Source organism: Leifsonella bigeumensis (assembly GCF_039537265.1).
In the GTDB taxonomy this organism is placed as follows: domain Bacteria; phylum Actinomycetota; class Actinomycetes; order Actinomycetales; family Microbacteriaceae; genus Terrimesophilobacter; species Terrimesophilobacter bigeumensis.
Window position 1 is genome coordinate 57466 of sequence record NZ_BAABAE010000004.1, and the last position, 113504, is coordinate 170969.

105 protein-coding genes, 1 tRNA gene and 1 pseudogene (2 of these 107 only partly in view) are annotated in these 113504 nt (G+C 67.8%); 49 read left to right on the plus strand and 58 right to left on the minus strand.

Annotated elements, in window-relative coordinates:
* A protein-coding gene (locus ABD678_RS12680) for a hypothetical protein (RefSeq protein WP_344757326.1) crosses the window boundary here: on the plus strand, positions 1-1276 show its 3' portion. 482 nt of this gene lie to the left of the window's left edge; only the last 1276 of its 1758 coding nucleotides appear in the window; the start codon falls outside the window, past its left edge; it ends in the stop codon at positions 1274-1276.
* The gene (locus ABD678_RS12685) at positions 1273-2205 is read left to right on the plus strand and encodes a co-chaperone YbbN (protein ID WP_344757328.1); all 933 of its coding nucleotides are present in this window, start codon (positions 1273-1275) and stop codon (positions 2203-2205) included. The genes ABD678_RS12680 and ABD678_RS12685 overlap by 4 nt, the downstream gene beginning before the upstream one ends.
* 100 nt (positions 2206-2305) lie before the next feature.
* Here the strand turns inward: ABD678_RS12685 and ABD678_RS12690 are convergent, their stop codons facing one another.
* Complete coding sequence (locus ABD678_RS12690; RefSeq protein WP_344757330.1) at positions 2306-3979, minus strand: DUF222 domain-containing protein; 1674 nt, start codon at positions 3977-3979, stop codon at positions 2306-2308.
* Between the two features lie 182 nt (positions 3980-4161).
* Between ABD678_RS12690 and typA the strand changes: the two genes are divergently transcribed.
* The 6 genes from typA to ABD678_RS12720 all read left to right on the plus strand — a co-directional run bounded on the left by typA (position 4162) and on the right by ABD678_RS12720 (position 10677).
* Positions 4162-6072 (plus strand): translational GTPase TypA, encoded by a 1911-nt coding sequence (gene typA / locus ABD678_RS12695; protein WP_344757332.1) that lies wholly within the window; start codon positions 4162-4164, stop codon positions 6070-6072.
* Between the two features lie 94 nt (positions 6073-6166).
* A complete protein-coding gene (locus ABD678_RS12700; RefSeq protein ID WP_344757334.1) occupies positions 6167-6607 on the plus strand; it encodes a hypothetical protein in 441 nt (146 codons plus the stop codon).
* Between the two features lie 31 nt (positions 6608-6638).
* Entirely contained in the window at positions 6639-7832 is a 1194-nt protein-coding gene (locus ABD678_RS12705; protein ID WP_344757336.1) for a DUF6113 family protein, read from the plus strand.
* A complete protein-coding gene (fdxA, locus tag ABD678_RS12710; RefSeq protein ID WP_344757338.1) occupies positions 7829-8164 on the plus strand; it encodes a ferredoxin in 336 nt (111 codons plus the stop codon). Before ABD678_RS12705 ends, fdxA begins: the two co-directional genes overlap by 4 nt.
* A 32-nt stretch (positions 8165-8196) precedes the next feature.
* Complete coding sequence (gene dapC / locus ABD678_RS12715; protein WP_344757340.1) at positions 8197-9288, plus strand: succinyldiaminopimelate transaminase; 1092 nt, start codon at positions 8197-8199, stop codon at positions 9286-9288.
* Positions 9289-9366: 78 nt separating this feature from the next.
* Positions 9367-10677, plus strand: a complete 1311-nt coding sequence (locus ABD678_RS12720; protein WP_344757342.1) for a citrate synthase — start codon at positions 9367-9369, stop codon at positions 10675-10677.
* Positions 10678-10810: 133 nt separating this feature from the next.
* On the opposite strand, the gene dapD is transcribed toward ABD678_RS12720, so the two are convergent.
* Positions 10811-11764 (minus strand): 2,3,4,5-tetrahydropyridine-2,6-dicarboxylate N-succinyltransferase, encoded by a 954-nt coding sequence (gene dapD, locus ABD678_RS12725; RefSeq protein WP_344757344.1) that lies wholly within the window; start codon positions 11762-11764, stop codon positions 10811-10813.
* A gap of 61 nt (positions 11765-11825) precedes the next feature.
* Here dapD and dapE point away from each other — a divergent pair, with 61 nt between their 5' ends.
* From dapE to ABD678_RS12740, 3 genes are all read left to right on the plus strand, one after another.
* On the plus strand, positions 11826-12899 hold the full coding sequence (dapE, locus tag ABD678_RS12730) for a succinyl-diaminopimelate desuccinylase (RefSeq protein ID WP_344757346.1): 1074 nt from the start codon (positions 11826-11828) through the stop codon (positions 12897-12899).
* On the plus strand, positions 12881-14128 hold the full coding sequence (locus tag ABD678_RS12735) for a hypothetical protein (protein ID WP_344757348.1): 1248 nt from the start codon (positions 12881-12883) through the stop codon (positions 14126-14128). The genes dapE and ABD678_RS12735 overlap by 19 nt, the downstream gene beginning before the upstream one ends.
* 69 nt (positions 14129-14197) lie before the next feature.
* A complete protein-coding gene (locus tag ABD678_RS12740; protein WP_092108645.1) occupies positions 14198-14374 on the plus strand; it encodes a DUF3117 domain-containing protein in 177 nt (58 codons plus the stop codon).
* Between the two features lie 9 nt (positions 14375-14383).
* On the opposite strand, the gene ABD678_RS12745 is transcribed toward ABD678_RS12740, so the two are convergent.
* Positions 14384-14836, minus strand: coding sequence for an NUDIX hydrolase (locus ABD678_RS12745; protein ID WP_344757358.1), 453 nt, complete (start codon positions 14834-14836; stop codon positions 14384-14386).
* Positions 14837-14839: 3 nt separating this feature from the next.
* Positions 14840-15472 carry an O-methyltransferase gene (locus tag ABD678_RS12750; protein ID WP_344757360.1) on the minus strand — a complete coding sequence of 211 codons (633 nt, stop codon included), beginning with the start codon at positions 15470-15472 and terminating at the stop codon, positions 14840-14842.
* A 62-nt stretch (positions 15473-15534) separates the two neighbouring features.
* Between ABD678_RS12750 and ABD678_RS12755 the strand changes: the two genes are divergently transcribed.
* Positions 15535-15894 (plus strand): Sec-independent protein translocase family protein, encoded by a 360-nt coding sequence (locus ABD678_RS12755; RefSeq protein WP_344757362.1) that lies wholly within the window; start codon positions 15535-15537, stop codon positions 15892-15894.
* On the opposite strand, the gene ABD678_RS12760 is transcribed toward ABD678_RS12755, so the two are convergent.
* Positions 15891-17441: a succinic semialdehyde dehydrogenase gene (locus ABD678_RS12760; RefSeq protein ID WP_344757364.1), complete on the minus strand. Its 1551-nt coding sequence runs from the start codon at positions 17439-17441 to the stop codon at positions 15891-15893. The two genes, ABD678_RS12755 and ABD678_RS12760, sit on opposite strands and share 4 nt — an antisense overlap.
* Positions 17442-17465: 24 nt before the next feature.
* Here ABD678_RS12760 and ABD678_RS12765 point away from each other — a divergent pair, with 24 nt between their 5' ends.
* Together ABD678_RS12765 and ABD678_RS12770 are read left to right on the plus strand one after the other, a co-directional pair.
* Positions 17466-18827: an MFS transporter gene (locus ABD678_RS12765; protein ID WP_344757366.1), complete on the plus strand. Its 1362-nt coding sequence runs from the start codon at positions 17466-17468 to the stop codon at positions 18825-18827.
* Positions 18824-20350 carry a pyridoxal phosphate-dependent decarboxylase family protein gene (locus ABD678_RS12770; RefSeq protein ID WP_344757368.1) on the plus strand — a complete coding sequence of 509 codons (1527 nt, stop codon included), beginning with the start codon at positions 18824-18826 and terminating at the stop codon, positions 20348-20350. The genes ABD678_RS12765 and ABD678_RS12770 overlap by 4 nt, the downstream gene beginning before the upstream one ends.
* Before the next feature lie 54 nt (positions 20351-20404).
* On the opposite strand, the gene ABD678_RS12775 is transcribed toward ABD678_RS12770, so the two are convergent.
* From ABD678_RS12775 to ABD678_RS12800, 6 genes are all read right to left on the minus strand, one after another.
* Positions 20405-21175 (minus strand): amino acid ABC transporter ATP-binding protein, encoded by a 771-nt coding sequence (locus ABD678_RS12775; protein ID WP_344757370.1) that lies wholly within the window; start codon positions 21173-21175, stop codon positions 20405-20407.
* The gene (locus ABD678_RS12780; protein WP_344757372.1) at positions 21172-22104 is read right to left on the minus strand and encodes an amino acid ABC transporter permease; all 933 of its coding nucleotides are present in this window, start codon (positions 22102-22104) and stop codon (positions 21172-21174) included. The genes ABD678_RS12775 and ABD678_RS12780 overlap by 4 nt, the downstream gene beginning before the upstream one ends.
* Before the next feature lie 46 nt (positions 22105-22150).
* The gene (locus ABD678_RS12785) at positions 22151-23029 is read right to left on the minus strand and encodes a transporter substrate-binding domain-containing protein (RefSeq protein ID WP_344757374.1); all 879 of its coding nucleotides are present in this window, start codon (positions 23027-23029) and stop codon (positions 22151-22153) included.
* A 325-nt stretch (positions 23030-23354) separates the two neighbouring features.
* The gene (locus ABD678_RS12790; protein WP_344757376.1) at positions 23355-24194 is read right to left on the minus strand and encodes an IclR family transcriptional regulator; all 840 of its coding nucleotides are present in this window, start codon (positions 24192-24194) and stop codon (positions 23355-23357) included.
* Between the two features lie 2 nt (positions 24195-24196).
* Positions 24197-25474, minus strand: a complete 1278-nt coding sequence (locus ABD678_RS12795) for an amidohydrolase family protein (RefSeq protein ID WP_344757378.1) — start codon at positions 25472-25474, stop codon at positions 24197-24199.
* Positions 25471-27066, minus strand: coding sequence for an AMP-binding protein (locus tag ABD678_RS12800; protein WP_344757380.1), 1596 nt, complete (start codon positions 27064-27066; stop codon positions 25471-25473). Before ABD678_RS12800 ends, ABD678_RS12795 begins: the two co-directional genes overlap by 4 nt.
* Before the next feature lie 140 nt (positions 27067-27206).
* Here ABD678_RS12800 and ABD678_RS12805 point away from each other — a divergent pair, with 140 nt between their 5' ends.
* The 3 genes from ABD678_RS12805 to ABD678_RS12815 are packed head-to-tail and all read left to right on the plus strand — an operon-like array spanning position 27207 to position 30140.
* The gene (locus tag ABD678_RS12805; RefSeq protein WP_344757382.1) at positions 27207-28361 is read left to right on the plus strand and encodes an acetyl-CoA acetyltransferase; all 1155 of its coding nucleotides are present in this window, start codon (positions 27207-27209) and stop codon (positions 28359-28361) included.
* Positions 28354-28788 (plus strand): Zn-ribbon domain-containing OB-fold protein, encoded by a 435-nt coding sequence (locus ABD678_RS12810; RefSeq protein ID WP_344757384.1) that lies wholly within the window; start codon positions 28354-28356, stop codon positions 28786-28788. The genes ABD678_RS12805 and ABD678_RS12810 overlap by 8 nt, the downstream gene beginning before the upstream one ends.
* A complete protein-coding gene (locus tag ABD678_RS12815; protein WP_344757386.1) occupies positions 28785-30140 on the plus strand; it encodes a M20/M25/M40 family metallo-hydrolase in 1356 nt (451 codons plus the stop codon). Before ABD678_RS12810 ends, ABD678_RS12815 begins: the two co-directional genes overlap by 4 nt.
* Here ABD678_RS12815 and ABD678_RS12820 read toward each other — a convergent pair.
* From ABD678_RS12820 to ABD678_RS12830, 3 genes are read right to left on the minus strand one after another with little or no spacing between them, the layout of a single operon-like run.
* Positions 30125-31192 carry a P-loop NTPase gene (locus tag ABD678_RS12820; RefSeq protein WP_344757388.1) on the minus strand — a complete coding sequence of 356 codons (1068 nt, stop codon included), beginning with the start codon at positions 31190-31192 and terminating at the stop codon, positions 30125-30127. The two genes, ABD678_RS12815 and ABD678_RS12820, sit on opposite strands and share 16 nt — an antisense overlap.
* Positions 31185-31691 (minus strand): DUF1003 domain-containing protein, encoded by a 507-nt coding sequence (locus ABD678_RS12825; RefSeq protein ID WP_344757390.1) that lies wholly within the window; start codon positions 31689-31691, stop codon positions 31185-31187. The genes ABD678_RS12820 and ABD678_RS12825 overlap by 8 nt, the downstream gene beginning before the upstream one ends.
* On the minus strand, positions 31675-33009 hold the full coding sequence (locus tag ABD678_RS12830; protein WP_344757392.1) for a magnesium transporter MgtE N-terminal domain-containing protein: 1335 nt from the start codon (positions 33007-33009) through the stop codon (positions 31675-31677). The genes ABD678_RS12825 and ABD678_RS12830 overlap by 17 nt, the downstream gene beginning before the upstream one ends.
* Before the next feature lie 99 nt (positions 33010-33108).
* Here ABD678_RS12830 and ABD678_RS12835 point away from each other — a divergent pair, with 99 nt between their 5' ends.
* Positions 33109-33540, plus strand: coding sequence for a YflT domain-containing protein (locus tag ABD678_RS12835; RefSeq protein ID WP_344757395.1), 432 nt, complete (start codon positions 33109-33111; stop codon positions 33538-33540).
* On the opposite strand, the gene ABD678_RS12840 is transcribed toward ABD678_RS12835, so the two are convergent.
* The 3 genes from ABD678_RS12840 to ABD678_RS12850 all read right to left on the minus strand — a co-directional run bounded on the left by ABD678_RS12840 (position 33521) and on the right by ABD678_RS12850 (position 36497).
* On the minus strand, positions 33521-33865 hold the full coding sequence (locus ABD678_RS12840) for a hypothetical protein (RefSeq protein ID WP_344757397.1): 345 nt from the start codon (positions 33863-33865) through the stop codon (positions 33521-33523). The two genes, ABD678_RS12835 and ABD678_RS12840, sit on opposite strands and share 20 nt — an antisense overlap.
* A 135-nt stretch (positions 33866-34000) precedes the next feature.
* Positions 34001-35473, minus strand: a complete 1473-nt coding sequence (locus ABD678_RS12845; protein ID WP_344757399.1) for an aminopeptidase P family protein — start codon at positions 35471-35473, stop codon at positions 34001-34003.
* Between the two features lie 10 nt (positions 35474-35483).
* Positions 35484-36497 (minus strand): endonuclease/exonuclease/phosphatase family protein, encoded by a 1014-nt coding sequence (locus tag ABD678_RS12850; RefSeq protein WP_344757401.1) that lies wholly within the window; start codon positions 36495-36497, stop codon positions 35484-35486.
* A 43-nt stretch (positions 36498-36540) separates the two neighbouring features.
* On the opposite strand from ABD678_RS12850, the gene ABD678_RS12855 reads away from it, so the two are divergent.
* Positions 36541-37389: a PHP domain-containing protein gene (locus ABD678_RS12855; RefSeq protein ID WP_344757403.1), complete on the plus strand. Its 849-nt coding sequence runs from the start codon at positions 36541-36543 to the stop codon at positions 37387-37389.
* 106 nt (positions 37390-37495) lie between these two features.
* On the opposite strand, the gene ABD678_RS12860 is transcribed toward ABD678_RS12855, so the two are convergent.
* Positions 37496-38953, minus strand: coding sequence for a DEAD/DEAH box helicase (locus ABD678_RS12860; RefSeq protein ID WP_344757405.1), 1458 nt, complete (start codon positions 38951-38953; stop codon positions 37496-37498).
* Positions 38954-39115: 162 nt separating this feature from the next.
* Between ABD678_RS12860 and ABD678_RS12865 the strand changes: the two genes are divergently transcribed.
* The 3 genes and pseudogenes from ABD678_RS12865 (at position 39116) to ABD678_RS12875 (ending at position 42032) form a co-directional block, all read left to right on the plus strand.
* Positions 39116-39838: a ferritin-like fold-containing protein gene (locus ABD678_RS12865; RefSeq protein ID WP_344757407.1), complete on the plus strand. Its 723-nt coding sequence runs from the start codon at positions 39116-39118 to the stop codon at positions 39836-39838.
* A 485-nt stretch (positions 39839-40323) separates the two neighbouring features.
* Positions 40324-41334 (plus strand): annotated as a pseudogene (locus tag ABD678_RS12870) (sensor histidine kinase); the annotation flags it as partial.
* Between the two features lie 41 nt (positions 41335-41375).
* A complete protein-coding gene (locus tag ABD678_RS12875) occupies positions 41376-42032 on the plus strand; it encodes a response regulator transcription factor (protein ID WP_344757411.1) in 657 nt (218 codons plus the stop codon).
* Between the two features lie 79 nt (positions 42033-42111).
* Here the strand turns inward: ABD678_RS12875 and ABD678_RS12880 are convergent, their stop codons facing one another.
* The 3 genes from ABD678_RS12880 to ABD678_RS12890 all read right to left on the minus strand — a co-directional run bounded on the left by ABD678_RS12880 (position 42112) and on the right by ABD678_RS12890 (position 43179).
* Entirely contained in the window at positions 42112-42555 is a 444-nt protein-coding gene (locus tag ABD678_RS12880; protein WP_344757412.1) for a hypothetical protein, read from the minus strand.
* 109 nt (positions 42556-42664) lie between these two features.
* The gene (locus tag ABD678_RS12885; RefSeq protein ID WP_344757414.1) at positions 42665-42955 is read right to left on the minus strand and encodes a hypothetical protein; all 291 of its coding nucleotides are present in this window, start codon (positions 42953-42955) and stop codon (positions 42665-42667) included.
* Entirely contained in the window at positions 42955-43179 is a 225-nt protein-coding gene (locus tag ABD678_RS12890) for a DUF3107 domain-containing protein (RefSeq protein ID WP_344757416.1), read from the minus strand. The genes ABD678_RS12885 and ABD678_RS12890 overlap by 1 nt, the downstream gene beginning before the upstream one ends.
* Positions 43180-43308: 129 nt before the next feature.
* On the opposite strand from ABD678_RS12890, the gene ABD678_RS12895 reads away from it, so the two are divergent.
* Positions 43309-46563: an ATP-dependent DNA helicase gene (locus tag ABD678_RS12895; protein WP_344757418.1), complete on the plus strand. Its 3255-nt coding sequence runs from the start codon at positions 43309-43311 to the stop codon at positions 46561-46563.
* Positions 46556-49777, plus strand: coding sequence for an ATP-dependent helicase (locus ABD678_RS12900; protein ID WP_344757420.1), 3222 nt, complete (start codon positions 46556-46558; stop codon positions 49775-49777). Before ABD678_RS12895 ends, ABD678_RS12900 begins: the two co-directional genes overlap by 8 nt.
* Before the next feature lie 34 nt (positions 49778-49811).
* Here ABD678_RS12900 and ABD678_RS12905 read toward each other — a convergent pair whose 3' ends face one another.
* Complete coding sequence (locus ABD678_RS12905; protein ID WP_344757422.1) at positions 49812-50672, minus strand: LysR substrate-binding domain-containing protein; 861 nt, start codon at positions 50670-50672, stop codon at positions 49812-49814.
* A gap of 83 nt (positions 50673-50755) precedes the next feature.
* Between ABD678_RS12905 and ABD678_RS12910 the strand changes: the two genes are divergently transcribed.
* Complete coding sequence (locus tag ABD678_RS12910; protein WP_344757424.1) at positions 50756-52090, plus strand: MFS transporter; 1335 nt, start codon at positions 50756-50758, stop codon at positions 52088-52090.
* Between the two features lie 27 nt (positions 52091-52117).
* On the opposite strand, the gene ABD678_RS12915 is transcribed toward ABD678_RS12910, so the two are convergent.
* Positions 52118-52711 (minus strand): GNAT family N-acetyltransferase, encoded by a 594-nt coding sequence (locus ABD678_RS12915; protein ID WP_344757426.1) that lies wholly within the window; start codon positions 52709-52711, stop codon positions 52118-52120.
* Between the two features lie 92 nt (positions 52712-52803).
* Positions 52804-53808, minus strand: a complete 1005-nt coding sequence (locus ABD678_RS12920) for a phosphotransferase (RefSeq protein ID WP_344757428.1) — start codon at positions 53806-53808, stop codon at positions 52804-52806.
* Positions 53809-53890: 82 nt separating this feature from the next.
* Here ABD678_RS12920 and nudC point away from each other — a divergent pair, with 82 nt between their 5' ends.
* Complete coding sequence (gene nudC / locus ABD678_RS12925; RefSeq protein ID WP_344757430.1) at positions 53891-54865, plus strand: NAD(+) diphosphatase; 975 nt, start codon at positions 53891-53893, stop codon at positions 54863-54865.
* The gene (locus ABD678_RS12930; protein ID WP_344757432.1) at positions 54847-56601 is read left to right on the plus strand and encodes an ATP-dependent helicase; all 1755 of its coding nucleotides are present in this window, start codon (positions 54847-54849) and stop codon (positions 56599-56601) included. The genes nudC and ABD678_RS12930 overlap by 19 nt, the downstream gene beginning before the upstream one ends.
* Here ABD678_RS12930 and ABD678_RS12935 read toward each other — a convergent pair.
* Positions 56498-57448, minus strand: coding sequence for a TOMM precursor leader peptide-binding protein (locus ABD678_RS12935; RefSeq protein ID WP_344757434.1), 951 nt, complete (start codon positions 57446-57448; stop codon positions 56498-56500). The two genes, ABD678_RS12930 and ABD678_RS12935, sit on opposite strands and share 104 nt — an antisense overlap.
* 137 nt (positions 57449-57585) lie before the next feature.
* Entirely contained in the window at positions 57586-58959 is a 1374-nt protein-coding gene (locus tag ABD678_RS12940; protein WP_344757436.1) for a zinc-dependent metalloprotease, read from the minus strand.
* A 105-nt stretch (positions 58960-59064) separates the two neighbouring features.
* Here ABD678_RS12940 and ABD678_RS12945 point away from each other — a divergent pair, with 105 nt between their 5' ends.
* From ABD678_RS12945 to ABD678_RS12955, 3 genes are all read left to right on the plus strand, one after another.
* Complete coding sequence (locus tag ABD678_RS12945; RefSeq protein ID WP_344757438.1) at positions 59065-60177, plus strand: YlbL family protein; 1113 nt, start codon at positions 59065-59067, stop codon at positions 60175-60177.
* Positions 60178-60268: 91 nt separating this feature from the next.
* Positions 60269-63166 carry a UPF0182 family membrane protein gene (locus ABD678_RS12950; RefSeq protein WP_344757440.1) on the plus strand — a complete coding sequence of 966 codons (2898 nt, stop codon included), beginning with the start codon at positions 60269-60271 and terminating at the stop codon, positions 63164-63166.
* A gap of 158 nt (positions 63167-63324) precedes the next feature.
* Positions 63325-63398: transfer RNA gene (locus ABD678_RS12955), tRNA-Met, on the plus strand.
* A gap of 72 nt (positions 63399-63470) precedes the next feature.
* On the opposite strand, the gene ABD678_RS12960 is transcribed toward ABD678_RS12955, so the two are convergent.
* From ABD678_RS12960 to ABD678_RS13020, 13 genes are all read right to left on the minus strand, one after another.
* Positions 63471-64880, minus strand: coding sequence for a WD40 repeat domain-containing protein (locus ABD678_RS12960; protein ID WP_344757442.1), 1410 nt, complete (start codon positions 64878-64880; stop codon positions 63471-63473).
* A complete protein-coding gene (locus ABD678_RS12965) occupies positions 64861-65646 on the minus strand; it encodes a TIGR03943 family putative permease subunit (RefSeq protein WP_344757444.1) in 786 nt (261 codons plus the stop codon). The genes ABD678_RS12960 and ABD678_RS12965 overlap by 20 nt, the downstream gene beginning before the upstream one ends.
* On the minus strand, positions 65636-66673 hold the full coding sequence (locus tag ABD678_RS12970) for a permease (RefSeq protein WP_425561994.1): 1038 nt from the start codon (positions 66671-66673) through the stop codon (positions 65636-65638). Before ABD678_RS12970 ends, ABD678_RS12965 begins: the two co-directional genes overlap by 11 nt.
* 55 nt (positions 66674-66728) lie before the next feature.
* The gene (locus ABD678_RS12975; protein ID WP_344757448.1) at positions 66729-67517 is read right to left on the minus strand and encodes a hypothetical protein; all 789 of its coding nucleotides are present in this window, start codon (positions 67515-67517) and stop codon (positions 66729-66731) included.
* A 70-nt stretch (positions 67518-67587) separates the two neighbouring features.
* A complete protein-coding gene (locus ABD678_RS12980) occupies positions 67588-68241 on the minus strand; it encodes a 3-oxoacid CoA-transferase subunit B (RefSeq protein ID WP_344757449.1) in 654 nt (217 codons plus the stop codon).
* Positions 68238-68930 (minus strand): 3-oxoacid CoA-transferase subunit A, encoded by a 693-nt coding sequence (locus tag ABD678_RS12985; protein WP_344757451.1) that lies wholly within the window; start codon positions 68928-68930, stop codon positions 68238-68240. The genes ABD678_RS12980 and ABD678_RS12985 overlap by 4 nt, the downstream gene beginning before the upstream one ends.
* A gap of 4 nt (positions 68931-68934) precedes the next feature.
* The gene (locus tag ABD678_RS12990) at positions 68935-70593 is read right to left on the minus strand and encodes a thiamine pyrophosphate-binding protein (RefSeq protein ID WP_344757453.1); all 1659 of its coding nucleotides are present in this window, start codon (positions 70591-70593) and stop codon (positions 68935-68937) included.
* A gap of 14 nt (positions 70594-70607) precedes the next feature.
* Positions 70608-71417, minus strand: coding sequence for an ABC transporter ATP-binding protein (locus ABD678_RS12995; protein WP_344757591.1), 810 nt, complete (start codon positions 71415-71417; stop codon positions 70608-70610).
* A gap of 46 nt (positions 71418-71463) precedes the next feature.
* Entirely contained in the window at positions 71464-72237 is a 774-nt protein-coding gene (locus ABD678_RS13000) for an ABC transporter permease (RefSeq protein ID WP_344757455.1), read from the minus strand.
* Positions 72234-73016 carry an ABC transporter permease gene (locus ABD678_RS13005; protein ID WP_425561991.1) on the minus strand — a complete coding sequence of 261 codons (783 nt, stop codon included), beginning with the start codon at positions 73014-73016 and terminating at the stop codon, positions 72234-72236. The genes ABD678_RS13000 and ABD678_RS13005 overlap by 4 nt, the downstream gene beginning before the upstream one ends.
* 76 nt (positions 73017-73092) lie before the next feature.
* Positions 73093-74052 carry an ABC transporter substrate-binding protein gene (locus ABD678_RS13010; protein ID WP_344757459.1) on the minus strand — a complete coding sequence of 320 codons (960 nt, stop codon included), beginning with the start codon at positions 74050-74052 and terminating at the stop codon, positions 73093-73095.
* 266 nt (positions 74053-74318) lie between these two features.
* Complete coding sequence (locus ABD678_RS13015) at positions 74319-75158, minus strand: IclR family transcriptional regulator domain-containing protein (RefSeq protein WP_344757461.1); 840 nt, start codon at positions 75156-75158, stop codon at positions 74319-74321.
* Between the two features lie 45 nt (positions 75159-75203).
* Positions 75204-76373 (minus strand): thiolase family protein, encoded by a 1170-nt coding sequence (locus tag ABD678_RS13020; RefSeq protein ID WP_344757463.1) that lies wholly within the window; start codon positions 76371-76373, stop codon positions 75204-75206.
* A 115-nt stretch (positions 76374-76488) separates the two neighbouring features.
* On the opposite strand from ABD678_RS13020, the gene ABD678_RS13025 reads away from it, so the two are divergent.
* Entirely contained in the window at positions 76489-77712 is a 1224-nt protein-coding gene (locus tag ABD678_RS13025; protein ID WP_344757465.1) for a 4-hydroxybenzoate 3-monooxygenase, read from the plus strand.
* 4 nt (positions 77713-77716) lie between these two features.
* On the opposite strand, the gene pcaC is transcribed toward ABD678_RS13025, so the two are convergent.
* The 6 genes from pcaC to ABD678_RS13055 form a co-directional block, all read right to left on the minus strand.
* Positions 77717-78109, minus strand: coding sequence for a 4-carboxymuconolactone decarboxylase (gene pcaC, locus ABD678_RS13030; RefSeq protein WP_344757467.1), 393 nt, complete (start codon positions 78107-78109; stop codon positions 77717-77719).
* A 27-nt stretch (positions 78110-78136) separates the two neighbouring features.
* Positions 78137-78928: an alpha/beta fold hydrolase gene (locus tag ABD678_RS13035; protein ID WP_344757469.1), complete on the minus strand. Its 792-nt coding sequence runs from the start codon at positions 78926-78928 to the stop codon at positions 78137-78139.
* A 10-nt stretch (positions 78929-78938) separates the two neighbouring features.
* Entirely contained in the window at positions 78939-80321 is a 1383-nt protein-coding gene (gene pcaB / locus ABD678_RS13040; protein ID WP_344757471.1) for a 3-carboxy-cis,cis-muconate cycloisomerase, read from the minus strand.
* A complete protein-coding gene (gene pcaG, locus ABD678_RS13045; protein ID WP_344757473.1) occupies positions 80308-80868 on the minus strand; it encodes a protocatechuate 3,4-dioxygenase subunit alpha in 561 nt (186 codons plus the stop codon). The genes pcaB and pcaG overlap by 14 nt, the downstream gene beginning before the upstream one ends.
* Positions 80865-81641, minus strand: coding sequence for a protocatechuate 3,4-dioxygenase subunit beta (pcaH, locus tag ABD678_RS13050; RefSeq protein ID WP_344757475.1), 777 nt, complete (start codon positions 81639-81641; stop codon positions 80865-80867). The genes pcaG and pcaH overlap by 4 nt, the downstream gene beginning before the upstream one ends.
* 68 nt (positions 81642-81709) lie before the next feature.
* Positions 81710-82549: an IclR family transcriptional regulator gene (locus tag ABD678_RS13055; protein ID WP_344757476.1), complete on the minus strand. Its 840-nt coding sequence runs from the start codon at positions 82547-82549 to the stop codon at positions 81710-81712.
* Between the two features lie 187 nt (positions 82550-82736).
* On the opposite strand from ABD678_RS13055, the gene ABD678_RS13060 reads away from it, so the two are divergent.
* On the plus strand, positions 82737-83546 hold the full coding sequence (locus ABD678_RS13060; RefSeq protein WP_344757478.1) for a carbon-nitrogen hydrolase family protein: 810 nt from the start codon (positions 82737-82739) through the stop codon (positions 83544-83546).
* Positions 83547-83697: 151 nt separating this feature from the next.
* On the opposite strand, the gene ABD678_RS13065 is transcribed toward ABD678_RS13060, so the two are convergent.
* Positions 83698-84894 (minus strand): aminotransferase class I/II-fold pyridoxal phosphate-dependent enzyme, encoded by a 1197-nt coding sequence (locus ABD678_RS13065; protein WP_344757480.1) that lies wholly within the window; start codon positions 84892-84894, stop codon positions 83698-83700.
* An 82-nt stretch (positions 84895-84976) separates the two neighbouring features.
* Between ABD678_RS13065 and ABD678_RS13070 the strand changes: the two genes are divergently transcribed.
* The 4 genes from ABD678_RS13070 (at position 84977) to ABD678_RS13085 (ending at position 89064) form a co-directional block, all read left to right on the plus strand.
* Complete coding sequence (locus ABD678_RS13070) at positions 84977-85519, plus strand: hypothetical protein (protein WP_344757482.1); 543 nt, start codon at positions 84977-84979, stop codon at positions 85517-85519.
* Between the two features lie 230 nt (positions 85520-85749).
* On the plus strand, positions 85750-86283 hold the full coding sequence (locus tag ABD678_RS13075) for a PKD domain-containing protein (protein WP_344757484.1): 534 nt from the start codon (positions 85750-85752) through the stop codon (positions 86281-86283).
* Between the two features lie 167 nt (positions 86284-86450).
* Positions 86451-87941, plus strand: a complete 1491-nt coding sequence (locus ABD678_RS13080) for a S1C family serine protease (protein ID WP_344757486.1) — start codon at positions 86451-86453, stop codon at positions 87939-87941.
* A 73-nt stretch (positions 87942-88014) separates the two neighbouring features.
* Positions 88015-89064 carry a glycosyltransferase family 2 protein gene (locus ABD678_RS13085; RefSeq protein WP_344757488.1) on the plus strand — a complete coding sequence of 350 codons (1050 nt, stop codon included), beginning with the start codon at positions 88015-88017 and terminating at the stop codon, positions 89062-89064.
* Positions 89065-89086: 22 nt separating this feature from the next.
* Here the strand turns inward: ABD678_RS13085 and ABD678_RS13090 are convergent, their stop codons facing one another.
* From ABD678_RS13090 to ABD678_RS13105, 4 genes are read right to left on the minus strand one after another with little or no spacing between them, the layout of a single operon-like run.
* Positions 89087-89428, minus strand: coding sequence for a TfoX/Sxy family protein (locus ABD678_RS13090; protein ID WP_344757490.1), 342 nt, complete (start codon positions 89426-89428; stop codon positions 89087-89089).
* 53 nt (positions 89429-89481) lie between these two features.
* Positions 89482-89913, minus strand: coding sequence for a hypothetical protein (locus ABD678_RS13095; protein WP_344757492.1), 432 nt, complete (start codon positions 89911-89913; stop codon positions 89482-89484).
* Position 89914: 1 nt separating this feature from the next.
* Positions 89915-91438 carry a CDP-glycerol glycerophosphotransferase family protein gene (locus ABD678_RS13100; RefSeq protein WP_344757494.1) on the minus strand — a complete coding sequence of 508 codons (1524 nt, stop codon included), beginning with the start codon at positions 91436-91438 and terminating at the stop codon, positions 89915-89917.
* Positions 91435-92664 (minus strand): CDP-glycerol glycerophosphotransferase family protein, encoded by a 1230-nt coding sequence (locus tag ABD678_RS13105; RefSeq protein WP_344757496.1) that lies wholly within the window; start codon positions 92662-92664, stop codon positions 91435-91437. Before ABD678_RS13105 ends, ABD678_RS13100 begins: the two co-directional genes overlap by 4 nt.
* A 109-nt stretch (positions 92665-92773) precedes the next feature.
* Between ABD678_RS13105 and ABD678_RS13110 the strand changes: the two genes are divergently transcribed.
* Together ABD678_RS13110 and ABD678_RS13115 are read left to right on the plus strand one after the other, a co-directional pair.
* A complete protein-coding gene (locus ABD678_RS13110; protein WP_344757498.1) occupies positions 92774-94075 on the plus strand; it encodes a CDP-glycerol glycerophosphotransferase family protein in 1302 nt (433 codons plus the stop codon).
* A 69-nt stretch (positions 94076-94144) separates the two neighbouring features.
* A complete protein-coding gene (locus tag ABD678_RS13115) occupies positions 94145-95446 on the plus strand; it encodes a CDP-glycerol glycerophosphotransferase family protein (RefSeq protein WP_344757500.1) in 1302 nt (433 codons plus the stop codon).
* Here the strand turns inward: ABD678_RS13115 and ABD678_RS13120 are convergent.
* The 3 genes from ABD678_RS13120 to ABD678_RS13130 form a co-directional block, all read right to left on the minus strand.
* On the minus strand, positions 95386-96237 hold the full coding sequence (locus tag ABD678_RS13120) for a hypothetical protein (protein WP_344757502.1): 852 nt from the start codon (positions 96235-96237) through the stop codon (positions 95386-95388). The two genes, ABD678_RS13115 and ABD678_RS13120, sit on opposite strands and share 61 nt — an antisense overlap.
* A gap of 94 nt (positions 96238-96331) precedes the next feature.
* Positions 96332-99268 (minus strand): DEAD/DEAH box helicase family protein, encoded by a 2937-nt coding sequence (locus ABD678_RS13125; RefSeq protein ID WP_344757504.1) that lies wholly within the window; start codon positions 99266-99268, stop codon positions 96332-96334.
* Positions 99265-101172 (minus strand): DNA methyltransferase, encoded by a 1908-nt coding sequence (locus ABD678_RS13130; protein ID WP_344757506.1) that lies wholly within the window; start codon positions 101170-101172, stop codon positions 99265-99267. The genes ABD678_RS13125 and ABD678_RS13130 overlap by 4 nt, the downstream gene beginning before the upstream one ends.
* Before the next feature lie 113 nt (positions 101173-101285).
* Between ABD678_RS13130 and ABD678_RS13135 the strand changes: the two genes are divergently transcribed.
* Positions 101286-101588, plus strand: a complete 303-nt coding sequence (locus tag ABD678_RS13135; protein WP_344757508.1) for a helix-turn-helix domain-containing protein — start codon at positions 101286-101288, stop codon at positions 101586-101588.
* Here the strand turns inward: ABD678_RS13135 and ABD678_RS13140 are convergent.
* Positions 101585-101878, minus strand: coding sequence for a hypothetical protein (locus ABD678_RS13140; RefSeq protein WP_344757510.1), 294 nt, complete (start codon positions 101876-101878; stop codon positions 101585-101587). The genes ABD678_RS13135 and ABD678_RS13140 overlap by 4 nt on opposite strands.
* Positions 101879-102018: 140 nt before the next feature.
* On the opposite strand from ABD678_RS13140, the gene ABD678_RS13145 reads away from it, so the two are divergent.
* Both ABD678_RS13145 and ABD678_RS13150 read left to right on the plus strand, forming a co-directional pair.
* Complete coding sequence (locus ABD678_RS13145; protein ID WP_344757512.1) at positions 102019-102246, plus strand: ribbon-helix-helix domain-containing protein; 228 nt, start codon at positions 102019-102021, stop codon at positions 102244-102246.
* Entirely contained in the window at positions 102243-102593 is a 351-nt protein-coding gene (locus ABD678_RS13150; protein WP_344757514.1) for a type II toxin-antitoxin system PemK/MazF family toxin, read from the plus strand. The genes ABD678_RS13145 and ABD678_RS13150 overlap by 4 nt, the downstream gene beginning before the upstream one ends.
* Before the next feature lie 5 nt (positions 102594-102598).
* On the opposite strand, the gene ABD678_RS13155 is transcribed toward ABD678_RS13150, so the two are convergent.
* The 3 genes from ABD678_RS13155 to ABD678_RS13165 form a co-directional block, all read right to left on the minus strand.
* Complete coding sequence (locus ABD678_RS13155; protein ID WP_344757516.1) at positions 102599-103432, minus strand: ABC transporter ATP-binding protein; 834 nt, start codon at positions 103430-103432, stop codon at positions 102599-102601.
* Positions 103432-104232, minus strand: a complete 801-nt coding sequence (locus ABD678_RS13160; RefSeq protein ID WP_344757518.1) for an ABC transporter permease — start codon at positions 104230-104232, stop codon at positions 103432-103434. The genes ABD678_RS13155 and ABD678_RS13160 overlap by 1 nt, the downstream gene beginning before the upstream one ends.
* A 70-nt stretch (positions 104233-104302) precedes the next feature.
* Entirely contained in the window at positions 104303-104995 is a 693-nt protein-coding gene (locus tag ABD678_RS13165; protein ID WP_344757520.1) for a phosphocholine cytidylyltransferase family protein, read from the minus strand.
* Between the two features lie 203 nt (positions 104996-105198).
* On the opposite strand from ABD678_RS13165, the gene ABD678_RS13170 reads away from it, so the two are divergent.
* The 3 genes from ABD678_RS13170 to ABD678_RS13180 all read left to right on the plus strand — a co-directional run bounded on the left by ABD678_RS13170 (position 105199) and on the right by ABD678_RS13180 (position 108011).
* Positions 105199-106107 carry an ABC transporter ATP-binding protein gene (locus tag ABD678_RS13170; protein WP_344757522.1) on the plus strand — a complete coding sequence of 303 codons (909 nt, stop codon included), beginning with the start codon at positions 105199-105201 and terminating at the stop codon, positions 106105-106107.
* Positions 106083-107657 carry a hypothetical protein gene (locus ABD678_RS13175; protein WP_344757524.1) on the plus strand — a complete coding sequence of 525 codons (1575 nt, stop codon included), beginning with the start codon at positions 106083-106085 and terminating at the stop codon, positions 107655-107657. Before ABD678_RS13170 ends, ABD678_RS13175 begins: the two co-directional genes overlap by 25 nt.
* An 87-nt stretch (positions 107658-107744) precedes the next feature.
* Positions 107745-108011, plus strand: coding sequence for a DUF3039 domain-containing protein (locus ABD678_RS13180; RefSeq protein ID WP_344757526.1), 267 nt, complete (start codon positions 107745-107747; stop codon positions 108009-108011).
* 193 nt (positions 108012-108204) lie between these two features.
* On the opposite strand, the gene ABD678_RS13185 is transcribed toward ABD678_RS13180, so the two are convergent.
* Positions 108205-109470 carry a nicotinate phosphoribosyltransferase gene (locus ABD678_RS13185; protein WP_425561995.1) on the minus strand — a complete coding sequence of 422 codons (1266 nt, stop codon included), beginning with the start codon at positions 109468-109470 and terminating at the stop codon, positions 108205-108207.
* 75 nt (positions 109471-109545) lie between these two features.
* Here ABD678_RS13185 and murI point away from each other — a divergent pair, with 75 nt between their 5' ends.
* The 5 genes in view from murI to ABD678_RS13210 are tightly spaced (at most 28 nt apart) and all read left to right on the plus strand, a layout consistent with a single transcriptional unit that may run on beyond the window.
* The gene (murI, locus tag ABD678_RS13190; protein ID WP_344757530.1) at positions 109546-110391 is read left to right on the plus strand and encodes a glutamate racemase; all 846 of its coding nucleotides are present in this window, start codon (positions 109546-109548) and stop codon (positions 110389-110391) included.
* A 1-nt stretch (position 110392) separates the two neighbouring features.
* Entirely contained in the window at positions 110393-111160 is a 768-nt protein-coding gene (gene rph, locus ABD678_RS13195; RefSeq protein WP_344757532.1) for a ribonuclease PH, read from the plus strand.
* Positions 111157-111762, plus strand: a complete 606-nt coding sequence (rdgB, locus tag ABD678_RS13200) for an RdgB/HAM1 family non-canonical purine NTP pyrophosphatase (RefSeq protein WP_344757534.1) — start codon at positions 111157-111159, stop codon at positions 111760-111762. Before rph ends, rdgB begins: the two co-directional genes overlap by 4 nt.
* 28 nt (positions 111763-111790) lie before the next feature.
* Positions 111791-112735 carry a cation diffusion facilitator family transporter gene (locus tag ABD678_RS13205; protein ID WP_425561992.1) on the plus strand — a complete coding sequence of 315 codons (945 nt, stop codon included), beginning with the start codon at positions 111791-111793 and terminating at the stop codon, positions 112733-112735.
* Between the two features lie 23 nt (positions 112736-112758).
* Positions 112759-113504: the 5' portion of an Nramp family divalent metal transporter gene (locus tag ABD678_RS13210; protein WP_344757538.1), read on the plus strand. It continues 481 nt past the right edge of the window; only the first 746 of its 1227 coding nucleotides appear in the window; its start codon is at positions 112759-112761; the stop codon falls past the right edge of the window.

A 113504-nucleotide genomic window follows, 5' to 3' on the forward strand; every position in this document is an offset into this window, starting at 1 on the left:
CTGGCCGGTCGACAACCGCACCCCCTGGTCCGGACCGCTCATCGTCGGCGGGATGCTGCTGCTCCTGGCCGGCCTCGGGCTCTACCTGTGGGCGCTCTCCCATCTGCGCAAGGCACGGGGACCCCGCCGACGGCCGCCCAGGATGCCGAAGCCGCCGCGCCAGCTCAAGTACCGGCCGAAGAAGCAGAAGGCGCTCCCCGCCTCACGGGGCAGGCGCGCGGCGGGTCGGGTCGGCATGGCCGTGCCCATCCTGCTCGTCGGGTCGCTCACCCTCGCCGGCTGCACGGCAGAGTCCTGGCCGGACTTCCTCGGCGGCAGCCCCGCGACCACGCCGAGTCCCTCCCCGACGGACACGGCAGACCCTGTGATCACCGACAAACCTCCCGCGGTGACCGTTTCGCAGCTCGAGTCGATCGTCGCGAAGGTCGCACTCACGGCCCAGCAGGCGGATGCCGCACGCGACTCCGACCTCATCGAGACGCGCTTCGCCGGTCCGGCACTCGAACTGCGTGAGGCGAATTACGACATCCGCCGAGTCGACAAGAGCTATGCCCAGCTCGCGGCCATCCCCTCGAGTCCGGTGCAGGTGACCCTGCCCCAGCAGAACGACAAGTGGCCGAGGACGTTCACCGTCATCCTCGATCCCGATGACGGGACGGTACCGGCGACGGCGATGATGCTCGTGCAGGAGGCGCCCAGGGAGAACTACAAGGCCGTCTACGTCGTCCAGCTCGAGGCGAGCCCGACCCTGCCCAAGATGGCGGCGGCGGATGTCGGAACCCAGCGCCTGCAACCGGATGTGAAGCTCCTCGCTCTTCAGCCCGACCAGCTCGCGATGGCCTACGGCGACGTGCTGCTCAAGGGTGAGGACAGCGAGTTCTTCAAGTATTTCGATGTCCAGAACGATTCACTCATCAAGTCCGTCGGTTTCGACGCGAAGCAGAAGAGGAAGAAGGGAATTCCGAACATCGCGAAGATGGAGTTCGGCAGTGTGGTGGGAGACGCCGAGGTGATCCCCATGGTGACGAACGACAACGGCGCGATCGTCGCGGTCTACCTCAACGAGACGGAGACGGTGCGCCCGGTCGAGCCTGGGGCCGTCATCAACGCCGAGGGTGCCGTGAAGTCGCTCTCGGGCGTGAGCTCATCGACGAAGGGCACGATCGCGACCTACGGAGACCAGTTGCTGTTCTACGTTCCGCCGTCCACGAGTGATGAGCAGATCGTCCTCATCGGATGGGCTTCCGGCCTTATCGCCGCGAAGGAGCTGAAATGACCAACGTCCCTTCCTCGAACCTTCGGGGGGCGATCGACCTCTCGCCGCTCATCAGGAAGGCGCCTCCGCAGGGCCAGGGCGACCAGCCGACGGGCGGGACGACGGTTCCTTCGCTCGTGATCGAGGCGAATGACGCCAACTTCGGGCAGTTGCTCGAACTCTCCAGCACCGTACCGGTGATCGTCGAACTGCACGCCGGGAGCGCATCGGCGTCCCTCGAGCGCGTCATCCGGGGCTATGCGGGGCGACTCCTGCTCGCACGCGTCGACGCGACCGCGAATCCGCAGCTCACCCAGGCCTTCCAGGTGGTCGCGGCGCCGACGGTCGCTGCTGTCATCGGCGGTCGTCCGCTGGCGCTCTACGAGGGGGAGCTCCCTGAAGCCGAGGCCGGGTCGGTGTTCGACCAGGTGCTCGCCGCCGCGGCGCAGAACGGGGTCACCGGCGTGGCGAAGGCCGCCGATGCCGACTCGGACGCGACTTCGAGTCCCGAGGGTGCCGAACCGGTCGAGGAGCCGCTTCCTCCACACCACCAGGAGGCATTCGATGCGATCGACCGCGGCGACTACGCGACAGCGATCAAGGAGTACCGCACCGCGATTGCGCAGGATCCCCGCGACCACCTCGCGGTGGCCGGTCTCGCGCAGGTCTCGCTGCTCTCGCGCCTCGACGGCAGCAGTGCCGAGGACATCCGCTCGGCCGCGGCTGCGGCGCCGGACGATGCCAGGGCCCAGCTCGCGGTGGCCGACCTGGATGTCGCCGGCGGGCACCTCGATGACGCCTTCGATCGGCTGCTGATCCTCTTCCCCGCGCTGGATCCGGCAGGGAAGGATGCCGTGCGCACCAGGCTCGTCTCGTATTTCGAGATCGCGGGCGCCGAGGATCCCAGGGTTGTCGCCGCTCGTCGCCGGCTGACCGCGCTGCTCTACTGAGGCTCGAGTCGCTGTCGCTCCCGTCATGATCGTGGGCGTTGACCCCTGCGCTCGCCGATAACCTTCTTCGCTGGGACCCTGTTCCTTGCCGCCTTCGCCGTCATGCGTGTCGTCGCTCGCGTCCGCGGTCCGGGTCGTGTTCCCGGTGGTTCGCGGAATCGTGGCCACGAGTTCGTTGTCGTTGGAGGTCGCGCAGTGCGGCGCTTGTGGAAGTGAGGGGCCGCGGCGTCTGCTCGGGGTCGATATCGGGCGGTGGGATGAGCCAGTAGCTGTTGCTCCGTCGCTCGATCTCCCAGTGATTGTTGTGGAGGAGCAGATGGTGATGTCGGCAGAGGAGGACTCCGTCGGCAAGATCGGTGCGGCCGTGATCTCTGGCCCAGTGGTTGATGTGGTGGGCTTCGGTCCAGCTGGCAGGGCGGTCGCAGTTCGTCCAGAGACATCCGCCGTCCCTCGCGGCCAGTGCCGATTTCTGGCGGGCGGAGAACAGGCGTTGTTCGCGCCCGAGGTCGAGGACGTTGCCATCCTTCCCGAAAACGATCGGGACGGTTCCGGAGGTGCAGATGATCCGTTCGACGGTCTCGATCGAGACGGAGGTGTCGGTGCCCTCGATGCGGCCGTGCCCGGTGCGGGTCCGCAGGTTCTCTTCGGTGACCAGGACGCGGACGGCGGGGACGCGGGACCCGACGATGCGCGAGGCGTGCGGGCGGACACGGTGCAGGGTGGCATCGGTGGTGCCAGTGCCGGCAGTTTCCGTGTCGGCAGTGTCGGAACCGGCGGCCTCGGTCGATTCACCTCGACCCTTGCGCGCCTCGCGGTCCCCGTGGGCGTCGCCAGCGAGGTCGGAGTCGACGCCCTGACGCAGGAGGCCGATCATGGCATCGTGCAGGTACTGGTCGGTCGTGCGCGGGTCGGTCGCTATTTGTTCGGCCCACGCATGGTCGGCGGGATCGATGAACCGCGGGCCGCCCCGACGCGGTGACGTGAGTTTGTCGTAAACGTCATCCAGCCAGGCCGAAGTTTCCAGATCGCCGTCGAGGATGAACCGGGAACACCCGTTGGGGCGACGCACCCTCCGAAACGAGCGCTGTTCGTAGATGACCCGTTCGCGGGTCGTAATGCCGGCCTCGTCCAGTTCATCCCGAAGCTGCCGGGCGCGCTGGAAGAGCAGGTCGGCATGGAGTCCACCGCGCCCGGAGGGGCTGTCTCCGGTAGCCTCCTTCACCAGAACCCGCACGGCGTCGGCGAGTTGTTCGATCGTGACACCACCGTCGGTGCCCGCGGGGGAGGGCTCGCCCAGTCCGTTACGGATAGCAGTCGCCGCCTCCACCGTGAGTACCCCAGCGGCCACCGCGCTACCGACACCGCCGAGCCAGGGTTCACGAACCGTGAATCCTTCCGGGATCTCGCCGGTCACCGGGTCGGCGGCCTCAAGGGACACGGCGTCGTGGACGAGTACCCCGGCCGTGACGAGAGTGGTGGCCTCGCGCCGGGTGGAACCGGTGGTGTGCTGGATGAGCTTCTCGGCGGTCTGGAACCCTTCCTTCTGCGCGAGCCCCGTGTAGCCGAGTTCGCGGCGGGAGCGGAAGGCGATCTCGCCGGCTACGAGGGAGGAGCGTGCATCCACGACTCGACGCAATTCCGACAGATCTCGTTGGATGGCCAGCAGCCCGAGGTCATCGAGCGCCCGAACTGCAGTCACGGTATCCGGAATCTCCGCAGCAGCGATCTTCGCAGCGCTGAGGGCGGTGGCGAAGATAGTTTCGGAGGAGCGCATGTCTATATTCTCCCATTCTCGAAGATCGAGAACAAGGCATCCGCCCCAATCTTGGGATAACTCGTGCGGAGCCCTCCTGTGGAGGAGTGGAGGGCGCACACGTGACGAGACCGACGACGCGACGACAAGACAACAGTCAAGTAGTATTGACTGCCCCCCAAAAGAACCAGGACAGCACACCCATGCCCACAGCCACCCGCAACGATTTGCGCAATGTGGCGATCGTCGCCCACGTCGACCACGGCAAGACCACGCTCGTCGACGCCATGCTGCGCCAGACGAACTCCTTCGGCGAGCATGCGCACGTCGAGGAGCGCGCGATGGACTCCGGCGACCTCGAGCGTGAGAAGGGCATCACGATCCTGGCCAAGAACACGGCCATCAGCTACCAGGGCAAGCATGCGACCGACGGCCCGGTGACGATCAACGTCATCGACACCCCCGGCCACGCCGACTTCGGCGGTGAGGTCGAGCGCGGTCTCTCCATGGTCGACGGTGTCGTCCTCCTCGTGGATGCGAGCGAGGGCCCGCTGCCGCAGACCCGTTTCGTACTGCGCAAGGCGCTCGAGGCGAAGCTTCCGGTCATCCTGCTCGTCAACAAGACCGACCGGCCGGATGCCCGCATCGACGACGTGGTCGTGGAGAGCCAGGATCTTCTGCTGGGTCTCGCGAGCGACCTCGCGGATGATGTGCCGGATCTCGACATCGACGCCCTGCTCGATGTCCCCATCGTCTATGCATCCGGTCGCAACGGCGCTGCAAGCCGCAACAAGCCCGCGAACGGCACCCTGCCGGACAACGACGACCTCGAGCCGCTCTTCGAGGCGATCCTCGAGCACATCCCTGCACCCTCGTACGACCCGGATGCGCCGCTCCAGGCGCACGTGACGAACCTCGACGCGTCCCCCTTCCTCGGCCGCCTCGCGCTCCTGCGCATCTTCAACGGCACGCTCAAGAAGGGCCAGACGGTCGCCTGGGTGCGCAAGGACGGCGACGTCCACAACGTGCGCGTCACGGAGCTCATGATCACGAAGGCCCTCGACCGCTACCCGGCCGAGAGTGCGGGCCCGGGCGACATCGTCGCGGTGGCGGGCTTCGCCGACATCACGATCGGCGACACGCTCGCCGACCCCGACGACATCCGCCCGCTGCCTGCGATCACGGTCGACGACCCGGCGATCTCGATGACGATCGGCACGAACACGAGCCCGCTCGTCGGCAAGGTCAAGGGCCACAAGCTCACCGCGCGCATGGTCAAGGACCGCCTCGACCGCGAGCTCGTCGGCAACGTCTCGCTCAAGGTCGTCGACATCGGCAACCCGGCCGCCTGGGAGGTGCAGGGGCGCGGGGAGCTGGCCCTGGCCATCCTCGTCGAGCAGATGCGCCGCGAAGGCTACGAGCTCACGGTCGGCAAGCCGCAGGTGGTCACCCGCCGGGTCGACGGCAAGGTGCACGAGCCCTTCGAGCACCTCACGATCGACGCGCCGGAGGAGCATCTCGGCGCGATCACCCAGCTGCTCGCCGCGCGCAAGGGCCGCATGGACGGCATGAGCAATCACGGCACCGGCTGGGTGCGCATGGAGTTCATCGTGCCCTCCCGCGGGCTCATCGGCTTCCGCACGGAGTTCCTCACCATCACCCGCGGCACCGGCATCGCCAACGCGATCTCGCACGGTTACGCGGAGTGGGCCGGCCCCATCGTCACCCGCAACACCGGGTCGATCGTCGCCGACCGCGCGGGCGTCGCCACGCCGTTCGCCATGGTCGCCCTCCAGGAGCGGATGTCGTTCTTCGTCGAGCCGACGCAGGAGGTCTATGAGGGCATGGTCGTCGGTGAGAACTCCCGCGCCGAGGACATGGACGTCAACATCACCAAGGAGAAGCAGTTGACGAACATGCGCCAGTCGACCTCCGACACCTTCGAGCGGATGACGCCGTCCCGCCAGCTGACCCTCGAGGAGTGCCTCGAGTTCGCCCGGGAGGACGAGTGCGTCGAGGTGACGCCCGAGTTCGTGCGCATCCGCAAGGTCGAACTCGACCAGAACGCTAGGGCTCGAGCGACGGCGAACCTCAAGCGCGCGAACGCCGAGTAGTCTGCGAGTTCACCGATTGCCGCCCTCACGGGCCACTCGTAGACTGGCCGGGTAGTCGACCCCCTGTCCGACAAACCCGGAGCCGATCATTCCCATGCAACGCAAACGTCTCGCGGTCTCGACCGCCATCGCCCTGTCCCTCGTCCTCGCTCCGGCGCTCGCCGGTTGCAGCGCGATCGAGGGCATCATCGAGAACGCCACTGGAAGCCAGGTCGACCTGGGCGGCCAAAGCGTCCCGGCCGACTTCCCGAGCGAGGTTCCCCTCGCGACCGGGGAGGTGGTGTTCGGCCTGAGCGCCGACAAGGACGGCGAGAAGGTCTGGAACGTCACCATCAAGGTCTCCGCTGGCGCCTTCGAAGGGATCTCCGATGAGCTGACGGGCGCCGGTTTCACGCTCGCGGAGGGGTCGAAGGAGGTCAATAACGGCAGTGGCGGCCTGTTCACCTCCGACAAGTACAGCGTGCTCGTCGTGGTCTCGGATGACGGCAGCAACGGTACCCTCGCGAACTACACGGTGACGACCGTCACGAAGTAGTCGGTCGGTCCCGGGGACCTATTCTGTTCCTGTGGCGGATGTCGGTGGAGCAGGGGAGCGCGTGCTCTTCGTGCATGCCCATCCGGATGACGAGACGATCGCCACCGGGGGCACGATCGCGACGCTTGTCGCGGCGGGTTCGGAGGTCACGGTGCTCACCTGCACGCGCGGGGAGCGCGGCGAGGTGGTGCCGCCGGAACTGAAACAACTCGAAGGCGACGGCCCTGCGCTCGCCGAAATGCGCACTGCCGAGCTTGCGGCGGCGATGCGCGCCCTCGGGGTGACCGACCAGCGCTTCCTCGGTGATCCTGACGCCCGCATCGCGGGCGGCGAACCGCGGCGCTACCTCGACTCCGGGATGCGCTGGGGCGCGAACGGTGCCGAAGCGCTTCCGGATGCCGACCCCGCCTCGCTCGCGTCCGCCGACTTCGGCGAGGTCGTCTCCGATGTCGCCACGGTCATCGCGGCGGTGCAGCCGGCTGCCGTCGTGAGTTACGACGAATCCGGGGGGTACGGGCATCCGGACCATGTCGTCGCGCGCGAGGCCGCCCTGCACGCCGCCCTCGTCATGCGGGTGCCGTACTTCTCGATCGTCCCGCCCGGAGACGAGTCACCCGGCGATCGGGTGGTCGACGTCGCCCCCGTGCTCGCCGCCAAGACGGATGCCCTGCGCGCCCACCGCACGCAGCTCACCGTCGTCGGGGACACGATCGTGCACTCCGGCGGCCAGGTCGAGCAGATCGGGGTCACCGAGACGTTCCGCCAATACGGGGATCCGCCGCCTCCCGGGCTCGACTGGGCGGTACTCGGCCCAGCCTGGAAGGTCGTCGCGGCACTGCTCGCTGCAGCGCTCGGCGCCGTCGTCGGATTCATCGCCACCGTCAACCACCAGCTCGCTGCCGACGTCTTCGGCCAGCAGGTTCCGGCGGGCATCGTCATCTCCCTTCTGGCCTGCGCGGCACTGCTCGTCGGCGGGCGCCTCTACTTCGGTACCCGCATCGTGGCCGCCTGCGCTGCCGCCGGACTGCTGGCAGTCGTCACCCTGCTCTCCGGGGCGGGCCCTGGCGGCTCGGTGCTCGTGCCCGCCAACCCGGCCGGTTGGACCTGGACGATCGGCACCGCCGTCATCGCCGTCGTCGTGATCGCGTGGCCGCGGCCTGGAGTCTTCTCCCGGGCTACGATGGGGAGGAGCCCAGCGCCCGGGAAGGAGGTCGACTCGCCATGACCTACGTGATCGCCCTCCCGTGCGTCGACGTCAAGGACCGCGCCTGCGTCGACGAATGCCCGGTCGACTGCATCTACGAGGGCGACCGGATGCTGTACATCCACCCCGACGAGTGCGTCGACTGCGGCGCCTGCGAGCCGGTCTGCCCGGTCGAGGCGATCTACTACGAGGACGACACCCCCGAGCAGTGGGCCGACTACTACAAGGCGAACGTCGAGTTCTTCGACGACATCGGCTCGCCGGGCGGTGCGGCAAAAGTCGGGGTTATCCACAAGGACCACCCGATCGTCGCGGCACTGCCGCCGGACATCAACGCGGGCATCCTCGGATGACGGCGACCTGACGCCGGTTGCCGGATCGAACCATGCCGCTGAACCTGCCCGACTTCCCCTGGGACGCGCTCGCACCCTACGCCGAGCGCGCGCGGGCGCATCCGAGAGGCATGATCGACCTCTCGGTCGGCTCGCCGGTGGATGCGACTCCCGCCGTCATCCGGGACGCCCTCGCGGCGGCGGGCGACGCGCACGGCTACCCCCAGACGGCGGGGACACCTGAGCTGCGTGAGGCCATCGTCGAGTGGTTCGCCCGGCGCCGAGGCGTCGAGCTCGGAGTCGCGAACGTGCTGCCGACGATCGGCTCCAAGGAGTTCGTGGCCGGGCTGCCGCTGTTTCTGGGGCTCGGCCCTGGCGACACCGTCGTGCACCCCTCTGTCGCCTACCCGAGCTATGCGCTCGGCGCCGCCGTCGTCGGGGCGACGGCGCTCGCCGAAGACGACCCGGCTCGCTGGCCGGATTCGACCCGGCTCGTCTGGCTCAACAGTCCGGGCAACCCGGATGGCCGGGTGCTCGGCGTGGATGAGCTTCGCGCGGCCGTCGCGCGGGCGAGGGAGCTCGACGCCGTCATCGCGAGCGACGAGTGCTACGCCGAGCTGAACTGGACGGAGGACCGGCCGACGCCGAGCATCCTCGACCCTGCCGTCATCGACGGTTCGCGCCACAACATCCTCGCGGTGTACTCGCTCAGCAAGCAGTCGAACCTGGCCGGCTACCGCGCCGGATTCGTCGCGGGATGCTCCCAGGTGCTCGGGCAGGTGCTCGGCGTCCGCAAGCATCTCGGCCTCATGACGCCCGCCCCCGTGCAGGCCGCGATGGTCGCCGCGCTCGGCGACGAGGCCCACGTCGACGCACAGCGCGAGGTGTACCGGGCGAGGCGGGGAGTCCTGCGCGCGGCGCTCGAGGCATCCGGATACCGCGTCGACCACAGCGAGGCGGGGCTCTATCTTTGGGCGACGACCGGCGCGCCGGCCTGGGAGAGCGTCGCTGCGCTCGCGGATGCCGGCATCCTCGCGGTCCCCGGCACGTTCTACGGCGACGAGACCCACGTGCGGCTCGCCCTGACGGCGACCGACGAGGACATCGCGGAGGCAGCCGCAAGGCTCACCGGAACCGCGGGTTGATTGGAGGAGTCCTCCAGCTGAACGGGAGGTCTCTTGGCTGAATCCACGGTCGACGCCCGAGCCAATTAGGCTGTAGGAGTGAAAGACGCTCCACTCGACGACATCGCACCCGGCAATGCAGTGGCGACCCTCAGCTTCCCAGGGGGCAGCGCCGAGTTCCCCGTTCTCCCTGCGACCGACGGCGCATCCGCCATCGACATCGGGACACTGACGAAGCAGACCGGGCTGACGACCCTCGACCAGGGCTTCGTCAACACCGCCGCGACACAGAGCGCGATCACCTACATCGATGGCGACGCCGGCATCCTGCGGTACCGGGGCTACGCGATCGAGGACATCGCCGCGAACTCCACCTACCTCGAGGTGGCCTGGCTGCTCATCCACGGCGAGCTCCCGACCGCGGTCGAACTCGACCGGTTCGAGGAGACCATTCGCCGCCACACGCTCCTGCACGAGGACCTGCGCCGCTTCTTCGACGCGCTCCCGCACAGCGCCCACCCGATGTCGGTGCTCTCCAGCGCCGTCGGGGCACTCGGCACCTTCTATGAGGACTCGCTCGACGTGCACGACCCGGAGCAGGTGGAGATCTCCACCATCCGGCTGCTCGCGAAGCTCCCGGTCATCGCCGCCTACGCCCACAAGAAGGCGCTCGGCCAGGCGTTCCTCTACCCGGACAACAGCCTGAGCTTCGTCGACAACTTCCTGAAGCTCAACTTCGGCAACATGGCAGAGCCCTACGTCGTCAACCCGGTGCTCTCCAAGGCCCTCGAGCGCCTGCTCATCCTGCACGAGGACCACGAGCAGAACGCGTCCACCTCGACCGTGCGGCTCGTCGGCTCGACGGAGGCCAACATCTTCTCCTCCATCTCGGCCGGCATCAACGCGCTCTACGGGCCGCTGCACGGCGGGGCGAACGAGGCGGTGCTCAAGATGCTCGGCGAGATCAAGGCATCCGGTGAGAGCGTCGAGAAGTTCGTCGAGAGGGTCAAGAACAAGGAAGAGGGCATCCGGCTCATGGGCTTCGGCCACCGGGTGTACAAGAACTTCGACCCGCGCGCCAAGCTCGTGAAGGAGAGTGCCGACGAGGTGCTCGACGCCCTCGGCGTGCAGGACGACCTGCTCGACATCGCGAAGGAGCTCGAGGCCGTCGCGCTCGCCGACGACTACTTCATCGAGCGCAAGCTCTACCCGAACGTCGACTTCTACACGGGCGTCATCTACAAGGCCATGGGCTTCCCGCCGCGGATGTTCACGGTGCTGTTCGCGATCGGCCGGCTGCCGGGCTGGATCGCCCACTGGCGCGAGATGAACGCGGATCCGGCGACCCGCATCGGCCGCCCCCAGCAGCTCTACGTCGGCCCGACCGAGCGCGCCTGGCCGCGGCGCTGACGGCGCTGCAGCCCTCTCGACGCGCGACTCCCGCCCCTCTTCCTTCGCCGAGTGATGTTCTTCCGGACGAATGTGCCCGCCCGGGCGCCATCACTCGTCCGGAAGACCATCACTCGAGGCGTGGGTGGGCACCTCAGGCGTGCAGCGCGGCGTTCAGCTGGATGCCGTCGCCCGAACGCGCGAGCACCTCGACCGCACCACTGAGCGAGTTGCGGCGGAACAACAGCCCGCTGCGGCCGGAGAGCGACTCGGCCTTGACCGTCTGGGGCGCGCCGGATGCCGTGGGGGCGGCATCCGCGACGACCACCTTCGTGCCGGCGGTCACGTAGAGGCCGGCCTCGACGACGCAGTCGTCTCCGAGTGAGATGCCGATGCCCGAGTTGGCACCGAGGAGTGCACGCTCGCCGATCATGATGCGCTGCGTGCCGCCGCCGCTCAGGGTACCCATGATGGATGCCCCGCCGCCGATGTCGGAGCCGTCGCCGACGACGACACCCTGCGAGATGCGCCCCTCGACCATGGATGCGCCGAGCGTGCCGGCGTTGAAATTCACGAATCCTTCATGCATGACGGTCGTGCCGGGGGAGAGGTAGGCGCCGAGCCGCACTCTGTTCGCGTCGGCGATGCGCACTCCTGGTGGTGTGACGTAGTCGACGAGTCGCGGGAACTTGTCGACGCTGTGCGCACTGATGCCGGCGCGCTGCAACTGGGGGCGCAGGCGCTCGGCGTCCTCCGGATGCACGGGGCCGGCGTTCGTCCACACCACGGTGGGGAGGATGGCGAAGATCCCGTCGAGGTTGACAGTGTTGGGGGCGACGACCCGGTGGCTGAGCAGGTGCAGGCGGAGGTAGGCGTCGGCGGTCGAGGCCGGTGCGGCATCCGTGCGGATCTCGGTCGTGACGAACTCGAGACGCACCCGGCGGCGAGTGTCCTCTCCCGTGAGCTCCTCGAGCTCGGCCGGGGCGATGTGGGGGTCACGGTCGGCGGGGAAGGCCCCGAGTCGGGGAGATGGGTACCAGGTGTCGAGCACGGTCCCGTCGGTGCGGATCGTCGCGATGCCATAGCCCCAGGCTGCCGTGTCGGTCATGTCACAAGGGTATCGGGCCGCGGGTGACAGTTACCGGGGACGGGGTCGATAGGCTTGCGGGGTGCCGAGCCTCGACCTGACCGCGTCCTCGATCGAGCTGACGAGGGCGCTGTGCGACATCGAATCCGTGTCTGGCAATGAGAGGGCGCTCGCCGACGCGATCGAGGCTGCGCTGGCCGGATGCGCACACCTCGAACTCGTGCGCGACGGCGACGCGATCGTGGCCAGGACGAACCTCGGTCGCTCCCACCGCGTCGTCATCGCCGGGCACATCGACACCGTCCCGGTCAATGGCAACCTCCCCACCCGCTTCGAGGGTGAAGACCTCGTGGGTCGCGGCACGGTCGACATGAAGGCGGGCGTCGCGGTCCAGCTCAAGCTCGCTGCGGAGCTCACCGAGCCCACGGTCGACGTGACCTGGATCTGGTACGACCACGAGGAGGTCGCCGCCGACCTCAACGGGCTCGGGCGGCTCGCCCGCAACCGCCCCGACCTGCTCACCGGCGACTTCGCGATCCTCGGCGAACCGACGAACGCTCTCGTCGAGGGCGGATGCAACGGCACCCTCCGCGTCGACGTCACGACGAGTGGGCTCCGCGCGCACTCCGCCCGCTCCTGGGTCGGCCGCAATGCGATTCACGGGGCGGCCCCCATCCTCGAGATTCTCGCCGCTTACACCCCGCGCGAGGTCGAGGTCGACGGGCTCGTGTACCGGGAGTCCCTCAACGCTGTCGGTATCTCCGGCGGGGTCGCGGGCAACGTCATCCCGGATGAGTGCACGGTCGCCATCAATTACCGTTTCGCCCCGAGCAGCTCTGGCGAGCAGGCCATCGAGCATGTGCGCACACTGTTCGCCGACATCCCGGACTCGCAGTTCACGGTCGTCGACCTCGCGGAGGGTGCATGGCCCGGCCTCGACGCCCCGCTCGCGCAGGAGTTCCTCGCGGCGGTCGGCGGCACCGCGATGCCGAAGTACGGCTGGACGGATGTCGCCCGGTTCTCTGCGCTCGGCATCCCCGCGGTGAACTACGGCCCCGGCGACCCGCTCCTCGCCCACGCAGACGACGAGCGCGTCGACACCGCGCAGATCACCGAGTGCGAGCGGGGACTGAGGGCGTGGCTGACCGGGCCGTGAGCCGGTCGGGCTCGAACCAGCCGAGCCTCGCAGGACAGCCCCTGGGAAAGCGGGTGAGAATCCGCTACCGGATGACCCCATGGTGGCTCCGGGTCATCGTAGTGTGGGCGCTCTCGCGCGTTGTGACGACCGGGATCCTGCTCTGGTTCGCCGCGCGCCAGCCGGTGAACGCGTGGACGGGCGCGCATCCGGACTACCTGTCCTTCGCCCAGCTGTGGGACAGCACCTGGTACCACATCGTCGCGGCGTCCGGGTATCCGTCGGTACTTCCCCTCACCGCGGATGGGCATGTCGGCGAGAACGCCTGGGCGTTCATGCCCGGCTACCCGCTGCTGGTGCGCGGTCTCATGGTGATCACCGGGCTGCCGTGGGCGCCGGTATCGGTGTTCGTCTCGGTCGCGTTCTCGCTCGCGGCGGCACTCGTGGTCTACCGGATGTTCCGGCTCGTGCTGCCGGGGGAGACGGCGCTCTTCGCGGTCGTGCTGTTCTGTATCGGCCCGCTCTCGCCGATCCTGCAGGTCTCCTACGCCGAATCGATGCACGCCTTCCTGCTCGCCCTCGCGCTGTGGCTGCTCCTGCAGAGGCGCTATGTCGCGCTCATTCCGGTCATCGCCGTCATGGCGCTCACTCGGCCGAGCGGGCTCGCCTTCGCGCTCGCGCTCGGCCTGCACATCATCCACCGTTTGGTGACGCGTGCGCGCGACCCGTTCCCGGTATGGGAGCGCGTCCTTGCGGCCGGTGTCGCCGTGTTCAGCGGCCTCATGGGGCTCGCCTGGCCTTTCCTGGCCTGGATGGTGACCGGCTCGTTGACCGCCTACACCGACACCGAGCTGGCCTGGCGCGTTCCCTACCTCGGCTACCGGGAACTCGTCCCGTTCACGCCGTGGTTGCAGGGCGCAAGGTTCTGGATGCCGGGGCCGCTCGGGATCCTTCGGCTCGTTCTCGTCGTCGCCGGTTTCTTCGCCTTCCTGTTCACGCCGTGGGCGCGCCGCATCGGTGTGACCCTGCGTATCTGGGTCGCCGGCTACGGGATCTACCTTCTCGCGGTGTTCTTTCCCCAGTCGAGCACCTTCCGCCTCCTCATCCCGATGTTCCCGCTCGCCGGGGCGCTCGCACAGCCGCGTTCCCGCTGGTATCGGGTGCTTCTCGTGGTGCTGTTCGTCGCCGGCCAGTGGGTGTGGAGCTACTACTGCTGGTGGGTCGACGGCTACGACTGGACGCCGCCGTAGACAGTGCGGTTTTCGGGACGCGTGCAAATGCGGGATAATGGATGGAGATTCCAGGAAAGGGGACCATTCATGGCAGCCATGAAGCCGAGGACCGGTGACGGGCCGATGGAGGCTGTTAAGGAGGGTCGACTCATCATCGTGCGCGTACCGCTCGAAGGCGGCGGACGCCTCGTCGTGTCGGTGAACGACGCCGAAGCGAAGGAACTCCACGACGCCCTCGCGGGAGTGGTCGCCGCCGCGAAGTAGCGTGGCGGGCTAGAACCCGAACGTCACGACGGGCGGCAACGTTCCTGCGTGCCATAGGTCGAGCACGTGCTTCTCGTGCGGAACGACCGGATGCGGGAGCGCGTCGAGCGCGAACCATCCGAGGTCGGCGGCCTTGTCTGCCTCGAGGAGGCGCGGCTCGCCTTCCCAGTTGCGGCACTCGAAGAAGAAGTCGACGCGTTCGTCGATGGCGCGATGGTTGCCCTGGGTGCGATGCATCGCGGTAAGCGGTGTCAGGTCCTCCTGCCGGATGACGACCCCGAGTTCCTCGAGCGCCTCCCGGCAGGCGGCCTTGAGTACCGATTCACCCTCCTCGACGTGGCCGGCGGCGGCTGCGGCCCAGTGCCCGTCCATGAAGCCGGTGCCCTCGCGCAACTGGAGCAGGATATCCTCGCCGCGCCGGAAGAACAGGTAGGCGGCCGGAACCACCTGGAAGCGGTCCACCCGCTACTCCTCGACCCTGGTGAGCTGCAGCAGCCCGTCGCCGACGGGGGAGAGCGCGCTGATGACCGCATCCGAGGCGGAGAGCTCACGCAGGAGGCTGCGGTAGCCGGCGACGACATCGTCGCGGTACGCCGGGTCGGCGACATGGCCGCGCCAGAGGGCGTGGGCTACGACGACGACCCCGCCTACGCGCACGAGCCTCAGCCCGTGTTCGACGTACTCGATGACCGAGTGCGGGTCGGCGTCGATGAGCACGACGTCGTAGGCATTCTCGTTCATACGCGGGAGCACGTCGCGCGCGCGGCCGGCGATGAGCCGCACATGGTTCGCCGGGACGCCCGCGTCGAGGAACGACTTGCGGGCGTACTGCTGGTAGTCGGCCTCGATGTCGATCGAGGTGAGGGTCGCCTGCGGCGCCCCCGCGAGCATCCACAGGCCGCTGACCCCCGCGCCCGTGCCGATCTCGATGATGTTGGTGGCCACGGTCGCCGCGGTGAGCACGGCGAGCTGGGCGCCCATGGCGGGGGTGATCGGCTCGATGCCCAGCTCGAGCGAGTGGGCGCGCGCCTGCGCGAGGTCGTCGTTCTCGACGACGAACTCTTCGGCGTGCTTCCAGTCGGATTCTTTGCCTGCCACGATGCTCCTTAGCCTCCTCAACTCTAGAGCCGATCGGCTCCAGAACGGGTTAGTCTGAACTGGTGTTCGGGTTGACCTTCGAGAAGCTCCTGGTGATCGGGATCCTCGCGGTGTTCCTGCTCGGTCCTGAGCGGCTGCCCTACTACGCCTCGCAACTGGCCCGCCTGGTCAAGAACCTCAAGAAGATGGCGGACGGCGCCAAGGACCGGATGCGCGAAGAAATGGGTCCCGACTTCGACGAGGTCGACTGGAAGAAGCTCGATCCCCGGCAGTACGACCCGCGGCGCATCATCCGGGAGGCGCTCACCGAGGAGGTCGCGACGGCCTCAGCACCGCCGATCGCCGACTCCGCCTACGCCAAGCGCAAGCGTCGCCTCGAGGAGGAGGGCAAGCAGGCGCCCTTCGACGCCGAGGCCACCTAACGCCGGCGGAGCGCCTTGAGCGTCCGCAGCAGAAGAAGCAGCGGGCCGCCGAGCTTCGCGAACTCGCTGCCGACACGCGGCAGGGTGAGCAGCCCGGTCGTCTCGGCGATCGTGCGCGGCTCCGCGAAGCGCAGGATGCCCTCCGGTCCGTTCCGCCGCCCCAGTCCCGACTTCTTCATCCCGCCCATGGGGGCATCCACCGCCGAGAAGGTCGCACGATAGCCCTCGTTGATGTTGACGCTCCCTGCGTCGATCGTTGAGGCCACCTCTCGAGCCCTGCGCCGGGAGCCGCTGAACACGGCGGCGTTGAGCCCGTACTCCGAGTCGTTCGTGGCGAGCACGGCCTCCTCCACGGAGTCGACGACGGAGATCGCCACGACGGGACCGAAAGTCTCGTTGCCGAAGCACTCCATGGCATCCGTCACCCCGGTGAGCACGGTCGGCTCGTAGAACAGCGGGCCGAGGTCGGGGCGCGCCGCGCCCCCGGCGAGCACCGTCGCGCCCTTGGCCACCGCATCCTTCACGTGGGCCTGCGTGTTCTCCAGTTGGCTGGGAAGAGTGAGGGAGCCGACATCCGTCGAATAGTCGAACGCGGCACCCTGCACGAGCGCCTTCGTCTGCCTGACGAACTCGGCCGTGAAGGCATCGGCGACAGGCCGTTGCACATAGATGCGCTCGATCGAGACGCACATCTGCCCCATGGAGGAGAAGCAGGCGTACACCGCCGAACGCGCCGCCTTGACCGGGTCGACGTCGTCGAGCACGATCATCGGGTTCTTACCGCCGAGTTCGAGCGAGGCGCCGCGCAGCGCCGTCGCCGCCCGGATGCCGACCTGGGTTCCCGTCGCCGTCGACCCGGTGAAGCTCAGATAGTCCGAAACATCATTGACCGCGTTGCCGATCACGGCGCCGTCACCCGTGACGATCGCCCAGAGGTCGGCCGGAATGCCCGCGTCGATGAAGGCACGGCGAACGGCGAGGATTGTGAGCGCGCTCTGGTTGTCGGCTTTCTGCAGGACGGCGTTCCCTGCGGCGAGCGCGGGGACGACATCCATGGCGGCGAGACTCAGCGGAAAGTTCCACGGAGTGATGACCCCGACAAGGCCCTTCGGCCGATACCCCACGCGGGTTTGAACCACGAGCGGGATGGTCGACCTGCGTCGCCGCGTCTTCAGGATGCGCCGGGCCGACAACGCGTAGTAGCGGGTGACCGAGGCGGACTGGAAGACCTCCTCGAAGGCCTGCCCGCGGGTCTTGCCGGTCTCCGTCTGGGCGGTGTCGAGCAGGGCCTCGCGCCGCTCCAGGAGGAGGTCGTGGGCCTTCAGCAGCACCCTGCGCCGGTGCGCGAAGCCCGCCGCCTGCCAGCCCAGCTGGGCGAGCCGCGCGCGGTCGGCGGCGGCAGCGACATCCTCGACCGTGCTGTACGGCAGGTCGTGGAGCTTCTCGCCGGTGAACGGCGCAGTGACCGGCACGTGGGTCGATCGGGACGAACTGAGATCGCCGACGAGGTCATCGATGACCTCGCGCGGCAGGAATGTACCGGGCATGCTGCCAACGCTACACTCTGGTGAATGACCGCAACGGAGCGCTCGAACGCCACCACCCGACTCCCGAACCGCACCATCGCGAGCTACGCCATCGGCTCACTCGGCACGGGCGGTTTCGCCACGCTGCCGGGTCTCGTGCTCGTCTACTATCTCACCGACACGCTCGGGGTGACGGCGCTGGTCGCAGGCATCCTCGTGACGGCGGCCAAGGTGTGGGATGTCGTGATCGACCCGGTCATCGGCGGGCGAAGCGACCGCGACCTCGCCCGCACCGGATCGCGCCGGCGGTTCATGGTGCTCGGCGCCATTCTGCTCCCGGTGTTCTTCATCCTGACCTTCGCCGTACCGGCCGGGATGCCGCCGCTCGTCGCGGGCGGGTGGGTGCTCGTCGCCTTCGTGCTCGCCGCCACCGCGTTCAGTCTCTTCCAGGTGCCCTACATCGCGCTGCCGGCCGAACTCTCCCAGGACTATGACGAGCGCACCCGCCTGCTCACCTGGCGCGTCGTCGTGCTCACCTTCGCGATCCTGCTCTTCGGGGCCGGTGGCCCCGCATTGCGGAGCCTCGGCGGTGGGAGCACGTTCCTCGGCTACCTGCTCATGGCGGTCGTCGCAGGGCTCGTGATCGGCACGGGAATGTTCGCCTCGAGTTTCGTCGCGAAGAAGGGTCTCGTTCCCGCTGTTGCGGAGAAGCCGGCCTCGATCCGCGAGAACTACGCGGCGGGTTTCCGCACCCTGAAGCGCAGCCAGCCGTTCCGCGCCCTCCTGGCGACATTCCTCCTGCAGGGGCTCGCGACGGGGCTCATGCTTGCGGGTGCCCAATACGTCGCGACCTGGGTGCTGAAGAGCGAGGATGCCGTGACGTTCCTCTTCATCGCCCTCATCGCACCGGCCCTCCTCGCAGCGCCGCTCTGGGGCAGGATCGCGAACCGGATCGGCAAGGAGCGCGGGTTCGTCTGGGCGAGCATCATCTTCGGGCTCGCCGCGCTCAGCCTCCTCGGCCTGCTGTGGGCGCCCGGCGCCTGGGTCTACCTGCCGGTCGCCGTCGCCGGAGCGGCCTACGCAGGTATGCAGTCGCTGCCCATGGCGATGCTGCCCGACGTGATCTCCGACGACGCGGTCGCCCATGGCGATGGCCAGGCCGGCACCTTCGGCGGCATGTGGACCGCGGGGGAGACGACGGGAATGGCCCTCGGGGCGACGGTCCTCACGATCGTGCTCGCGATCGCCGGGTACGCCGAGTCGACCGCGGGCGTCGAGGTCGTGCAGTCGTCCGCCGCGATCGCCGGAATCGTGCTGAGCTTCAGCGTCGTCCCGGCCGCGATCCTCGGCCTGAGCCTCGTGACCCTCGCGCGCTACCGGCTGCGGAAGAACACGATCGGCCGATGATGTTCCAGCAGGAGCCGGCCGACATCCTCGCGCGCCTGCAGGGGCTGCGCGACGCCGATGCTCCGACCCACGGCGGTCACGTGCTCTCCTACGTGTACGACAGCGGTCTCGCCGGGCTCGACGAACTCGCGGCGGCGGCCATCCGGATGGTGCAGCCGGTCAACGGGCTCGACCCGACGACGTTCACTTCGGTCGCGACCATGGAGCGCGAGGTGTTGGACTTCGCGCGGCGCGTGCTCCACGGGGACGGGGACGTCGTCGGCACCGTCACGAGCGGCGGCACCGAGAGCTGCCTGCTCGCGGTCAAGACGGCGCGCGACAACTGGCGCGCCGCGCATCCGGATGCCGGCGTGCCGCGCCTGCTCGCACCCGTCACGGCGCATGCGGCATTCCAGAAGGCTGCACACTACTTCGGACTCGCACTTGACCTCGTACCGGTTGGTGCGGAGGGAATATGTGACGCACCTGCCATGATCGAGCGCATGGGTGAGGATGTCGCCCTCGTCGTCGTCTCGGCCCCGAGCTATCCGTACGCCGCGCTCGACCCGATCGTCGTAGTCGCGGCGGCGGCGGCAGAGCGCGGCATAGCTTGCCACGTCGACGCCTGCATCGGCGGATGGGTCCTTCCGTGGCTGGACGATGTCGCACCCTGGGACTTCCGGGTTACTGGCGTCACGGGCGTGAGCGCCGATCTGCATAAGTTCGGATACGCGCCGAAGGGCGCCTCGGTGCTGCTGCAGCGCGGCCGCGACCGGCAGCGCGCCCAGTACTTCGCGACGACCCGCTGGCCGGGGTATCCGGTGGTGAACCCGACGATGCTCGGATCGAAGTCGGCGGGGGCGCTCGCGGCGAGCTGGGCGATCATTCGGGCACTCGGGGAAGACGGTTACGCCGAGCTCGCAGCGAGCTGTGCGCGGTCGACGGCGGCTTTGCGTGCCGTGGTCGGCGGCATCGAAGGCCTGCGCGTGGTCGGGAACCCGGTCGGGCCGCTCTTCGCGGTCGCGACCGACGAGAGCGTGTCGGCCGAGCGCCGGGTCGACCCGCACCATTGGGCCGACCAGGTGCGCACGCACGGGTTCCTGCTGCAGTTGCAGCCCGGTCTGCTCCAGCCCAACGGCGTGCGTCTGCCGTCGACGACCCACCTCACGATCACGCCGGTTACCGAGGCGGTGCTGCCGGAGCTCTCCGCCGCACTGCGCGCCGCAGCGGACGAGGTGCGTGGGGTGCCGGCCGTCTCCGCGGCCGATGTGCTGGCTGCGTTGCCGGCCGAGGCGCTCGGCGCGCTGCAGCATCCGGATGCCGCCCCGCTCGACTCGCAGACCGCCTGGTCGCTGCTCGGCTCGATCGGGCTCGCACCGACCGGGGCGGGTGCCCCCTCGGGCGCGGTGGATGCGGAATCGGCTGGGAGCGCTGCCGCCCTGCCTGACCGGCTCGCGCCGTTCCTGGCTCTCGTCGAGGCGCTGCCTGCGCCGCTCACCGAGCGCCTGCTGACCGAACTGCTAGCTCGACTCATCGAGCCGTAACGCATCTCGAGCGACGGGTCCCGATCGCCACGCCCCGGGACGAGCGGGATCGAATCACACGAGGGTCTTGCGCATGAACTCCTGAGTTCGAAGCTCGCGGGCGTGATCGAAGACGTCCGCAGGGGTTCCCTGCTCCAGAATGACGCCGTCATGCATGAACACGGCACGGTCCGCCGCGGCACGCGCGAATCCCAACTCGTGGGTCACGACGAGCATCGTGGCGCCGCTCTCGGCCAGGGCGCTCATGACGTCGGTGACCTCGCCGACGTTCTCCGGATCCAGGGCGGAGGTCGGCTCATCGAAGAGCAGCACGGCCGGTTCGAGTGCGAGTGCGCGCGCGATCGCCACGCGCTGCTGCTGGCCGCCGGAGAGCTGCCGCGGGTAGGCATCGGCCCGATCCTGCAGCCCGACGCGTGTGAGGAGCGCCATGCCCCGTTCCTTCGCATCGCTCTTGGACAGGTGAAGGACCGACCGCGGTCCGTCCGCGATGTTCTCGAGCACGGTCCAGTGCGGGAAGAGGTTGAAGTTCTGGAAGACCATCCCGACCTTCCTGCGCTGCACGGCCATCTGGCTCTCGGTCAGCCGACGCAGCGCTCCGTTCCGCTCCCTTCGATAGCCCATGATCTCGCCGTCGAGCCAGACCGACCCTCCGGTGGGGATCTCGAGGCAGTTCACACACCTCAGAAGAGTCGACTTTCCCGATCCGGAGGAGCCGAGGATGGCGACGGTCTCGCCCATCCGCACTTCCAGATCGATTCCCTTCAGAACCTCGACGCCGGAGAACTGCTTGCGCAGCGCGTTGATGCGCAGGACCGGTTCATTCATGATTCGCTTCCCCGGGTCAGATTGATGCTTCTGTTGACGGCCCGTCGATCGAAGAATCGACCGATCATGGATGCGCTGCCGTTGCGACTGGCCCCGCGTCCGTAATGGCGCTCGATGAAGAACTGCACGCCGTTGAGCACGGTCGTGATGAAGAGATACCAGAGGCTGGCGACGATGAGCAGGGGTATCGTCTGATAGGTCTGGCTGTAGATCTCCTGCACGGAGAAGAGCAGCTCTGCGCCTCCGATGACGCTCACGAGCGACGTGCCCTTGGCCATGCCGATGATGGCGCTGAATGTCGGGGGGACGATGAAGCGCATGGCCTGCGGAAGCTGGATCCGGAAGAACAGCCGCGCCGGCTTCATGCCGAGCGCCTTCGCCGCCTCCACTTGGCCCTCGTCGACGGACAGGAGCCCACCGCGGTAGATCTCGGCCTGGTAGGCGGCCTCATGCAGGCCGAGTCCGACGATGGCGGCGAGCAAGGGCGTGACGAGCTCGTTCGACTCGGCCGAGAAGAAGGTCGGGCCGAACGGTATCCCGATGCTCACCACGGGGACGAGGAGTCCGATGTTGAACCAGAAGATCAGTTGCACGAGTTGAGGGGTGCCGCGAAAGAACCAGATGTAGGCCGACGCCAGCACCCGGAGCACCACGTTGTCGGACATGCGGCACACCACGAGGATGCCGCCGAGAACGAGCCCGATCGCCATCGCCGTCGCCGTCAGGAAGAGCGTCATGACCACGCCCTGGAGCACGGTCTCGCTGTTCAGGTACGTCGCGACGACGTCCCACTCGAAGTTGGGATTGGTCAGGAGCAGCTGTACGAGCCATGCGCCGAAGACCAAGGCGATAGCGGTGATCACCCAGGTCCACGGACGGCGCGGCGAACGTGCTTCAGCTACGTCGACGGCGGCGTCTTGGTGGGACACGACGGGTTCTTCCACTTCGGGCTGAGTTCTCGACGGCATCGCCACGTTACTTGGTGGGGTTGTCGGCGAGCCAGTCGGCGTAGAGGTTCACGCCCGGCTTCTCGATGATCTCGCTGTCCAGACCCCACTTCTTCATGATCTTAACGTAGTCGCCGTTGTCGAAGAGGATCTGGAAGCTGTCGAGCAGCGGCTGCGTCAGGTCCGATCCCTTCGGGAGCAGCGCGCCCATGAACTGTCCGGCGAAACCGTTGTCATACTCATCGCCGACCACTTCCAGCTCGCCCTTGGACTCCTTCGCCGCGTGGAAGAGCGACGCCCCTCCGGTGAAGAAGGCGTCGGCCCGCCCCGATCGCACCGCCAGGATCCCGTCGGGAACGGTCTTGATGCCCAGGACATCCAGATCCTGGCCGGTCTCCTGGCACTTCGCCGCCTGGGCCTCGGCCACCTTGTAGGTCGCCGCGTTGACGAGAGCCGCGACGGTGACGCCGCACAGGTCGTCCATGCTGGTGACGTTCGCCGGGTTGCCCTTCTTCACGAGGAAGGGCACGACCTCTTTGAGCACGTCCACGAACTCCGCGCCGGGGCGCTCGCGCGGACCTCCGACCGAGTCGGCATAGGGGAAGAAGCCGAAGGCGTACCGCTTCGCGCTGATCGACGCGAACGCCCCGGAGATGTCGGGTATCGCGACGACCTCGACGTCGACTCCCATGATCTCGCCCACCTTCTGCATGAGCTCGGCGCCGGCGCCGGTGTACTCCTCGGCCTTTCCGGGAGTCGTCACCCACCAGGGCGGGTTTGCACCGCTGATCACGACGGTGAGCGAGCCATCATCCTGGATGTCCTGGGGAAGCGCGTCGTGGATGCTCTGAACCATTTCGGAGGGATCCGGATCCGCCGGCTTCTCCGCAGCGCTGCAGCCGGTCATCAGAGTTGCCGATAGCAGTATGCAGAGGGTTGTCGCGATTGGGGTGCGCTTCATCGTCGTTGCTCCATTGCTTCAGTCGGTCGAGTAGACCTCGACGGGTCGTGGGTGAAATGCGATGCGCGAGGCATCCGGTATTGCTGTCTTCACCATCAGGTTGGCCCTGAGCGTAGCACAAGATGTATCACTAGACAGACATTATCTCTAATCAATGATTAGGAGATATACACACGGCGTGCTGGGACAGTCATGGGGGACCGGCGCGGCAGCAACCGGCGGCCTCGCCGAAATCGCCCTCGAGGGGGTCGCTCGCTCGAGCGACATGACCCTAGAACGCAGGCTGGTATCCCAGTGTGACCGAGATCCGCCCCGCGGCGGCGAGGACCAGATCCCGCCAGACGGTCTCCAGATTTCCGGCGACGCGCGACATCGCACCGCCGACGACGAGCGCGGCGACCATCTGCCCCGAATGGTCGTAGACCGGCGCGGCGACCGCTCCGGCTCCGGCGTCTACCTCGCCGAGACTGAGGCTGAACCCGCGTCGGCGGATGTCCTCGAGCTGGGCCCTCAGCTCCGTCTCGTCGGTGATGGTGTACTCGGTGAAGGCCGGGCCCTTATGGCGGAGCACCTGCGCCAGTCGCTGCTCGTCCTGACCGGCCAGCAGCATCTTCTGCCCGGCGCCGGCGTACAGCGGGCGCTTGTCACCGACGTCGACCGAGATGCGGAGATAGTAGGTGCTCTCGATCCTGGCGATGCAGATCGCCTCGTTGCCGACCGGAGCCAGCAGGTAGACCGTCTCCTGGGTCTGTTCCTGGAGCGACTCCAGTTCGGCCTGGGCGGCGGCGCGCAGCGCCTCGATCGGCTTGGCCGCCTGCTCGCCCAGCGTCAGCAACCGGGTGCCCACGCGGTAATGATCCCCGACCCGTTGGAGGAAGCCACGGGACTCGAGAGTCTTGATGAGCCGGAAGGCCTTGTTCCTGGTGAGGCCGATCCGCCTGGCGAGATCGGCGACGCGCAGCTCCCGCTGACCGTGCTCGAATTCGAGCATGATGTCCAGCGCGGCGGCGACCGGTCCGACCATGTAATCGGTCGCGGGACCGTTAGCGGTTCCGCCGGACCCCTTTTTCACCGGATCGGCCGGTTCCTCTGCCGCTTCGGAAGGTGTCATGCTCACGCAGTCGACTCCACGAGACGGCCTCCGGAGGCATCGCTGGCCGGCGGGAGCGATCCGTACATGAGCTCGCCTCCCTTCATCACCGCTCCGAGGTGACTGCGGTCCTGGAGGATGCGAATGTCCTCGTATGGGTCGCTCTTCAGGATCAGAAGGTCGGCGAACTTGCCCGCCGCGATCGTCCCGACATCCTTCTCCATTCCCATGCACTGGCTCGAGGCATCTGTGGCGACAGAGATCGCCTGGGCCTCGCTCAGCCCAGCTGCGACGAGGAGCTCGAGTTCCATTCCGGTGCGGCCATAGCCGTGCCGGTTGTTGGTGTCGGTGCCTGCGGCGATGCGGACCCCCAGACGGACCGCTCGCGCGATGCTCTCCTGGTGGCGTTCCGGCATCTTCGCGGTATGGGCGCGAACACTCTCCGGCGACAGGGTGCTGTGCCACGTCGAGATGCACATTGTTGGAACATACCATGTGCCGCGTTCAGCCATCTCGATGGCACATTCCTCCGACAGGTAGGTACCGTGCTCGATGGTGTCCACCCCCGCGCGCACCGCCATCAGTGCCCCGGGATCGCCATGCGCATGGCAGCAGACGGGGACGCCTTCGAGATGGGCCTCGTCGACGATCGCCGCGAGCTCCTCCTGGGTGAAGAGCGGCCGGTGGGGTCTACGGGCCGGGAACGTCATGCTCCCCGTCATCGCGATCTTGATGACATCGGCTCCCATCCTCAGTACTTCCCTCACCTTGGCCCGTGCGGCGACCGGTCCGTCGCACCAGGGCAGTGGCAGTCCGGGGAGAGACTCGAACCTGCCGCGGGCGGTGATGGCGCCACCGGATACCGGATGGTGGTCCATCAGGGAGTTCGTTGGCGACACGATGATCAAGGAGGTCTGCATCCTCGGGCCGGGGATGACCCCTTGGTCGATCGCCTGGACGAAGCCGCGCTCGAGGCCGCCCAGATCGCGTGCTGTGGTCACCCCCGACTCGAGGGTCTCCTTCAGGGCGCTCACCGTCCGGGACATCAGGAGCCCGAGGGGCTCGGGATGGGTCACCAGGCTCTGTGCCCATGGCGCATGATGCATGTGGCAGTCGATGAGGCCGGGCATGATGGTCGCGCCGCCGACATCCACCACCCGCGCTGTGGCCGGCGGTGCCTGCTCATCGAGGATCTCGGCTATCCGCTCGCCGTGGATGATGACCGTGGCCCGTTCGCGGACCGGGCCGCCCGTCCCGTCGATGAGTCGGCCGTTCACGAGGGCGAGGGGCTGGTTCGTCATGACGCGTTCTCGTCTTTCAATCGGGGGCTCGGGGCGGGCGATCCGCGACGGCTTCTGGCGCGGGCCAGCTGAGACCGGCGCACCTTCCCCGAGTCGTCGCGGAATCCGACCGAGACGAACTCGAAGGTCTTCGGGACCTTGTAGGGCACAAGCCGTTCACGACAGAACGCCCGGATGTCCTCAGGGTCGGGTGCGGCCGCGGGGTCCGTCGGCAGGAGGATGGCGTAGACCTGCTTGCCCCACTCGTCGTCGTCGACGCCGACGACGACGGCATCCGCTATGTCCGGGTGCTCGGAGAGCACCCCCTCCACCTCGGCCGGATAGACGTTCGCACCGCCGGTGACGATGAGGTCCACGCGACGGTCGGCGAGGTAGAGGTACCCCTCGTCATCCACCCACCCGAGGTCGCCCAGCGAGACGAGCCCGTCCGGGGTCTTCTCGGGCGGCTCGGCGCCAAGATAGCGGAAGGTCATCGGTCCGCCTTCCGGCCCGGTGAAGATCTCGCCGACCTCGCCCGGGGGCAACGGGTTCCCTGAGCCGTCGAGAATGGCCAGCCTGGTGTCGACGGGGCGGCCGAGACTGCCGGGGCGATCCAGCCATTCATCTCCGCGGATGGCGACCACCCCTGTCCCCTCTGCACCGCCGTAGCAGTCGTACTGACGCACAGGGTCGACGAGCTCGAGCCATACGCGCTTGGTCCAGGCCGGGCAGACCGCTCCGCTGTGGTAGAACGCCTCGATGCTGGAGAAGTCTCGGTCCATGACATCCGGCAGGCGGGCGATGCGTTGCATGACGATGGGAACCATGCCGAGGAAGGTGACCCGATGGCGTTCGATGACATCGACGGCGAGCGCGGCGTCGAACTTCTCGAGCAGGATCACGGTATGGCCCTCGAAGAGCCCGTTGTGCGTGAGGCTGAAGGCGATGTTGTGGTAAAGCCTGCCCGTGACGAGTTGAACCTGGTCGGCCCGCAGCCCGAAGCTGTGGAGTGAGCTGCCCCGGCCGGGCGTCTTCTGCCACACCCGATCGTCGAGGATGATCTTCGGTCGCCCCGTCGAGCCCCCCGAGCAGATCGCCTTGCCGGGCTTCGCGTCGATCGTGGGGAGAGGGCTGTCGTCGAAGTCCTCCAGGTCGGGAAACCGGTCGAGGCCGAGGTCGTCGTCATACTGTCCCTGATGCTCGACCAGGGTGACGGTGGGGCGCCAGGAGTCGCTTACCGCGAGGATCTCGCGACGTTCGCGGTCCGGCAGCTGCGGCGAGAGCGGGAGTGTGCATGCACCCAGCCTCCAGGCGGCGATGGCGGCCACAATGTGCTCGGGGCGGGTCGGGAGGCAGATCGCCAGCAGCGACTCCGCGCCGACGCCGTGACGGGCGAGGGCTCGGGCCATCTGATTGGCCTTCCGGTCCAGCTCCGCCCAGGTCACTCGACGCTCGCTGCCATCTGGCGCGACGAAGATCAGTGCAGCCCGCGTCGGCCGGTTGCGCGCGAAATCGGCGACCCTCTGCGCATACGGTATCGGTGCAAGATCGGTCGTCGAGTCCTCCCGGCCCTTTGCGCGGTCTGCATCGAGCCCGGTCACCGTGTCCGACATTGTGCTCTCATCTCCGTAATCGGCTCAGCCAGTTGGGTGAGGATGTCATCCGAACTGTATCGCTAGATAGACAGCTAGTCTATATGGTGGTTAGATTATCCCTGTCGAACCCACCGGCCTCGCCAAAGGAGCTCGTACCGATGTCGATGACCGAAACAGGCCGTGAGGTCTACATCTCCGGGGTCGCCGAGGCCCCGCTCGGGGAGGTGAGAGACCACTCCGAGCTGTCCATGATCGCCCTGGCCGCGCGTGAGGCTTTAGCCGAGGCCGGGCTGCGTCTGTCGGATGTCGACGGGCTCTTCGTCAACTACATGGGCGAGGAGGGTTCGGTCCAGGTCGGCGAATACCTCGGGATCCAGCCGAGCTACGCCGACTCCTCGGATCTGGGTGGCGCGGCCTTCGTCGCATTCCTCGGCCATGCCTCGGCCGCCCTGCAGACCGGCCGGTGCAAGGTCGCGCTCGTGGTGTACGCCTCGCGGCAACGCACACGGGCCAGCCGCAGGCTCAACCACTGGAACGACAAGGCGGTGTCGCCCCAGTTCGAGCAGCCGTTCGGTCTGCCCGCCCCCCTCGGTCAATTCGGCCTGCTGGCAGCACGGCACCAATACGAGTACGGGACGACCTCCGAACAGCTGGCCTCGGTCGCCGTCGCGGCCAGGCAGTGGGCCCGACTCAACCCCAAGGCCTGGTCGCGCGACCCCCTGACCGTCGAGGACGTGCTCGCCTCCAGGATGATCTGCGAGCCCCTTCACCGTCTGGATTGCTGCCTGGTGACAGATGGCGGCGGCGCCATCGTCCTGACCACCGCCGATCGCGCGCGCGACGCGGCGCGTGTGCCGATCCACGTGGCGGGAACCGGCGAGAGCCATCGTCAATGGCATATCCCGCAGCTCCCGGGCCTGTCTTCCTCGCCCGGTGCGGCCGCCGCGGAGACCGCTCTGCATCGGGCAGGAGTGACGCCCGCCGACATCGACGTCTTCGAGCCCTACGACGCCTCGACGATCAGCGTCCTCCTGGCGTTGGAGGATGTCGGCTTCTGTTCCCGGGGCGAGGCGGGCCGCTTCGTGGAGGCGGGCAATCTCGGCCCGGCCGGGAGTCTGCCTTCGATGACCTCCGGCGGCGGCCTCTCCTACTGTCATCCAGGCGCCCTCGGCCTTCTCCTGGTCGTCGAGGCGGTGCGGCAGCTGCGGGGAGAGGCCGGTCCGCGGCAGGTTCCGGATGCCCGAATCGGCCTCGTGCACGGCATCGGTGGACTGTTCTCGACGGCGGCGACGGCGGTGCTCGTCCGTGACTGACGGCATCGGGAACATCGTCGACCGGACCGATCCGACGACCGAGTCCTTTTGGGCCTCGGCACGCAAGGGGAAGCTGCTCATCCAACGGTGCCGGACCTGCTCGCGGTATCAGTTCTATCCGCGACCGTTCTGCCTCGTCTGCGAGAGCGATGAGATCGATGAGGTCCCAGCCAGCGGCTTGGGCACGGTCTACTCGCGAACCACGGTCCACCTGGACGCCGCCCCGGAACTCGACCTTCGACCTCCCTACCTCGTCGCGATCGTCGAGCTCGATGAGGGGCCTCGCCTCCTCAGCAATCTGACGAGCGACGCCTGCCGGATCGGCACCCGGGTGCAGGTTTCCTGGCGCTCTCGCGGCGAGCAACCCCCGGTGCCGGTATTCGGCCCGCTGCCCGGTGCGCCCGAGGCGGGGCAGCGGGCGTCGTGACCGAGTTGACGGATGTCTACTCCCGGATCGACGAGGGTTTCGACGATGCCCTCGACGATCTCGCTGCCCTGGTCCGGATCGCCGGCGTCAGCGCGGAGCCGACAGGCGAGCTGGCACGCTGCGCCGAGGCGGTGCGGCAGTGCATGATCCGCAGTGGGCTGGATGCGCGTCTGATCGACGGATACGGCCCCAGCGCGGTCTATGGGGAGCGGATCGTGGACCCGGGCAGGCCGACAGTGCTCCTCTACGGTCACTACGACGTCCAGCCCGCCGAGGCGACCGATGGCTGGCTGAGCCCGCCGTTCGAGCCCGTCATCCGCGAGGGACGGATGTACGGGCGCGGATCCAGCGACAACAAGGGCCAGCACCTCGCCCAGCTCTGGGCGATCCGGGCGTTTCTCGCCGCGCGCGGGGAGCTGCCGGTCAACGTCAAGGTGCTCATCGAGGGGGAGGAGGAGGTCGGGAGTCCGCATCTGGCCGAACTCGTGCGTGCGCACCGGGAGCTCCTCCACGCCGACGTCGCGATCACCTCGGACGGCCCCGTCCACCGAAGCGGCACGCCTCAGCTGGTGCTCGGGACCCGCGGTCAGCTCGGGATCGAGCTGCGTGCCCGCGGCGCGAATCAGGATGCCCACTCCGGCAGCCTGGGCGGGCTGCTTCCGGACCCGGCCGCGGATCTGGTCCGGGCGCTCTCCTCATTGTGGGACCGAAGCGGACGGGTCGCCGTGGCAGGCTTCTACGATGCGGTGCGGCCCCCCACGGAGGCCGAGCGCGAGAACCTGGCGCGGCTCCCGCTGAATCTGCGCGATCACCTGGACGCCTACGGCATTGCGGAGCTGCCGCCGCCGCTGGGGCCGAACTATTACGAGCGGCTGATGCTGCAGCCGACCCTGACGATCACCGGTCTGACCAGCGGGTACACCGGTCCCGGCATGAAGACCGTCATCGCGAGCGAAGCGGCGGCCAGGATCGACATGCGACTGGTGCCGGATCAGGACCCCGATGAGCTGTTCGCTCTCCTGCGCGAGCACTTCGCGCGAAACGGCCGATCGGTCGAGACGGTGAGGCTCAGTTCCGTCCCGCCGTCGAGGACCTCGGCCGACGATCCCGTTATCCCGCTGATCGCCGGGGCCGTGTCACAGGCTGTTGGTCAGGAGCCCTTCGTCGTGCCGAGTCTGGGAGGATCGCTGCCCAACTTCGCGTTCACCGACATCCTGGCCATTCCCTCGGTGCTGGTTCCCTACGCCAATCCGGATCAGAGCAATCACGCGGAGAACGAGAATTTCGAGCTGCGCCGCTTTAGGGACGGAATGAGGATCTGCGCGACCCTGATGGATCACCTCGCGGGTTGAAGGAGTCGCTGAGCGAGGGCGAGGATGGCAGCTGCGGCGGGGTCCTCCGGGTGGGAGAGCACGACGGGCTCGCCGGTGTCACCGCCCTCGCGCAGGGCGAGACTGAGCGGGATCGAGGCGAGGAGCGGCACGTCGAGCCGCGCCGCGGCATCCGCCCCTCCGCCCGTGCCGAACAGCTCGAGCACCGTGCCGTCGGCCTGCGGAAGCCCTGCCATGTTCTCGACGACGCCGATGACCCGCTGGCCGGTTTTGCGCGCGACGAGACCGCTGCGCTCGGCGACATCCGCGGCCGCGGTCTGCGGCGTCGTCACGACGACGACCTGAGCATGCGGCAACAGCTGCCCGACCGAGATCGCGACGTCTCCGGTGCCAGGCGGCAGGTCGAGCAGCAGGATGTCGAGCTCATCGAAGTAGACCTCGCTCAGGAACTGCTTGATCGTGCGATGCAGCATGGGTCCGCGCCAGGAGACCGCGGTAGCCGGCCCCGGCAGGAACATCCCGATCGAGATGACTTTCACCCCGAAGCCGATGGGCGGCAGCATGAGCTCGCCGACCCGGGTCGGCTTCTCCTCAGAGACGCCGAGGAGGCCGGGGATCGAGAAGCCGAAGACATCCGCGTCGACGATGCCGACCTTCAGCCCCTTCGCCGCGAGCGCGACCCCGAGGTTCGCCGTGATCGTCGACTTGCCGACCCCGCCCTTGCCGCTCGTGATCGCGAAGATGCGCGTCGGCGTCTCCGGCCCGAACTGCACTTCGCGCCGACGCGCGCCCTGCAGCCGTTCGGTGAGGGCGGTGCGCTCCGCGACGCTCATGACCGCGACATTCACCTCCACCTCCTCGACCCCCGGTACGGAGCCGGCCGCCTCACGAACATCCCGCTCGATGCGGTCGGCGGCCGGGCATCCGACGATCGTGAGCTTGATGCCGATCGTTGCGCGGCCATCCGCGAACTCCACCGAGTCGATCATGCCGAGGTCGGCGATAGGGCGGCGGATCTCGGGGTCGATGACGGTCGCCAGAGCACGATCCAGTTCGGAACGGAGGTCAGTCAACCGTTTCGCTCTTCTTGTCCCGGTCGAGCTCCTCGAGCAGGGAGCGCAGCTCGGCGCGGATGAAGTCCTTGCTCGCCAGATCCTTGACGACCAGGCGCAGGGCGACCACCTCCCGCGCGAGGTACTCGGTGTCGGCGAGATTGCGCTCCGCCCGCTGGCGGTCCTGCTCGATCTGCACGCGGTCGCGGTCGTCCTGGCGGTTCTGGGCGAGCAGGATGAGCGGGGCGGCATAGGACGCCTGCAGCGACAGGATGAGAGTGAGGGCGGTGAATCCGAGCGCGGCGGAGTCGAAGCGCCAGCCGTCCGGGGCCATGACGTTGTAGGTGATCCAGAGCGCGCAGAACACGGTGAGGACGAACAGGAACCATGGTGTTCCCATGGCGCGGGCGATGCTCTCGGTGAACCGGCCGAACCGGTCGCTCGGCTCGCCCAGCCGGGGGACGAAAGAAGTGCGCAGGCCCTTCGGCGAATCGAGTCGTGCGTCAACTCTTCGAGCCATGGGTCTTCCCCCTTCCCGAAGCCGCAGCAGTGGTGGTGACGATCTCGAGAGGACTCGTGTCGGCGCGCAGGAGCTTCGCCGGCTCGTCCTCGTCGTGGCTTCGCCAGTCGTCGGGGAGCAGGTAGTCGAGGATGTCGTCGACCGTGACGACGCCGACCAGGCGATGGTTCTCGTCGACGACGGGCACCGAGACGAGGTCGTAGCTCGCGAGGATGCGGCTGACCTCGGCCGCCGAGGTGTCAGCCGGTACCGGGTCGAGCTTCTGGTCGAGCAGGGTGCCGAGGCGCTCCATGGGCGGGTAGCGCAGCATCTGCTGGAAATGCACCATCCCGAGGAAGCGCCCGGTCGGCGGCTCGTAGGGCGGCAGGGTGACGCACACCGCGGCCCCGAGCGCGGGGGCGAGATCCTGGCGGCGGATGAGCGCGAGCGCCTCCGCGACGGTCGTGTCGGCCGGGACGATGACCGGCTCCGTGGTCATGAGGCCGCCCGCGGTGTCCGGGGCGTAGGCGAGGAGCATCCGGACGTCCTCGGCCTCCTCCGGCTGCATGAGCTCGAGCAGGGTCTCGCCACGCTCTTCGGTCAACTGGGCGATGAGGTCGGCGGCGTCATCCGGCTGCATCTGGTCGAGCACGTCTGCAGCTCGGTCGTCCTCGAGGTGCTCGAGGATCTCGACCTGCTCGCTCTCCGGCATCTCCTCGAGCACGTCGGCGAGGCGTTCGTCGCTCAACTCCTCCGCAACCTCGAGCCTGCGCTCATCCGGGAGGTCGAGGAGGGCGTTGGCGAGGTCGGCAGGCAGCAGGTCCTCATAGGTGGCCAGCAGGTGACGGGCCGACTGCGGGTCGTCGTTCGAGCTCTCCGTGACGTCCGCCCACGGGGCGAACACGGTGTGACCCTTCGCGAAGGGGGATGCGCTCGTCTTGGGGCGCCGGAGGAACAACTCGCGGACCTCCCACTCGCCCTGCGCGTTCTGCTCGATCGCGACATCCTCTATCGTCGCGCTGCCGGAGCCGTCGACGAAGGTGACGACCCGGCCGAGCATCTCGGCGATCACCCGCACCTCGCCGCCGCGCTGCTCGAAGCGACGGAGGTTGATGAGGCCGGTCGTGATGATCTGGCCGCTGCCGATGCTCGTGACCCGGCCGATCGAGAGGAAAATGCGGCGCCGGCCGGGAACCTCGACGACGAGACCCACGACACGCGGTGAATCCTTTCGCCGGTAGACGACGAGCACGTCGCGAACGCGGCCGACCCGATCCCCCGCGGGGTCGAAAACGGCGCACCCGGCCAGGCGGGCGACGAAGACCTTCGCAGCGCTCACGCTACAACCCTAGCCTCCGCATGCGAGAATGAGCCGGTGAGCAATCAGAGCGGATTTTCGAGTCGAAACCGGGCGTTTCCCACACTTCCCAGAGGCGATGTGCTCGGCACCTACGACACCTACGACGAGGCCCAGGCGGTCGTCGACCGGCTGGCGAGGGGCGAGTTCCCGGTCAAGCAGGTCTCGATCGTCGGCAGCGACCTGCGTACGGTCGAGCGGGTCACCGGCAAGATGACGTACGGTCGTGCGGCGCTCGCCGGGGCGGCGAGCGGCGCATGGTTCGGGCTCTTCCTCGGCTTGCTGTTGTTCATCTTCAGCCCCTCGCAGAACGCGATCCTTTACGTGGGCGCGGCAGTGCTCATCGGTGCCGGGTTCGGGATGCTGTTCGGCATCGTGAGCTACGCCCTCAACCGCAGGCGCCGGGACTTCACGTCGATCCACCAGGTCATCGCGGGCAAGTACGAGATCATGGTCGACCCGTCGCTCACCGTGCGAGCGCAGGAGCTGCTGGCTAGGCCGGTCGGCGAGTGATTGCAGACTCCTGCTTCTCGGTCGATTCGAGCAACGGTCTCATCCCGGTCGCGAGGGCGTAGACACGGTCATCGAGCTTCTCGAGACTAGCTTCGACTGAGGCGATGTGCTTGCTGAGGCCCGCTTCGACTGAGTCGATGTGCTTGCTGAGGCCTGCTTCGACTGAGTCGATGTGCTTGCTGAGGCCTGCTTCGACCGAGTCGATGCGCTCCCCGAGACGCTTCTCCGCACTCGACACCGCGGATCTCGTGAAGGTGGCCAGCGTGAGCGTCGCGATCAGCAGGCTGCCGACCGACACCCAGGTCTCCAACGGCACGACGATCACCTTCCCAGTTTCGCAGGCAGCCGCCTGCATCGCCAGAAACGGTACCAGCGTGGGGCGAGACGTCGGCCGCACCTCCCGCGATCGGTGGAGAGTTCGCTCCATGCCGCGCTGTGGGGGAGTGGAGCCACGGCCGCGTCAGCGCAGCCACGCCTCCACGGCATCCGCGGTGCGGGGGATGCCGACCGAGAGGTTCTCGGCGCCGTCGGCGGTCACCAGGATGTTGTCCTCGATGCGCACGCCGATGCCGCGGAACTCCTCCGGAACGGTGAGGTCATCGGGCTGGAAGTAGAGCCCGGGCTCGATCGTGAACACCATGCCCGCCTCCAGCACGCCGTCGATGTACATGTCGCGCCGCGCCTGCGCACAGTCGTGCACGTCGATCCCCAGGTGGTGGCTCGTGCCGTGCACCATGTACCGGCGGTGGTATTGCGCGTCCGGCTGCACCGACTCCTCGGCGCTGACCGGCAGCAGTCCCCACTCCGCGGTCTTCCTCGCGATGACCTCCATCGCGGCGGCGTGGATCTCGCGGAACCGGATGCCGGGCTTCACAATCGCGAACGCCGCATCCGCCGCCTCGAGCACAGCCTCGTAGACCTGCCGCTGCACCGAGGTGAAGGTGCCGCTGATCGGCAGAGTGCGGGTGATGTCGGCGGTGTAGTAGCTGTCGAGCTCGATCCCCGCGTCGAGGAGGATGAGGTCGCCATTGTTGACCGGACCATCGTTCCGGGTCCAGTGCAGGATGCAGGCGTGCGGCCCGGAGGCGGCGATCGTGTCGTAGCCGACCGTGTTGCCGTCGGCGCGGGCGCGCCGGTTGAACGTCCCCTCGACGAGGCGTTCGCCCCTCGGATGCGCAACGATCTCCGGGCGATCCGCCACGACATCGTCGAAGCCCTGCTTCGTCGCGGCGATCGCGCGGCGCATCTGGTCGATCTCGTAGTCGTCCTTCACGAGGCGCAACTCGGAGAGGTCGCGGGCGAGCGCGGCATCCGGGTCCTCGTCGACCGAATCGGCCTCGGCCCTCAGCAGCCGGCGCCCGTCGACCTGGTCGGTGACGTCCCGGTCGGCGTCGCGCACCACAAGGGTGTTCGCATCCACGGAGTCGAGCACGGCTTCGAAGTCGGCGATGTCCTTGGTCGCGAGGCCGAGGTCGCCGGCCACCTGGGTGAGGGAGGGGCGCGCCCCGATCCAGAACTCGCCGATCTGCGGGTTCGCGTAGAACTCGTCGGAGTCGCGGCCCGCGCGCTCGCGGAAGTACAGGGTCGCCTCGTGGCCGGACGCGGTCGGCTCCAGCACCAGGACGGAGTCCGGCTCGGAGTCGGAACCCCAGCCGGTCAGGTGTGCGAAGGCGGAATGGGCACGGTACGGATAGTCGGTGTCGTTGGAGCGCACCTTGGCCGCTCCGGCCGGCACGATGAGCCGCTTGCCCGGGTACATCGTCGAGAGGCGGTCGCGACGGGCAGCCGCGAATGGCGCCTGCTCGCGCGGGGCGGGCACGGCATCCGTGCGCTCAGCCCAGTTCGAGGCGATATAGCTCTTGAAGGTGTCCGACACAGGGGTCGTCGAACGGTTGCTCGTGGCGCGCGGCGCCGGGGTAGTCGATTCGGCCATGCCTCTATTCTCACCCCCGCGGGGACAACTGCACCACGATCGGCCGATGGTCGCTCCCGGCACCGTCGAGCGAGCCGATGACCCGCATGCCCGTCACGTGCCATCCCGGGGTCGCCATGACGTGGTCGATGGGCGCGCCGAGGAGCGGCGGAAGCATCGTCGGCCAGGTTCCGACGGCGGCGTTCCCCGTCGTGGTGGCGGCGTCGATGCAGTTGCCGATCGTCGCACCCTCGTGCGTACCGAGGTCGGCGAAATGGTCGATGGTCGAGTTGAAGTCGCCCGCCATGATGACGTTGTCGCCGCTGCAGGCGGTCTTCAGCCAGGCGAGGTCGAGCTTCCAGTGGTTGAGCTCGCTCGGGATGGGCGCCACCGCGTGCACCGCGACGATCGTCGGGCCTGTCCCGTCGTCGGGGGTCGCGACGAGGCTCGGCAGCACGTTCGTCGTGCGATGGTCGGTGTCGACGCTGTAATCGCCGAGGTCCACGCCGAGCAGCAGCGAGGTGCTGCGGGCCTTCGAGATGTGGTCGTAGGCGAAGGTGTGCACCCACATCGGATGCCCGCCCGCCTTCATGAGGCCGGCCACCTCGATCGCGGTTTCGCTCGTGGTCTCCGGCAGCACGACGACGTCCGCCTCGACGTCGAGCGAAGCCTGAGCGATGGCGGCAGCACCGGGCTCGTCGCCGAGCGTGTTCCAGGAGAGCACGGTGACATCCGCCTCGCCCTTGCTCTGGAACGAGTTGTCACCGAATCCCCGCGTCGCCAGGACGAGAACGCTCACGACCACGAACACGGTGACGACGAGACCGAGGGCAGCGCAGAATCGGCGGAAGGCAGGGATTGCGAGGGCGACGAAGAGCAGGACGACGAGGAGGATGAGGCCCACGGCGATCGCGATCCCGCGCAGCGACACCACCTGGGCGGCGATCGGGAGCCGCTGGAATCCGAACAACTGCGGCCAGGCCGCGATGAGCGCGGCGGCCGCGGCGATAAGGATCGCGGCAGCGGCGAGGACACGACGAAACATGGTCAGCAGAGCCTAACCGGTCGACCCGCAATAGAGTTGCAGAATGCCCGGCCCCATCGACCTGCACACTCACAGTAGCGTCTCCGACGGCACCGAGACACCGGCCGAACTCGTGCGCGCGGCGCTCGCCGCCGGGCTCGGCACCGTCGCGCTGACCGATCACGACACCACGTCGGGCTGGGCCGAGGCGTTCGAGGAGGCTGCAGGGACCGGTCTCATGGTCGTGCCGGGTATGGAGTTCAGCACTCGCCGCGAGTGGAGGAGCATCCACCTGCTCGCCTACCTCGTCGACCCGCAGGACCTCGCCCTGCGGGAGGAGACCCTGCGCATCCGGGAAGCACGTCTCACCCGCGCCGAGTCGATCGTGTCGCGTCTGGCCGCCGACTTCGACATCTCCTGGGCGGATGTCGTCGCCCAGACGAGCGACGGGGCGACGGTCGGTCGCCCGCACATCGCAGACGCGCTCGTCGCACGCGGTGTCGCGGCGGATCGCAGCGCCGCATTCCGCGACATCCTGCACCCGAAGTTCGGCTACTACGAGCCGCACTATGCGCCCGACCCGCTCGCGGCCGTCGAGCTCGTGCGCGCGGCGGGCGGGGTCCCGGTGCTCGCCCATCCGGCCACGCGCGGCATCGACGACGTGATCTCGAGGGAGAACCTGGGCGTACTCGTCGACGCGGGGCTGTTCGGCCTCGAGTTGAGGCACCGCGAGAACCGGCCGGATGCCGTTGCGCGGCTTGCGGAGTACGCGGACCATTTCGGGCTCGTGGTCACCGGCTCAAGCGACTACCACGGCGCGGGAAAACCCAACCGGCTGGGTGAGAACACGACCGAGCCCGAGGTTCTTGCGCGCATCCTCGAGGCGGGGACGGGCTCGGCGGCTGTCGGTTAGGACGAATTTCCGGCGCGATGCGGGTATTTGTCGGCGATGCGGGTGTTCACAGCGCCGCATGGCCGACGAAACACCGCATCGCCGGGCGGCGGGTAGGGATCGGTCGTCAGGCGGCGGGAGGGGTGTTCCCCGTGCTGGGGCGGCGCGTGCGGTTGCGACGGCGGCGCGATGGGCCGGAGCCGTCGTGGGTGCCCGCGCCGGCCGGTTTGGCGTCGGTTGCGGTTTCCACCGACCTGCCGCCGCGGGTGCGAACGCGGTCCCGGCCGGAACTTCCACCGTGACCGGAACCCCGACCGGAGCCCTGGGCGTCACGGTTGCCCTGTCGTGCACCGCCGTGACCGGCCGTCGCTGAACGCGGCTCGCGCTCGCGCGCGGGCCCCGCCGTCTTCAGGCGACCCTTCGCCTCGGTGGGGATGTCGAGGTCGGTGTAGAGGTGCGGCGACGAGGAGTAGGTCTCGGTCGGCTCGGGGATGCCCATCTCGAGGGCCCGGTTGATGAGCGACCACTTGTGCAGGTCGTCCCAGTCGACGAAAGTGACGGCGATGCCCGTCTTGCCCGCACGGCCGGTGCGACCGGCACGATGCAGGTAGGTGTCGTGGTCCTCGGGGATGGTGTGGTTGATGACGTGGGTGACATCGTTGACGTCGATGCCCCGCGCCGCGACATCCGTGGCGATGAGGATCTCCTTCTTGCCGGCCTTGAAGGCCACCATCGCCCGTTCGCGCTGCTCCTGGTTGAGGTCGCCGTGCACGGCGGCGGCGTTGAAGCCGCGGTCGCCCAGCTCCTCGACGAGCTTGGCCGCGGCACGCTTGGTGCGGGTGAAGATCACGGTCTTGCCACGCCCCTCGGCCTGCAGGATGCGCGCGATGACCTCGTCCTTGTCGAGCGCGTGCGCCCGGTAGACGACGTGCTTGATGTTCGCCTGGGTGAGGCCCTCGTCGGGATCGGTTGCCCGGATGTGGATGGGCCGGTTCATGAACCGGCGGGCGAGCGCCACGATCGGGCCCGGCATGGTCGCCGAGAAGAGCATCGTGTGGCGGGCGGGCGGAGTCTGGGCGAAGAGCTTCTCGATGTCGGAGAGGAACCCGAGGTCGAGCATCTTGTCCGCCTCGTCGAGCACCATGACCTCGACGTGCCCCAGGGAGAGCATCCGCTGGCTGGCGAGGTCGAGGAGGCGCCCCGGCGTGCCCACGACGACCTGGGCCCCATCCTTGAGTTGCTCGATCTGGCCCTCGTAGGCCTTGCCGCCGTAGATCGCCGCAACCTTCGTGGAGCGGTTGGCCGAGGCCATGACGAGGTCCTCGGCGACCTGGACGCAGAGTTCACGGGTCGGGACGACGACGAGCGCCTTGACGCCCGGCTCGGGGTCTGTGCCGAGATGCTGGAGCAGCGGCAGGCCGAAACCGAGGGTCTTGCCCGTTCCGGTCTTGGCCTGACCGATGATGTCCTGGCCGCTCAGACCGAGCGGGATGGTCTGCGACTGGATGGGAAACGGTTCGAGGATGCCCTTGGCGGCGAGTGCGTCGACCATGTCCTGGTCGACGCCGAGTTCTGAGAATGTCAAGTTGTACAGCCCTGTCCTGGGTCGAGCGGTTACGCCCGTCTTTTCCCAGGGCGCAGGGCCCCGCCAGAGTGGGGGCCGACCATCAGTTTAGCCGCCACGGATGCCGAACTCCTGACAACCGACCCCGGCCAGTCGTACAGGTGGCGCCGCTAGGCTGTACTGGTGGTCACGTTGTTCCCCCGTCGCAAGCGGCGCTCCTCGCTCTCGCGGGGCCGATCACGGCATCCGAACCCCGACCAGGTGGTCAACCGGGTGGGGCTGAGCGAGCTCACACCCGACCTGCCGCACTTCCTCGGCCAGGCCGCATACCTGCAGCTCTCCTTCTTCGAGGGGCTCTCCCGGGCGGTCACGACTGCGCCGTCGACCGCATCCAAGGAGGCGGTCAGCCGGGTCGCCGCGATCGCTCTCGGTCGGCACCACGAGCTCGTCGCGGAGCTCGAGCGCGAGGGTGAGTCGCCGAGCGAGGCCATGGAGCCCTTCGTCGGTCCGATCGACGCCTTCCAGCTGAGGACGCGCGGCAGCGACTGGTTCGAGGCGCTGCTCGGCTACTACGTGGCGTCCGGCATCCTCGACGACGCTTTCGCCGGTATCGCCGAGGGGCTCTCCGACGACTACGCCGAACGCATCGCCCGCCTCCTCTCGAATGAGGTCGCCCACGACATCGTCGTCGCCGAGCTGCGGGCTGCGATCGACGACAACCCGCGGCTCGCCTCGCGCCTCGCGCTCTACGGTCGGCGCCTCGTCGGCGACGTGCTGCTCGTGGCGCGTTCCGCACTCGATCTGCCGAAGGACACCGCCCCGGATGACGAACGCCTCGAGCCGGTGCTCACCGAGCTCATCGCCGCGCATACGCGACGGATGGACGACCTCGGCCTCACCGCCTGATCCGGCCAGGCCGACCATGATCCCGGCCCTCGAGTTGCGATAATGGGACGATGTCGCGACAACGCGATCCGCGAAGGCGGATGATCGGGCGCGATACCGGCCGGCGCAGAGGCTTCTCGGTTCGCTCCCGGATCATCGTGGCGATTCTCGCTGCGACGGCGATCGGACTCGCGGCGTCGGGAACCGCCTCCTACCTCGTGCAGCGCCAGCGTGTTCTCGCCTCGGTCGACGAACAGCTGTTGCAGACCGTGGTCGAGTTGAAGGCCGTCGCTTCGGAGGCCGATTCGTCCACGACTCCCGATACGGTCGAAACCATACTCCGTGCGGCGATGCAGCAACTGGTCCCGTCTCCGGATGAGAGCGTGCTCGGCCTGATCGACGGAAGTCCGGCATTGATCCCCTCGATCTCGCTTCCGTTCCGAATCGACGCGGATCCGCTGCTCCTGAAGCGCATCACCACGGAGGCGCATCCGACCAGCGTCGTCATGGGCACGGCCCACTCCGAGGCGGGAACGCTGCGGTACATCATCATCCCGGTCTCGTTCGACGGCGACCCGCACGAGGGACTGTACGTCGCCGCCATCAACCTGGATGCCGTGCTCACCGACGTACTGGACTCGTTCGGGACCTTCCTCGTCGTCGCTCTCATCGCACTGCTGCTCATCGGACTCGTCGTCTGGCTCGTCGCGGGCCGGCTGCTGCGGCCGATCCGCCTCCTGCGCCGGGCGGCGGCGGAGAACACGGCGATGAACCTCTCCGGGCGGATCCCCGTCACCGGCCGGGACGACCTCTCGGAGCTGACGGAGACGATCAACAGGATGTTCGAGAGACTCGAGGAGGCGTTCTCCAGTCAGCGCCGGCTGATCGACGATGTGGGGCATGAACTGAAGACCCCGATCACGATCATCCGCGGGCACCTCGAGCTCCTCGACTCGGAGAAACGGGACGACGTCGACGCCGTGAAGGCCCTGGCCATCGACGAACTCGACCGGATGAGCGTCCTGGTCTCCCAGATCTCCCTGCTGGCGGAGTCGGGGACGCCCCAGTTCATCGACCGGCACGAGACCGACCTCGACGCGTTGACGAGTGCCGTCGTGACGAAGGCGAGCGCCCTCGACCCGGCGCGCGAATGGGTGGTCGAGTCCCGGGCGACGGGGACGGCGCTCGTCGACACGGGGCGCCTCACCCAGGCGTGGCTTCAACTGGCCGGCAACGCGGCGAAGTATTCGACCGAAGGCACCACCATCTCGCTGGGGAGCAAGCGGGAGACGATACGGACCGGCGAGTGGCTGCTGCTCTTCGTTCGCGACGTCGGACCAGGGATTCCCGTCGATGCGCAGGGTGAGATCTTCGAGCGGTTCCATCGACTCGAGGCGAGTAGGGGTTCGGATGGCTCCGGCCTCGGTCTCGCCATCGTGTCGGCGATCGCTGCCGCGCACGGTGGCACGGTTACGCTGGCGAGTGCCGAGGGCGAAGGGTCGTTGTTCACGATCCGGATTCCGATCGAGCCCTCGCCGCAAGAGGATGAGGACGGGCAATGACGCGAATACTGGTCGCCGAGGACGAGACGCGCATTTCCGCGTTCGTCGAGAAGGGGCTTCGCGCGGCGGGGTTCGCCGTCGCGACGGCGTCGGACGGCCACTCGGCACTGGCCGAGGTCAGGACCGGCCAGTACGCCCTCATGATCCTCGACATCGGGATACCCGGCCTGGGCGGATTCGAGATCCTGGAGACTCTCCGGGGCGAGGGGAACGGGATCGCCGTCATCATCCTGACGGCCCGCGACTCCGCCATGGACACCGTACGCGGCCTGGAGGGCGGTGCCAACGACTACATGGCGAAACCGTTCCGGTTCGACGAACTGCTGGCGCGCGTTCGGCTCCGGTTGAAGGAGGCCCAGCCCCAGCAGGCGGAGTCCCTCCTGGCCGGCGGCCTCGAACTCGACGTGCGCACCCGCCGGATCCTCGTGGATGGTGCCCCGGTGGCCCTCTCGGCGAGGGAGTTCGCCCTCGCCGAGGAGTTCATCCGTCACAGGGACCAGGTGCTGAGTCGGGAGCAGTTGCTGAGTCGCGTGTGGGGACTGGACTTCGATCCCGGGTCGAATCTGGTCGAGGTCTACGTACGGTACCTGCGGGCGAAGATCGGCGCCGAACGCATCGAGACGGTGCGGGGCATGGGCTACCGGTTAATCTGAAACGGCCAGGGAACGCTTCACCCGAAGAGGCGTTCCCTGGCCTGCTCTGCTGGCGCTTAGCGCGGCAGAACTTCTTTGATCAGCGGGTCTCGGCGTGCGCCTCACCCTGAACCGAGACTGCGCTGCCGGGCGTCACGACCTCGACGCCGGCATTCTCGTGGGCCCAGGCGCTGACCTCTTCGCCGGTTGTGCTGCCCTTGACGGTCGAGGCGTCCTTGGAGGCCTCCTGAGGAGCGGTCGGCGTGGCGGATTCGCCCTCGTCGGTGGTCGCATCCTGCTCCCCTTCCACCGTCGCGTCGGTGCTCGTCCCGAACAGCCCCCTGGCGTTCGCGTTGGCGTGCATCCTGGCGGTCTCGCTGGCGTGCAGCGATGCCGGTCCGATGCCATCCACCTTGAGCACCTGGCCCGGTGCGTCGGACACGGTCAACGAGCCGCTCGCGGCCCAGGCGCCACCGGCGGCGAGGGCGACACCGAGGATGCTCGCAGCACCCGTCATGATGAGCTTTGCGGACTTGTTCAACATGTTCTCACTCACTTTCCCGCAACCCGGTTCCGAGTTGCTTCATTCAGGTTCGCAACCCCGGATGAGGTGATCACGAGAACTGGATGAGAAAGTTCTCATCCGTTGCGGGTCAGGGTCGGCTGAGCCGATCGAAGAGCGCCACATCGCGGTGCCTGCGGCGCGGGGCGAGGATGAGTGCGGTCGCGATCGCGAGAACGCCGCCGGCGACGAGGCTCGCCCACCAGATCCAGCCGCCGTCGAAGGTCCAGCCGATCCAGGTGAGGCCAGCCCAGACCGCGGCGGCGACGGCTGCGCTCACGGCGGGGAGGACGGCACTGCCGTAGGTGTCGCGTCCCGGGAGGAGGTAGCGCAGGCCGAGGCCGACGAGGGCGGCGCCGAGAACGACGAAGAGGAGTTCCATCAGGCGACGAACCCGACGCGACGGGAGGACTCCGAGCCGACCTCGATGTAGGCGAAGGTGTCGACGGGGACGAGGAACACCCGCCCCTTGTCGTCGACGAGCCTGATGAACTTCGCGTCGCTCTCCAGGGCGGTGGCCACGACCTTCTCGATGTCGGCTGCCGACTGGTCGGACTCGAAACTCAGCTCACGGGGGCTGTTGATGATGCCAATGCGAATGTCCACGAGCCCAGATTACGGCAGAACGCGATGGCCGGTCGGCTCGTTCGTCAGGAGCGGACAGGTACCGCGCCGCCGGGGCATCTCTCTCGTGCCCTCGCCGGGTTGTCCGCGGCGTGGGATAGTTTGACTCTCGTGACGGTCAAGGGGTTCGCGCGCAGGTCCGGGGCCACGCCGGTGCCGAGCCTCGATGCCGCCCAGCGGGCGGTCATCGACCTGCCGGATGCGGCATCCGCGGTCGTCGTGGGCGCTCCGGGAACCGGCAAGACGACGGCCGTCGTCGAGCTCGTCGCCGACCGGGTGTTCGCGCGGGGGTGGGCCCCTGGCGAGCTCGTCGTCATCGGGCAGAGCCGATCGACGGCGACCGCATTGCGGGACCGTCTGGCCCTGCGCCTCGCGGTGCCCACCGAAGGGCCGCTCGCACGCACGATCGCCTCGCTCGCCTTCGAGATCGTCTCCTTCTCGCGTCGCGCTGCCGGGCTCGCCCCGCCACGACTGCTCACCGGCGGCGACCAGGACAGCGATATCGCGCAGCTGCTCTCCGGACACATCGAGGACGGGACCGGTCCCGACTGGCCGGAGCCGCTCGGCGCCGACGTGCGCGCACTGCGCGGCTTTCGGACCGAACTGCGCGAGACCATGATGCGGGCGACCGAATACGGCCTCGACCCGGCGCGACTGCGACAACTCGCCGCGCGGCACGGGCGGCCGGAGTGGGCAGCGCTCGCCGACTTCCACGCCGAGTACCTGCAGGTCATGGCCGAGCTGCGCCCTGACCAGCTGGATGCCGCCGAGCTCACCTCTGTCGCCCGCCGGTCGATCGAGGCAGGGGCGGTCCCGGAATCGACATCCCGGCTGCGGCTCGTCATCGTCGACGACCTGCAGGAGGCGACCGAGGCGACCGTCTCGATGCTGCGGGCCCTCGCCGTGCAGGGTGCGAGCGTCATCGCGTTCGGGAACCCGGATGTCGCGGCGAACGCCTTCCGGGGCGGCGAACCGGATGTCGTCGGGCGCTTCGGACCTGCGCTCGGCATCGACGGGGTGCGCACCATGCACCTGACGACGTCGCATCGGCAGGGCGCAGTGCTCCTCGGTCTCACCGACGCTGTGACGGATCGGATCGGGACGGCGGGGATCGTCGGGCACCGGCATCCAGAGGCGCCGGGCCCGTCGCACGCTCAGGGGGACGGCCGGGTCGAGACGATCACCGGTTCCACCCCGGCGCGGCTCTGGTCGGCGCTCGCGCGGCGCCTGCGCGAGCGGCACCTCGAGGACGGCACCCCGTTCGAGCGGATGGCTGTCGTTCTGCGCAGCGGCGCCCAGGTGCCGGCGGCTGCCCGTGCCCTCGCGCTCGCCGACGTCCCGACCCGCACCGCGGTGGGCGGCATCCCGCTGCGCGAGGATGTCGCCGCGCGCGCGCTCCTCACGATCGTCGACCTCGGCATCGGCCGGACGCCGCTCACCGCGGAATCCGCCGTCGAGACACTGCTCGGCCCGTTCGGCGGCCTCGACCGGCTCGGGCTGCGCCGGCTGCGGCTCGCGCTGCGTACCGAGGAGCTCGCGGGCGATGGTCACCGCACGAGCGACGAGTTGCTCGTGGAGGCGCTCTCGGCACCGGGGCGGTTCGCGACGATCGACCATGCTGCGGCACGGACGGCCGCGAAGCTCGCGGAGACCCTGGCCGAGCTGGCCGCGCAGGCGACCGGCGGTGCGACGATCGAAGAACTGCTCTGGTTCGTCTGGGAGCGCAGCGGGCTCGCCGTCACCTGGCGGCAACAGGCGCTCGGCGCCGGCATACTGGCCGCCGAGGCGAACCGGAATCTGGACGGCATCCTCGCACTCTTCACGGCGGCGAAGCGTTTCGTCGAGCGGGAACCCGATTCGCCGGCCATGGTGTTCCTCACCGGGGTGTTCGACGCCGAGGTTCCTGAAGACACGCTTTCGCCGCAGGCGACCGCGGATGCCGTGTTCGTCACGACGCCGAGCGGGGTGCTCGGCCTGGAGTTCGACACGGTCGTCGTCGCCGGCCTGCAGGACGGCGCATGGCCGAACCTGCGCCTGCGCGGATCGCTGCTCTATCCGGGCGAACTCGTGCGCGCCGCGAACGGGATCGACGGCGCCGCGATCGATGCCCGCCGCGAGGTGCTCGCCGATGAACTACGGATGTTCGCGCTCGCGGTCTCCAGGGCGAGCCGAGAGGTCATCCTGGCCGCGGTCGCGAACGAGGACGAGGCGACGAGCGTCTTCCTCGAGCTCGCCCCGGACGGCTCGAAGAAGACGACGGCTGCCGCGCTGCCGCCGCACTCCCTGCGTGGTCTCGTCGGCCGACTGCGGAGGGAGCTCGTGCGGGACGTCCGGCAACCGGGCGGGCGGGGCCGGCCGGATGCTGCAACCAACGATGCCGCCGCCAACGATGCCGCCGCCAACGCTGCTGCCGCCAACGCTGCTGCCGCCAACGCTGCTGCCGCCAACGCTGCTGCCGCCAACGCTGCTGCCGCCAACGCTGCTGCCGCCAATCTGGGCCTGCTCGCGGCATCCGGTGTGCCGGGCGCGGACCCGGGGGAGTGGCACGGCGTCCTGGGGGCCTCGACCACCGGACCGCTCTATCTCGACGAGGAGGCGGTACCGGTGTCGCCGTCGAAGCTCGGCGCCTTCGAGCAGTCGCCTGTCGACTGGTTCATCGAGTCGATCTCCGGCACGCAGTCGAGCACGGCGATGGGGATCGGCACGATCGTGCACTGGGCGATGGAGACGGCGACCGCCCCCGACGTGGAGGCCGTGTGGGCCGCGATCGAGAGCCGGTGGAATGAGTTGCTCTTCGAGGCCCCCTGGCTCGCCGAACAGCAGCGGCGAGCGGCCCGAAGGCTCGCCGGAGCCGTCGCCGAGTACCTGGGCGATTTCGAGCGCGAGGGCAAGACACTCGCCGGCGCCGAGGACCGTTTCACACTCGAGGTGGGTCGTGCCCGCGTGAACGGCTCGATCGACCGGGTCGAGCGCTCGGCCGACGGGAGTGTCGTGATCGTCGACCTCAAGACGGGCGCCGCCGAGACCAGCCAGGCGGTCATCGACGAGTTCCCGCAGCTCGGGGCCTACCAGCTCGCCTACGCCTCCGGCGAGCTCGATACGGCACTCGACCCCTTCGGCGAGCATCACGCGGGTGGTGCCAAGCTCGTGTTCGTCAAGGAGGGTGTGCGCGGCAAGTCCTACCGGGAAGGCTTCCAGGCGCCGCTCACCGAGGAACAACTCGAGGAGTTCCGGGAGCGCATCCGCCTCGCCGCGATCGGGATGGCACTCGGCGTCTACACCGGGCCTCGCGTGCTCGACCCCTTCGGCGTCGGCGACACCGCGAAGCGGGCACTGCACCGGGTCAGGGCGGTGTCGAGTGACTGAGCGGATGCCGGAGCCATCGCGCACCCGATCGATCGGCGCCGACGAGCTCGCCGATGCGCTGGGGCTCCCACGGCCGACCGACCAGCAGAGGGCGGTCATCGAGTCCGAGCTCGGCCCTTCCCTCGTCATCGCAGGTGCAGGGAGCGGCAAGACGGAGACCATGGCGAACCGCGTCGTGTGGCTTCTGGCCAACGGTCGCGTCGAGGCCGGCGAGATCCTCGGGCTGACCTTCACGCGCAAGGCGGCCGGTGAGCTTGCGGAACGCATCCGGAAGCGCATCGCACAGCTCGCGAAGTCGGGGCTCACGACGAAGCCTGCCGCGGAGTATGACGCCTTCGACCCGCCCACCGTCGCCACCTACAACTCCTTCGCGAACTCGATCTTCCGGGACAACGCGATCCTTCTCGGGCGGGAGACCGACGGCAGCGTGCTGGGGGAGGCATCCGCCTGGCAGCTGGCCCGCTCGCTCGTCGTGGCCAGCCGCGACGAGAGACTCGCCGGGCTCGACCGGAGCGTCGACCAGCTGACCAATGCCGTGCTCGACCTGAGCCATGCGCTGAGCGAGAACGTCGCCGATCCCGCCCAGGTGAGTGCGATGGCGGAGCGGTTCGCGCAACTCACCGAACTGCCGAATGGCGGGCGCGGCGAGTACCAGAAGGCCCTCGACCTCATCGCCTCGGTCGGCACCCTCTCCCTGCTCATCGACCTGGCCGTGCAGTTCTCCGCGGCCAAGGCGCAGAACGGGTTCGTCGAATACGCCGACCAGGTCATGCTCGCCCTCCAGGTGATCCGGCGCGTACCGCGGGTGGGCGACGAGCTGCGCGAGCGATACCGGGTCGTGCTGCTCGACGAGTACCAGGACACGAGCGTCGTGCAGACCTGGCTGCTCTCCGAGCTCTTCGCCGGGCATCCGGTCATGGCGGTCGGCGACCCGAACCAGTCGATCTACGGATGGCGGGGGGCGAGCGCGGCGAACCTCGAGCAGTTCGCGGCCGGGTTCGGTCGCGGTGAGCCGGTGCGGGAGTTCGCGCTCTCCACGAGCTGGCGGAACGGCCACGGCATCCTGGCGGCGGCGAACACCGTCGTCGAGCCGCTCATCGCCGCGACGTCCATACCGGTGGAGAAGTTGACGGCTTCTCCCGTCGCAACGCACTTCCCTCTCGAGGTGAGCTTCGAGGAGTCGATTAGGGAGGAAGCCGTCGCGGCTGCGTCCTGGCTCAAGGAGAAGCTCGCCAGCAAGGAGGTCCGCTCGGCACTGAAGGATGGAGAGGAACCGACGGCGGCGATGCTCTTCCGGGCCCGTCGCACCCAGGCGGTGTTCGTGGAGGCGCTGCGCTACGCGGGGGTCCCGTATCACGTGCTCGGCATCGGCGGCCTGCTCGACGAGCCGGAGGTGGCCGATCTCGTGAGCGCGCTCACGGTCGTCAACGACCCGACGGCCGGTTCGGAGCTCGTGCGGCTGCTCGCCGGTTCGCGGTGGCGGATCGGGGTGCGTGACCTTCACGCGCTCAGCCGGGTCGCATCCTGGCTTCGCGACCGCGATCACGCCCAGCAGCCGCTCGACGACGAGACGAAGCAGAAACTGCGCTCCTCGGTCGCCGAGGGGGAGGGCGGGTCCATCGTCGACGCCCTCGACTTCGTCGCGCATGCGAAGGCGGGCCACGGAATGCTCGAGGCGTTCAGCGAGCCGGGGCTCGAACGGCTGCGGGATGCCGGTCTCGTGTTCTCCCGGCTGCGGGCGAGAGCCTCCCTCGACCTGCTCGACTTCGTGACGCTCGTCGAGCAGGAGTTCCGGCTCGACATCGAGGTCATCGCGAACGAGACGCGCTCGGAGGGCGCTGCGAGCATGGAGGCCTTCTTCGACGCGCTCGGAACGTTCCGCGCGGTCAACGAGGGAGGCGGTCTGGGCAGCTTTCTCGGTTGGCTGCGCGAGGCGGTGCGCCGCGACGACCTCGCTCCGCGGCCGGAGGAGCCCGAGAAGGGTGCGGTACAGCTGCTCACGATCCACGGCGCCAAGGGGCTCGAATGGGATCTCGTGGTCGTTCCGCGGCTCGTGACCGATGAGCTTCCGGCCAAGGCGAGGGATACGAACGGATGGACCGCCTTCGGTGCTCTTCCCTACGAGTTCCGTGGCGACGTCGAGAGCCTTCCGGTCTTCGCCTGGGAGGCGGCCGAGTCGCGCAAGGATCTGCTCGACCGTCATGCCGACTTCAAGTCCGGGGTGAAGGCCAGGCACGAACTCGAGGAACGACGCCTGGCCTACGTCGCCGTCACCCGGGCGCGGCACGGCCTGCTCCTCACCGGCTCCTTCTGGTCGTCGCAGGCCGGGTCCCGGCCGCCGAGCCCCTACCTCGTCGAGCTCGCCGAGGCCGGGATCGTCGGCGATCTTCCGAGTGCCCCGCTGAACACCGACAAGCCGGAGGGCGAGCAGGCTGAGTCGCTGGTGTGGCCGAGCGACCCTCTGGGCGGTCGGCGCTCAGGCGTCGAGGAGGCGGCCGAGCTCGTCCGCAGCGCGGTGCCGGGAGCATCCGGCCCGCTGGGGCGCGAACTCGAGCTGCTTCTCGCCGAACGGCGGCGGATGCTCGCCGCCGCCGAGTACGTCGCGTTGCCGAACCGGGTTCCCGCCAGCCGTTTCAAGGATTTCGTGACCGACCCGGCTGAGGTGGCTGCAGGCATCCGCCGCCCGATGCCGGAGAAGCCGTATCGGGCGACGCGCCTCGGCACGCTCTTCCACTCCTGGGTCGAGGAGCGGTCGGGCCTCAGCGGTTCGCGCGAGGTCATCGACGCGTTGTCGAGCGAGCTCGAGCCGGAGGATGCCGCGATCGATAAGGCCGAGCTCGCGCGGCTGCAGGCGATCTTCGAGCGTTCGGCCTGGGCGGGGGTCAAGCCGGTCGAGGTGGAGCGCGAATTGCATCTGCCCTTCGACGGCCACATCGTGATCTGCAAGATCGACGCCGTCTACGAGCGGGACGGCCGGTACCAGATCGTCGACTGGAAGACCGGCAAGGCGCCGAAGAGCGCCGACGAGCTAGCGGAACGGCAGTTGCAGCTCGCCCTCTACCGCCTCGCCTTCGCGAAGTGGAAGGGCATCGATCCGGAGAGCGTGGACGCGGTCCTCTACTACGTCTCCGACGACCGGGTCATCGAACCGGATCGCATCTACGACGAGGAGGAGCTCCTCGACCTCTGGCGCGCGGCGACCGGAGGGGTCTGAGCCGTCCTGGTCCGAACCGGCGGAGCCGGCAGGCTCAGGGCACTGCCCGCAGTTGCACCGGCCGGCCCATGATGGCCGAGGCGAGCGCCTCGACCGGCTCTCGTGCGGCGGCAGGGTTCTCGACGAGGGCGAAGTCGACGTCGCCGACCTCCGGCAGCCCCATCGAGGAGGGCAGCTGAACGAGGTCGGTGGGGATGAGCGACTGGGGGAAGACGGCGACGCCGATCCCGGCCCGCACGGCGGCGAGCACCCCGTTGACCTCCTTGACGTTGCAGGTGATGCGCCAGGTCCTCCCGACCGACTCGAGTGCCCGGATGGCGAAGGTGCGGCTGAGGCTCGGTGCCTGGTAGACGATGAGCGGCAGTGGGGAGCCGGGGTCGATCGTGACGCTCTTGTGGCCGACCCACACCATCCGGTCGCGGCGCACGAGCCGGCCGAGCGGTTCGCCGGACTCCTGCTTGACGAAGACGAGGTCGAGCTGACCGGCCTGCAGCCGGCGCATGAGTGCGCCGCTCTGGCTCACGGTGAGCTCGAGGTTGATCTGCGGGTAGAGCTGCCGGAAATCCCGAAGGATCTGCGGCAGCTGGGTGAGAGCGAGGTCGTCGGCCGACCCGAAGCGCAGCCGCCCGCGCATCGCGGAGCCGGTGAAATAGCTGGAAGCCTCGTCGTGTGCGGCGAGGATGGTCCTGGCGAAGCCGAGCAGCGCGTCGCCGTTGTCGGTCAGCCGTACGTCCCTCGTGTCACGCGTGATGAGGTTGCGCCCGGCCGCGAGCTCGAGTTTTCGGATGTGCTGGCTTACGGTCGGCTGGCTGAGCCCGAGCACCTGGGCGGCCTGCGTGAAGTTCAGGGTCTCGGCGACCGTCACGAAGGTCTTGAGCAGGACGGGGTCGAACATCGGATCTCCCATTGCAGAATGTAATAGGACTTATAGTCTCGATAATACGGTTGAATGAATAGGCCCGACATACCGTTGACTTCGTGACACCGGAGCAATCAGTGGATGAGGCGGCGACCGCGCCCATCCCGGTGCTCCTGCAACGTCCGCGCTGGCGGGACACCTTCAGTTCCCTGCGCATCCACAACTACCGGTTGTATGTGATCTCGCAGGCCATCTCCAACACCTCCGGCTGGGCGATGCGCATCGCGATCGACTGGCTCGTCTTCGAACTCACCGGCAGTGTGACGCTCGTCGGCATCACCGTGGCGCTTCAGTTCGGCCCGATGCTCTTCCTCGGCCCGCTCGGCGGCGTCATCGCCGACCGCTACCCGAAGCGACGGCTCCTCGTCACGACCCAGGCGGTCAACGCGGCCGCCTGCGCGACCCTCGCCGTGCTCACGATCGCCGGCGTCGTCACGGTGTGGGAGGTCTTCGCGACCGCCCTCATCATGGGCTGCACCGCCGTCGTGGACTCCCCGGCGCGCTCCGTGTTCGTCAACGAGATGGTGGGTCACGACCGTCTGGGCAACGCCATCAGCATCAACGCCTCGATCTTCCACCTCGGCGGGCTCGTGGGGCCTGCGGTGAGCGGCATCCTCATCGCCATCGTCGGTGCCGGCTGGTCGATCGCGGCGAACGCGCTCGCAGCGTGCGTCGTCGTGGTGACCCTGCTCAGCATGCGCAGCTCAGAACTGCTGCCCTCGCTCGTCGCCAAGCGGTCGAAGGGCCAGATCCGGGAGGGCCTGCGCTACGCCCTCTCCAAGCCCACGATCTTCTGGCCGACCGTCATGCTGGCCTTCGTCGCGACGTTCGGGATGAACCTGCCGGTCATGCTCGTGGCCTTCGCCGACCATGTCTTCGGCTCCGGTGCCGCAGGGTACGGCCTCTACAGCTCGGCAGCGGCACTCGGCGCGCTCGCGGGATCGATCGCCTCCACCCGCCGGATGGGCTACCGGCTGCGCTCGATCATGTTGGCCGCCGGATGCTTCGGGCTCACGATCGCCGCCTCCGGGATCGCGCCCGTCGTCTCCGTGTTCCTGCTCTGTCTCGCCGGCATCGGGTTCACGCGCCTGCTGTTCGCGACGGCGGCGGAGTCGATCGTGCAGATGTCGTCGAACCGCATCATCCGCGGACGGGTGATGGCGATCTACGCGATGGTGGTGCTCGGCGGCCAGGCGATCGGCGGACCGCTCATGGGTTGGCTCGCCGAACTCTGGGGCGTGCGCGCCGCCATGGTGTTCTCCGGTCTGGTCCCGACTCTCGCCGCGATCGTCATCGCCCTCCTTCTGGCGCGGTCGGGTCGGCTCACGCTGCGTCTCCGGATGCGCCGCCGCATCATCCCGCTCACGGTCGAGGTGCGCGGCCAGCTCGGGTAGGGCGTGTCTGCCGGCCGCCCCGCCGGCTCAGCCGAAGACGAGATACTTTCCCGGCTTGCCGGGCTCGAGCAGCTCGAATTTCAGACTCAGGTCGGTGCGGTCGATGAGGTCCACCTGCTGTGCGAACTGCTCATTCGTCACATAGACGGTTCTCTCGAGCTTCCATTCCTCGGCGAACCACTCACGGAGCGCGGCGAGAAGGCGCTCGTCCATGCCCTTCTCGATCCGGGACAGACGAACCCAGAAGTAGATGACGGCGTCCACTTTCGCCCACTCATCGTCACCGACGGGAGTCACCGTGCTTTTTCCGAGGAAGGTGGCGTTCGTGGGAAAGATGTAGACGCAGCCCAGGCATTCGGTGCCGTCCGGGTCGAGCACGGTGTACGTGAACGCGCGATGCGCAGCATGGCGTTGCTCGAGGTCGACAAGGTCCTTCCGGTTCGCCTCCACGGTGAAATCGTCCTCGGGCCAGGTCGACTGTTCCCATAACCGCAGGTACTCGCGCGTCTCCATCACTGCGGCATAATCCAGTTCCGCGTCATCGGCCACGATCGGACGCAGGACGAACTCGTCCGTCCTGGGCCCCGGGGGAACGGGCTCGTTCGGATCGGTGAAGGACAATGGTGCCTCCTTCGGCGGATGCCCAGACTATAACCGGTCCGACCGCCCCCGCGCGCAGAGCCGCCGGGATCAGGGACGACCGTACGTCCGCGTCAGGCGCGGCGGCGGTCGAGCATGGCCTCGACCTCGTCGACGGCCATGACCGGCATGGTGTGGTGGCTGAGCGTGGTGCTGAGGTCGTCGCGAACGCTGTCGGCCAGTCCGTGCAGCATGGCGACCGCGTCGTCCACGATCTCGGTGGAGCGTTCCTGCGCTCCGTGCAGCAGCCATTTGGCGAGTTCGAGCTCCGAGTAGAGGCGCGCGCGACGTTCGATTTGGCGATCGGTCGAACCGCGAGCCTGCTGGTAGGAGTCGATGACGGTCTCGGCGGCTCCGGCGCGGTTCGAACCGAGAATCCAGAACAGGTCGCGGGCCGGGTCGTCGACGCGCAGTCCGTGCCAGCCGAGCATGCCGACGACCTCGCCGCCGTGGGACCCGCTGTCCACGAGCAGGGAGTCCGCGCTCAGCGCCCCGTTGATGACCGTCGGGGCGAACTGCCAGAGGGCGGAATCCTCGGCCGCACCCTCCCAGCGTCCGAGCAGGGCGCCCGGGACGAGACCGGTCGCCGAGGCGCGGTCCATGATCGTGATGTTGGCGCGCAGGATCTCGGCGGGGCTGAGCACCGGGAGTCCGGCATCCGCGATGAAGCTCGTCGGCAGGGAGTGGATCGCGGCGACGGCACGGCCGACCGAGTCGGCGAGCTCTCCGCCGGGCTCGATGTCGTCGAGTGCGGCCTTGCGACCGTGGACGAACTCGTAGACGACGGCGCGCGTTCCGCTCACCGGGGTCTGTCCGGCGAAGGTGGAGACGGCGAAGGGCAGACGACCGCGAATGCCGGTGCTGAGCGCACGGAGTGCGACGAGGTCGGCCGACTGCTCCGCCTCGGCCCGCTCAGAGGTGGGGATGCGGATGATCCAGTGCCGGCCGTCGGTTCCCGTGACGAGTGCGGCCTCGAAGTCGCCGTGCGAACCCGAGCCGATCGGCTGGGCGCCTGCGGCGTCGAGTCCCTGGACGGCGGCGGTCGCCAGTGCGGCGAGCGTGAGGTGGGATCTGGCCATACCTGACAGGGTAGGTCGTGCATCCCCGACCCCGGCCGAACGCCACGCGACTATCAGGTTGTCGTACTGCAATGATGAAGGGATGACAGTCGTGGATGCGCGCTCGGGGCGGAACCTCGCCCGCTCGGTGCATCCGGCTCCGATGCCCCTCTCGCGCAGCGAGGTGGATCGCGATTATCTCTCCCGGGCGCGGCCACAGCTCATCGGGGAGTTGCGCGGCGACCCGGCCACCCGCATCCTCCCCGTATGGCAGGGACGGTCGCTCGTGGCCGACCCGCTCCCCATCGGGGGCGAGAACCCCGCATTGCGCCTTCTCGAGCCGTCGGCGATCCCGGATGCCGAGACCTGGCTCTATCTCGGACGTTCGCTCTCGACGACGACCGCCGAGCCGCCGGGCACCGCCATCCTCGCCGCGGTCCTGACCGAGACGGATGCCATCGCGCTCGCCCCGGAGACCGAGTGGGCGGGCCTCCGTGAGCTGGGCGCCGCTCTGAGCGACCGCGACGCGGGCCTCCTCGTCGAGGCGATCGCGCTCGCCAACTGGCATGCGAGCCACCGGTTCTCCCCGCGCACCGGCGAGCCGCTCGTGGCGGAGCAGGGCGGCTGGGTGTTGAGGGCCGCCGGCGACACGACCGAGGTCTTCCCCCGCACAGATCCCGCGATCATCGTCGCGGTCCTCGACGAGCAGGACCGGCTGCTGCTCGGCTCGAACGCCCTGTGGCAGTCGAACCGCTACTCCCTGCTGGCCGGCTTCGTCGAACCGGGGGAGTCGCTCGAGGCCGCGGTCGTGCGCGAGGTCTTCGAGGAGTCCGGCATCCGGGTCGTGGATCCGGTCTACCTCGGTTCGCAGCCCTGGCCGTTCCCGGCCTCCATCATGCTGGGCTTCCGTGCGTTCGCCGACCCGAGAGGGGCGGGTGAGCTCACGCCGGATGGTACCGAGATCCTCGACCTGCGCTGGTTCACGCGGGAGGAGTTGCGCGAGAACGAGTCGCTCATCCTTCCAGGCCCGACCTCGATCGCCCGAGCCATCATCGACGAGTGGCTCGCGCGCCCGTGAGCGCCGAGAGCCTGCTCGAGGGGCTCGACCCGGAACAGCGGGTCGCCGTGGAGTCCCTGCTCGGGCCGGTGTGCCTGCTCGCCGGCGCTGGCACGGGCAAGACGAGGGCGATCACCCATCGCATCGCCTACGGCGTCGCCAACGGCGTCTACAGCGAGGGCAAGGTCATGGCTCTCACCTTCACGACCCGAGCCGCGGGCGAGTTGCGCACGAGGCTCCGCGGGCTCGGCGCGGGCGGGGTCGCGAGCCGCACCTTCCACGCCGCGGCGCTCTCCCAGCTCGCGTTCTTCTGGCCGCAGGTCGTCGGGGGGACGATGCCGCGCATCCTCGAGGGCAAGGCGCGCCTCCTCGGGCAGGTCGCTGAGTCGCTCCGGATGCGGGTCGACACCGCCGCACTGCGCGACCTCGCCGCCGAGGTCGAGTGGCGGAAGGTCTCCGGCCTCGGCATCGAGGAGTATGCGACGGCCGGCCGTACCCCGCCCGGTTCGCTCAGCACCGAGCAGGTCGTCGCCCTCCAGCAGGGCTACGAGAACCTCAAGGACGACCGTCGGCAGCTCGACTTCGAGGACGTACTGCTGGCCTGCGCCGGCATGATCGACTCGGAGCCGAGGGTGGCCCAGCAGGTGCGCGAGCAGTACCGCTTCTTCGTGGTCGACGAGTACCAGGATGTCTCCCCGCTGCAGCAGCGGTTGCTGGAGCTGTGGCTCGGCGATCGCGAAGACCTCTGCGTGGTCGGGGACGCGAGCCAGACGATCTACTCCTTCGCGGGGGCGAGCCCGGAGTTCCTGCTGGGCTTTCCGCGGCGGTATCCGGATGCGATGGTCGTCCGGCTGGAACGCAACTACCGGTCGACTCCCGCGATCGTGGACGCGGCGAACCGGCTCATGCGCGGGCGAGCAGGGGCGCTCACGCTCACGGCGGCCGCGGCCTCTGTCGCCGCACCGCCGGCGGAGGTGGCGACGATCCCGTCGGCCGCGCCCTCCCGGACGGTGTCGCCCCCGCCCTCCGCAGCGCCGACGATCGACGCCTGCCGCTCCGACACCGAAGAGGCCAGAGGGGTCGCCTCGCGCATCGGCGAACTCATCGCGGGTGGCGCGAAGCCGCAGGACATCGCCGTGCTCTACCGCATCAACGTGCAGTCGGTCGCGCTCGGCGCCGCGCTCGACGACGCGGGGGTGAGCTACCAGGTGCGCGGGGGGACTCGCTTCTTCGACCTGCCCGAGATCAAGCAGGCGATCATGATGCTCAAGGGCGCGACGATCGTGAAGACCGACGAGCAGCTGTTCAGGACGGTGAGCGACGTGCTGCGCTCGCTCGGCTGGACGCAGGAACCGCCGGAGTCGCGTGGCGCCGTCCGGAGCAGGTGGGAGTCGCTCAACACGCTCATGCTGCTCGCCGAGGACCAGCCTCCCGGTACCGGGCTTGCCGGGTTCGTCGCCGAACTGCTCGAACGCTCGGCCGGCCAGCACGAGCCGACCATGGCTGCGGTGACCCTCGCGACCCTGCACTCGGCGAAGGGTCTCGAGTGGGACACCGTCTTCCTCGTCGGCCTGCAGGAGGGGCTCGTGCCGATCGGGTATGCGTCGACCCCTGAGGCGATCGACGAGGAGCGCCGTCTCCTCTACGTCGGGCTCACGCGGGCACGGAAACGTCTGCACCTCTCGTGGTCCGCCTCGAACGGGCAGCGGAGCGGCGAGAATCGGCCCTCGAGGTTCCTCGCGGAGCTCGCTCGCTGACCGCGGGCCCTCCGGACTCGAACTCCGTGAGACCGGCGCACCCGCAGTCCGGATGCGCCACGTGGCCCTGCCTCGACTGCTCGCCCGTCGCGGCGTCGATCGTGAAGCTCGTCGCGGCGGGCGCGGGCAGACCGGCGACCCGGTTCGCGAGGAGCCGCGCAGCCACGGTCGCCGTCTCGCTCGCCAGGAACGAGGTCTCGGCGGTGCTGCGCAGCCCCCAGAGTTGCGAGGCGATCGCCGGCCAGGCCGGGTCGGCATCCGTCCGGTATCGGTCGAGGCAGTACAGGCAGGGACCGGAGCCGGGCTCGACGAGCGGGCCGATTCGGACCCCCGTGTCTCCGAACACGATCGGCAGATGCGGGATGTCGCGGCGCAGCCAGAGGCCGTAGAACTCCGGGTCGAGCACGTAATGGCCGACGACCGTTGCAATCGCGGCGGAGCGCAGCGCCGGGGCGGCGACCGCGTCCCCGGGGCTCGCGCCCGTTGCCCGCGGGTCGAGTCCGGCCTCGGTGAGGCGCCAGGCGAGCCGGTCGGCCGTCGGTCCGGTACCGGAGACCACGACGGTGTGCGAGGGCGCGGGGGAGCCTTTCGCGGGCGAACCCTGCGCGCTCTCGAGCGCGGGCAAGATGGCGGTCTGGAATCCGGCGATCTGCGCCTTCGTGAGCCCGGAGTTCGTGCCGATCACCTGGATGCCGGTCGCGGTCGACCCGACGGTGAGGGCGGCGAGCAGACGTTCCTCGGCGACCGTGACGTGGTCGAACCGGGCGCGCGGCTCGTCCACGCCGAGTTGGAGGCTGGTGGGGCTGCGCCAGACGAGCGGATAGCGGGGGTCGAGTCGGAGGGTCACCCCGCCATGATGCCGTGCTCGCGAGAAGTGGGTCGGAATCTGTCCACAGGTGCGCTGGAGCTTTGAGCGAAGGCCATTTCTGGCCTTCGCGGCAGGCCTAGCCGTGCCAGCGCCGATGCCCGTCCCGGGCGTCGGTTTTACTCGACGGGCCGGTCCTCGCCGCCTTCGTCGTTCAGGAGGTCCTCGATCGCGCGGTCGACATCGTCGAGCTCGGGCTCCGGGTCGGTGATCCTCGCGACGAGCGCTGCCGGGTCGTCGATGTCCTCGCTCGAGGGTACGAGGTCGGGGTGCGACCACAGGGCGTCCCTGCGCTCGGCGCCCACGGCATCCGTGAGCTGCTGCCACATCGCGGCAGCCTCGCGAAGCCGGCGCGGTCGCAGTTCGAGGCCGACGAGCGTCGAGAACGCCGACTCGGCCGGTCCGCCGGATGCGCGGCGTCGCCGCACCGTCTCGGCGATGGCCCCCGACTTGGGCAGGCGGTTCGTCGCCTCCGCCGTCACGACGTCGACCCAGCCCTCGATGAGGGCGAGCGTCGTCTCCAGCCGGGTGAGCGCGGAGAGCTGCGACTCGTTCTTCGGGGCGAGCAGTTCACCGGCCGAGACCGCGTGCTGCAGCGATTCGGGGTTGGACGGGTCGAAGTTCTCGGCGAGCTCCTCGAGACGTTCGGTGTTGATCGTGATGCCCCGGGCGATGTCGCCGATCGCACTGAGCAGCTGCAGCCGAAGCCACCGCGCGTGGCGGAACAGCCTGGCGTGGGCGAGCTCGCGCACCGCGAGGTAGAGGCGCACCTGCTCCTCGTCGATGTCCAGCCCCGCGCCGAACGCCGCCACGTTCTGCGGGATGATCGCGGCCTGCGCCGCAGCGTCCTCCTCCGCACCGAAGAGCGGGATGCCCACATCGCCTCCCGAGACGACCTCGGTCGAGAGCTGGCCGACCACCTGGCCGAGCTGCATCGCGAAGAGGGTCCCGCCGACGTTGCGCATGAGTCTGCTTGCACCGGCGATCATGTCGCTCATCTCCTCGGGCGACTGCTCGTGCAGCACTCGGGTCAGGGCATCCGCGATACTCGTCGCGACGGGTTCGGCGAGCTGCGTCCAGATCGGCATCGTCGTCGTGACCCACTCCGTGCGGCTGATGAGGCGCGGGGTCGCGGTGAGTTCTGCGACGTAGGTGGCCTCGTCGAGCCAGAGGGCTGCGACGTGGAAGGCCTGTTCGAGGGCGGAGCGCTCGGCGGGAAGGGACGGCTGGCGTTCGCGCCCTGCAACGGCTTTCGCCTGCTCGAGGGCCAGGTCCCAGTTGATGCCGTCCCCGCTGTTCTGGAGGGCATCCTGCAGCTTGCTCATCAGCTGGGCGACGAGCGCGGGATCGTTGGGGAGGCCTGCGGCACTCGCCAGGCGGCCCGGGTCGAGGTCGGAGTTGCCGGAGAGGAACTCCCGAAGGAGGTCGCGGAACTCCTCCTCCGGGTTCCCCTGGTCGCCTTCGCCGGGGCCATGATCCGAGTTGTCAGGCATGAGAACTACGCTAGCCGCTGCACCGCTGGCGCGGCTGGGTTTTCACCTAGGCTTGAATCTTCCACAGTGCGCCTGTGGCGAACAGGTTCTCGCGAAAGGACTGGCGTGGCCCTCTTCGGCATCGACGACTCGGAAGCACCCTCGGGTCGGGGCAGGTCCAGGCGGATCGGCGGCTGGCTCTTCACCGTGGCGATCCTCGGGGTGTGCCTCTTCGCGCTCGTCCCATCCCCCTACGTCATCGACGTGCCTGGCCCGGTCTTCAATACCCTCGGCGAGGTCACGATCGACGGGAAGAAGGTCCCCCTCATCGAGATCCCGGGGGAGACCACCTACCCGACCGACGGCGCCCTCGACCTGCTCACGGTGAGCACCGTCGGCGATCGGGGGAACACGCCGACCTGGTTCGAGGTGGTCACCGCCTGGTTCGATCCTTCGAAAGCCGTCCTGCCGCTCGACTCGGTGTATCCGCCCGGCTATTCGGTCGAGCAGTCCAATGAGGACGGCAGGGTCATGATGGCGAACTCGCAGAAGGATGCGATCGCCGCCGCGCTCACCGAGCTCGGCTACGACCTTCCCGTTACCGTGACCGTCGGCTCCCTCACCGAGAACTCCCCGTCCGACGGCATTCTCGAGCCGGGGGACGTCATCCTGTCGGTCGGCGGTCGGTCGGTGGTCGGCGTCGAGGACATGCGCTCGGTGATCGCCGAGAACGGGGTGGGGAAGCCGATCGAGATCGAGATCACCAGGAACGGTGAGCCGATGACGGTCTCGATCGTGCCTGAACTGAGCGACGAGAACCCGCCGGCGCCCATCGTCGGCGTCTACCCGGCGATCGACTACGACTACCCGTTCGAGGTGAAGATCCAGTTGCAGAACGTGGGCGGGCCGAGCGGTGGACAGATGTTCGCTCTCGGCATCATCGACAAGCTGACCCCCGGCGAGCTCAACGGTGGGGAGCGCGTCGCGGGCACGGGAACGATCGACGCGGCGGGGAAGGTCGGGCCGATCGGCGGCATCCGGCAGAAGCTGTACGGGGCATTGAGGGCGGGTGCGACCTGGTTCCTCGCCCCGAAGGCGAACTGCGACGAGGTCGTGGGGCATGTGCCCGACGGTCTTCACGTGGTCGCGGTGTCGACGCTCGAGGACTCGCTCGCGGCGCTCACGGCGATCGAGTCCGGGCGCGAAACCGGGTCGCTTCCGTCCTGCGCCACCGGCTGAGCGCCGGCCCCGGGAGCTCTCGGGAGAACGGCGGATGTGACCAACGGTTACGATGGACTGATCCCCGTCTCGACAAGCCAGGAGTGGTTCCTTGACCTCAACACCCGCTGAGCGCCACCCGGCCCAACGCTCCCGCGTCCCCCTCGTCATCGCGATCGCCGTCATCGGCGCGCTCGTCATCGCATTCTTCGTCTTCGCCGGCCTCTACGCCGACTGGCTGTGGTACGAGCAGCTCGGGTTCCTGAACGTCCTCACGACGCAGTGGACTGCGGCCGCGGCGATGTTCGGCATCGGGTTCTTCGCGATGGCGATTCCGGTGTGGGTGAGCATCGAGGTCGCGTTCCGCTGGCGGCCGGTGTACGCGAAGCTCAGTTCGCAGCTCGACCGCTACCAGCAGGTCATCGAGCCGCTGCGCCGCCTGGCGATGTATGGCATCCCGGTCGTGCTCGGCCTCTTCGCCGGTGTCGCGACGAGCGCCAACTGGAAGCTCGCACTCGAGTGGCTCAACCGCACGCCGGCCGGAGTCGCCGACCCGCAGTTCGGGTTGGATGTCTCCTTCTACCTCTTCGAGCTGCCCTTCTATCGTGCGGTCGTCGCCTTCGCATCGGCGATCGTGCTCATCGCCCTCCTCGCTGCGGTTGCCACGAGCTACCTCTACGGCGCCCTGCGGTTCAACGGGCGTGAGGTGCGGATCTCGCGCTCGGCGCGCATCCAGTTCGCCACGATGGCCGCCGTCTACCTCCTCATCCAGGCCGTGAGCATCTGGCTCGACCAGTACGGGACGATGGCCACGAGCACCTCGACAGACCTCATCACCGGTGCGGGTTACACCGATGTCAACGCGGTCATCCCCGGGCGCGCGATCCTCGCCGGCATCGCCGCTCTCGTCGCCATCCTCTTCATCGTGACGGCGATCATCGGGCGCTGGCGCCTGCCGATCGTCGGGACGGCGCTGCTCATCGTGAGCGCCATCCTCATCGGTGGCGTTTACCCCTGGATCGTGCAGCGCTTCCAGGTCGAGCCGAGCGCGCGCACGGCGGAGTCGCAGTTCATCGAGCGGAACATCGAGGCGACGCGGGCCGCGTACGGGGTTTCGGATGTCGTCGAGTCGCCCTACAAGGCGCACACCGACACCGCGCCGGGGACCCTGCGCAACGACGCCGAGACGACGGCGAACATCCGTATCCTGGACCCTGCCCTGGTGACGGATGCCTTCGCCCAGCTCGAGCAGATCAAGCAGTACTACCAGTTCGCACCGCACCTCGACGTCGACCGCTACACGATCGACGGCAAGTCGCAGGACACCGTGATCGCGGTGCGCGAGCTCAATCAGGCCGGAATCGGCAGCTCGAGCAACTGGGTCAACGATCACATCGTCTACACCCACGGCTATGGGGTCGTCGCCGCGTACGGCAACCAGCGCACGGTCGACGGGCTTCCGGAGTTCATCGAGCACGGCATCCCGAGCACCGGCGACCTGGGCGAGTTCCAGCCGCGGGTGTACTTCGGCGAGGCCTCGCCGGACTACTCGATCGTCGGCGCCCCGGAGGGGGCGACCCCGGCCGAGCTCGACTACCCGTCGGGAACCGAGGAGAACAGCCAGAACGCCCAGTTCACCTACGACGGCAACGGCGGGCCGACGCTCGACGGCATCTTCAAGAAGCTCGTCTTCGCCATCAAGTTCCAGTCGGAGCAGATCCTGCTCTCGAGCGATGTCAACGAGAAGTCGCAGATCCTCTACGACCGCGACCCGCTCACGCGCGTGCAGAAGGTGGCGCCGTACCTGACCCTCGACACCGACCCCTATCCGGCGGTGGTCGACGGCAAGATCGTCTGGATCGTCGACGGCTACACGACGAGCGACCAGTACCCGTACTCGAAGGTCGAGCAGCTCTCGAACGCGATCGCCGACACCTACACGCCGACCCCGCTCTTCGCGGTCGACGACATCAACTACATCCGCAACTCGGTGAAGGCCACGGTCGACGCCTACACCGGTGAGGTCACGCTCTACGCCTGGGACGACAGCGACCCGATCCTCAAGACCTGGCAGAAGATCTTCCCGACCACGATCCAGCCGATGAGCGAGATGAGCCCCGAGCTCATGAGCCATGTGCGCTACCCCTCGGACCTGTTCAAGGTTCAGCGGGCGATCCTCGGCACGTACCACGTGACCGACCCGGGTTCGTGGTTCCAGAGCGACGATGCGTGGATCACGCCGCCGGACCCGACGCAGCCCTCGGCCAGTGCCAAGCTGCAGCCGCCGTACTACCTGACGATGAAGGTTCCGGGGGCGGAGACCTCGGCGTTCACGCTCTACTCGACCTACATCCCGCAGGAGTCCGGGGACAATGCGCGCAGCATCCTCACCGGATATCTCGCGGTCAACGCGGACGCCGGCTCGACGCCGGGGACGATCTCGCCCGACTACGGCAAGTTCACCCTGCTCACGCTGCCCAAGGCGGAGACGGTGCCCGGGCCCGGTCAGGTGCAGAACAACTTCAACTCCGACCCGACGGTGTCGACGGAGCTCAACCTGCTCAGCCAGGGCTCGACGGATGTCAAGAAGGGCAACCTTCTGACGCTACCGGTCGGTGGCGGGCTGCTCTACGTGCAGCCGGTCTACATCCAGTCGACCGGTGAGACGAGCTATCCGCTGCTCAAGAAGGTGCTCGTAGCCTTCGGTGACAAGATCGCCTTCGAGTCGACACTGGACGCCGCACTCGACTCGATCTTCGGGGGCGACTCCGGAGCCCAGGCCGGCGACAACGAGACGCCGCCGGATGAGGGCGAGGAGCCGGGCACTGAGGAGCCGACGACACCGACGGACAACGCCGCGCTCGATGCGGCGCTCAGGGATGCCGCTGCAGCCCTCAAGGAGCGGGAGGCCGCCTACGCGGCCAACGACCTCGTCGCGGCGGCCGAGGCCGATGAGAAGCTGCAGGATGCCCTTGAGCGGGCGCTTGCCGCCTCCGGGGTCACCCCCTGACGCGCTTTCGGTCCCGAACTTCTCGGGTCGAGCCTGTCGAGACCGCAACCTCGGGTCTCGACAGGCTCGGCCGGAGAGGATGCGGTCTCGATGGGAGAGGATGCGGTCTCGCCCGGAGGGACGGGTGGGATCCACTGTGCTAGAGTTGACCTTCGTGCCGCGGGGTGGAGCAGTTCGGTAGCTCGCCGGGCTCATAACCCGGAGGTCACAGGTTCAAATCCTGTCCCCGCAACGCAGTGCCTGTCAGGTTCGCCTTGATGGGCGACAAAGGCCCGGAACCGCAAGGTTCCGGGCCTTTGTCATGTCACGGCCAACTGGTGCCGAAGCCGTCATAGCTGCGCACCTGTTCGCCTGTTGCGAGGTCGACCACGATCGTCATGATGTTTGTCGGTTTGGCGAACGGGTAGTAGCCGTCCGACGTGCTCTTGCCGGCATCCGGACTGACCGCTATGGCCGCGTACTGGCCGTTCGGGGAGACCGTGAAGCTGTCGATCGCTCCGGCATCCGGCGGAGTATACACGATGCGCCCCGTGGTGCCGTCGTCAACGACGAGGAAGCTTCGCGAGCTCGTCAGGTCTGCGGAGAGGAAGACGACCGACTGCACTCTCGTGTGTCCGTCCGGCAGGAGCGCGGGAGTGGAGGAGTACGGGATCTCGCCGTCGACGGGGGAGGGGGTGATCCGCGTCTCGGTTCCATCGGCGAGGGAGACCACGATGCTGCCGAACGCATCCTTGACCAGGAGCGCGGAACCGTCGGGCGAGACATCATCGAGCTCGGTCCAGGTGCCGATCGGCGTGGGCACCCCGGGGGCGGCGGCGTCGAAGAGCAGGACCGTCTGGTCGAAGGTCTGTGCAGTGAACTGCGAGGTACCGGGAAGGAACATCCAGTCGAGCACCCCGAGGTTCGACCCGTCGAGTGCGGCGACCGGAGTCACCTCATGCGTGCCGCCCAGGTCGACGAGCATGAGCGCGTTGGTGGGATCGCCGTCCTGACCGGTGAGAATGAATCCGACGAATCCGGTTGTGGGGGAGGCCCTCAGCCGTTCGACCTGCACCGCCGGCGGCAACCGGAGCTGTTCCGTCGCACCGTCGTCGAGGCTCACGAGCGTGACCGTTCCGGTGCGGTCGGCCGCCATTGTGACGACGACGAGCGCGCGGCCGACGACCGTGAAGTCCTGGATGCGATCCGCCGAGTAGACGACCTTCTTCTCGACCGCTTCCGGACCGAAACCGATGCCGGTCCGAAGGATCGTGTCCTTCCCGCCCACCGCCGGGTCCGCCCGGTCGAGGTAGTACACGGAGGCTGCGGCGGTCGTGAAGCGGTGTTCGAGCGTCGAGGTCGCCGTGTGCTGCACGCCGGCGGCCTCCGTGATCGTCACGCGGTACTCGGTGGAGTAGTCGAGCCTCGTGGTGAATCGGATTGCGATCACCGCCCCGGAGGTCGACACGTCGAAGGGCACCTCAGGTGCCACCGTGACCTGGTCGGCCCGGATGTCGGCGAGCGGCTCGTTCGCGAACAGCCTCAGTTGCTGCCCCGGCAGGGCCGCGACCGCCGCGGTGTCGACCTGGGCATCCGACAGTCGCGGGCCCTGGAACCAGTCCAGGGTGAAGAAGGTTCCGCAGAGTACGAGGAGGGTGGTGACGAGAATGGTCAGGGTTCTCCGGAACCGGCGGACATCCGGGAGCCGCCCGCCGTCAGTAAAGGTAGGGCTCATCGGGTTGCTGCACGGTCTTCGTGCTCGTGGGCACGAGGGCTATGGGCTGGGCGCTGGCCGCGCTGGGATTGGTCTCGAACCCTCCGGTCACCTGTACCCAGTCGTCCTTGTGGAAGCTGGAGGTCCAGTCCGGCAGGTACACCGGGACCCCGATCGGCTGGGCGTCGACCGCGCAGCAGGTGATGATGAAGCGCGAGACATAGAAGACGTTCTCCGGATCGTCCGGGTCGGGGGTGACGAACCCGACGACATCCGCCGGTTTGCCGCTGTAGAAGACCGGGTCGGAGGTTTGACGCAGGAGGGAGGCCCAGTCCCGCACGGTGAACCGCTCCGAGGCACCGGCGGGGGCTACCGCATCCGCCGACTGGGGCGTGTCGAGAACGTTCGTGCTGTTGATCTCGCGCTGGTCGGCGGTCGCGCTCGTGAGGGTGGCCGGCGGGACGATCACGAGCGCGAGGGCGATCGCAGCGGTCACGATGGTGGCGGATGCCGTGATCCAGCGGCGCAGGCCGCTCGACGCCGACGCTTCGTCCTGGGTCTCGTGGTCGTGGTCGTGGCCGTGCCGTGAGCGGGGCACGAAGCTCGCGACGAGGAAGACGAGCCCGAAGGCGGCCATGATGACCGTGAAGACGATGTAGCGGGGGTGGATGTAGAGCAGCAGCTGGTTCGTCGTGGCGAGCCATACCGTCGCCACGATCGTGGCCGCGGTGAGGGCGATCCCGTTCCAGCGGCGCCAGTCCCTGCGGGTGCGGTGTCTAGGCGACATAGTTGACCACCAGCCCGACGAGGGCGCTCAGGAGCGCGACGACGACCGTGAGCTGGACGAGTGTCTTCGTCGTGAATGTCGTACGCATGAGGCTCAGCATCTTGATGTCGATGATGGGGCCGAAGACGAGGAAGGCGGCGATCGAACCGGGGAGGAAGGTGCTCGCGAACGGCAGGATGAAGAACGCGTCGACGTTGGAGCACACCGAGATCACGAAGGCGAGCAGCATCATCACCAGCACCGACCAGAGCGGGTTGCTGCCGAGGCCGATGAGCACCGAACGCGGGACGGCGACCTGCACGAGACCGGCGAGGAGTGAGCCGATGAAGAGCGCTGGCATGATGACGGCGGCCTCGCGCGTGAACAGGTCGATGCTCGAGCCCAGCCGGCTGGTTCCGTGCTCGTGCCGGTCCGGCATCCGGCACTCTGCGGCGAAGCGCGAGGTGAGCAGGCTGTCCTGGTCGGGATGCCTGCTGAACAGCCATCCGAGGATGTTCGCGATGGCGAAACCGCCCACGAGGCGCGCCACGAGGATGCCGTCGTCGAACCCGAAGGCCTGGTGCGTCGTGATGATGGTGATGGGGTTGAGGATGGGGGCGGCGAGCAGGAAGGTCATCGACTCGGAGACCGTGAAGCCCTTGACGAGCAGGCCGCGCGCGAGCGGGACGTTGCCGCACTCGCAGACCGGGAGGAACATGCCGAGGAACGAGATGGCCGCGCGGCGCAGAACCGGATTGCGGGGGAGGGCGCGCATGACCCACGAGTCGGGGAGCCAGACCTGCACGAGGATCGAGAGCAGCACGCCGAGGATGACGAACGGCAGCGACTCGACGATGACGCTGATGCTGAGGGTCAGGAGGTCCTGGAGCTGGTTCGGGAGCGACCAGGGGCCGGTCTTCGAGGTGATCGCCCGTATGAGGAAGAGGCTCGCCAGGCCGACGACGCCGACTCCGATCCACGCCGCGCGCGCGGGACTGACCCGGGTGTGAGAACGCTCCGGGGGGCCGGTGCGAGTCTCGGTCTCGATCGCCACCCGTCGAGCCTAAGCCACTGGCGGGCGTTTGGCGGATGGCGCCCCGTGGCTATTCGGAGCCGCCGGTGACGTCCTGGTTCTCCCAGTCTTCGAGCTTCTGCGGGTCGATGCCGCACTCGCGGACCTCCTGCGCCAGCTTCTTGGTCAGGCGGGACTTGCCCGCGGCGACCGCCTCCTGGGTGGTGCCCACGAAGATCTGGCCGTCCTTCGACTCGCGGTTGACATCCGAGGCGTCCTGGCAGAGGTGGAAGACCGAGCCCGACTGGGTCCAGGTGACCTCGTCCTGGCCAGTGAGGAAGACGACGGCGTCGCGGTCGTTGGCGTAGTCCTCCTGCGAGGGCGCGTTCCAGTCGACCCCGAAGTAGGCCGCGACGAGCAGCAGCACGACGGCGATTCCACCGGCGATGCCCTTCTGCTTCCCGTCCATGTCCTTGTTGAGGAGGATCATGACGATGAGGGGCAGGAACGCGATGGCGGTCACGATCGCACCGAGCTGGTTCTGTACGAAGAAGCGGAACTTGTCCTTCTTCGAGGCCGGGTCGAGGCGGTTCGCCTTCTTCCAGAGCAGGGAGCCGCCGATGGCGAGGCCGGCGATGACGACCAGCAGGCCGATGAGCAGGATGAGGTGCCAGGTCTCGAAGGGGACCTGTCGCAGCAGCCAGAAGATCGCGAAGGCCTCGGTCGCGATGGCCAGAACCCACAGCACCGCGGCGATGATCCGGAAGCGTCCGGCCTTCGACTTCGACTCCGCAGTCGGCTTCCAATTGCTCTCGGTGCTCGACGTCTCGGCATCCGGCGTCGACTCGACCCGGACGACCTTCTTGGTGCGTTTGGCCATTTCCATCCCCTTGGTCTTGGAGGCACCAGCATATCGGGAGCGCGGGGTTCGCGGCCTCCTGAATCTCTGGTCAGTCCGCGCTGAGGGCGAGCCCGGTCAGCTCCGCGAGCTCGTCGAGACCCAGTTCACCGAAGATCTCCCGCGCGACGACTCCTCGGGGGGTGATGTCGAACACCGCATAGTCGGTGTAGACGGTGTCGACGCACCCGATTCCGGTGAGCGGGTAGCTGCACTCATCGACGAGCTTGCAGGCCCCCTCCTTGGTGAACAGCTCCATGATGACGAACACCTGCTTGGCGCCGATCGCGAGGTCCATGGCGCCGCCCACGGCCGGAATGGCGTCCTCACCGCCGGTGTGCCAGTTGGCGAGGTCGCCGCTCGTCGAGACCTGGAATGCGCCGAGGACGCAGATGTCCAGGTGCCCGCCGCGCATCATGCCGAACGAGTCGGCGTGGTGGAAGTAGCTCGCGCCCGGCAGTTCGGTCACCGGGATCTTGCCCGCATTGAGCAGGTCGGGGTCGATCTCGTCGCCGACGGCGGCCGGGCCCATCCCGAGCATGCCGTTCTCGGTATGCAGGATGATCTCCCGATCGCTCGGCAGATAGTCGGAGACCTTCGTCGGGAGCCCGATACCGAGGTTGACGTAGGCGCCCTCCCGGATGTCGTCGGCCACCCGGCGCGCCATGTCGTCCCGCGTGAGCGGCCCGCGTGTGCGAACGGTCATTGTCCCTCCGTGGCCAGTGGCAGGCGACCGCCGACCTCGACGAGGCGTTCGACGAAGATGCCGGGGGTCACGACGGCCTCGGGATCGAGTGCTCCGACCTCGACGATGCGGTTGACCTGGGCGATCGCGGTGTGCGCGGCGCTCGCCATGAGGGGTCCGAAGTTGCGCGCCGTCTTGCGGTAGACGAGGTTGCCGAGCCGGTCGCCCTCGTGGGCCTTGATGAGAGCGAAGTCGGCCGTGAGGGCCTCCTCGAGCACGTAGTCCCTGCCGTTGATGCGGCGCGTCTCCTTGCCGTCTGCGAGGGTCGTGCCGAATGCCGTCGGGGTGAAGAAGGCGGCGATTCCGGCCCCTCCCGCCCGGATGCGTTCGGCGAGTGTTCCCTGCGGAACGAGTTCGAGTTCGAGTTGTCCCGCCCGGTAGAGCCCGTCGAAGATCTGCGAGTCCACCTGCCGCGGAAACGAGCAGATGATCTTCCTCACCCGGCCGGCACCGAGTAGCGCAGCGAGGCCGGTCGTCCCGTTCCCCGCGTTGTTGTTGACGATTGTGAGGTCGCCGACGCCATGCTCGAGGAGCGCGTCGATGAGCTCGACGGGCTGCCCGGCGGTGCCGAAGCCGCCGATCATGACGGTCGCGCCATCCGGGATGTCCCGGACGGCTGTGGCGGCGCTCTCGACGATCTTGGAGATCATGGCGCTACTTCGGCTCGCCGACGAACGCATGCGCATCGACCCAGGAGGGGAAGGAGATGGTCTTGGCGTCGATCACGATGGGTGCGGTGCGATCGCCTTCGAGCCACTGCCGCAACCCAGAGAGATCGTCGAGCGATCGGACGGTGATCCCGTCGCACCCGAAGCCGCGGGCGATCGCGGCGATGTCGGTCTCGGGGAACTCGACGACATCCAGCGGCAGCCCGGTATGACCGAAGTGGTGCACCTCGGCTCCGTAGGCGCTGTCGTTGTAGACGACGATGACCATCGGAAGTCCGAGCCGCACCGCCGTGTCGAGCTCGACGAGGCTCATCATGAACCCGCCGTCTCCGACCCCGGTGACCGGCAGTCGATCAGGTCGCGCGACCGCGGCACCGATGGAGGCCGCGAGGGCGAGACCGATGCACTGGAACCCGAGAGGGAGGCAGAAGCCCCGGTCATCCGGCACCTGCAGGTACATGGCCGTGTACTCGGTGTGGCTGCCGGCATCCGCGGTGACGATGCGCTCGGAGGGCAGGAGCTCATCGAGCGCCACGGCGAGCGTGCGCGGGTCGATGCGGGACTCCGAGACCCGCGGCTCGAACGGCTGGTCGCGCCACAGCCGCCCCGATGCGAGCGCTCTCGCCGTCTGCTGGGTGCGGAAGCCCTCGCGAGGCGTGCCGGCGGATCCGAGGGTTCCGGATGCGAGTTCGGCGGCGACGGCGTCCGCGGTCAGGCCGGCATCGCCCAGGACGGTCGATGTGACGCGGCGGTGCCGGGAGAACGCCGCGGCATCGGTATCCACCTGCACGACCGTCGTGTTCTCGACGAGTTCGCCGTTGCGGGTCGTCCACCGGTTGAGCGAGGCGCCGAAGGCGACGATGAGGTCGGCGGCCTGGATCAGCTCCGCCATGGCCGCGTTGGCGAAGCCGCCCATGACGTCGAGGTTCCAGGGGTCGTCGTTGAACAGCCCGCGAGCCATCGCGGTCGTCGCGAGAAGCGCACCGGATGCCGCGGCCAGCCGGATGAGCTCGTCGTGGGCGCTCAAAGCCCCGCGTCCGCCGAGGATCAGGGGTCGTTCGGCGGCGGCGAGTCGCGAAGCGAGGTCGGCGACCGCATCCGCAGAGGCGACCGAAGGCGACGGCGCGTCGGGCAGCGCGGGCGCGGAGCCGGTCCAGTCGAACTCGGCGGCCTGCACGTCGAGGGGGAGCCCCAGGAGCACCGGACGACCTGAGCGGGCTGCGAGGAACGCCTGGGCGGCATCCGCGAGTGCGGTCTGCGGACTCTCGAGCCGGAACGCGAGGGCACCGAGAGCCTCGGCCGCTGCGGCCTGGTCGATCCAGAAGTTGGAGGTCTTCATGGTGCGCGGGGTCTCCCCGGCGACGACGATCAACGGGGTGCGCGCCTTGACGGCTTCACCGATCCCGGTCATCGCGTTGGTGAGGCCAGGCCCCTGGTGGACGCTCACCACGGAGACCTTCCTGGCGAGGCGCGAGTAGCCATCCGCCATGGTGGTCGCACCGCCCTCGTGGCGTGCCGCGACGTAGCTCGCACCCCCGGCGACGAGCGCCGTCGTGACTTCGAAGTTGCCGCTGCCGGCTACCCCGAACACCCTGTCGACACCCCACTGGGCGAGTGCCCGACCGACCGCTTCGCTGACTTTCATGGTTCCGTGGGCGCTCATCGCTTTGCGGCCTTCTGGGTGGCGACGACGCCGGTGGGCTTGCTCGCCTTGGCGAGCTGGATCTGCTCGTAGACATGCGTGCGCAGTTCCGCGAAGCGCTTGCTCGAACGCGTCTCGAGCTGGTCGCGCTCATCCGGCAGGTCGATCCTCAGGTCGTCCTGCACGACGGTCGGCGAGTTGGAGAGCATGATGACGCGCTGCCCCAGGTACACCGATTCGTCGATATCGTGCGTGATGAACAGGATGGTCACGCCCAGCTTGTGCCAGATGTCCCGGATGAGGTCCTCGAGGTCGGCACGCGTCTGGGCGTCGACTGCGGCGAAGGGCTCGTCCATGAGCAGCACCTTGGGCCGGTAGGCGACAGCGCGGGCGATGGCGACGCGTTGCTGCATGCCGCCGGAGAGCTGCCAGGGGTAGCTCTTCGGGACGTGGGAGAGCTCAACGGCGGCCAGGGCATCCGCGACGAGTTTCTCGCGCTCGGCCTTCGGGACGCCCTGATTCTTGAGGGGGAGCTCGACGTTCGCCTGCACGGTCATCCAGGGGAACAGGCTCCGCCCGTACTCCTGGAACACGACGGACATCGCCTTCGGCGGCCCGGAGACCGGTGTTCCAGCGAGTTCGATGGAGCCCGACGTGGGGCTGAGAAGCCCGGCGATGCACTTGAGAAGGGTCGTCTTGCCGGCGCCCGAAGGTCCGACGATACAGATGAGCTCACCATCCGCGACGTCGAAGGTGAGGTTGCGCACGGCTTCGATCTCGCCGCCGGTGACCTGGTACACCTTCTTGAGATTCTTGATCGAGAGCATCGGTCTGGCAGTGGTGGTGCCCATGGTCGTCGTTCCCATTCCCTGGTCAGCTGTCACGTTGAACCTCCTTGAGCCCTCGGTACCAGCGCAGCACCATGCCTTCCGCGGCCTTCGAGATCATCGACAGGGCGATCCCGATGAGCCCGAGCACGATGATGCCGCTCCACATCTCGGGGATCGCGAAGCTGCGCTGGTACAACACGATGGTGAACCCGAGCCCGGACGATCCGCCGAACATCTCGGAGATGACCATGAGGATGAGGCCGATGGACAGGCTCTGCCGGACCCCGGCCATGATCTGCGGGCTCGCGGCTGGCAGCACGAGGTGCCTCAGGCGGGCGAACCCGTCGATGCGGTAGGTGCGGCTCGTGTTGACGAGAACCTCATCGACCGCCCGCACTCCTTCGACGGTATTGAGCAGCACCGGCCAGATCGCCCCGGAGACGATGACGGCGATCCTCATCTGGTCGGTCGGCCCGATGAGCAGCAGGAACAGGGGGACGAGGACCGGTGGCGGAATGGCCCGGAAGAACTCGAGGAGAGGCTCGGTGAGGCTGCGAAGCCAGCGGAAGGAGCCGATGAGCACGCCGAGCACGATTCCGAGCACGATCGTCGCGATGAGGCCGATGATGAGCCGGATGACGCTCGGGATGAAGTCGGTGACGAATCGTGGACCCGCCCACACCTCGAAGAAGGTCTGGCCGAGTTCACCGGGGGTGGGGACGAAGAAGTTCTTCGGCCCGAGCGTCAGGATCCACCAGATGAGGACGAGCAGGATGGGGAGCCCGACGAAGTAGGCCACGCGCTTGACGATGCTCATGCGACGACCTCGCTGCGGATCGAACTGTGCCAGGAGAGGAGCTTCCTCTCGAGGAAGCGCATGACGAGGTTGATGATGATGCCGATGACGCCCGTGGCGACGATGAGGGCGTACATCTCGGGGACGGCGCCGCCCGACTGGGTCAGGGCGATCTGATAGCCGAGGCCGGGGCTCCCGATGACGAGTTCTGCCGTGATGGCCAGGATGAGAGCGACCGCGGAGGCGAGGCGGATGCCGGTCATGAGGTAGGGGAGGACCGTGGGCCAGACGACGTACCTGGCCCGGGCGAACAGGCCGAGGCCGTAGCTGCGGGCGGTGTTGTCGGCGACCGGGTCGACATCCGCGACGCCGTAGAGCACCTGAAGGAGCACCTGCCAGAAGGAGGCGTAGATGATGAGGAGCAGCGAGGACTCGATCTTGACACCGAGGAGGAGCACGGCCAGTGGGATGAGGGCGACGGACGGGATCGGCCGGAGGAACTCGATGGTCGTGTAGGTGGCCTTGCTGAGGAACGAACTGGACCCGATGAGGAGCCCGAGGATCACGGCCGAGACGACGGAGACGCCGAGACCGATCGTCCAGGCGAGCATGGTCTCGCCGACGTCGCCCCAGAACGCCGGTTGGCCGAGGTAGTCGACGAGGGTCTTCAGGACCGTGCTGGCCGGCGGCAGGAACCTCTCCTGCACGATCCCGAGCCGGGGGGTCAGCTCCCAGGCGAGCAGGAACAGCAGGATGCCGGTGATCCCGAGGACCGGTCCGGTCACTTTCCGGGAGGGCATCCTGCTGCTCGAGCTCGTCACTGGGTTCGACCTTCTTATCTCAGAACGGTGTTGTCTCTGTGCTGCGAGGCTGCCACTACGGCAGCAGGGCGTCGAGGTCCGGAGCCTTGGAGAGCGTTCCGTAGCCCGCCGCAGCAGCACCCAGCTTGGTGAGAGCGTCGCGGTTGAACTCCACGTTGAACTTCGGCAGAACCATGGCGTCGAGCTGGTCGAGCGTCATCTTCGTGTAGGTCGTGACGATCTGCTTGACCTCGTCCGGGTGGCTGTCGGCGTACTCGAGCGACTTGTTCATCGCCGTCTGGAAGGCCTTCACGAGTTCGGGCTTGTTCTGGTAGTTCTCGAGCGTCGTAAAGTAGCCTGCGATGTCCAGTCCGGGATCGAAGTCGGAGAAGTTGTACGTGATGACGCGTGCCCCGTTCGCAACGGCCGAGTCGAGGAACGGTGCGAGGATCCACGCTGCATCGACCTGGTTGTTGGTGACCGCAGCCTCGGCATCCGGGAACGCCACCTCGACGAACTTGATCGTCGAGGAGTCCCCGCCATCATCGTCGACGACCGTGCGGATGGTCGTGTCGCCGATGTTGGAGAGGTTGTTGACCGACACGGTCTTGCCGGAGAGGTCGGCCGGAGTCTGGATGGGCGAGTCAGCGTTCACGATGACGGCGCCGAAGTCCGGGTTGCCCGCCGTCGAGTTGCCGTTGGCGACGTACTTGAGCGCGAGCCCCTGGTCGTTGGCGACCATGCCGGAGACATAGTTGCCGAAGGCGAAATCGTAGCTGCCTGCAACGACGCCGGGGACGGACGCTGCACCACCGGTGGTCGGCTGGACCGTGACGTCGAGACCTTCGTCGGAGAAGAAGCCCTTTTCGACGCCGAGCCAGATGGGGGCGGTGTCGACGATGGGAATGACGCCCACGGTGATCTTGGTGGGCTGGTCGGCGCTGGGCGCGTCGTCACCGTTCCCGGCGGGGGCTCCGCAGGCGGCGAGTGCGAGGACGGACGCGAAGGCAAGTCCGGCCATTAGTGCTTTCTTCATGGTCACTCCTTTGTGATGGCAAAACTTCACCAGATGCAGACTTGTTCGGGATGCGAACGAGTGTTCTCAAGACAATACAATCTTTCTGCGCTGTTCGTCAAGCGGCTCGGATCGCGCAGGCGCCTGCGGAGTACAGATCCCCGGCGCGAAGGCACGACACAGCCCGAGGCTTCCGTTCGGCGGGAGCCTGGGGCGATGGATGCGGACAACCGCAGGAAGGCGAGATCGCCTCTGAGGCGGAGCCCCACTACCGGGACGCGCCGACGTCAGAGGGGGTGGCTGGTGGGGCTCAGTCCGTGGCTGGATGGCTTCGAGAACGGGCGTGAAGCCGTGAGGTCCTCGCTGATCCGCTCGGCGGCGAGCCGCAGCTGCGGCAGGAGGTTCTCCTCGATGGACTCGATCGTGTGACTGTTGGCCGTCGTCGAGACGTTGATGGCGGCGATGGTCTCGCGACCATGGAAGATCGGCGCGGCAATCGACCGCAGGCCGTTCTCGAGCTCCTGGTCGACCATGGCCCAGCCCTGCTCGCGAACGCGGTCCAACTCTGCGACGAGGGCGTCACGCGTGCGGATGGTGTGCGAGGTGAGTCCCTCGAAGTCGATCCCGTCGAGTTGCCGGGCAAGGTCGTCGGGCGTGAGAGAGGAGAGCAGCACGCGCCCCATCGAGGTCGCGTAGGCGGGGAACCGTGTCCCGATGTTGATGCGCACCGACATGATCCGTCGGGTGGGAACGCGGGCGACATAGACGATGTCGGGGCCGTCGAGGACGGAGGCCGAGGTGGACTCGTGGATGCTCGCCGCGAGCTGCTCGAGGTGCGGCTGGGCGATCTCCGGCAGGGTGAGGGCGGAGAGGTAGCTGAAGCCCAGCTCCAGCACGCGTGCGGTGAGCGAGAACATCCGCCCGTCCGTCTTGACGTAGCCGAGCTCGAGGAGCGTGAGCAGGAAGCGCCGGCTCGTCGCGCGCGTGAGCTCGGTGCGCCGGGCGATGTCGCTCAGGGTCATCTCGGGGTGGTCGGCGTCGAAGCTTCGGATGACGGCGAGGCCACGCGCGAGCGACTGGACGTACTGCCCGCTCGGGTCGGGTGAACGGCCGGTGGATTCGGTCATCCCACTATCCTCCATGCTCCCGAGCGATGCGTTGCCGTGGCTCGCTCACCGTTCGAGCACAATCGCGAGCCCCTGCCCCACGCCGATGCAGATCGCGGCGACGCCGACGCCGCCACCGCGGCGGGCGAGCTCATGCGCGACGTGGCCGACGATACGCGCTCCGGATGCGCCGAGCGGATGTCCGATGGCGATCGCGCCGCCGTGGATGTTGACCTTCTCCGGATCGAGCTCGGGCCAGAGCTTCAGACAGGCGAGGCTCTGCGAGGCGAAAGCCTCGTTGAGCTCGACGACGTCGACATCCGCCCAGGTCTTCCCGGCGCGGGCGAGGGCTTTGTTGGCGGCCTCGACGGGCGCGATGCCGAAGATGTCGGGGTCGACGGCGTGCACCCCGCGGGAGACGATGCGCGCGAGCGGTTCGGTGTCGAGCGCGTTCTCCGCGCCGATCACGAGGGCGCCGGCGCCGTCGTTGAGGGGGGAGGAGTTGCCGGCGGTGACCGAGCCGGTCTCGCGGAAGGCCGGCTTCAGCGCGGCGAGCGCTTCGAGGGAGCTGTCGGCGCGGATGCCCTCGTCGCGTACGAGGTCGACCCCCGGTACCGCGACGACTTCGTGGTCGTAGACTCCGGCGTCCCATGCAGCGGCGGCGAGGCGGTGGCTGCGCAGCGCGAAGGCATCCTGCTCCTCGCGGGTGATGTCGTAGCGGTCGGCGAGGATCTCGGCGGTCTCGCCGAGCGGGATGCTCCACTGGCCGGGCATCCGCGGGTTGACCATGCGCCAGCCGAGCGTCGTGGAGTACATGGTCTCGTGGCCGGCCGGGTACGGCTTCGCCGGCTTGAGTACGACCCAGGGGGCACGGCTCATCGACTCGACGCCGCCGGCGAGCATGAGGTTCGCGTCTCCGGTCTCGATCGCCCGACTCGCCTGGATGATCGCCTCGACGCCGGAGCCGCACAGGCGGTTCGTCGTGGCGCCGGGCACCGAGGTGGGGAACCCGGCGAGGATGGCCGCCATCCGAGCGACGTTGCGGTTGTCCTCGCCCGCTCCGTTGGCGTCGCCGAGGATGATGTCGTCGACGCTCGCCGGGTCGAGGGAGGGGTTGCGTTCGAGGATCTGCGCGAGCACGGTGGCGGCGAGGTCGTCCGGACGCACTCCGGCGAGTGCCTTGCCGAGTCGACCGAAGGGCGTGCGGATCGCGTCGTAGACGAAACTGGCGGACATCCGACCCCCGTGTCATGGTGTGCGAGGAGCGCATTGTGCGCTCAGTGAACGAGTGTTCTTATGATGAGCGTATCATTGGGGCTACGACCCGGCAATGGAGCGAGAGGACGACCGCGTGCCCACCACAACGAAACTCACCACTCAGGTGGCCATTGTCGGCGGCGGCCCGGCGGGGCAACTGCTTTCGCACCTTCTTCGGCTCTCCGGCATCGACAGCGTAGTCCTCGAACTCCGCGACCGTGACTACACGATCCAGCGGGTGCGCGCCGGCGTGCTCGAGCACGGCGCCGTCGAACTGCTACGCGAGGTGGGACTCGGCGAGCGGCTCGACCGCGAAGGCCAGGAGCACCACGGGATCAACCTCCAGTTCGACGGGGAGCGCCACAACGTGTCGTTCCACGACCTCATCGGCCGATCCGTCTGGGTGTACGGGCAGCAGGAGGTCATCAAGGACCTCATGCAGGCCCACGATGCGGCAGGCACCCCGGCGCGCTACAGCGTCTCGGATGTCCGGGTCGAGGACATCTTGAGCGACACGCCCGTCGTGTACTTCACCCAGGACGGGCAGGACTACGAACTGCGGGGCGACTTCGTCGTCGGCTCGGACGGCGCGCACGGGGTCTGCCGGCCGACCATTCCCGCCGAGCACAAGAAGACCTACCGGCGCGACTACCCCTTCGGCTGGCTCGGGATCCTCGCCCATGTCCGTCCCTCGACCGAGGAGCTCATCTACTCGCTCCACGAGCGCGGCTTCGCCATGCACAGCATGCGCTCGGAGAAGGTCTCCCGTCTTTACTTGCAGGTCGACCCGCACGATGACATCGCGAACTGGTCGGATGAGCGCATCTGGTCCGAACTCGACACCCGGCTCGGCATCCCGGGCTGGACACTGCACCACGGCGAGATCTTCGACAAGAGCATCACCCCCATGCACAGCTTCGTGAGCGACCCGATGCGCTACGGTCGGCTGTTCCTCGCCGGCGACTCCGCACACATCGTGCCGCCGACCGGTGCGAAGGGACTGAACCTCGCGATCGCGGACGCCGCCTATCTCCACGAGGCGCTCACCGACTGGTATCGCGATGGCAGCGAGACCGGGCTCGACGAGTACTCGCCGCGGTCGCTGCGTCGCGTCTGGCAGATTCAGCACTTCTCGAGCTGGATGACGAGGATGCTGCACCGGTTCGACGAGTCGGCCGAGGGCGGGCATCCGGAGAACGTGGACTACGACTACCACGTGCAGCTCGGCCAATTGCGCCTGCTGACCTCCTCGGAGCGCGCCATGTCGCACCTCGCCGAGGTTTACACCGGCCTGCCGATGCTCACGCGTCAGCGTTGATGCCTCACTGACCTTCGGCGAGCACCTCCTGCGCGACGCGGAACGCGGAGTTCGCTGCCGGCACCCCGCAATAGATTCCGCTCTGCAGGATGATCTCCTTGATCTCGTCGCGACTCAGGCCGTTCGTGATCGCGGCCCGGATGTGCATGCCCAGCTCGTCGAAGTGCCCGTGTGCGATGAGCGCGGTGATCGTGATCGCGCTCCGGATGCGGCGGTCCAGCCCCGGCCGCGACCACACGTCCCCCCACGCGGTGCGGGTGATGAAGTCCTGGAAGTCGGCGGTGAAGTCGTCCATGCGAGCGTTGGCGGCGTCGACATGCGCGTCGCCGAGCACCTCACGGCGCACCCGCATCCCCTGCTCCCGCCTGATGTCGTCATTCAGGGCGTCGTGTGTCACGTGTTGCCTCCCGTTGTGAACTGCCTTCTATGATGTGCCTGCCAGGAAATGCTCGATGAGCCGGGTCGCCACGTGCTCCGGCTGCTCGGCCGGGGCAAGGTGCCCGGCATCCGCGATCTCAGTCGCGCGACCGCCCGGGACCGCTGCGGCGAACTCGGCCACGGCATCCGGGGTCGCGACCGTGTCGTATTGACCCGAGAGCGCGAGGAACGGCATCCGGAGTTCGCCGAGCCGTGGACGGGCGTCGTACTCGGCCAGCACCTCGCAGCACAGCGCATAGCTCTCGTCGTCGGCGTCGCTCAGCACGTGCAGAAGCGCGCTCGAGATGCGCGGGTTCGCGGCGATGAAGTCCGGCCCGAACCACCGGCCCGCCGAGGGGACGACAAGCGCGGCCGTCGACTGCGCGCGCACGAGTGCCGCCCGATCCAGCCATGCCGATGGCTCGCCGAACTTCGGGACCGAGCAGATGGTCGAGAGCGCGCTGACCCGATCCGGATGCCGCAGCGCGAGCTCGACACCGACCGCGCCGCCCAGGGAGACGCCGGCATAGCCGAAACGACGGTCGCCTCGCTCCCCGGCACCGTGTTCGTCGGCGAGCCGCAGCACCCCATCGGCGAGGTCGGCGAGCGTGAACGGCTCTGTGGCAGGCCGGGAGAGACCGTGACCGGGCAGGTCCCAGCTGAGGATCGAGAAGTGTGGCGCGAGCAGCTCGATGGCGTCGTCCCAGAGCGGCTCAGCGGTGCCGAGGGATGGCCCGAGCACGAGCAGGGGAGCGGCGTCCGAGCCGCTGTGCACGGCGGTGAGAGCGGGGATGCTCACAGTACCGGGCTCACAGTCCTGTGCTCCCGGTCGCCCGGACGTGCGCGAGCGCGCGGTCGATGAGCGCGTCGCTCGCGCCGAGGTAGGCGAGGGGGTCGAGCAGCTCCCGGATGCGCTCCGCGTTCCAGTCGGGCAGTGCGGCCTGCAGACGCCCGCCGAGCCCGTCCGGGTCGCCGGCGGACTCGGCGATGAGCTTCCGGACCGTGTCGGCTCCGAGGACGGGGCCGACGGCGAGGCTGACGCGTTCGCTCACGATGAGCGGGCCGGTCATGGCGAGATTGGCGCGCATCCGCTCCGGGTCGATCCGCAGACCTCCCGTGAGCTCGGCGGCGAGCGAGGCTGCACCGCCGACACAGCGGAGGAGTTCGCGCAGGTTCTGCCACTCGGCATGCCAGGCGCCGTCCGGCCTCTCATCGACCGCGATCGCGCTGCGGTGCAGCTCGGCAGCGAGGCCGGGGGCAGTGCGGGTCGCCGCGTGGATGAGCACACTGCGCGCGGGGTTCTGCTTCTGGGGCATGCTGCTGGAGCCGCCGCCGGTCGGCTCGTGCAGTTCGGAGATCTCGGTGCGCGAGAGCAGCGCGACGTCGACGCCGATCCTGCCGAGCGCGCCCGCCGAGCCGGCCAGGGCATCCGCGAGCCGCACGACGGGGGTACGCACTGTGTGCCACGGCAACGGCGGCGACGACAGGCCGAGTCGCGCCGCATAGACTTCGGCGAGTTCGACGGCGTGACCGGGGGCGAGCTCCTCGAACGACGCCAGCGTTCCGGAGGCGCCGCCGAGCTGCGCGGGCAGCGCCTCCGCGACCGCGGCGAGGAAGCCGCGCGCATCCGACACCCCCATGAGCCAGCCGGCCGCCTTGAGCCCGAAGGTGATCGGGACACTGTGCTGGGTGAGACTGCGCCCCGCCATGGGCGTTCCTCGGTGCTTCTCGGCGAGTGCGGCCAGGGCTGCGACCGTCGCGTCGAGATCGCCTGTGACGAGCCGGATGGCGCGCCGGGCGACGAGCATGAGCGCGCTGTCGAGGATGTCCTGGCTCGTCGCCCCGAGGTGAACGAACCGGGCGGCGCGGGGGTCGGCCGCGGTGACCGCGCGCCTCAGCTCGGCGACGAGCGGGATGACCGGGTTGCCTCCTGCGCGCGAGCCGGCCGCGAGGGCGACGAGGTCGAACCGCGCCGTGGCGGCCACCTCGCGGATGACCTGTGCCGCAGCATCCGGAACCGCGCCGACGGCGGCTCCGGCCTCCGCGAGGGCGACTTCGGCATCCAGCATCGCGCGCAGCACCGCGGGATCGCCTGTCTCGTCGGCGACCGGTGTGCCTGCCCAGGCGGGCGACAGGAGGCCGACATCCGCCGAGGCGGGGAGGTCATCCGAAGCCTGCTCATCCGAAGTCAAGGAAAACCGTCTCCTCGTCCCCCTGCAGGTGGAAGTCGTGATGCAGCGACCCGTCGGGCTGACGGGTTGCCATCAGGGTAGCCCGTTGCTCGGTGAGGAGCGAGGAGAGGAGGGGGTCTTTCGCGGCGAGCTCGTCGAAGCCGGGCAGGTAGATGCGCGAGTGCAGCTTGTCGGTGAGTCCGCGGGCGAAGACGAGACAGGCGAAGAACGGGGCGGATGCCGAACCGGCGAGCACGCCCGGCTCGACCGTCGTGAACGAGTACCGGCCGTCACGGGTCGTCGCCGAGCGCCCGAACCCGGTGAAGGTGTGTCCGTCGCGCGTCAGCGAGCCGCGGGTGCGGGGGATCTCGCCGCGCTCATCCGGTTGCCACAGTTCGACGAGCGCATCCGGGATCGGTGTGCCCGCGCCGTCGAAGACGGTGCCGCTGAGGCGCACGGCGCCCGGGTGGTGAGCGGGGACGAGCTCCCCGCCGCCCTCGTAGGGCAGGGCGTAGCCGAAGAACGGGCCGACGGTCTGGCCGGGGGTCGGCGGCGGTTTCCGGTTCATTCGTCGCCGCCTTCCGGCTCGGTCCAGGTTCGCTGCGGCCCGGTGAGCACGATGTCCCAGCGGTAGCCGAGCGACCACTCGGGGGAAGTGAGCTCGTGGTCGTAGTTCGCGACGAGCCGCGCGCGGGCGTCGTCGTCGACGATCGAGTTGTAGATCGGGTCGAGCGGGAACAGCGGGTCGCTGGGGAAGTACATCTGCGTGACGATGCGCTGGGTGAAGGCGTTGCCGAAGAGCGAGAAGTGGATGTGGGCTGGTCGCCAGGCGTTCGTATGGTTCTTCCAGGGGTAGGCGCCCGGTTTGATCGTGACGAACCGGTACGAGCCGTCGTCGCCCGTGATCGTGCGGCCGGTTCCGGTGAAGTTGGGGTCGATGGGCGCCGGATGCTGGTCCCGCTTGTGGATGTACCGCCCGGCCGAGTTCGCCTGCCACACCTCGACGAGTTGGTTGCGCACGGGACGACCCTCGCCGTCGAGCACGCGCCCGGTCACGAGGATGCGCTCACCGAGCGGCTCGCCGGAGTGCTGGAGGGTGAGGTCGGCTTCGATGTCGGCGACATCCGTGTGGCCGAAGGCGGGGGAGACGAGTTCGATCGTCTCCGGGTCGACGTGGTGCAGGTCCTTGGTGGGATGCCGCAATACGCTGCTTCGATACGGCGGGTAGTCGAGGGTGGTGCGGTCGTCGACGGGTTCGCCGCTCGCCCGGGCGGCCTGGTAGGCGGCTTTCTTCGCGTCGATCTCGGCGGTGATCTCGTGCTGGCTGGAGAGTTCGGCCACGGGTGCTCCTTCGTGCGTCGATGCGAGCGTGACATCTTTGCCGGGCGGACTCAACGAGTGGTTTCCGCTCAGTGGAAGTCACTGATGCCGTGACGGGCCATGAGCGCGGCGAGGTCGTCGGCCAGGCCGGCTGCCGCGCGCGAGAGCACCGGGACGAGGCGCGCGGGGTCGGCCCTCGCGGTGTGGGTGACGACGCCGACCGCAGCGAGCGGGGCGGCATCCGGATGTCCGACGGCGATGTCGGTGGATGATGTGTCGGTGGATGCGCTGCTGCCCGGGCTGCGAACCGGCACCGCGATCGAGGTGTTGCCGAGCGTCTGCTCCTGGTGGGTCACGCTGTAGCCGCGCTCGCGGATCTCCCGCAGCTGCGTGCGCAGGCGTGGTTCCGAGGTGATGGAGAACGTCGTCGGCCGTTCGAGGCGGCGGGAGAAGTATGCGGTGAGATAGTCCTGACCCTGCCAGGCGAGCAGCACCTTGCCGACGCCCGTCGTGTGCAGCGGAAGCCGTCCGCCCATCCGGCTCATCGTGGGCACCGAGTTCGGGCCGACGAGCCGCGCGACATAGAGGGCCTCGAAACCGTCGAGGATCGCGAAGTGCACGTTCTCGGCCGTGGCCTCATAGAGCGTGAGGAGCCAGGGGAGCGCGGTCTCGCGAAGCTCCAGGCTGATCGGACTGATCTCGCCGAGTTCCCAGAGGCGGCGCCCGACGGTGTAGCGCCCGTCGGCGGCGCGGTCGACGAGGCCGGTCTTCGCGAGCTCGGCGAGCATCCGGTGGGTGGTGGATGCGGCGAGCCCCGAACGCGCGGAGAGTTCGGTGAGCGTGAGGCGCCGGTGGGCCTCATCGAAAGCGGTGAGGATGCGTGAGGCGCGGGCGAGGGCGGAATCGCTGTCCGCTGCGCCGCCCGCCATCCGGCAATTCTACTCAGTGGAAGCGCCGTCGCCCGATCTGAACTCGTCCGCCCGTCGTCCCAAATGAAGGCATTTCGTGCCGCGCGCGCGATCCAACGTTGTGACTACGGCGATGGCAGACTGAAATGCCTTCATTTGGGACAAGACTGGATGCCGCGCAGGGTGACCCACCTCCTAGGCTTGAGTCATGACCGACGACTCCACCGCGATCGCCGTCGCCCAGTTCGCGCCGGGCGACGACACCGCCCAGAACCTCGCGGACATCCGCTCGCTCGCCACCCGCGCTGCGGGCCGCGGCGCGAAGCTCGTCGTCTTCCCCGAATACTCCTCCTTCTTCGTGCCCGAGCTCGGGGAGCGCTCGGTCGCCGCCGCCGAACCGCTCGACGGGCCCTTCGCCACCGCGCTCGCCGCGCTCGCCGCCGAGCTGGGCATCCACCTCGTCGCCGGCATGCTCGAGACGACCGTCGATCCGAAACGTTTCTCGAACACACTCCTCGCATTCGACGGCTCCGGGAGCCTCGTCGCGAAGTACCGCAAACTGCACCTCTACGACGCGTTCGGACAGAAGGAGTCCGACTGGGTCGTCGCCGGCCCCGTCGAACAGCCGGAGACCTTCGCGCTCGGCGGGCTCACCGTCGGCCTGCAGACCTGCTACGACGTGCGCTTCCCCGAGGTCACCCGCCGGATCGTGGATGCCGGCGCCGACCTCATCCTGCTTCCGAGCGAGTGGGTGCGCGGTCCGCTCAAGGAGCACCACTGGCGCACCCTCGTCACGGCGCGCGCCCTCGAGAACACCGTCTACCTCGTCGCGGCCGACCAGGCGCCGCCCGTCGGTGCGGGTAACAGCATGATCGTCGACCCCATGGGCATCGAACTCGTCACGATCGGCGAGAACACGGATGTCGCCCTCGCCTGGGTCTCCGCCGCCCGCATCGCCGAGGTGCGCGCCGTCAATCCGGCGCTCACGCTCCGGCGGTTCGGCGTCACCCCGCGCTAGACCGCTCCTGAGGTCTGCTCCTAGCCCACCAGGTCCCATTCTCCCGTTGACTCGGGCCATTTTGTGGGTACCGCTGCATGACTACCCACAAGATGACCCGAGTCAACGAAGGAAATGACGCGCAGGAGGCCAGTGAGAGCAGACTCACGGCTCAGCGATGCAGGTCGGCCAGCTGCGCGGATGCCCGCTCCAGCACCTCGGTCTTCTTGCAAAAGGCGAACCGGATGAGCGAGCCGTACTCGTCCCGCCTCTCCGGCCGCACGAAGGCGGTGACCGGAATGCCCACCACTCCGGCGAGTTCGGGCAACCGGCGACAGGCTTCGTCTGCGTCGGTGAAGCCGAGCGGGGCGGCATCCGCGATCACGAAGTAGCCGCCTCGCGGGCGTGAGACCGTGAACCCCGCGGCGACGAGCCCGGCCGACAGCAGGCCGCATTTCGCCTCGAGTGTGGCGGCGGCATCCGCGAAGAAGGAGTCGGGGAGGCCGAGCCCGACGGCGATCGCCGGCTGGAACGGCGCACCGTTGACGAAGGTGAGGAACTGCTTGACGGCGAGGATCGCCTGGATGAGCTCTGCCGGCGCGGTGATCCAGCCGATCTTCCAGCCGGTCGTGCTGAAGGTCTTGCCGCCGCTCGAGATGCTGACGGTGCGTTCACGCGCACCGGGCAGGCTCGCGATCGGTATATGCCGTTCGCCGAATACGAGGTGCTCGTAGACCTCGTCGGTCACGATGATCGCGTCGTGCTCGTGCGCGAGTTCGACGATCAGTTCGAGCGTCTGCCTGCTCAGGATGCTGCCGGTCGGGTTGTGCGGGTCGTTGATCAGGATGATGCGGGTGCGGTCGGTGACCGCCGCACGCAACTCGTCGTGGTCGGGCTGGAAGTCGCTACCGCGCAGCGGCACCGTGACGTGGCGCACGCTTGCGAGCCCGGCGATGGCCGCGTAGGAGTCGTAGAACGGCTCGAGCGTGACGAGTTCATCGCCCTCCTCGGTGAGCGCGAGGATGGTCGCCGCGAGCGCCTCGGTCGCCCCCGCGGTGACCAGCACTTCCCGGTCGGGGTCGACGCCCAGCCCGTAGAAGCGCTCCTGGTGAGCTGCGATCGCGTTGCGCAGCACCGGCATTCCGAGGCCGGGCGGGTACTGGTTGACCCCGTCGCTGATGGCCTGCCGTGCAGCCTCGAGCACCTCGGCCGGGCCGTCCTCGTCGGGGAAGCCCTGCCCGAGGTTGATCGCACCGGTCGAGACCGCGAGGGCGGACATCTCCGCGAAGATCGTGGGCCGCTGCTCGCCGTCGTCGCCGAGCAGCATAGCTCCGCGCGCCGCTCGCTGCCAGGAACCATGCACCGTCATACCGCCACGCTAGCGCGACTTGTGGATAACTTTGGCGCGCTGCCACTTGCGTGCTCTACTCTCGATCCCCATGGGGTTTCGGATGCTGCGCACTGCAGCCGCGTTGGCCGCCGTCCTGCTGTTGGCCGGTTGCATACCCGGCGAACCCGTCATCACGCCCGAGCCCGACCCGGATGCGACACCCGTCTTCGCCTCCGATGAGGAGGCGCTCGCGGCGGCGACCGAGGCGTATGCGAAGTACCGAGAGGTGCTCGACAAGATCTTCATCGGCGGCGCGACTGATCTAAGCCAACTCGAAAACGTCGCCACGGGTGATCAATTGCAGACTGAATCCGACGCATTTGCGGAGGTCAATGAGCGGGGGTTGCATAGCTCGGGCGGGACCACTTTTGAAGTTCAGGAGCTTCAGCAGTATGACGCCGGTGCTTCCGATGGCAAGTCGATCATCATCGTCTACATATGCGAGAACGTATCTGCGGTTGATGTATTTGATCAGTCGGGAGCGTCGATCGTTTCGAGTACCCGCCCGGACACTTCGTTATATGAGGTGACATTTGATTGGGCAACCAAGATGAACGATTTGCTTGTCTCGCATAAGGAACTTTGGTCAGATCAGCCATGCTGAGGGTCGCGAGCGTAATTTGCATTGCCATCACAGTCGGTGGCTGGATAGCGATTAGCCAGACCAGCGCTGCGGCGGCCGCGGGAACTTGCAGTGACCTGTCCGCGCAGACAACTGGTTGTCCAGAGGTAACCGTTGAGGTCGACCCGGACGAGGTCATCCTCGAGGGCGAGGTCGACATCCCCAGCACGACCGACCCGCGGGCGGCAGGTCCGAGCGGTCCGGCGCCCACGATGCCGCCGCTCACGGTCGATCGGCCGGACTACACGGTCACCATGCCGGTGACGCTCTCCGACCTCGCAAGGTTCCGCCCGGACCCCGGCACCGATCACATGCAGCCGAACCGCTGGATGGTCGTCGGGCTCGACACCAACTTCTACGCGCGCGCCACGCAGCACGTCAAGTCGGGGACGCTGCTCGGTCGCCCCGCATCCGTGCGGTTCACGCCCGTGCGCTACCGCTGGGCCTATGGCGACGGCGCGACCCGCACCACCGCAACCCCCGGGGCGACCTGGCAGGTGCTCGGCCTCCACGAGTTCGATGCAACCGCGACGAGCCACGTCTACCGCAACCCCGGCACCTACTACATCGACCTCACCATCGGGTACGCCCCCGAGTACCGCTATGCGGACGGGACCGAGTGGATCCCGGTCTCCGGTGTCATCTGGGTCCCGGCGAACCGGCTCGTCGCCGAAGCGGCAGCTGGGGCGAAGACCGTCCTGGTCGAGGATGAGTGCACCATCAACCCGTCCGGGCCGGGCTGCTGACTCGCGGCGGCTGACTCGCCGTCGATTCCGGGTCGGCCCGCGCTGGATCGCTCCTTCGTCGGCCCCGCCCGGCACACTCAGGCAGACTGGTCGGCGGGCTCTCAGCGCAGACAAATACAATGTTCAGGCTGCGGTTGGATGCTGAGCCTGCTTGGAAGGAGCACCCGATGACTGAGAACCCCCAGACCCCCGGTGAGAACCAGACCCCCGGTGAGAACGAACCCACGCCGATGAGCACCGCTCCGATCGAACCCACCCGAGCCGAGACGGCGCCGATCGATCCTGCACAGGCCGAGACGGTACCGATCTCCCCGGCATCCCCATCGCACGCTCCCAACAGCACAGCTCCGGTCAGCCCTGCTCCGGTCAGCCCCACTCCGGTCAGTACAGACGAGAAGTGGGCTCCCGCTGCACCCTCCGCTTCCGCCGCGAAGAAGTCCGGTTCGCTCGGTGTCGTCGCCGCGCTCGCCGTGGGCGCGCTCGTCGGCGGCGTATCCGGTGCGGGCGTCGCCGTGTGGGCCGTCACTTCCAGCATCCACTCGAACACCACGGCCACCGGAACCGGGGCGCCCGCGACCATCACCGTGAACGACGCGGCGGATGCCTCGCTCGTCACCGCGATCGCCGCGAAGGCAGGTCCGTCAGTCGTCACCATCTCGGTCCGGGGCAATACCGCGGCGGGAACGGGTTCGGGCGTCATTCTCACGGAGGACGGCTACATCCTCACCAACACGCACGTCGTCACGCTCGACGGAGAGTCGGCGCATCCCGACATCAACGTGGAGACCTACGACGGGCATCTCTACACGGCGAAGCTCGTCGGCACCGATCCGATCACAGACCTCGCGGTCGTCAAGGTCGAGGGAACCTTCCCGGCGCTCCAGTTCGCCGACTCGAGCAAGCTCAACGTCGGCGATCTGACCGTGGCGATCGGTGCTCCTCTCGGACTCTCCAACACCGTGACGAACGGCATCGTGAGCGCGCTCAACCGCAGCATCACGGTCTCCTCGTCTGCGGCGCCCGACGAGGGCGACAGCCAGAACCCCGACGGCAACGGCGGCAGCGGCCCGTTCAACTTCTGGGAGTTCCCGGGCCAGGGCGGCAACGACGGCGAGCAGCAGGTCCCGTCGGCCGCGCAGCAGGCGAACATCTACCTTCCCGTCGTGCAGACGGATGCGGCCATCAACCCCGGCAACTCCGGTGGCGCACTGCTCGACAAGGATGGCAAGGTCATCGGCATCAACGTCGCGATCGCCGGCACCGGCTCGAACACGGGCACCCAGTCCGGCAGCATCGGCGTGGGTTTTGCGATCCCGTCGAACCTGGCCAAGCGCGTCGCCTTCGACCTCATCAACGACGGCACGGCGACGCACGGTCTGCTCGGCGCCACGATCATGGATGTCACAGGTGACAGCGCCATCAAGACGAAGACCTTCGTGGGTGCGAGCGTCCAGTCGGTCACGAATGGCGGCGCCGCGCAGAAGGCAGGCATCCGCAAGGGCGACATCATCACCGGCTTCAACGGGCTTCCGATCACCGGAAGCAACGACCTCACCGCTCAGGTTCGGGCCGCCGAGGCCGGGTCGGATGCGACGGTCACCTACGTGCGCAACGGCAAGGCCACCACGGTGTCGGTGACGCTCGGCGAGTTGAAGTAAGCAACCGTCCCGAGCGCGGCGCATCACGAAGGGAGCCAGCAGGATTCCCGCCCTGGTCTGCCATAGTTGACGCATGGCTGAACAGGACGATCCGCACCCCGCGGTCTCCTACGTGATGCCCGTGCTCAACGAGGCCGGTTACATCGAAACCGCCATCCGTTCCGTGCTCGACCAGGACTACGTCGGCGACAAGGAACTCGTCGTCGCCCTCGGCCCCTCGAACGACGGGACCACCGAAGTGGTCACCGCGCTCGCAGCCGCCGACCCCCGCATCCGCACCGTCCCCAACCCGGATGCCGACATCCCGGCCGGCCTGAACCGCGCCATCCGCGCGAGCGCGAATCCGATCGTCGTGCGGGTGGATGCGCACTCAGAGCTCGAGCCCGGCTACACTGCGGCGGCCGTCGCCACCCTGCGGCGCACCGGCGCCGCGAACGTGGGCGGGGTCATGTTCGCGAGGGGGAAGACCGCGTTCCAGAAAGCGGTCGCCCGCGCCTACAACAGTCCTTTCGGGCTGGGCGGCGCCCGCTACCACGGCGGTGCGAAGGAGGGTGCGGCCGAGTCCGCGTACCTCGGGGTGTTCCGGCGCGAGGCGCTCGAGAGGGCGGGGCTCTTCGACGAGACGATCCGCCGCGGGGAGGACTGGGAGCTCAACCTGCGCATCCGCTGGGGTGGGGACACGGTGTGGTTCGACCCGGAACTCAAGGTCACCTACTGGCCGCGGGAGAACTGGCCGAAGCTGGCGAGACAGTTCTTCGCGACCGGCGTCTGGCGAGCAGAGCTCGTGCGCCGTTACGGCGGCCGCAACCCGTGGCGGTTCTTCGCGCCCCCGCTCCTCGTGCTCTCGCTTGCGGCAAGCGTGGTCATCGGGATCCTGCAGCTGACCGGTGTGCTGCACGGTCGGCTGGGCCTCGTGGCGAGCGCGGTCTATCTCGCGCCCATCCTCTACCTGCTGCTCGTGCTGTGGGTCGCCCTCACCCAGGATGCCGTGAAGCCCTGGCGCGACCGCTGGCTGTTCCTCGTCGTGCTGCCCACCATGCACGTGAGTTGGGGTGCCGGGTTCATCGTGGGGCTCATCCGCGGCGCCCGCGGTATCAACGACACCTCCCGCACCGAGATCTGACGGTCAACGGGTTGCCGCGCGCTCAACCAGCGGGCTTGGCCGGCTTGGCGCGCTTGGGTTTCGGCGCCGGCAGGACATCCGCCGTGCGCTGGACGAGGTCCTGCAGCCACTCGCGGTTCTCGAGCCGATCGCCGGGTACCGCGTAGTACAGTTTCGAGCCGGGGTAGGCGGGGGCGAGGGTTTCGGGTCCGAGTGCCTCTTCAGCCACCGCCGTCGGTTTCATGAACACGGTGTCGTCGCAGATGAACGCGACGGTCTTGTCGTCGCAGTAGAGCGCGTACTCGCCGAACATCGACCTCGCTCGCACCGGCAGCGGGTCGAGTTGGTCGAGCACGTACTCGACGGTCTCCTTGCGTGTGGCCATGCGCACACGATACCGCTCGCGGCCGTCGCGGACAGGTGGCCTGCCGCACAGGCCTAGCGGAACGGGTTGACTGCGACGAGCTCGTCGGTCCGGCACTCCGCGGGGACCTGGTTGGAGTACGAGGCGCTGTCCTGCGTGTAGTACACGCCGCCGCCCGTGAACTCGTCGCCCAGGCTGAGCGTTCCCCAGCCGGGGATCGAGATCTGCTCGGTGCCCTCGACGATGCTCGTTCCGGGTGGGAACACCGTCGTGAAGGTCGCACCCTCCCTCGTCAGCCCGAAGCAGGTATCGCCGACGAGGACGAATGTGCCCTCCACGCCGGCATCCGGGTACGCCCCGACCGCTCTCTCCTGCGCGAGCAGCACATGCCCGCTCTCGCTCGTCTGGGTGATGAGGCCCGCGCCCTGCGCGCATCCGGTGAGTATCGCGACCGCGCCGATCACGGCAAGCGACGCGACCGCGGCCGTCGTCCGCCGATGCCGCATGTCAGATCACACCCTCCCGGATGAGCCGGGCGACCACGCGCTCGGCCGCGTGCCCGTCGTCGCGAGGGTTGAAGCGCTCGCGCCAGGCCGCGTACTTCGCAGCGTACTCCGCCTGCACGGCATCCGGATGCCGCACCAGCTCGATGAGTTCGCTCGCGTCCTGGGCGACCGGCCCCGGCGCGACCGGCAGCAGGTCGAAGTAGAAGCCGCGCAGCACCTGGCGGTACCGGTCGAGGTCGGGCGTGAAGAAGTAGATCGGCTTGCCGGTCACGCTGAAGTCGAACATGACGCTCGAGTAGTCGGTCACGAGGGCGTCGGCCGCGAGGAAGAGGTCGGAGACGTCCGGGTAGCTCGTGACGTCGATGACGCCGCCGGCGCGCACGTCCTCGCCGGGCTGGAGGGTGCGGGAATGCCCGCGGATGAGCGTGACCCAACCTGCCCCGAGCTGCTCGGTGAAGTGCGAGACGTCGAGGTGGTCGACGTGGTCGGGCCGGTCGTCGCGCCAGGTCGGCGCGTAGAGCAGCACGCGCGCGCCATCCGGAACACCCAGCCGCCTCCGAATGGCGGCGGAGTCACCGCCCACGAGCACGTCGTCGCGCGGGTAGCCCTCCTCCCAGATCGGTCCGAGATAGGCGTAGGCGCGGCGGAAGATCCGCTTCGCGTAGTCGTTCTGGGCGAGCAGGATGTCCCAGCGCGAGCGCTCCCGCAGCGTCGCGAGCGCGGTGCGCAGCCCCGGGCGCCTGCGGGAGAGGGCGAGCTTCTTGAGCATCGTGCCGTGCCAGGTCTGCAGCACCTTCTGGTGGGGTCGTTTGCGGTACCGGTTGCGCAGCCAGTCGTTGACGACGATGAGCCGCGCTGCCGCGCGCACCCGCCACCACTCGGCGCTGCCCTCGATGAGCGGGATCGAGCCTTCCGGCACGGCGACCGAGGCATCCGCCACCCCCCAGTACCGGACGAGGTCGGGCCGCGCGACCGCGATCGCGCGATCGAGGGCGAGCGGGTTGCAGGACGCGTTCTGCCCGTAGAAGCTCTCGAAGAAGACCGCGTCGAGCGGTTCGGGTCGCGCCGCGCGGTAGGCCGCCTCGAGCCGCCCCTGGTTCTCACCGCCGTGCTCGTCGTCGGCGAGCGGAGGGGTGAAGACGACCGCGACCTCGCCTTCGGAGACCCGGAATGCGATGCGGAAGAGCCCCGGTACGAGCCGCGCCTCGGGCACCACGGCGTCGATCGCGCTGATGGCGACGGCATCCGCGCTCTGGCCGCCGTCGATGACAAGTCGATAGCTTCCGGATGGCGGAGCCAGTGCCGGCCCACCCCATCGGCTCGCCCGCAGCGGTACGGTCGCGTGCCATCCGGATTCGTCTGTCGAGACGACCCCGGGCATCCGCAATCGCGGCCCGACGAGCTCGAGCGACTCGGGGGCGCTGCCCGGCCCCCGCAGTTCGAGCACAGGCACGCCGGACCCGGCGGCATCCCCGAGCGCGATCGACTCGATCGTGAGCGTGCGCGATGACGATGCTGCGGTCATGCCTGCCCTCCCAATCGGGTGAGGAGTTCTGCGTACACTCTCTCAGTGTTGCGGCCGTCACGGTACTCGTGGTGGGTTGCGGCGAGGTGAACGGCGTGCCCGGCGAGCCGGTCGAGTGCGACCGGGTCTACGAGGAGGGCGAGCAGCCCGGCCCAGGTGGCGACCTCGTTGCCGCCACTGAACTCGCGATACGGCTCGTAGAGCCCGCGCGTGGCCGCGTAGTTTTCGGCGTCCGGCGCGAGGAAGGCGGTCGGGCGGCCGAGCAGCGCGAAGTCGAACGCGATCGACGAGTAGTCGGTCACGAGCACGTCGACGGCGGAGAGCACAGGGTTGATGTCGTTCTGCACGTCGGCGGACAGCATCCGGATGCGGGAGGAGACCGCCGCCCCGGTGCGATAGTCGCCGACCCCGTGCGGATGCGGTCGCAGCACGAGCACGCTGTCGTTCGCCTCGAGGAACGCGGCGATCGCCTCCCACTCCGCCGCGGTCGGGACGACCGGGTCGGCGTCGCCGTCTCGCCAGGTCGGGGCGAAGAGGATGATCCGCGCACTGCCGTAGTCGCCGATGCCGTCGGCGAGCAGCGCGCGCGTCGGGCCCGACGGCTCGAGCACGACGTCGTCGCGCGGGTCGCCGGTCACGACCACTCGCTCGGCCGGGAGCCCGAAGGCGCTGCGCAGCCGCACCGCGGAGACTTCCGAGGCGGCCGGGACGAGCCCGAGACGCGCGGTGTTCTTCCGGTAGAGCGCACGCAGCATCCGGGCGGGGAGCGCGCCGCGGAAGGTTGCGGGGGAGTCGAGCTGGATTCTCTTGAGGGGGATGCCGTGCCAGAGCTGCACGATGAACGCGCCGTGCGTTCCGAAGCGGTTGGCGTCGCCGAGGCCGTGCGTGACGACGATGACGCGGGCGCGCAGCGTCATCCGGAAGCCTCGCCAGCCGGACCGCAGTACCGCCGTCAGCCCGAGCTCGCCCGCCCGCACCAGTTCATCGCGGTCGCGCGCGAGCCAGACGAGTCGCAGGGCTGGGTCGGCCGCGCGCGCGTGCCGATACAACGCGAGCGCGCCCTCTCCGATGCCTGAGCCGCATGCGAACACCCAGAGTGCGTCACGACGCCGCACGAATACGCTCGCCAGGCGCCCGAAAGCGTAGAGCGGCAGTGAGAGAAGCGTCGTCGCGTTCCCTCTGGCGAAGGTGAAGCTGGGCACCGGGCGGTCGCGCTCTTTCGTCATGGAAGTGTGTCGGGGCGAGCCTAGCAGCGCCGGATGTGCGCAGTATCGGCTGGGTAACGGTCGGTTCTGCCGCCCGGCCGAGAGCATCCGGTGCTGCTTTAATCGGCTGGTGGCCATCCTGACCGATCTCAAGTCCGCTCGGCGCATCGTTCGCAACCTCGTTCGGTCGCGCAGGACTCGACGTGAGCTCGCCCGGCGGCTTGCCAGTGTGCCCGAACCGGCACTCGACAGCATCCGGATCGCCGTCTATTTCGCGGACACGACGGTCAATCTCTACCAGATCCGGCAGTGGTACGCGCCTCTCGCGGAGCTCAATGCGACCTGGCCGGTGGCGATCGTCACGCGCTCGCCTGGTGCGACGCTCGCGATGCTCGACGAGTCGCCGGTGCCGGTGATCTACCGGCGCAAGGTAGTCGACCTCGAGCAGTTCGTCACCGATCAGGGCCTGCACATCGTGTTCTACGTGAACCAGAACACCAAGAATTTTCAGATGTTCCGGTACGGGCGCATGTGGCACGTCTTCGTCAACCACGGCGAGAGCGACAAGATGTACATGACGACGAACCAGTTCAAGGCCTACGACTACAGCTTCATCGCGGGTGAGGCTGCGCGCGAGCGGCTCGGCCGCAAGCTGTGGGGTTTCGACCTGGAGTCGCGCACGTTCATGATCGGTCGCCCGCAGGCCGACCATTTCGCGGGTGAGCTGCCCTACACCCCGGATGACCGGACGGTCGTGCTCTACGCCCCCACCTGGGAGGGCGACAGGGAGGCCGCCGCGTACGGTTCGGTCGTATCGCACGGCGTGACCATCGTGAAGGCGCTCCTGGCGACAGGAAAGCACAGGGTCATCTACCGACCGCACCCACGCAGCGGGATCGTCGACGAGGAGTACAAGCGCGCGAACGAGGCGATCATCTCGGCGATCGCATCGGCGAACGCGCGAGATCGTTCAGCGCATCACATCTACGATGACGGCAAATCGCTGGGCTGGCAACTCGCGGCGGCGGATGTCGCCATCACGGATGTCTCGGCTATGGTCTATGACCGTTTGGCGGTGGGCAAGCCGCTCATCATCGCGCGCCCGGCGAACCCCAGCGCTGAAGTGGACTCAGAAGGATACCTCGGTGCGGCGGAGTGGCTGGATGCTGCCGACACTGCCGACATCGTCGGTTTCGTCGAGCGGGTGCGCAATAGTCCCGAGGCTCGCGAGCGGCTTGAGTTCTGGGTCTCGCGTCATTTCGGTGACACGACGGCGGGGGAGGCCACGCGGCGGTTCCACGCGGCCGTTGAAACGCTCATGGACGAGTGGGATCGGCACGCCGAACTTCATGTCGGCGACCGGCGCGTGCGCGAGTCGGACCCGTTCGACGGCGAGGACGACGACGAGGACGACCCTTCGAGCGTGGATTGAGGTAGTGGTTCCCGAGCCGTTCAGCGTGCTCTCAGCGGTATCCAAACTTCGCTGCCTAGCCTCGCTCGCGTGCCTCTTGCAACTGACTTGCGCACGGCTAAGCGCATCCTTGGCAATGCGTGGCGATCGCGGCGGGCACGAAACCGCCTGGCGTCGGTGCAGGGTGAGCTGGAGCATCCGGCGCGGGGTTCGGTGAGGATCGTGCTCTACTTCGCCGACCCGAAGGTCAACCTCTACCAGCTGAGGCAGTGGTACCAGCCGCTCGTCGAGTTATCGAAGACCTGGCCCGTGGTGGTGGTCTCCCGGTCGCCGAGCTCGATGCTGCGGCTGATCGAGGAGAGCCCGCTCCCGGTCGTCTACCTGCGCAAGATCGTCGACTTCGAGAATTTCCTCGCCGAGCAGGACATCCGGATCGTGCTCTACGTGAACCAGAATGTCAAGAACTTCCAGTCGATGCGGTACGGACGCATGTGGCACGTCTTCATCAACCACGGTGAGAGCGACAAGGCGTATATGGCGAGCAACCAGTACAAGGCCTACGACTATGCCATGGTCGCCGGCGACGCCGCCCTCGAGCGGCTGAGCCATGCGCTCTGGGACTACGACGTGAGCAAGCGCGCACTCGTCATCGGACGTCCGCAGGCCGACTACTTCACCGGCGAACTGCCTTACACACCGGATGATCGGGTCACCGTGCTCTACGCGCCGACCTGGGAGGGTGACCGGGGTTCGATGAGCTACGGCTCGGTGCTGACCCACGGTCTTGCGATCGCGCGCAGCCTCCTCGCCGACTCGCGCTTCCGGCTCATCTATCGCCCGCATCCGAGGAGTGGGGTCACGAACCCCGAGTACCGGCAGGCCAACGAGCAGATCATCGGCATGATCGCCGCCGCCAACGCGCGGGACTCACGGGCGCAGCATGTCTTCGACGAGAACCCGGCGATCGGCTGGCAGCTGGGGTCGACGGATGTCGCGATCACCGACATCTCAGCGATGGTCTACGACCGGCTGGCGACCGGGAAGCCGCTCATCGTCACCAGGCCGTCATCGCCCGAAGCCCAGGTGGAGACGGACGGCTACCTCGGTTCGGCGGAGTGGCTGGACGCGGACGCCGCCCCGGATGTCATCGCTCAGGTCGAGCGCGTGCGCGGCGACGCGGAGGCGCTCGAGCGGCTGCAGCACTGGGTGAAGTACCACTTCGGCGACACGACTCCCGGGGCGGCGACAGGGCGGTTCCATGGTGCCGTCCAGCACCTCATGGGGGAATGGGAGCAGCACGCGGCGATCCACCTCGCCGACAAGCGGGTCGGTCAGTTCGATGTGCTGGACGGCGACGAGGACGACGAGGACGAGGCGCCCGGCGCCGACTGATCGGCGTCCCGCCGGTCAGCCGGCGATCGTCGCGAAGGACGCACCGTGATGACCCGCGCCCTTCGGGGCCGCGGTTCCAGCTCGGCCGGGAAGGCATCCGGGACGGGCCCGAACGCGACCCGCGAACTCGTGACGACCTTGCGTCCGAGCAGGTGGTTGGCGGTTCCGCCGACGACGGCGCCGATGCCGAAGGGCAGGATGCGGCCGACGGCGCCGGTCGTCGTGTTGCGGGCGAAACGGCGCAGGAAGGCTTTCCGCATCCGGTCGGCGATCTGCCCGACGAAGGCCTGCGGAACGTTCCTGCCGATGACATCGCCCCAGAACCTGGTCTGGGGCACCCCTGTGCCGGTGGCCTGCGCGGCGAGGTTTCGCACGAGGTCGGCGCCGGAGGTTCCGAGCATCATGGCCATGACGATCGTGCGGGCGCGATCCGGGTCGGTGACGGCGATGCCGTGCACTTCAGTGACCGATTGCGCGAAGAGCGCGGTCGTCTCGAGGAAGCCCGCGGTTTCGACGCCGGTGAGCACGAGGCTCACGCCCGTGCCGACCCCTGGCACGACCGCGACGGCACCGACCCCGGCCCCGCCGGTCGTGACGGCGGTGAGGTAGCGTCGTTCGAGGATCTGGATGACGCGCGCCGGGGAGGCATCCGGATGCCGCCGGCGGATGCCACGGATGTGCGCGAGCACGACGAACCGCTGGGTCGTGAGCAGCCGGTCGAAGCCTTTGACGGCCATCGGATGCTGCGCCGCCTGGGCGGGATCGATGCGGGCGGGTTCGATCGCCTTCACGCTGCCGCCTCTCGTCCGGGAGACCAATCATATGCGGTGCCTGTATCCGCTCCCTGAGGAGCCGCTGCGGGTGGTGGCCCGTGGTCCCAATCTTTTAGAACATCGTCGGCTGTGCCGCAGACTCCGTGTGGGCGATACGTGCCTGAGCGAGAAGCTCAGATGCTCGAGCGCCCTTGTCCCGCCAGGACTTCACTGTCTCCTCCCCGAGTAGCACGTAATACCAGTCACGTTCACTACGGAGATCTGGAGCGAGTTCGTTGATCTGGTCAACCCACGCGAGAGCAGCTCGCTTCTTGCGCTTGACGTTCTCGTCGCTGATTGCGGACTGCGCCTTGGTCTCGACGATATAGATCGCGTTCTCCGTTCGCACGAGGAAGTCGGGCGAGTACTGGGCCGGCATTCCATCGGCTTTGAGATACGGCCGACGCAGGAACAGGTGGGCGTATTCGTCGATCTTTATGAGCGCCTCCACCTTGCTGTCGATATCTGCCCACTCGATGAAGAGGCGCTCGAGGCCGCCCGATCGGGCTGCAACCCGAAGCTTGGGGAAAATGCATTTCGTAACCTCGACCGCTGTGCTGGCCCGCACCTTGATCGAAGTCACCTCCGACGTGCTCCGCGTTTCGACGACAGCGTCGCTGACCTGTAGGGATTCCTGTGCCTCTACCAGTGCCGTTGAGAACGTGCCAGCGATCTCCGCCGAGACATCTCCGACCAGAAGTACGCGCCAGTTCTCATCCTCGAAGGGGTCGAATACCTGGCCGAACAGCCGCTTGCGGATGTAGCGATCGATCCAGCCGGCGATGATCGCCTTATGCGTCTGCATGATCGGATACTTCGACATGCTGTTGTATTGCTGCTGGGTCGCGACGAACGTGCGACCGATGGCCTCGGTGATTCTCGTCGTGATGCGCGAGAGGTAGTCGTTGTACCCCGTTGCTGTCATGACACCACCGTCGACGCGGTAGTCGCCGTATTGAGTTCCGGTCTGCAAGTCATTGGACGAGAATCGTTCGCCGCTTCCGATCGTCGGCAGCAGGTCTGCGAGAGGGAATTTGCTTACCGGGAGTGTGAGCGGGTCGATACTCGGGCTCTTGAGCTCGTCCTCCGCGTCGCGAAGGACGATAGGGATCTCGAAGTCGTACTCCGGCCATCCATCTCGCAACGGCACGACTTCGATGTCTCCAGTGGGGGAGGTGCTATCGCTGTCCCCATCGACGACAACTGCATAGCCTCCATCGAGGAGTTCCTTGTAGAAGGCCTCGAAGGCGGGATGTTCGACAATGAAGAGCACGTCGAAGAAGCTATTCGGCTCCTTATGGGCCCGGATGAGTTCGCGGGTCTCCCGCTTCTGGTCCTCGATCGCCTCGTCCCCGCGCCACATGAGCCTTAGGCCACGGCCGATTGTCTGCTCGAGCAGGATTCCCGACTGGCTCGACCTTAGGGGCACGATGACGCAGATGTTGTTGACGTCGAAACCTTCACGCAGCATGAGCACGCTGACGATCACTTTCGGTGCGACGCGATGATCGATGTCGAATAGCTTTTCGCGAACGGGTTCCCACTCCTTGAGCCCGAGGTCGGCCTTGCGGCCGCTGTCGACCTGGAGAACGTCATCCTCGCTGAGACCGCACTCCATAAGGAACTCGATGACGAAAGGGGACACCTTGGTGTCCTCGGTCATGATCAGGAGTTTTGGATGCTTTGACGGGTCGGTCTCCTCGAAACTTCGCTCGAGAATCTGCAGCTTCTTGAGCCCCGCACGGATCATCGTGCGCTGACCCTCGGAGAGTCCGATGATGACATTGTTCTCGTCGCGGTCGACACTGAAGTCGAGCGGCAAAGTCGCGACCTCTTTACGCTTGTCGAGCGTGAGGGCCTTGACGAGCCCCTGCTGCATCGCGGCGAAGAGCGGAAAGTCGGTCACGATGTGCGGGAAGTACTTCTTGCCCTTCTTTGCTCCGGTGCCTGTCTCGTTGTAGGGAGTCGCAGAGAAGTCGAATTGCACGAACCGGCGACCCTTGGGCTCGGCGATCGCGCTCAGGCTTTTCTGCCATTCGACCTCGGTCTGCTCCTCGCCCTTCTTGAGGCTGTGGATGTGGTGGGCTTCGTCGTTGAAGACGACCAAGTCCGGCAGGTCGATAAGCGATTGCAGGGGACCACCACGCAGGTAACGGCGGTCGAGAACGTCGAGGGAGTTGCCGGATGCTGTCCCCGGCGTGAGCGGGAAGAAACTGTTGATCGCCTCCGCAGCATCAATGTCGGCGCCGGGCGCCTCCACATCGTCTTCCTCTTCATCGACGAAATCCGGGTCCTCCGCACCGGTCAGCAGATGCCAGTTGGTGATGGCGACCATACCGCCGCCGGTAACTTTGCTGCCGATCTCCTTCTTCGTCACCACCGAGGATTGCAGGAAGGCGAAGAGCGATTTCTCATACGTCGGTGGGACGAAGAGCTCGCGTTGCGCGTAGATGTCGCTAGTCGCGAACTCGCGATTGCCGTTGACGAGCTTGCCCTGGAAGGAGTCGAGCAACCGGTCGTAGACGATGAGCCCGGGTGCGACTATGAGGAAGTTGCTGCTAAAGCGCTCATCGGCGGGGTTAGCTCGATTGTTGAGATGCTGCCAGATGAGCAAGGCGTTGAGCACCCAGGTCTTGCCGGTACCGGTCGCCATTTTTGCCGCATATTTCGGATGCCCGTGCCGTTCTGCTGAGACCTCACCGAGAATGCCGTCACCAAGCAGAGCTTCTGGAGCCACCTTCTCGTACAGGTCCAGGACGGAGGTTGTGCCGAGCACTTCGTGGGCGTAGACGATCGCGAGGATGGCGTCGCGCTGGCCGGAATGGAAGTTGGCCTGCCGGATGGTCCGATAGTCCTCTTGGAACCACCATCGCAGCAACTCCGCTGTAGTGGGAGTGACCTGTCCGATGAAATCGTTCGGCACTCCTGCCTCGATGGCGAGCCGGTCGTCGTTGATCCTGAGGAAGAGGCCATCAGCGAGTGGAAAAGTTTCGGTGGTGAGTACGCTCATCTTGCAACCTCGCCGATGTCCATAACGACCTCAGACTCGAACCCAAAGACATCGACCGCGCGAATGCAGAACTTTCGGGTGCCCGCCTTCTTTGGCGTGGTGACCGTGGCAGTGGTCACGACTCGCAGAGGGTCGTCATCGTTCGCGGTATTGCCGCGGTAGTCCTGCCAGGTCGAGCGGAATAGTTCGCCATCGTAATCGGGGTCGATTGCCCAGTATTCGATCAGAGCGAGGGGCTCCCGGTTCATGACCTCGAGAACCTTGTCGCGATCCTCGGGTTTGAGGCTGATTGCTTCCGGGGAGAGGAGAACGTAATTGTCGAGTCTGACAGTGATCTCATCAGACCCTTCTCCTGGATAAATGCCGACGAGGCTCGCTTCCAGATATTGGAGCGTGGAGAACTTGATCGATCCGGCGAGTTTCTCTTTTCCCTTCTTCTTGAGCCGATCGATGAGGTCGGGTGGGATGACGCGGACCTCAAGCCGATCGTCGTTGAGGTCGGCGATCTGCTGCCCGATCCCTGCCGGGAAGTTCCAGCCGAGCACAATGACTTTTGCGAATCCGCCCATCTTCGTGTCACGGAAGGACTGCGCCTTGCGCAGGGTTGTCAAAGTCGTCAGCTTGGATGGACTGTCGGCGAGCACGAGCGTCTTGTCCTCGGGTAAACGGCCGAGCGAGCCGTTGACGTTCTCCTCGGGCGGGAGTGGTAGCGCGCCATATAGGCCCAGGATCGTCTGGGCGAGTTCGCCGACGCGGAACTTGCGACCGAACACACTCCGCGCCTGCTCGACCTGATAGTCACCGATCTCTTGATAGAGGAATGGTTTGGCATCCTGGTCGATCAGGCGCTTGCGGGTGATCATGATGGCTGGTTTACCGAGATCAGCTGCAACCCAGCGGCGACCAAGCCTCTCTGCCACTGCGCAGGTTGTCCCTGAGCCGACGAAGAAGTCGGCTACAAGCATCTCGGGTGACGTGTACGACTTGATTATCCGCTCAAGGAGAGCGACTGGTTTTTGAGTTGCGTAGTTGACGCGTTCCTTGGATTGAGAATTCTCGTAAGGAATGTCCCAAACATCGTTGGGAATCATGCCGGACTCGGGATAGTAGACTCTCCACTTTCCGGCATCAAAGCGCTTCCGGCATCGACGGCCCTGATCATCAAAGTCACGAAAATGGGATTCGATGTACTCCTGACTGTAGGGAACTCGCGCATCCGTTTCGTTGAAGAACCTGTCTTCCGACTTGCTATAGACGAAGAGTGTGTCGTGCTTCTGCGCGAAGCGGTCCGTCGGCCGGCCGAGCGTTGAATAATGCCAAATGACCTCATTCGTTAGTCGCGGTCGACCGAAAACTTCGTCGAGAACCATTTTCACGTAGTGACCAACATGCCAGTCGATGTGGATACAAATGGAGCCTGATCCGGCTAGCAGTTCGCGGAGGAGAATTAGTCGGGGGACGATCATGCGCAAATATGAGGCTGTGCCTTCGGCCCACGTATCCGAGTACGCGAACTGCTCCATGGCGGTGGGGCGTTGTTCGACATCAACATCCGGGAGAGTGATAGAGGTCCGGTAGTCGGCCTTCGAGTCGAACGGCGGATCTATGTAGATGAGGTCGATTTTGCCGCGCATGCTCGGTGTGTCCTCGTCACCCGCGAGCAGCGCGGCCATAGCAAGTAAATTGTCGCCGTAGATGAGCCGGTTGGGAGAGTCAGAGCCCGCAGTATCTTCCAGTTCGAGTGACTTCACGTCCAATTCGGAGGTGCTCCGATTGGGGACGACGAACTCGCGAGTCTGCAGTGATACGCGCTGCTCTCCTTCAAGTTGCTCCAAAATCTGCGCCGCCTGGCGCTTACCTTCGGCGACGATCTTCGGCAACTGCTCAAGCAGGGACTTGCTCATTCGGGCGATTCCTCACGATTAGTGGCCACAAACATTGCTTTTCTCTATAAGGCATAAAAACATGAGGTTCTGACACTGTGGATACTATCGCCCGGGGCGCGTAGTCATGAGTGATGGCCGAACCGCACTCCGTCGCCGCCCGCATGCTGGGTGAGCGCGTTCGGCACCAGCGCAACGAACTCGGGCTCAGCCAGGAGGACATGGCCGACCTCGCCGGCATGCATTGGACGAACTGGGGCAAGATCGAGCGCGGGCAGGCGAACCCGAGCCTCACGACGATCGTGCGGATGGCCGGCGTGCTCGACATCGACCCCGCTGAGCTCGTGAGCGGTCTCGGTCTCGCTCAGCTGCCCCAACGCAAGCATCAGCTCACGGCCGCGGACCTCATCCGCGAGCGCACCCGGCGCAGCGGTTAGAAACTCACCCGCCAGAGATATTGCTCGCCGGATGGACGGAACCAGCGGACCACGACGATCGTGTTGCGAGCGGGGTTGTCGACTCGCATGGCAAACGTCAGTGACTGCCCTGAGAGTAGTCGTCTTGGTCCGTCCGAAAGCATGAGCCCCGACCCGAGCAGGGTTAGCGTGATCGCGCGAACTGGCTCGCTGCCGACGTTCGTGAGTTCATAGCGTGGTGCCCGGGATCGGTCGATCCTGAACGGCACCGCATACGCGGCGGTCGGGCGATCATCGAGGTGTCGGTCCATGTTTGCACGGTAGGAGAGGCATCCGACGACCCCCGGTCATTCTGTGGAGAACGCGGATGCGCGCATCCTGTGCGGGAGTAGAGACCCTGCCCGCAAGGCACCATGGTCATACCATAGTCATACCGTGGTAGCATGATGTTATGAAACTCAGCGTGAGCCTCCCCGCGGACGACGTCGAGTTCCTCGACGAGGAGACTCGTGCCGGTCGATACGACTCCCGCTCCGCAGCGCTCAAGGCCGCCGTCACCGTGCTTCGTCAAGCCGCGATCACCGACTCCTATGCGGAGGCCTGGGATGAGTGGGAGCAGTCGGGGGATGACGCGCTCTGGGATTCCGTGGCCTCCGACGGCCTCACCAACGCCTCGTGATCGAGCGGGGGCAGATCTACCTTGCCTCACTCGACCCTGCCGTCGGGTCCGAACAGGGCAAAGTCCGCCCCGTGGTCATCGTGAGCAACAACGCCGCGAATGACTCTGCGAGTCGGCGAGGCAGGGGAGTGGTCACAGTGGTGCCGATCACGAGCAACGTACGTGCTGTCTATCCCTTTCAAGTCCTGCTTGCGAAAGAACAGACCGGCCTGCCGGCGCACTCCAAGGCCCAAGCGGAGCAGGTTCGCTCGATCAGCACGGACCGGCTTGTGAGACCGATTGCACGACTCACCACCGAGCTCATGGGCCGACTGGACGACGCCCTCCGGCTTCACCTGTCGCTGTAGAGCGACTACTGCGTGACCAGCCCGTAGTCCGCGTTGTAGCGGTCGAGCACCTCGGCGATCGGGGCGTCCAGCTCGAGGCAGCCCTTGTCGAGGTAGAGTCCGCGCGTGCAGAACCGCTTGAGGTCGCGCTCGTTGTGCGAGACGAAGAACAGGGTGCGCCCGCCCGCGAGCAGTTCCTCGATGCGGCGGTAGCACTTCTCGCGGAACGCCTTGTCGCCGACGGCGAGCACCTCGTCCACGAGCAGGATCGGCTCCTCGAGCCGTGAGATGACCGAGAACGCGAGTCGCACCTTCATGCCGCTCGACAGGTGTTTGTACGGGGTGTCCAGGAAGTCGCCGATCTCCGCGAAGTCGATGATCTCGGCGAACCGCGCGGCGATCTCGTCCCGCTTCATCCCGTGCAGGCCCGCCATGAGGTTCACGTTGTCCCGCACCGTGAGGTCCTCGACGAACCCTCCGGTGATCTCGATGAGCGGCGCCACGCCCGCGTGCACTCGCACCGAGCCCTCATCCGGCAGAAGCACCCCGGTGACGAGCTTGAGCAGCGTCGACTTGCCTTGACCGTTGCGCCCCACAACGCCGATCGCCTCGCCGCGGGCGACCGAGAAGGTCACGTTGCGCAGCGCCCAGAACTCGCTCGGGCGGATGCGGCGGTTGCGCCCCGCGAACAGGTCCTTGAAACTGCGGCGCGAGCGTCGATTGCGGCGGAAGCGGATGCCGACATCCTCGACTTCGATCACGGGCGGGGTCTCGACAGGCTCGACCGGAGAATTCGGCTCGACCGGAGAGGCGGGATTTCTCGGATTGAGCTTGTCGAAATCTGAGTGCTCGACGGCCATCAGATCTCCTTCAGCACGGAGCGCTCCGTGCGGCGGAAGACGAGCATCCCGAGCCCCAGGATCACAAGGCTCATGGCGGCGCTCACGACGACCGCAAACCAGTCGAGTTGATCGGGGAAGAACGCGCCCCGGTAGAGCGAGAAGATGCCGGCCAGCGGATTGAATGCTGCCAGCTGCTCAAGGCCGAGATCGCGCAGATCCGGGAGCCCGTAGATGATCGGGCTCGCATAGAACAGGAACCGAAGGATGAGCTTGATCGCCCTCTCGAGGTCGCGGAAGAACACCACGAGCGGCGCGATGATGAGGCCGAGCCCGATCGTGAGCACGAACTGGATGACGATCGCGAGCGGGAAGAACACCGCCTCCCAGTACAGCGGCGCGCCGAACAGGATGGCGAACAACGCCAGAACGGGGATGCTCGCCAGGAACTCGATGCCCTTCGAGAGCACGAGCCGGTTCACCCAGATCGTGCGCGGGATCTTCGTCGACCGGATGAGGCGCGCCTCGCGCAGGAACGCTCGCGTGCAGTCGCCGATCGCACCGTTGAACCACATCCACGGCAGGAGGGCTGTGAGCAGGAACACGATGTACGGCTGCTGGCCCACCGTGCGGTCGAAGACCTGCGTGAAGACGAACCAGTAGATGGCCGCCATGACAAGCGGGTCGAGGATCGACCAGAAGTACCCGAGCACCGAGGTCGAGTAGCGCACTCGAAGGTCGCGCACGGTGAGCAGCCACAGCGAGTGCCGGTAGCGGTCGACGGGCGACCAGATCGGGCGTGCGGGAGCGGTGGTGGGCACGACGTCTATCGTAGGGTCTCGCCGCGCTCATCGGTCTCGACAGGCTCGACCCGAGAGGGCGTCAAGCCGGTCACACGAAGAGGTTCGCGCGCTCCAGGTCCTCGGCGAAGTCGATCTCGACCGCGTAGAGGTCCGAGATGTCCATCGGCTCGACGCGCAGGCCGTCCTCCTCGATCGCGAGCTCGAGGCCGCGCTCGAAGTAGTCCTGGTCGTTCACCCGGGCGAGCTGGCGCACGAGGGCCGCCTTGCCGTCGCGGGAGACGAAGTTGATGCCGACAGCCTCGCCGAGTCCGCCCGTGACCGTCTTGGAGAGTTCGCGGATGTAGCCTTCGGCATCCGTCGTGTACTTGACCTCCTCATCCGAGACCTTCGCGGTGTTGACCGAGACGAAGGACTGGTCGCGCGCAACCAGCTGCGCCGCCCGCTCGAGGGCTTCGGGATCGAAGACGACGTCACCGTTCATCCAGAGCACCCCGCCCGGCGTGGACGCCCGCAGCGCGCGAAGCAGGCTCTTGGAGGTGTTGGTCTGGTCGTATTGCTCGTTGTAGACGAAGGAGGCGTCCGGGAACGCCTCGATGACGTGCTCGAGCTTGTAGCCGACGACGATCGTGACCTTCGCGTTGTTGCCGAAGGCGTAACGGATGTTGTCGAACTGCTGCTGCATGATGGTGCGGCCGTCGCTCAGCTCGGTGAGCGGCTTCGGCAATGAGCGACCGAGACGGCTGCCCATACCGGCAGCCAGGATGACGATCTGCGTGCTCACAATGACTCCTTGAGTGTCTAAAAGGTGCCGCACCGTTAACCTGATGGTCGACCCGCGGCAGGGTTTCCGACACTTCGTTGTGCTCTCACAACTTTATCGGCGGCTCCGACGGTCCCAGCGGAATCCCAGAGTCTTGTTCCCAATTCGTGATGATGACTCCTCAGGGGTCTTCGGGCCTGCCTGTGATTGGTACGGTGGACTTCGTGCCCAACGCCGAGACGATCCTCTCAAGGTTCGACGACCTCATCGCCAAGCTGGAGGCCGACTCCGCGAAGGAGAAACGCGGGATCCAGGCGGCGCGGCGCAAAGCCCAGCAGGAACTGCGCAAACAGGAGCGGGAGACCGCCGAACGCGAGCAGGTGCTGCACGTCGAGGGGCTCGTCAAGCACTACGGCGACACTGTCGCGGTCGACGGCATCGACCTCGCCGTCGAGTCGGGCACGATCTTCGGCATCGTCGGCCCGAACGGTGCAGGTAAGACGACGACGCTCTCCATGGTTACAGGCCTGCTGCGCCCGGATGCCGGAACCGTCACGGTGCATGGTGCCAACGTCTGGAAGGACCCGGCGGCCGCCAAGCGTCAGATGGGCGTGCTCCCGGACCGCCTGCGCCTGTTCGACCGGCTCACCGGCAACCAGCTCCTCTATTACGCGGGCGTACTGCGCGGCCTGCCCCCGGCGACGGTGCGCGAGCGGATGGCGCAACTGTCGACCACCTTCGGCCTCGACGACGCCCTCACCCGTCTCGCCGCCGACTACTCGGCGGGCATGACCAAGAAGCTCGCCCTCGCCGCGGCGCTCATCCACTCGCCGAGGCTGCTCGTGCTCGACGAGCCCTTCGAGTCGGTGGACCCCGTGTCGGCTGCGAGCATCATCGAAGTGTTGAAGAGGTATGTGGCGGCCGGCGGGACCGTCGTGCTCTCCAGTCACAGCATGGACCTCATCGAGCGGATGTGCGACTCGGTCGCGATCATCGTGGACGGGTCGGTGCTCGCATCCGGAACCGTCGACGAGGTGCGCGGCGACGGCTCCCTCGAGGAGAAGTTCGTCGAACTGGCCGGCGGCCGCAACGTGGTGGAGGGCCTGGAGTGGTTGCACAGTTTCTCGGACTGAAGCTGCGACTGCTCGGCAACCTGTTCCGGCGCAGTCCCTGGCAGGTCTTCGGCCTCATCGTGGGTCTGGCCTACGGGCTCGGCGCGGCCTTCACGGCAGTGGCGGGGCTCGTCGCGCTGCGCCTCGCCGAGGTCGGGCTGGCGCGCAGCATCGTGGTCGTGGTCGGCTCGGTCATCGTGCTCGGGTTCCTGCTCGTCCCCCTCGTCTTCGGGGCGGACGACACGATCGACCCCCGCAAGTTTTCCCTGCACGGCATTCCGAACGGCCGCCTCGCGTTCGGGCTCGCTGCGGCGGCGTTCATCGGGGTGCCGGCACTCGTCATCACCATCGTCGCGGTTGCGCAGGTCGTGACCTGGAGCCGGGGACCCGCGCCCGTGCTCTTCGCTCTCGCCTCCACCGTGCTCATCGTCGTGACCTGCATCCTCGGCTCGCGCGTGACGACGAGTATCGCCACTCTGCTGCTGGCCACTCGCCGCGCCCGTGAGGCGACCGGGCTCATCGCCCTCGTCGTGCTGAGCGCCCTCTCGCCCATCATCGCCATGATGGTCACCGTCGACTGGGAGAAGCGTGGCCTCGACGTACTCCACTCGATCGCCGAGGTCGCCGCCTGGACTCCGCTCGGCGCCGTCTGGGCCGCCCCGGCGGATGCCGCCGCCGACGACCTGGGGGCGGCATCCGCCTCGCTCGCCATCGCCTTCGGATTCGTGGTCCTGCTCGCCATCGCCTGGCGCGTGATCGTCGGCCTCATGCTCGTGACGCCGGAGCGAGCCTCGCGCATCCGGGCCTACACCGGACTCGGCTGGTTCGAGCGGGTGCCGGGCAACCCGGCCGGAGCGATCGCGGCCCGGAGCCTCAGCTATTGGGGCCGCGACATGCGATACCGCTCGGCGCTTGTGATCGTGCCGATCGTGCCCGCTGTCATGGTCGGGGCCCTCGCGGTCGCGGGGATCTCCCTGCACTATCTCGTGCTGCTGCCCGTGCCCGTCATGTGCTTCTTCCTGGCCTGGAGCACCGTGCACAACGACGTGGCCTTCGACAACACGGCAGTATGGCTGCACGTCGCCTCCAACACGGCGGGCTGGGCGGATCGGCTTGGGCGGGTTGTACCGCCTCTCGCACTCGGACTCGCCGTGATCCTCGTCGGCACACCGCTGAGCGCCTGGGGCTACGGGTCGACGGATGTCGTTCCCTCGCTTCTCGGTGCCGGCCTGTGCGTACTGCTCGTCGGCCTCGGGATCTCGAGCGTCATCTCGGCAGGATTCCCGTACCCGGCCGTGCATCCTGGCGACAGCCCGTTCGCCCAGCCGCAGTCGAGTGCGAGCGGGGCGTCCTGGGTGCAGGCGCTGTCTTTCGTCGCGGTGCTCGGAGTCGCGGCGCCGACCGGGTGGCTCGCGATACTCGGACTGCAGCACGGAGGTGGCTGGCATGTGGCGGCACTCGTCGTCGGGATCGTGACCGGCATCCTGGCTCTGGTGGGTGGCATCCTTCTCGGCGGGCGGGTCTTCGAGCGGCGCGGGCCGGAGTTGCTGGCGTTCACCGCGCGGTACTGACCACCGAGCGGTATCGGCCGCACCGTGCGGCGTCGGCCGCAACCCGGCCGCCGGGTACCGTGCCGGCCGGCGCGGTAATCTTGACGCATGACCAGCGCAGACACCGACCACACCGGCGGCGGCACGGCGACCCTCGACCGGGAGCTCGAGGAGCTCCTGAACCAGGAGCAGCTCGAGGAGGGCGACCACGAGCGCTTCTCCCACTACGTTCCGAAGGACAAGATCGTCGAGTCGGCGCTCACCGGCAAGCCCGTGCGCGCGTTGTGCGGCAAGCTCTGGACCCCGGGTCGCGATCCGGAGAAGTTCCCGGTTTGCCCGACCTGCAAAGAGATCTACGAGAAGCTGAAGAAGTAGCGGCTGGGAGCTGCCTGCCTCTCGACGTCGTCACGGGCCACTGCCCGCCACCTCCTGCACGTCGCTGGGTGCGCTGACGCTCGCGAACTGCGGCAAGTTCGTGGTGCGCGATGGTGACAACCCCGAACTTGCCGCAGTTCGTGGGCCCGGCATCCGGCCGAGCGGTAGACGGCGCCCGGGCGTCGTCAGACGGCTACTCGTACACCGTCGGGATGACCGGCTCGCCGCGGGCGAGACGGAACGCGTCAACGGGCAGTTCCGCGACGGCGACCGCGCGGTGTTCGCGGGCGAGAGCGGTCCCCGCGGCCCCGAGGTAGCGAGGGTCGGCGATCCCGTCGGTCACGAGCGGGACGAGCAGCGGCCGGCCGGCATCCGCCCGCGCGGAGGGGGCATCTGGGTCGTCCTCGACGTGCAGGACCTCGGATGTCGCGACGCCGCCCCTGAGGCTGCGCACCGGGAACTTCCTCCCGCCGACCGACAGCTTCGCCGCCGACTTCTTCGCGACCGAAACCCAGTCACCGTCGTCGCCGACGCGCGCCACCAGCTTGTAGACCATGCCGGCGGTCGGCGCCCCGGAACCGGTGACGACGGAGGTGCCGACCCCGTAGGAGTCGACCGGCGCGACCTGGAGTGCCGCGATCGCGTACTCGTCGAGGTCGCTCGTGACGGTGATCTTCGTACTCTTCGCCCCGAGCGCGTCGAGCTGCTTGCGCACGGCGGATGCCTGGCCGGGCAGGTCCCCGCTGTCGATGCGCACCGCCCCGAGCGAGGGGCCGGCCACGCGCACGGCCAGGTCGACTGCGGCGGTCACGTCGTAGGTGTCGACGAGCAGTGTCGTGCCAGGCCCGAGCGCCGCCACCTGGGCGCGGAAGGCGTCCTCCTCCGAGTCGTGCAGGAGAGTGAAGGAATGCGCTGCGGTGCCCATGGTCGGGATGCCCCAGGTGCGCCCGGCCTCGAGGTTGCTCGTGGAGCTGAAACCGGCGACGAAGGCGGCGCGGGCGGCGGCCACGGCGCCGCGTTCGGTGGCCCTGCGGGAGCCCATCTCGGCGAGTGGGCGGCCATCCGCGGCGGTCACCATGCGGCTGGCGGCGCTCGCCACGGCCGAGTCGTAGTTGAGGATGCTCAAGGACAGCGTTTCGAGCACGACCGCTTCGGCGAAGGTGCCTTCGACGACGAGGATGGGGGAGCCGGGGAAGTAGACCTCGCCCTCGCGATAGCCCCAGACGTTCCCTTTGAAGCGGTAGTCGGCGAGCCAATCGAGGGTTGCGGCGTCGACGACCTCGTTCTCGCGCAGCCAGGCGAGCTCCGCATCCCCGAATCGGAACTCGGAGAGTTGCTCGAGCAGACGTCCGGTGCCGGCCACGATGCCGTAGCGACGGCCGTTCGGCAGGTGGCGGGCGAAGACCTCGAAGATCGAGCGGCGATCCGCGGTCCCGGACTTCCTGGCCGCATCGACCATGGTGAGCTCGTAGCGGTCGGTGAGGAGTGCGCTGGTCACAGGATGAGCCTATCCCTCGCGCTAAACTCGACTCTCGTGACCGACGCACCGATTGGCATCTTCGACTCCGGCGTCGGTGGGCTCACGGTGGCCAGGGCGATCATCGACCAGCTCCCGAACGAGTCGATCGTCTACGTCGGCGACACCGCGCATTCCCCTTATGGCCCGAAGCCCATCGCCGAGGTGCGCGAATACGCCCTCGCCGTCATGGATGACCTGGTCGCCCAGGGCGTCAAGCTCCTGGTGATCGCCTGCAACACCGCGTCGGCCGCGATGCTGCGGGACGCGCGCGAGCGGTTCACCGACGGCTACGGCATCCCGGTGGTCGAGGTCATCCAGCCGGCGGTGCGCGCTGCGGTGCGCCAGACCCGCAACAACCGGGTCGGCGTGATCGGTACCGAGGGAACGATCAAGTCGAAGGCGTACGAGGATGCCTTCGCCGCAGCATCCGACCTCGAGCTGTTCACCCGGGCCTGCCCGCGTTTCGTCGAGTTGGTCGAGGCGGGGGTGACGTCGAGCCCCGAGCTGTTCCGCGTCGCCGAGGACTACCTCGCCCCACTCAAGGCGGCCAGGATCGACACGCTCGTGCTCGGCTGCACCCACTACCCGCTCATGTCGGCCGCCATCCAGTTCGTCATGGGTCGCGAGGTCACGCTCGTGTCGAGTGCCGAGGAGACCGCCTACGACGTGTTCCGCACTCTCGTCAAGCATGAGCTGCTGAGGGATGCGGCGTCGCCGCCCGAGTACCGCTTCGAGGCGACCGGCGACAGCAAGACGGAGTTCATGACCCTGGCGAGGAGGTTCCTCGGCCCGGAGGTGTCCGCCGTGCAACTGGTCGAGACGGGGACGCCGGCAACAGCAACAACAGAGGAGACCGCCTGACATGCCAGATGTCGACCGTACCGCCGCCACCATCGGATCCAGAGCAGACGGCCGCATCGCGGACGAGCTGCGCCCCGTCACGATCGAGCGCGGCTGGAGCGAGCAGGCCGAGGGCAGTGCCCTCATCTCGTTCGGGCGCACGAAGGTGCTGTGCACGGCATCCTTCACGAACGGCGTCCCGCGCTGGATGACCGGCAAGGGCAAGGGCTGGGTCACGGCCGAGTATTCGATGCTGCCGCGTTCGACGAACGAGCGCATGGACCGCGAGTCGGTCAAGGGCCGCATCGGAGGGCGCACCCACGAGATCTCGCGGCTCATCGGACGCTCACTGCGCGCCGTCGTCGACATGAAGGCGCTCGGCGAGAACACGATCGTGATCGACTGCGACGTGCTGCAGGCGGATGGCGGAACGCGCACGGCCGCGATCACCGGTGCCTATGTCGCGCTCGCCGATGCGCTCGAGTGGGGCCGCAGGAAGCAGTTCATCGGTAAGAACGCGAAGCCGCTCTTCGACAGCGTCGCGGCGGTGAGCGTCGGCATCATCGACGGCACGCCCATGCTCGACCTGGCCTACACCGAGGATGTCCGGGCCGAGACGGACATGAACGTCGTCGTCACGGGCCGTGGCCTCTTCGTCGAGGTTCAGGGCACCGCGGAGGGCACGCCCTTCGATCGTGGGGAGCTCGACGCGCTGCTCGATCTCGCGGTGGGCGGCGCGGCCACCCTCACCGGGCTGCAGGCTTCCGCACTTGCCGCGGGGCAGGCATGACGGCTGATCCCGTGAAACTCGTCCTCGCCACCCACAACTCCCACAAGGTCGAGGAGCTTCGTCGCATCCTCGGGCCGTTGCTCAAGGGGATCGACCTCGTCGGCTATGACGGTCCCGAACCGGTCGAGGACGGCGAGACGTTCGAGGAGAACGCGCTCATCAAGGCACGCGCCGCCTTCACCCACACCGGCCTACCGACGATTGCCGACGACTCGGGGATCTGCCTCGCCGCGCTCGGCGGTGCCCCCGGCATCCATTCGGCGCGCTATGCCGGTACCCGCGTCGACGCCGACAACGTCGCCCACCTGCTGGCCGAGCTCACCCGTGCGGGAGCGGATGCGCCCGCCGACCGCCGCGCCGAGTTCTGCTGCGCGGCCGCTTTCGTCACTGAAGGCTTCGAGCACGTCGAGCTCGGCGTCTGGACGGGGACGGTCCTGAGCGAGCCGACCGGCGCGAACGGTTTCGGCTACGACCCGGTGTTCCAGCCGGACGGCTACGACGTTGCCTCGGCCGAGTTGACCGCAGACGAGAAGAACGCGATCAGTCACCGCAGTCGCGCGTTCACGCAATTGCTGCCGATCGTCAGGGCGCACGTCAGCTGAGATCGACTATCATTCCCGACTGGCCAAAATGCCTGCGGGGCGCTCTCGAGCACCGTACCGTGGAGGTGTGAGCCACCACCACCATTCGAGCGCGAACCGCACGCGCCTGACGATCGTGCTCGGCATCGTCGGTGCGGTGCTCGTCATCGAGGTGGTCGGCGCGATCTTCACCGGTTCGCTCGCCCTGTTCGCGGATGCCGGCCACATGTTCTCCGACACGATCGGTCTCGCCGTGGCGCTCACCGCGACGGTCATCGCGGCCAGGCCCGCGACCGAACGGGCCACCTTCGGCTTCCAGCGCGCAGAAGTGTTCGGCGCTCTCGTCAACGGCGGGATCCTGCTCGCGGTTGCGATCGCCGTCGGCTACCAGGCGGTCACGCGTCTCGTCTATCCCGGCGATGTCGAGATCCAGAGCCTGCCCATGCTCCTCGTGGCGGCGCTCGGCCTCGCCGCCAACGTGGCCGCGGCGCTCATCCTGCGCCCGCAGGCCGGCTCATCGATCAATATGCGCGGCGCCTACCTCGAGGTGCTCGGCGACCTGCTCGGCTCGGTCGCCGCGATCGTGGCAGCCGTCGTCATTCTCACGACCGGCTTCATGCCGGCGGATGCGATCGCCTCGCTCGCGATCGCCCTCATGATCGCGCCGCGCGCCGTGTTCTTGCTGCGGGATGCGGTGCGGGTGCTGAGCGAGTCGGTGCCGGTGGACACGAGCGTGGCGGAGATTCGGGAGCATCTGCTGCAGACCCCGGGGGTCGTGGAGGTGCACGACGTCCACGTGTGGGCGATCACGTCCGGGCATCCGGTGTTCTCCGCACATGTCGTCGTCGCCGATGAGGTGTTCGCCGACCAGGACACCGGTCGGCTGCTCGACGAGCTCTCCGCCTGCCTTGCCGACCATTTCGATGTCGCCCATTCGACGTTCCAGCTCGAGCCGGAGGAGCACGCGCAGCACGAGGAGCGTTTCCACAGCTGAGCCGGGCGCAGTAGGATTTCGGTATGCCGAAAACTCGCACGCGCATCATCCGAAATCGTTCGTGGATGCTGCTCGGCCCGGCCTTCGTCGCCGCGATCGCCTACGTCGACCCCGGCAACGTCGCCGCGAACCTCACCGGCGGCGCCCGCTACGGCTACCTGCTCGTCTGGGTGCTCGTCGCGGCGAACCTCATGGCCGCGATGGTGCAGTACCAGTCGGCGAAGCTCGGTATCGTCACCGGCCGCACGATGCCCGAGCTGCTCGGAGAACGGATGCGCCCCGGCCCGCGCCGTGCGTTCTGGGCGCAGGCCGAGCTCGTCGCCGTCGCGACCGACCTCGCCGAGGTCATCGGGGGCGCGATCGCCCTCTCCCTGCTGTTCGGCATCCCGCTCTTCCTCGGTGGCCTCATCGTCGGCGTCGTCTCGATGACGCTCCTCGGACTGCAGAGCCGGTTCGGTCAACGTCCGTTCGAGTCCGTCGTCATCGGGCTTCTCGCGATCGTCGCGATCGGATTCCTGGCCGGCCTGTTCGTGAATCCTCCGGATGGCGCCGCGATCGCGGGCGGACTGCTGCCCCGATTCGACGGAACGGACTCTGTGCTGCTGGCCGCGAGCATGCTCGGCGCAACGGTCATGCCGCATGCGATCTACGTGCATTCCGCCCTCGCCCGCGACCGGCACGGACGGGCGAGTGACGCGACGCGTGCCGGCCTCCTCCGCTCCACGAAGTGGGACGTCGTGATCGCGCTCGGCATCGCCGGGATCGTCAA

Coding starts and splice junctions, on each gene's coding strand:
- typA (WP_344757332.1), top strand. CDS start 4,162: ATGCCCACAGCCACCCGCAACGATTTGCGCAATGTGGCGATCGTCGCC.
- ABD678_RS12850 (WP_344757401.1), bottom strand. CDS start 36,497: ATGTTTCGTCGTGTCCTCGCCGCTGCCGCGATCCTTATCGCCGCGGCC.
- ABD678_RS12905 (WP_344757422.1), bottom strand. CDS start 50,672: ATGTTCGACCCCGTCCTGCTCAAGACCTTCGTGACGGTCGCCGAGACC.
- ABD678_RS12770 (WP_344757368.1), top strand. CDS start 18,824: ATGATGTTCCAGCAGGAGCCGGCCGACATCCTCGCGCGCCTGCAGGGG.
- ABD678_RS13090 (WP_344757490.1), bottom strand. CDS start 89,428: ATGGCCACACGCAAGGAGACCGTCGAGTACGTGCTCGACCAACTCGAC.
- ABD678_RS12685 (WP_344757328.1), top strand. CDS start 1,273: ATGACCAACGTCCCTTCCTCGAACCTTCGGGGGGCGATCGACCTCTCG.
- ABD678_RS13205 (WP_425561992.1), top strand. CDS start 111,791: ATGCCTGCGGGGCGCTCTCGAGCACCGTACCGTGGAGGTGTGAGCCAC.
- ABD678_RS13055 (WP_344757476.1), bottom strand. CDS start 82,549: ATGGCGGGCGGCGCAGCGGACAGCGATTCCGCCCTCGCCCGCGCCTCA.
- ABD678_RS12700 (WP_344757334.1), top strand. CDS start 6,167: ATGCAACGCAAACGTCTCGCGGTCTCGACCGCCATCGCCCTGTCCCTC.
- fdxA (WP_344757338.1), top strand. CDS start 7,829: ATGACCTACGTGATCGCCCTCCCGTGCGTCGACGTCAAGGACCGCGCC.
- ABD678_RS12985 (WP_344757451.1), bottom strand. CDS start 68,930: ATGATCTCCAAGATCGTCGAGAGCGCCGCCACAGCCGTCCGGGACATC.
- ABD678_RS12995 (WP_344757591.1), bottom strand. CDS start 71,417: ATGCTCTCGATCAAGAATCTCAAGAAGGTGTACCAGGTCACCGGCGGC.
- nudC (WP_344757430.1), top strand. CDS start 53,891: ATGACAGTCGTGGATGCGCGCTCGGGGCGGAACCTCGCCCGCTCGGTG.
- ABD678_RS12805 (WP_344757382.1), top strand. CDS start 27,207: ATGTCGATGACCGAAACAGGCCGTGAGGTCTACATCTCCGGGGTCGCC.
- ABD678_RS13070 (WP_344757482.1), top strand. CDS start 84,977: ATGCTGCGCACTGCAGCCGCGTTGGCCGCCGTCCTGCTGTTGGCCGGT.
- ABD678_RS13075 (WP_344757484.1), top strand. CDS start 85,750: ATGCCGCCGCTCACGGTCGATCGGCCGGACTACACGGTCACCATGCCG.
- ABD678_RS12775 (WP_344757370.1), bottom strand. CDS start 21,175: ATGAATGAACCGGTCCTGCGCATCAACGCGCTGCGCAAGCAGTTCTCC.
- ABD678_RS13180 (WP_344757526.1), top strand. CDS start 107,745: ATGACCAGCGCAGACACCGACCACACCGGCGGCGGCACGGCGACCCTC.
- ABD678_RS13060 (WP_344757478.1), top strand. CDS start 82,737: ATGACCGACGACTCCACCGCGATCGCCGTCGCCCAGTTCGCGCCGGGC.
- ABD678_RS13155 (WP_344757516.1), bottom strand. CDS start 103,432: ATGGCCGTCGAGCACTCAGATTTCGACAAGCTCAATCCGAGAAATCCC.
- ABD678_RS12940 (WP_344757436.1), bottom strand. CDS start 58,959: ATGCCTGACAACTCGGATCATGGCCCCGGCGAAGGCGACCAGGGGAAC.
- ABD678_RS12760 (WP_344757364.1), bottom strand. CDS start 17,441: ATGCCCGGTACATTCCTGCCGCGCGAGGTCATCGATGACCTCGTCGGC.
- ABD678_RS12690 (WP_344757330.1), bottom strand. CDS start 3,979: ATGCGCTCCTCCGAAACTATCTTCGCCACCGCCCTCAGCGCTGCGAAG.
- ABD678_RS13130 (WP_344757506.1), bottom strand. CDS start 101,172: ATGAGCAAGTCCCTGCTTGAGCAGTTGCCGAAGATCGTCGCCGAAGGT.
- ABD678_RS13000 (WP_344757455.1), bottom strand. CDS start 72,237: ATGAGCATCGTCAAGCGCGTGGCCTACTTCGTCGGGCTCCCCATCCTG.
- ABD678_RS12920 (WP_344757428.1), bottom strand. CDS start 53,808: ATGGCCAGATCCCACCTCACGCTCGCCGCACTGGCGACCGCCGCCGTC.
- ABD678_RS12785 (WP_344757374.1), bottom strand. CDS start 23,029: ATGACCGGCTGCAGCGCTGCGGAGAAGCCGGCGGATCCGGATCCCTCC.
- ABD678_RS12740 (WP_092108645.1), top strand. CDS start 14,198: ATGGCAGCCATGAAGCCGAGGACCGGTGACGGGCCGATGGAGGCTGTT.
- ABD678_RS13105 (WP_344757496.1), bottom strand. CDS start 92,664: ATGACGAAAGAGCGCGACCGCCCGGTGCCCAGCTTCACCTTCGCCAGA.
- ABD678_RS12960 (WP_344757442.1), bottom strand. CDS start 64,880: ATGAGCCCTACCTTTACTGACGGCGGGCGGCTCCCGGATGTCCGCCGG.
- ABD678_RS12855 (WP_344757403.1), top strand. CDS start 36,541: ATGCCCGGCCCCATCGACCTGCACACTCACAGTAGCGTCTCCGACGGC.
- ABD678_RS12845 (WP_344757399.1), bottom strand. CDS start 35,473: ATGGCCGAATCGACTACCCCGGCGCCGCGCGCCACGAGCAACCGTTCG.
- ABD678_RS13065 (WP_344757480.1), bottom strand. CDS start 84,894: ATGACGGTGCATGGTTCCTGGCAGCGAGCGGCGCGCGGAGCTATGCTG.
- ABD678_RS13080 (WP_344757486.1), top strand. CDS start 86,451: ATGACTGAGAACCCCCAGACCCCCGGTGAGAACCAGACCCCCGGTGAG.
- ABD678_RS13140 (WP_344757510.1), bottom strand. CDS start 101,878: ATGGACCGACACCTCGATGATCGCCCGACCGCCGCGTATGCGGTGCCG.
- ABD678_RS12875 (WP_344757411.1), top strand. CDS start 41,376: ATGACGCGAATACTGGTCGCCGAGGACGAGACGCGCATTTCCGCGTTC.
- ABD678_RS13185 (WP_425561995.1), bottom strand. CDS start 109,470: ATGGTCGATGCGGCCAGGAAGTCCGGGACCGCGGATCGCCGCTCGATC.
- ABD678_RS13010 (WP_344757459.1), bottom strand. CDS start 74,052: ATGAAGAAAGCACTAATGGCCGGACTTGCCTTCGCGTCCGTCCTCGCA.
- ABD678_RS13135 (WP_344757508.1), top strand. CDS start 101,286: ATGGCCGAACCGCACTCCGTCGCCGCCCGCATGCTGGGTGAGCGCGTT.
- ABD678_RS12795 (WP_344757378.1), bottom strand. CDS start 25,474: ATGACGAACCAGCCCCTCGCCCTCGTGAACGGCCGACTCATCGACGGG.
- ABD678_RS12885 (WP_344757414.1), bottom strand. CDS start 42,955: ATGGAACTCCTCTTCGTCGTTCTCGGCGCCGCCCTCGTCGGCCTCGGC.
- ABD678_RS12825 (WP_344757390.1), bottom strand. CDS start 31,691: ATGGCTCGAAGAGTTGACGCACGACTCGATTCGCCGAAGGGCCTGCGC.
- ABD678_RS13145 (WP_344757512.1), top strand. CDS start 102,019: ATGAAACTCAGCGTGAGCCTCCCCGCGGACGACGTCGAGTTCCTCGAC.
- ABD678_RS13095 (WP_344757492.1), bottom strand. CDS start 89,913: ATGCGGCATCGGCGGACGACGGCCGCGGTCGCGTCGCTTGCCGTGATC.
- ABD678_RS12880 (WP_344757412.1), bottom strand. CDS start 42,555: ATGTTGAACAAGTCCGCAAAGCTCATCATGACGGGTGCTGCGAGCATC.
- ABD678_RS12990 (WP_344757453.1), bottom strand. CDS start 70,593: ATGAAAGTCAGCGAAGCGGTCGGTCGGGCACTCGCCCAGTGGGGTGTC.
- ABD678_RS12975 (WP_344757448.1), bottom strand. CDS start 67,517: ATGGCCAAACGCACCAAGAAGGTCGTCCGGGTCGAGTCGACGCCGGAT.
- ABD678_RS12765 (WP_344757366.1), top strand. CDS start 17,466: ATGACCGCAACGGAGCGCTCGAACGCCACCACCCGACTCCCGAACCGC.
- ABD678_RS13020 (WP_344757463.1), bottom strand. CDS start 76,373: ATGTCCGCCAGTTTCGTCTACGACGCGATCCGCACGCCCTTCGGTCGA.
- dapD (WP_344757344.1), bottom strand. CDS start 11,764: ATGACCGACACGGCAGCCTGGGGCTATGGCATCGCGACGATCCGCACC.
- dapC (WP_344757340.1), top strand. CDS start 8,197: ATGCCGCTGAACCTGCCCGACTTCCCCTGGGACGCGCTCGCACCCTAC.
- ABD678_RS13085 (WP_344757488.1), top strand. CDS start 88,015: ATGGCTGAACAGGACGATCCGCACCCCGCGGTCTCCTACGTGATGCCC.
- rdgB (WP_344757534.1), top strand. CDS start 111,157: ATGACGGCTGATCCCGTGAAACTCGTCCTCGCCACCCACAACTCCCAC.
- pcaG (WP_344757473.1), bottom strand. CDS start 80,868: ATGAACCGGAAACCGCCGCCGACCCCCGGCCAGACCGTCGGCCCGTTC.
- ABD678_RS13100 (WP_344757494.1), bottom strand. CDS start 91,438: ATGACCGCAGCATCGTCATCGCGCACGCTCACGATCGAGTCGATCGCG.
- ABD678_RS13015 (WP_344757461.1), bottom strand. CDS start 75,158: ATGACCGAATCCACCGGCCGTTCACCCGACCCGAGCGGGCAGTACGTC.
- rph (WP_344757532.1), top strand. CDS start 110,393: ATGCCAGATGTCGACCGTACCGCCGCCACCATCGGATCCAGAGCAGAC.
- ABD678_RS12800 (WP_344757380.1), bottom strand. CDS start 27,066: ATGTCGGACACGGTGACCGGGCTCGATGCAGACCGCGCAAAGGGCCGG.
- ABD678_RS12790 (WP_344757376.1), bottom strand. CDS start 24,194: ATGACACCTTCCGAAGCGGCAGAGGAACCGGCCGATCCGGTGAAAAAG.
- ABD678_RS13005 (WP_425561991.1), bottom strand. CDS start 73,016: ATGCCCTCCCGGAAAGTGACCGGACCGGTCCTCGGGATCACCGGCATC.
- ABD678_RS12965 (WP_344757444.1), bottom strand. CDS start 65,646: ATGTCGCCTAGACACCGCACCCGCAGGGACTGGCGCCGCTGGAACGGG.
- ABD678_RS12980 (WP_344757449.1), bottom strand. CDS start 68,241: ATGACCGTTCGCACACGCGGGCCGCTCACGCGGGACGACATGGCGCGC.
- ABD678_RS13125 (WP_344757504.1), bottom strand. CDS start 99,268: ATGAGCGTACTCACCACCGAAACTTTTCCACTCGCTGATGGCCTCTTC.